The following is a 114,196-nucleotide window of genomic DNA, read 5'->3' as shown; positions in this document are numbered from 1 at the left end:
CTGAGGCCACCTTCCGGCGTGAAGTTGCTGGAATAGGCGAAGAAGTAGGCCGGAAGGTCCTGGTTGGCCCAGGCCTCGGCCCAGGTATTGATCGTCGACTGGATGGGTGCGGTGTCGAACGGCGCTTCGGCGGGCGACGGCTCGGCAGCCGCAGGCGGCTCATCGGCCGCCGACGTGGCCGTGGACGCAGCGGGAGCGGCAGCCGGCGGCTGGGCCGCGGCAGGCGCGCCGTCCATCTGGCTGATCAGCGACAGCTTCTGCTGCACGTCGCGGTTGCCCTGGTCGAGCATCAGTGCCCGGTTGTAAGCGGCGCCCGCCAACGCCGCATAGATGTCACCGAGATTTTCGTGCGCGGTGGAATAACTGGGGTGCGTGGCCAGCGCGGCTTCGAGCGCATCGCGGGCCTTTTCGTAGTCGCCTTCCTGGGCGTAGAGCACGGCCAGGTTGTTGTAGGGCTCGGGCAGTTGCGGATAGTCCCGGGTCAGGTCGGCGAAGGCGCGGATGGCATCGGGCACACGGTCCATCTGCGTCAGGGTCAGGCCACGCACGAAGCGCGCTTCAGCGTCCTGCGGATTGCTGCGCAGGTGGGCATCCAGACCGCTCAGGGCGCCGGCGTAATCACCCCGCTGCATCAATTGCTGGGCATCAGCGGCTGCATTGGCGTGAACAACCGAAAAGCTGCCGGTGCCGAGGGCCAACGCGATGGCGGCCGGGAAGACGATGGAACGATACACGTGCACCTCGAAAAGACGACGGAACATTAAGCGCATCACTATATCAATGCTGCGTCCCCGTGCTCGGTCGGGGAGGATATTGATCACGGCAAATCAGCGAATGTCTTTGTAGGGATCTGCAAAATCCGGCGGTCGCATCTTGAATCGCCGGTGCCCCCAAAAGTAAGCCTGCGGCGAGGCCAGCGCGGCGGTCTCGATCAGTTCATTGATGCGTCGCGCGTCAACCGCATCGTCGCCGCTGGGAAAATTTTCCAAAGCGGGCTGCACGGTGACCACGTACTTCCCGTTTTCGAACGTGACGAAATAGGGCACCACCCGGGCCCGCCCCAGCTTGGCGAGCCGTGCGGTGGCGGTGATGGTCCACACCGGCTGACCGAACATCGGCAGAAACAGTCCAGCCTCGCGACCCAGTGTCTGGTCGGGTGCGTACCAGATCGCCTCGCCATCACGCAGCGCACGAATCAGCGTCTTGATGTCGCGCTTCGGTAGCGGCAGCCGGCCGCTGCGCTGCCATCGGGCACTGAACATCCAGTCATCGATCAAGCGGTTGTTGACGTGCCGATACATGGCATGGAACGGCTGCTGCAGTGCCAGCACCCGGGCGCCCAACTCCAGCCAACTGAAATGACCGGTCAGCAGCAGCATGCCCTGCCCCTGCTGGTGCACGGCCTCGAGATGCTCGATTCCCTCAATCCGGCTCAGCCGACGTATGCGCGCATCGCTGGCAAACCAGGCGAAGGCGGCTTCGAACATGCCCGCGCCCATCGCCATGAAATGCGCTTCGACCAGCCGTTGTCGGGCAGCGGCGTCCAGTTCGGGCATGCACAGCGCCAGGTTGACGTCGGTGACCTCGCGCCGCTCGCGCATCAGCCTCACCAGCAGCCAGCCCAGACCCCGCCCTATTCGACGGCTCAAGCTCAGTGGCAACCAGGTCAGCGCCCGCACCAAAAACAGGGCCAACCACGTCAGCCAGTAGCGCGGCGCCAGATAACGCTGCCGATAGCGCGGCCTTGGCGCCGTCAAACCGGGCGCCTCATCCACGCCTTCACGGCTGTCGATGGCAAGAAATCGGGGAGCAGGCTCAGAGTCATCAGTGGGCGCGGCGACGGCAGGCAGGGCAGTATTCTTGCGCATATGCGAGTGCTCTACGTTTTTTTGATCTCCCTGGCCGGGTGGGTCTTGCGGCCCCTGCTGTGGATCAAAGGCCGACACGACCCGGCATGGCGGGGACGGGTGCCAGAACGCTTCGGCCATGTGCCGCATGCGCCGGAAGGTACGGCGGTGTGGGTGCACGCCGTCAGTGTGGGTGAGGTCATGGCGGCGCTACCCCTGATTCGCGCATTGATCGCCCGCCACGGCGCCGGGCAGGTTTGGGTCACCACCACCACCCCCACCGGCAGTGCCCAGGTCCGCGCCCAACTGGGCGAACAGGTGCGGCACAGCTTTGCGCCCATCGACGTGCACAGCGTGGTTAAGCGATTCCTCGACCGGGTACGGCCACGGCAGGTGGTGATCATGGAAACCGAGCTATGGCCGACCCTGTTCCGCAGCCTGCGTCAGCGGGGCACGCCCGTGACCATTGCCAACGCGCGCCTTTCACCGCGCTCGGTCAAGGGTTACGGACGGGTTGGCGGCTTCGCCCGCTCGGTGCTCGCTGACGTCACCCTGGTCGCCGCCCAGAGCAACGAAGATGCCGCGCGCTACCGGCAATTGGGCGCCGCGCGCGTCGAGACGTTGGGCAACCTGAAGTTCGATACCACGCCCAATGCCGATCAATGCCGGGCCGCCGAAGCCATCAAGACACGCTGGGGCGCACGCCCGGTGTGGATTGCGGCCAGCACCCACGAGGGCGAGGAGTCGGCGGCCTTGCGCGTTCATCAGCAACTGCTGGCGCGCTGGCCGGACGCGGTGCTGCTCGTGGTGCCGCGCCACCCACCGCGCTTCGACAGCGTGCAGGCGCAGATCATCGCCTCGGGCTTGCCGTGGGCCCGGCGCAGTCAGGCCGACCTCGCCGCGCCGCCACCCACCGTGCTGCTCGGCGACAGCATGGGCGAGATGTGGTTTTACCTGGCGCTGGCCGACATCGCCTTTGTCGGTGGCTCGCGGGTGCCGGTGGGGGGCCACAACGTGCTCGAACCGGCTGCGGTGGGAATACCCGTCTTGTTTGGCCCGCACATGCACAACTTCGAGTTTGCCCGCGACCTGCTGCTGGGCGCCGGCGGCGCACAACAGCTTGCAGACGACGCCGCGCTGCTGGTCGCGCTGCAAACGGCCTTCAGCGATGCCGCCCAACGCCGGGCAATGGGCGCCGCTGCACGCGACTGCCTGGTCCCGCATCAAGGCGCGCTGCAGCGCACGCTGGATGCGCTCGCCGCCACACAGAACGCGCCATGACCGACGTCACCCTCACCGTTGCCTGCATGAAATGGGGCACGCTCTACGGCCCGGAATACGTCAACCGCCTGCATGCGGGCGTGACGCGGCACCTCGCGCGCCCCTTCCGCTTCGTCTGCTTCACTGACGATGCGGCCGGCCTCAACCCCGCCATCGACACGAGACCGTTGCCGGACACCGGTGCCGGGGCGACGCACGACACGCGCTGGCGCAAGCTGGCACTGCTGCGTGATGACCTGCCTGACTGGCACGGCACGGTCCTGTTTCTCGACCTGGACGTGGTCATCGTCGACGACCTCGCGCCGTTTTTTGACGCGCCGGGCGCGTTCTGCGCGATTCGCGATGCCGAACTGTTTCGCCCGCAACCGTTGCGGCAATGGTTTCGCCGTGAACGCGAAGCCTTTTACCAGCGGGTCGCCAACACCTCGGTGTTTCGCTATCAGGCCGGGGCCCACGCCGATGCCCTGGCGCGCTACGTGAACGATCACGACGCCGTGATCGCACGCTACCGCAACGAGCAGGAATACCTCTCGGACCATTTGCACGCGCAATCACGACTCAGCTTTTGGCCGCGCCAATGGTGTGCCAGCTTCAAGAACGGCTGCGTGCCGCGTGGGCTGGCCAGCTTCGTGCGCGATCCGGCCTGTCCACCTGCGGCGCGCATTGTCGTGTTCGCCGGCCGCCCGAAAATGAGCGACGTGCTGGCCGGCCGCGGCGGGCGCTGGTATCGACGCATCGGGCCGGCGCCGTGGCTGGTCGAGGCCTGGGCCGGACGTGACTGACCTGAGTGCGGATTACGCGGCGGCCGACATCGCCTTTGTCACGCCCACCTGGGGCGGCGATTTCGAGCGCTTCCAGTTGCTGCGCGACTCCATGGTGGCGATGGGCCTGGGCACGGTGCCGCACTACGCCGTGGTGCAGACCGAGGACCTGTCGCGGTTCCGGTCAGGCGCCGCCGGGCCGCACTACCTGAGCACCGCCGAGGTGTTGCCAGAGGGGGTCGAACAGCGCCGTCAGCGCTTTGTGCACAGCACGCCGAATCGCCGTCTGCAGGTGCTCAAGCGCAGCGCCTACAAACGTTTCGGCTGGTTTGCCGATGCCAACTATTACGGTTGGCACACCCAGCAACTGGTCAAGTTGGCGATGGCGCAACACCTGCCGCACCGGGTGTTGATCACGCTGGATTCCGACGTCATCTTCACCCGTCCAGTGCCGGCCAGCGCCTATGCCCGCGACGGCCGCGTGGTGTTGTTTGAAGAGCCCGACGTCATCACCCGGCGGCTGGACTCCCCCGGCTGGTACGGCCACGCCTGCACCCTGTTCGGCCTGCCATGGCCGCGCGAGCCCGGCGAACGGTTCGTCAACTATGTGACCCACCCGTTCGTCTTCGACCGTGCCACCCTGCTCGACATGCTGGCCGCCATCGAAACGCGGCATCAATGCGACTGGTGGCAGGCGCTGCTGGCCCAGCCCTTGGGGGCATGGTCAGAGTTCATGACCTACGGCGTCTATGTCAGCCAGGTATTGAATGCCGCCGGGGTGTGGACCGAACGCGCCAGCCTCGCCTGCCGCTGGCTGGACACCCCTGAGGAACGCGCCCACGCGGCGACGGCCATTCAAGCCGCCTTCGACGACCCCGCCGTGCGTTACCTGACGATCCAGGCCGATCACCACCAGCACTTCTGCATTGAGGACTACGCGCCCCTGGTGCGCTCGGTGTTGGCGGCGCGCGCCGAATAGCCCCAGACGTATTTCAGAAACACGCCATAGGCATCGGCGCTGGCAATCACGAAGCCGCGCCAGCCGTCGATGAACCCTGCGGCAAAGATCCAGCCGCGAATGAATCGCCACATGGCGCGCAGGCTGGCGATGGCCGGATGCGCAGCCTTGGCCTTGCGCAGGTCCGGGCGCGCATAGCGCCAGCGCTTTTCAAACAGATGCCCGACATTGGCGTAAGGATCGTGACCGACATGGCCGGGCAGCTTGGCCACAGCCGGCCAACCGCCGTTGTCGATGAGCAGCAGCCGCTCGTGCACCGCGCCCACAAACTGCACGTTGTCGCGGTGGTACACCCGCCGTATCCACTCGCGCCCCAGCTTGCTGTGCAGGCGCTTGCCCAGAAACCAGTTGAAACGCCAGAAGGCGTGCACCTGTCGTACCGATTTTGGGTTGAAGGCCTGCAATTGCGCGGCCAGCACCGGGTCGAACCATTCGTCGCTGTCCAGCGGACACACCCAGTCGTGCCGGGCGTGAGCCGCCGCCGCATTGCGATTGGCGCTGAAGTCCTCAAAGGTTTCGTGCAGCACCCGCACATGCGGGTATTGCGCGGCGATGGCCAGGGTGGCGTCGGTGGAGCCGGTATCGACCATCACCACGTCGTCAAAACCGACCGTGCTGGCGAGGCAGCGTGCCAGGGTGCGCTCGGCATTGCGCGCAATCAGCACCACGCTGACCGGTGCGCTCATCGGCACAACGTCCAGTCAATCGTGGCGTCCAGCTCGGCCTCGAATCGCAACGCGCGCGTCCAACCCAGTTCTTGCGCGATCTTGGTCGCGTCGATGGCGTAGCGCCAATCGTGGCCGGGGCGGTCGGTGACGAAACGCATCAGTCGTTCGTGTGGCGCGCGCTCGGGGGTACGGCGGTCGAACGCCGCACAGATCAGCCGTACGATCTCGATATTGCTGTGCTCGTTGCCGCCGCCGATGTTGTAGCACTCGCCCAGGCGGCCGCGCCGCAGCACGGCGTCGATGCCCCGGCAATGGTCGGTCACATACAGCCAGTCACGAATGTTGCTGCCGTCGCCGTACACCGGGATCGGCGTCTGCGCGTGGCAGGCGCGAATCACCGTGGGAATGAACTTCTCGGCATGCTGGCGCGGGCCAAAATTGTTCGAGCAGTTGGTGGTCACCACCGGCAGGCCGTAGGTGTGAAACCACGCGCGCACCAAATGGTCGGACGCCGCCTTGCTCGCCGAGTAAGGCGAGTTGGGCGCGTAGGGCGTTGCCTCGGTGAAGGCCGGGTCCGCCCGGCCCAGCGTGCCGTAAACCTCATCGGTAGAGATGTGGTGAAAGCGCACGTCCGAGCGGCCCTGCCACGCCGAGCGTGCCGCCTCCAACAAAGTGAAGGTGCCGGTCACGTTGCTGTGAACAAACGCGCCGGGGCCGCTGATGGAGCGATCAACATGCGACTCGGCCGCGAAGTGCACCACCGTGTCGATGTCGTCATCCCGCATCACCTCTGCGACCCGGGCCGCGTCGGCGATGTCGCCGACCACCAGCCGGTGCCGCGCCGGGTCCGGCAAATCATCAAGATTGCGCCGGTCACCGGCATAGGTGAGCCGGTCCAGGGTGGTCACCTGCACCTGACCATCCGTGGCCAGCAGGTGGTGCACGAAGTTGCTGCCGATGAAGCCGGCACCGCCGGTGACCAGCAGCTTGCGTGGCGTGTGGGTCATCCGCCGAAGTCCCGGTCGCGCAGCATTTTTTGCAGGGCGGTGAGCCAATCGGGCGCCTGCAGGCCCAGCCGCGCTTCGGTGTCGCGCATGTCCAACTGCGAGTTGAGCGGCCGCCGGGCGGCCGTCGGGTAATCCGCGGTCGTGATGGCCTCGACGCGCGGCGCGCGTGCGATCAGGCCCGCGTGCATCGCCTCGGCGAAGACGGCCTCGGCGAAGCCCCGCCACGACACCGGCGGCGCACCGGCAAAGTGATACGTGCCCCACGGCAGTTTCGCGCCCGCAACCCGCCGCCGGGCCAGCGTCAGCAAAGCCTCGGCGAGGGCCGCCGCCGGGGTCGGGCCGCCAACCTGGTCATCGACAATGCGCAGCGCGTCGCGTTCGCGAGCGAGGCGCAACATGGTTTTCACAAAGTTGGCGCCGAAACGCCCGAACACCCAACTGGTCCGCAGAATCAGATGCGCGGGTAAGGCCTTGCGTATCGCCACCTCGCCGGCCACTTTGCTGCGCCCGTACACGCCCAGCGGGTTGACCGCATCCGCAGGGGCGTACGGCGTGTCGGAACGGCCGTCAAACACGTAGTCGGTGGACAGGTGCAGCAACGCAATGTCACGCCGGGCGCAGGCCTCGGCAAGCTTGGCGGGGCCATCACCGTTGACCGCCATGGCCTGCTCGGACGCTGACTCGGCTGCGTCCACTCCGGTGAAAGCCGCCGCGTTGATGACGACCTTGGGGCGGTGCGCGTCCAGCGCCGCAGCGATGCTTTCAGGCTCGGTGATGTCGACCTCGTTGCGCGTCAGGGCCTGCTCGCCCTTCTCAAGCATTTCGGCCAATTCGCGCCCCACCTGGCCGCCGGCACCAAGCACCAGAATGCTCATGGCAGCCGCCCCTGATCGACGAGCAGCGGCAGCGCCGCATCCTTGTCCGACAGCAAATAGGGTCGGTCCATCGCCGGCCATTGAATCCCCAGCGCGGGGTCATCGAAGCGCACGCCTGCCTCGCCGGCCGGGTGGTAGTAGTCGGTGCACTTATAGACGAAGTCAGCCGTCTCGGAAAGCACGCAAAAGCCGTGGGCAAAGCCCGGCGGGATGAACATCTGCTGGTGGCTGACATCGTCGAGCACCACCGCCACATGCTGGCCAAAGGTGGGCGAACCGCGGCGCACATCCACGGCCACGTCGAAGACGCGACCTGCGCTGACCCGCACCAGCTTGCCTTGCGGCTGCACGTACTGGTGGTGCAACCCGCGCAAGGTGCCGCGCACCGAGCGCGACTGGTTGTCCTGGACGAACTGCAGGTTCAGCTCGCGCGCCAGCAGCGCCTCGGCGCGGTAGGTTTCAACAAAAAAGCCGCGCGCATCGCCGAAGACCTTCGGGGTGATGAGCAGTACGCCGGGCAGCGTGGTTTCGGTGATATTCATCGGGCCAGTCTCTCAAGGTAACGCCCGTAGTCCGACTTCTTCAGCGGATGCGCCAGTCGCAGCAACTGCTCGCGGTCGATCCAGCCCTGACGAAAGGCGATCTCTTCCGGACAGCAGATCTGCAGGCCCTGACGCTGCTGCACGGTGCGCACGAAATTGGCCGCCTCCAGCAACGCGTCGTGGGTGCCGGTGTCGAGCCAGGCAAAGCCGCGCCCCAGCCGCTCGACGTGCAACGTGCCCTGGTTCAGGTAATGGCGGTTGACGTCGCTGATCTCCAGCTCGCCACGCGCCGAAGGCTGAATCTGCCGCGCCACATCGACCACCGACGCGTCATAGAAATACAGGCCGGTCACGGCGTCCTGCGAGCGCGGCTGGGCCGGCTTTTCTTCAATGCTCAGCGCCCTGCCACTGGCGTCGAACTCGACCACCCCGTAGCGCTCGGGGTCGCGCACCGTGTAACCGAAGATGGTGGCGCCCGCCGTGCGTGCCGAGGCGCGGGTCAACAACTCGCCAAGACCATGGCCGAAGAACAGGTTGTCGCCCAGGATCAGGCAAGCCGGCTGCCCGGCGAGAAATGGCTCACCAATCAGGAACGCCTGCGCCAGGCCATCCGGACTTGGCTGCACGGCATAGTGCAGGTCAATCCCCCAGCGCGCGCCATCGCCCAGCGCGGCCTGAAAGGCGGGCGCGTCATGCGGCGTGGTGATGATCAGTATTTCGCGCAGGCCGGCCAGCATGGCGACCGACAGCGGGTAATAGATCATCGGCTTGTCGTAAACCGGCATGAGCTGCTTGCTGACGCCGTGGGTCAGCGGGTACAGCCGGGTGCCGGAACCACCGGCCAGCAGTATGGCTTTGCGCGTCATCGAACCGTGTCAATCCAGGAGGGCGTTATGCTACCGCGCCACAATCCGGCTGCTGAGCACGGGCCGGCGCGACGATGGCTGCCGAGACTGATTGCGTATGAAATCGACTGTCACCTGGATCGAGTTGGCCAAGCATGGCGACGCCCGTGGCAGTCTGGTGGCGATTGAAAATCAGCGCGGTATCCCGTTTGACATTCACCGCGTGTACTTCATCTTCGACACCCTGCCGGGGGTCAGCCGCGGTCACCACGCGCACCACGATCTCACCCAGTTGATGATTTGCACGGCCGGGCATTGCAAGGTCACCGTGGATGACGGATCGACGCGGACATCAATGACGCTCGACGACCCATGCCGGGGGCTGCTGCTCGACGGCCTGATCTGGCGTGAGATGGATGACTTCTCGCCCGACTGCGTGCTGATGGTGCTGGCCAGCGCGCCCTATGACGAGACGGACTACATCCGTGATTACGCAGAGTTTCAGCAACTGGTGAAGGTCGATGCCCAGCATTCATAAGCTGGCTGAGGTTCAGAACGCTCACATCGGGCGCGGCACGCGGGTGTGGCAGTTCGTGGTGATTCTCGATGGCGCGCGCATCGGCAAGGACTGCAACATTTGTGCACACAGCTTCATCGAGGGCGATGTGGTGATTGGCGACAACGTCACGGTCAAATCCGGCGTGTATCTGTGGAATGGCACCCGCATCGCCAACCACGTGTTCATCGGCCCCAACGCGACCTTCACCAACGATCCGTTTCCGCGCTCGGGCGTGCACCCCGAAAAACTGACCGGACAAACCGTCTGCGAGGGCGCCAGCATCGGCGCCAACGCGACCTTGCTCCCCGGCATCACCGTCGGCAGGGGCGCGATGGTCGGCGCCGGCGCAGTGGTCACGGCCGACGTGCCCGACCATGCGCTGGTGGTCGGCAACCCGGCGCGAATCGTGAAATACCTCAAATGATCCCGACGCTGGATCTGAAGCAGGTCAACGCGCCGTATCGCGACGAACTGATTGCCGCCTGCACCCGGGTCATCGACAGCGGCTGGTTCATTGCCGGCAAGGCGCTGGCCGAATTCGAGACCGCCTTTGCGGCCTACTGCGGCAGCGCGCACTGCGTCGGTGTCGGCAACGGCCTGGATGCCCTGACCCTGGTGCTGCGCGCCTGGAAAACCATGGGCAGGCTGCGCGAGGGCGACGAAGTCATCGTGCCTGCCAACACCTTCATCGCCAGCGTGCTGGCGATCAGTGAAGCCGGCCTGGTGCCGAGACTGGTCGAACCCTGTGGGCGCCATTACGGACTGACCCCCGAGGCCGTACAGCGTCACCTCACACCGCGCACACGGGTGCTGATGCCGGTACACCTTTACGGACAGATGAGTGACATGCCCGCACTGAGTGCACTGGCGCGGCAGCATGATCTCCTGGTGCTTGAAGATGCTGCGCAAGCCCACGGCGCTGCCGTCGACGGCCGCCGTGCCGGCGCCTGGGGCGATGCCGCCGGGTTCAGTTTTTACCCTGGCAAAAACCTCGGCGCGCTCGGCGATGGCGGTGCCGTGACCACCGGCGATGGCGAGCTGGCCCAGACGCTCCGTGCGCTGCGCAATTACGGGTCTGAAACGCGCTATGTGCACGCCCTGCCGGGGGTCAACAGCCGCCTCGACGAGCTGCAGGCGGCGATGCTCAGCGTCAAGCTGCGCGGCCTCGATCAGGAGACCGCCCGGCGCCGCGTCGTGGCCGCCCACTACCGCCGCCACATCCGCAACCCGCAGATCGCCTTGCCGCAGGTCGCGCGCGAGGACGGCCACGTTTGGCACCTGTTTGTGGTGCGCAGCAATGCACGCGATGCGCTGCAACAGCACCTCGCTGCCGAAGGTGTCGGGACCCTGATCCACTACCCGACCCCACCGCACCGGCAACCCGCCTACGCCCACCTTGCCGGGCTGCACCTGCCGCTGACCGAACAACTCAGCCGTGAAGTGCTGAGCCTGCCAATGAGCCCGACTCTGACCGACGACCAAATGGAACATGTGGTCGACGCCTGCAACCGGTTTCGGCCCGACGCCCGCTGATGTCGGCGCCCCGTGTCTGTTTCGTGGTGGCCGCCTACAACCAGGCGCGCTGGGTGCGCGCGGCTTGCGAGGCCGCCCTGGCGCAAACCCACACGCCGCTGCACATCCTCTTCTCTGACGATGGCTCCGGTGACGACACCTTCGCCATCATGACCGCCGTCGCCGAGGCGTATCGGGGGCCGCATCAGGTCACGCTGAACCGCAACCCGAGCAATCTGGGGCTGATCGACCACATCAACCGCGTGCATGCACTGGCCGATGCCGACCTGCTGGTGATTGCCGCCGGTGATGATTGTTCACTGCCTGGCCGCACGGCGGCGCTGGTCGACGCCTTCCATGCAACCAAAGGGCGCGCGTTTTCGTTTCATTCCGCTGTGCACACCATGGACGAAAACGGCCGCGTCACCGGGCAATGGCAGCCCCCCTTGACCGACAATCATCCCGACCCGGCACGGTGGGCCACCGCGATGGGCACCCTGATCGGGGCCAGCCACGCCTGGACGCGGCCGCTGTTCGAGCGCTTCGGCCCGCTGACGGTCAGGGGTGCCTACGAAGACCTGGTGCTGGCCTATCGGGCGATGCTGCTGGGCGGCCTGCACTACCTCGACACCCCGCTGGTGCAATACCGCCAGAACGTCGGTCTCGCCAGCGGCGGCGATGGCCGGCCGCCGCGCGAACGGCTGCTGCGCTCGCTGGATCTGAAGATTGCCGTGTTCGAGCAGCGGCGTCTCGACTGCCTACACATCGGCCGCGTTGCGCTGGCTGAGCATTTGCAGCAAACGCTGAAGTCGCTGGAACTGCAGCGCGACATCGTGATGCGCCAGCTGCCGATGACCACGGCGCTGGTCGCCCTGTTGCGGCCGACGAGCTGCCGCGCCGCGCTGAAGGGACTGTGGGCCCGGGTCAGGTTCTTTATGCTGGTGCGCCTTGCCGAACGCCCCTCGGGACCGTCCCAGCGCCCATGACCCCGCCCGAGCCTTCGCCCATGTCCACGGTCACGACCGCCTGTGCGCCCGCCGTCAGCGTGTTGGTGTCCAGCTACAACTACGGCGCGTACATCGTCGAGGCGGTCGAGTCGGTGCTGGCGCAGACCCTCGCACCGCGCGAGGTGATCATTGTCGACGACGGCTCCAGCGACGACTCGGTCGAGCGGATCAAGGCCCACTTTGGGGGAGATGCGCGAGTCCGGCTGATCGAGCAGGCCAACGGCGGACAGCTGTCGGCCTGGGTCACCGGCTTTGAACACAGCACGGGCGACATCATTGCCCTGCTCGACTCGGACGATCGCTGGTCGCCCGGCTATCTGGCCCGTGTCGGCGCGGCGTATGAAAGTGCCCCGTCGGCCGAGTTCGTGTTCTGCAACCTGCAGCTGTTCGGGGATGTCGAGCGACCGTTTCATCGTCCCGGGCCCGACCGAGACCTGGGATTGTCGGTGGTGCTGGGCAGTTTCTATCCGCGCTGGCAAGGCGTGGCGACCTCGGGACTGACCCTGCGACGCGCGCTGATGGAACGCCTGCTCGACCTGCCGCCCGCCATGATCCGCGAATGGGTGACGCGCCCCGACGACTGCCTGGTCATCGGCGCCGACATCCTCGGCGCCCACAAGATCTACATCGGCGAGCCGCTGGTCGGCCATCGTGAGCACGGCAACAATGCCCTCGCGGGCTATCAGCGTTCGGCGCTGCAAAACGCCCGCTACAGCTATCGCATGCAGGCGATGATTGCGCACTACCGTCAGCGGGCCGGCATCACCGACACCTGGCTGACCTGCGCCAAAGCCGAGTTCCGCACCAAACCCAAGCCGCGCTTCGAAGAGTTGCGTTGGTATTGGCGGCTGGCCGGCATGGCGACCTTGCCTTGGGGCCGGCGCTGGCAGCAGCGGCTCGCGCTGCTCGGCCATTACCTGAGAGGCCTACGCGCATGAGACGCCAGTTCATCTGCTGCAAATGGGGCAGCAAATACCCGGCGAGCGAGGTCAACCGGCTGTTTCGCGCCCTGTCACGCGTGCAGCAGGGGCCGTTCGAGTTGATCTGCGTCACCGACGACGCCAACGGCATCGTCAACGAGGTGCGGACAATTCCCATCCCCGACCTGCCAGTGCTCGGCAACCAGGTGATGAACCACGGCTGGCGCAAGCTGACGCTGTTTGCGCCCGCGCTGCGTCAGCGCGTCAAAGGGCCGACCGTTTATCTAGACCTCGACGTGGTGCTGCTCAAGCCACTGGATGATTTTTTCACCTTCGACCCGGCGTTCGCGGTCATCAAGGACTACAAGAACCTGCGCTATCGCAACAGCTGGACGGGCAACACCTCGACCTTTTTTTATCTCGCCGACCGTGACTACGAGGTGTTCGAGCGTCTGATTGCGATGGGCGATGCCGTTGAGGATCGCTACCGCAATGAGCAGGAATTTCTCTGCGACGTGATGCGCCAACAGCGCCTGCTCACCTATTGGCCTGAAAAGTGGTGCGCCAGCTACAAATACGACTGCGTGCCGCGGTTTCCGCTGTCGCTGTGGAAAACCCCGCAACCGCCGCCCGAGGCCCGGATACTGGTGTTCCACGGCAACCCAAAACCTGAAGAGGCCCTGGTCGGCGCGGGTGCCAAGTGGTATCGGCCCATGCGCCCCGCGCCCTGGTTGAAGAGGCTGATCGAGCGGTGAGCCTGCCGATCATCATTCAACGACCCGAGGGCCTGTACTGCCCGCCGGGCGATTTCTGGATCGACCCGGCAAAGCGTGTGCCGAAAGCGGTGATCACCCATGCCCACGGCGATCACGCGCGCCGCGGCATGGGTCACTACTGGGGCGCTCGCGAGGGCGGCGAATTGCTGCGCATCCGCCTCGGACCCAAGGCGCCGATGACCCTGCCGCCGTACGGCGAACCCTTCGCCCTCGGGGCCACGCGCGTCAGCTTTCACCCAGCCGGGCATATCCTCGGCTCGTCACAGGTGCGCATCGAATGCGACGGCGAGGTCTGGGTGGCCACCGGTGACTTCAAGCGTTGCCCGGACCCCAGTTGCCTGCCGTTCGAGCCGGTCCGCTGCGACACCCTCGTCACTGAAGCGACCTTCGCCGAGCCGTTTTACCAGTGGGACGACCCCGCCATCGCAGTGGGCGAGATTCTTGACTGGTGGCAATCGGCCAAAGCCGAGGGCAAAGCCGCCGTGCTGTTCTGCTACGCGCTGGGCAAAGCCCAACGCATCCTCGCCGAACTCGCCCGTCACAGCTCAGAAACCGCACTGCTGCACCCCGCCATGACCCTGCTGGTCAAGGCCTACCGCAAGGCCGGCGTGACCCTGCTGCCCACCGAACCTGTCGGCAACCCGCCCAAGGGCACAGGCTTTGCCGGACGTTTGATCCTCGCCCCGCCCGGCGCACGCGGCACGCCATGGCTGCGCCGCTTCGCGCCGTACACCACCGGATTTACCAGCGGCTGGATGCAACAGACCGACAGCCCGCGGCGCAAGGCCTATGACCGCGGCTTTGTGATGAGCGACCACGCCGACTGGCCGGGTCTGATGCGCAGCATCACCGACAGCGGCGCCACGCGTGTGCTGGCCACCCACGGCAACAGCGACACCCTGGTGGCCCATCTGCGCGCACAGGGCGTGGCGGCTGACTCACTTATGCTGGGGTCAGCATGAGCTTCGAATCCCTCGCCCAAGGCCCGCGCCGCCTGCTGTTTGACCCTGCTGCCTGGTCAGCACCCGGGTTTGGCGTGTTTGATTCGGGCGCAGAACAATCCCACGGTCTGCAGCCCTTCGGCGGCGGCCGCAACAGCACTTTGCGTTGGCCGCGTGACGGCGGTGCCGACTGGGTGCTGCGCCACTACGCTCGCGGCGGGCTGGTCGGCAGGCTGATCCGTCATCGCTACCTGTGGCTGGGGCTGGAGCGGACCCGCGCCTGGCGCGAGTTACGGCTGCTGGGCTGGATGCGTGATCACGACTTGCCGGTGCCGCGCCCGATTGCCGCGCACGTTATCCGCCTGGGCATGGTCTACGAGCAGCACTTGGTCACCGAGCGCATTGCCAGCGCCGAGCCCTTGCAGAGACTGCTGCAAACCGCGCCCCTGCCGGAAGCCGGATGGGTGTTGCTGGGCCGGTGTCTGCGCCGTTTTCACGACGCCGGCGTGCGTCACGCCGACCTCAATGCCAGCAACGTGATGCGCGACGCGAGCGGGCAATTCCACCTGCTCGACTTTGACCGGGGTCAGCGCCGTGATGACCACAGCTTTGTGCCGCAGGTGCTGGCGCGCTTGCTGCGCTCACTGCACAAGCAGCGGGCCCGTGACCCCGGCTTTCATTTCAGCGAAGCCGACTGGGCCGCCTTGCTGGACGGACACGGCTAGCGAGCCCGATCTGGTTCGCAGATCCTAGGACGTTCTCGGTGGCTCGGCGGTGGCGTCCACCGCGTCGGCACATTGAACCGCCGTCACCGTGGCGCGGCGGTGCCGGCCCAGACCGTCTGCGGCATAGATGGCCAGTGCAATCCAGATCAGTGCAAAGCCCACGCCCTGTGAAAACTCGAAGGGCTCGGCAAACAGCAGCACGGCGGTCAGCAGCTGCAAGGTCGGCGCCAGGTACTGCATGATCCCCACCGTCGACAGCGGCACCCGGCGCACGCCAAAGGCGAAGCTCATCAGTGGAATGGCGGTGAAAATGCCGGCGCCGATGAGCAGGGCATCGATCGTCAATCCCTGCGTAAAGAAAGCCCCCGTTTCGCCCAGCCATAGCAGATAGCCCAGGGCGAACGGGGCCAGCAGCAGGGTTTCGACATGCAGTCCGGTGATGGCATCGACTTCGACCCGCTTCCGGATGAAGCCGTAAAAGGCAAAGCTGAAGGCCAGCGCCAGCGCGATCCACGGCAGCCGCCCCACCCAGACGGTCAGCCAGATCACCCCGGCTGCGGCGACCCCCACCGCCAACATCTGCCAACGGTTGAGTCGCTCGCCCAACAACAACACGCCCAGCCCGACGCTCACCAGCGGGTTGATGAAGTAGCCCAGGCTCGCCTCCACCACCTGGCGTTCGGCCACCGCCCACACGTAAACAAACCAGTTCACCGAAATCATCAGCGCCGAGGCCAACAACCACGCCAGGGCGCGCGGTTGGCGCAAGACCGCGACCACCCGCGTCAACTGCTGCTTGAACGCCAACAGTGCAAAGGTAAACAGGCAGGCCCAGACCATGCGGTGCACCATGATCTCGACCGGCGACACGCTGTCGAGTGCGCGCATGTACAACGGCAAGGTGCCCCAGATGAGGAAGGAGATCGCGACCGCTATCAGGCCGCGGCGCGAATCCTCGGCGCTGGGTGGGTGGACGGGGGTCATGCCATCACGCGCCAATCAGTCGGCAACCTTGATCACCAACTTGCCAAAGTTGTCGCCGCGCAGCAGCCCCATGAACGCCATGGGCGCGCGCGCGAGGCCTTCGATGACGTCTTCCTGATAGCGAACTTTGCCTTCGGCGATCCAGGCCTGCATGTCCTTGAGAAAATCCGCGCGCCGACCCAAATGGTCACCAACGATGAAACCCTGGATGCGAATCCGGTGAATCAACGTGCGCATCATCAGGTTGGGCAGGCCGCTGGCGACCGAATCACTGGTCTGGTTGTACCAGGCGACCAGCCCGCAGACCGGCATCCGCGCGCGCAGATTCAGCAGCGGCACCACCGCATCGAGCACCTTGCCGCCGACGTTCTCGAAATACACGTCGACACCGTCCGGGCAGGCACTCGCCAGATCGGCCGCCAGCCGCTCCTCGGCGTAGTGGTTGATGCACGCATCGAAGCCCAGGGTGTTGACCGCCAACTCGCATTTCTCGGTACCGCCGGCCACGCCGACCACGCGACACCCCTTGAGCTTGGCAAGCTGCCCCACGGTGGCGCCGACCGGGCCGGTGGCTGCACCGACCACCACGGTGTCGCCGGCCTTGGCCTCGCCGATGTCGAGCAGGCCGACATAGGCCGTCAGGCCCGGCATCCCCAGCACACCCAGGGCCCAGGACGGATGGGCCATGTCGGGGGGCAGCTTGACCACGCCCTCGGGGGCCACAGCCGCCACTTCCTGCCACCCGGTGAAGGCAACGACGCTGTCACCCACGTCAAAGTCGGTCGACTTGCTGGCCAGCACCCGGCAAACCGCCGCACCAGGCATGGGCTCGCCGATCTCTGCTGCCGGGGCGTACGAGTGCCCCGCGTTCATGCGGCCGCGCATGTAAGGGTCCAACGACAGCCAGCGCGTCTGCAGCAGCAGGCCGCCGGGCGGCGCGACCTGCGGGCAGGGCACTTCTTCAAGACGGAAATTGTCGGGCGACGGCGCGCCATTGGGACGCGAGGCGAGCACGACGCGGCGGTTGGTGTTGGGAATCATCCCGCCACTTTATTCCACGCTGTGTATCGGCGGCTCATTGCAGACCGGCCTTCAGCTCCAGCGCGAGGGCCGCAAGGGCTTCACCGGCTGCAGGAATCGCACCGTCCAGCGAGAACAGGCCGTGAATCTGGTCGGGCAATTCGGTAAACGTCACCGGTACACCCGCCCGCTTTAGGGCTTCGGCATAACGCACGCCGTCGTCGTGCAGCGGATCAAAGCCACACACCAAGACGCTGGCAGGCGGCAGACGTTTGAGCTTGGGCGCACGCAGGGGCGAGGCACGCCAGTCGGTGGCGTGGCTCGGGTCACTGAGATAGTGACCGAGGAAATAACGCATCAAATCGCCGGTCAGGAAGTACCCCTCGGCATTGCGCCGGGCGCTCTCGGTCTCGCCCGCCATGTCGGTCACCGGGTAGATCAACACCTGATAGGCGATTTTCGGCGCCTCGGCGTCGCGGGCCAACAGGCAAACCACGGTGGCCAGGTTGGCACCCGCCGAGTCGCCGGCCACCGCAATTCTGTTGGCATCAATCTTCAGTTCGGCGCTCTTCGCGGCGGCCCACTGGGTGGCGGCAAAGCAGTCGTCCACCGCTGCCGGAAACGGCGCCTCGGGGGCCAATCGGTAGTCGACTGACAGCACCGCACAGCCCGCCCGGTTGGCCAGTTGACGACACATGGGGTCGTAGCCCTCGAGATCCCCGATGACGAAGCCACCCCCATGAAAGTAAAGACACAGCGGCAACAGCTCTTCAGGCACCGAGCCGTGGGGTCGGTAGTAGCGTGCGGTGATCTCACCCGCCGGACCGGGCAGGCGCAGGTCGCGCGACTCCGCCACGGGCTCGGGTTTTGACTGCAGCATCTTCAAGCCCGTCGTGAACGCGATACGGGCGTCGGTGGGCGACATCTGGTCCATGGTCGGCTGGCCAGAGGCCGCCATCAGGTCCAGCACTTGCTTGGCCTGCGCATTCAAGGGAGTGCTCATTGCGTGTCGCTCCTGCAGAAGAAAAAATTGGGTTTGCTGCCCATTAGGCTGCGGTGAAGCCGCCGTCAATGACCAGTTCGCTGCCGGTCATCCACGAGGTGGCGTCCGAGGCCAGATAGATCACCGCACCGGCGATGTCGGACGGCGTGCCGTAACGCCCGAGCAGGTGTGCGGCCTTGATATCGGCTTCAGCGCTGGCGTAATCGGGCGCCAGACCGAGGTTGACGAAATCCTGAATGAAGCCGGTACCCATCTCGGTATCGACGATGGCCGGATGAATCGAGTTGACGCGAATACCGGTGCCCAGCTTGGCGAGCTCAACCGCTGCCGCCTTGGTCATGGTGCGTACGGCCCCTTTTGAGGCGTGATAGGCGATGTGCGCGGGCGTGCCGACAATGCCGGCCACCGACGACAGGTTGACGATGGATGCGCCTGCCTTCATCACCCGTGCGGCATGCTTCATGCCCAGAAACACGCCGGTCACGTTCACATCCATCAGGCTGCGAAACGCCTCCACCGTGCATTCGGTGAGCAGCGCGGCGGTTTCCACTCCCGCGTTGTTGACCAACACGTCAAGACGACCGAAGTGTTGCTGGGCAGCGGCCACGGCGGCGACCCACTGGTCTTCGACGGTGACATCGTGGGCGACGAACACCGCTTTGCCGCCCTGGTCACGAATACGTTGGGCCGTGGCCTCGCCAATGTCGGTCAGCCGGTCGGTGACCAGCACTGAGGCGCCCGCGCCCGCCAGCGCTTGGGCCACGGCCGCGCCAATGCCACGGGCGGCGCCGGTTACCAAGGCCACCCGGCCGTCCAGTCGAAAACGGCTCAAGGTGTCTCTACTCATGGGGTCTCTCCGAAAGATTGTTTTGTCCGCCTGATGCCGGGCGGTGTGTTGTTTTGATTTCAACGGTAGGTCGCCACCTGGGTCAGAGCCACCACCCCGAAGGGTAGTGAGCGCCGCCACCCTGTGTCAGACTTTGCTGGCAAGAGCACTGCCGGGTCCCCAGCGTCGCCAATTTAATGACGAGCAGACCGCGCAGGCCACGAAGGACCTTTTTAGTTCAACGAGGGAGTTTTCATGCAGATCCAAAAACGTTTGGGCATTACGCTCATCGCGCTCATGGGCGCCGCCACGATGGCAAGCGCACAAAGCGGCGGCAACGCCAGTGAGATTGAAAAATGGGGGCGCCCGGTGTATGTGGCGCCCATGGCCACTTTCACACTCGACGACCACGACCGCGCCACCCGCAACGGTTATGGCGCCAGCCTGGCAGTGGGCACTCGCCTGTTTTCCTGGCTCGCGGTTGAAGGCTATGGCGCTTACACCGGCTACACCGACGACAGCAAGCTGACCGGTGACGCCAGCACCAAGGCGCTGTCGGTGGGCGCAAATCTGTTGGCCTTCCCGTTGTCCGGCAACTTCAAGAACGCCTATGTGCTGGCCGGCGCCGGCTATCACGACGTCAAGGACCAGCCCAGCGCGACCGGTGGCGGCACTTTCGCTTTCCAGGATTACGACTCGCCGATCTATGACCTCGGCATCGGCATCCTCTACGGCCTGGAAATGTTCAACACGCCGTATGCCCTGCGCTTCGAAACCAAGTACCGCTACGACGACCACGGTGATCGCAGCCTGGGTATCGACAACCCCAGCAAGTTTGAAGAATTGGCGATCAGCGCCGGTGTGATGATTCCGCTGTTCTACACCGAACCCACGCCGCCGCCGACCCCGACGCCAAGCCCGACCGTGGTGCCGCCGGCGTCGCAAGCCGACTCGGACAACGACGGTGTCAACGACGATGTCGACCAGTGCCCCGACACCCCGCCCGACACCAAAGTCGACAGCGCCGGCTGCCCGATTCCGCAGTGCGTGCCCGTCGGCGAGAACGGCGACATCGTGCTCGACGGTTGCAAAGTGGGCGACGTGGTGGTGCTGCAGGGTGTCAAGTTTGATTTCGACAGCGCCCGACTTACCGAAAACGCCAAGTCGATTCTCGACCGCTCGGTGGAGGCGCTGAAAAAGGCGTCTGACATCAATGTCCGAATCGAAGGTCACACCGACAACTACGGTGAGAACGCTTACAACCAGGAGCTCTCGGAGCGCCGCGCCACCGCCGTGGTCAAGTACCTGACCGATGCCGGTATCGACGCTGCACGTCTCGAAAGCACGGGCTTTGGTGAAGACCGCCCGGTGGCCGACAACGACACCGACGAGGGTCGCGAAGAAAACCGCCGGGTAGAACTCCGGGTTCGGTGATCAGCATCACGCAGTAACGTGCACAAAAAAGCGCCCTCCGGGGCGCTTTTTTTGTTCGCCAGCCGGCTAATCGAACTGCAAGATGCTGCCGAAATGACCGACCGCCAGCGGGCCTTTGGCACCGGGCAACCACGCCACGCCGCTGAACCAGCCGGTCGCGATGTCGAGTCCCTCAAGCAGCGTCCATTCGGCGCTTCCTGCCTCGCGCACCATGACATTACGCATGCCCGCCATCACGGCCGCGCCGTCATCGGCGTGGTCTATCGCCAGCAGATTGGCGTCGGTCGGTGCGGGCAGCATCTTCCACGATGTGCCGCCGTCATCGGTGCGCATCAGCGTGCCCTGCTGACCGACCGCGTAGCCCCCGCCATCAGCGGCAACATCGATGGCGAACAATATCGGGTCCACCCCATCTTCGCGGCTGCCGCCGGCGCTCACCACGTCGAATGACCCACCGCCGTCGACCGAGCGCAGCACCAGCATCATTTCGCCAACCACGTGGGCGGTGCCATCGTCGTCAATCTGGACGTCGTAAAGGGTGGGCTCGAAGAACCCGAGCCGACCGACCGGATCGTTGAACATGCCCTCCCAGGTCGGCGCCGCCGAGACCCACTGCGCGCCCTTGTCGGTAGACCGCAGCAGGGTGCCGAAGCCACCGACCACCATCGCCACACCCTGCGCATTGAGATCCACCGCAAACAGCCGTTCCCGGGTGTCTGTCTCGACCTGGGTCCATTCACCGTCGCCACGCCGCACGAGGATGGTCCCCATTTGGCCGACGGCGATGGCCGTATCGCCCTTGAGCACCACGCCGATCAACGCCAGCCGCGTCGGCGAGGTCTGCGGCGTCCAACTGCGGCCGCCATCGTCGGTCGCCAGAATCTCGCCACCGGCGCCCACGGCGAGGCCGCGCTGGCCGTCGAACGAGACCGAGAACAGGGCTTGATGTTGCTGACCGCGGACCACCTCGGTCGGGGTCAGAGCCTGCAGCGACGACATGAAAAGCACACCGCCAAGTCCACAGGCCAGTGTCACGACACGTAAAACATTCATCGATTTCGAGACTCGGGTTAAAAAAAGGGGCCAGAAGATCAGGTGATCAGACCGCGTTCGCGCGCCGCGGCAATGGCCCGCAGACGATTGTCGACCGCCAGCTTGGCGTAGATGTTCTTGAGGTGAAATTTGACGGTGTTTTCCGACACCGTCATCTGCCGCGCCATCTCCTTGTTCGAAGCGCCCATGGACAGCAGCATGAGAATGGCCTGTTCACGTTCGGTCAGGCCTTCCAGCGGTGCGCGGTCACCGCCATCGGCGCCCGGGTCGCCGCCGCAGGCCGTGACCAGCCTTGCAAGGTAGCCGCCGTGGCGGACCAGGCACGGCGGCGGCGCGTGGTGAAGCCTGAGCAAAAGCGGCAGCAACCGCCGCCCGTATTCGACGAAAAGTCGGATCAGCCCACCGGGCGCGGCCAATTGCAGGGCCTGCACCAGACTGTTCTGCGCCGCCGCCTCGGAACCCGCCTGCAGATGCCAGGCAATCTCCAACAGCTTGAGGCGAATCTGTCGGTAGACGCGGCCACCGGCCTGCTCGGTGGCTTCGTGCAGGCGCCGCGACGCGCGGTCGAGCTGGCCCAACTGAATCATCAGGCGGATGTCGCCAAACCGCGCCTCGCCCAGTTCGTCGGCAAACAGCACCCACGGCTGCGGCGGCCCGGGGTCCGGCGCAATGTTGGCAATCAGTGACTGCGCGTATTCGTGATGCCCGGCCGCCAAGGCTCGGGCGGCACGCTCCCAGCCCACCAGACGCATCAGACGCGGCCACCCGCTGGCCTGGGCCACCTGCTCAAGTGCGTCGAGCTTGTCCTGCGCCGCCTGCCGCCGGCCGCGGGCGGTGTCGATGCGCGACATGGCGATGAACGCCACGGCGGCAAAGTCCAGCAAGGTCGACTCGGCAATCATGTCCTGATGCGGCATGAACAAGGCCTCGGCGGCATCGAGTTCGTTGGCCTCGTAAAGCGCCCACACGTGGCAGGCGGTCATCGCCGCCGAAGCCAGCATGCGGTCCAGTCGCGCCGGAGATTGCGCTGCCGCCGCGTCGAAGGTTGCGAGCGCGCCTTGCAGGTCGCCCTGAAGCATCAGGCTGATGCCGGTCACGCCCACCTCGTAGCCGCCGCTGAACGGCGCGACGCCGCGCTCGGTATGGCGCCGTGCGTAACCCAGCGCCACGCGCGCGTGCTCGAAGTCGCCCAGCGACAGGGCACGCACCCCTTGCAGATTGGCGGCGGCGGCACGCTCGAAGGCGTCGAATCCGGACTCGTCGACCTTCTCGATGTCGACCCGCTGGGCACGGCGAAAAGCCTCGGCGACGTTGTCGGCAGAGATCGCCGCCATCGACAAGACGATTTCAGGCTGGATACGGCCCTCCAGTTCCATGCGCAACAGTGCGGCGTGAATCGGGCTGAAGGCTGCGCGTCGCCGCAGAAAAACGTAGGCGTAGGCGACCTTGATGGTCAGCGTCGGCCGCGCCGTGATCTCGGCCAGCGGTAGCTGTTGCGCCCAGCGCTCGAGGGTGATCAGCTGGCCTTCGGCGACCAGCGTGCTGCCCCATTCGTCGAGCATGTCGGCGGCCAGCCCGACCTCATTCGCCGCCAGTGCGTGATGCACGCCCTCGGCCCACATGTGCTCGGCGGCATACCAGCGCGCGGCACGCAGGTGGACCTCACGTGCCACCTCAGGCTGGCGCGCACTGAACTGGTCCGACAGGCATTTGGCAAACAGTCCGTGGTATTTGAACCACTGCAGGTCAGCGTCCAGCGCGCGCAGAAACAGCCCGTTGCGCTCCAGTTGCTCGAGCAGGACCTGGGCGTTGGCAACACCGGTGATCTCGGTGCACAGCGGCGCGCTCAAGCGCGGCAGCAGCGCGGTGCGCAGCAGAAAGTCCTGAAGCTCGGGCGACTGCAGTGCCAACACGTTTTCGGTCAGGTAGTCGGCCAGTTCGCGCGGCTGGCCACTGACGTCACGCTCCAGCTCGCTGCGCACGTTGAGGCGGTTCAGCGACAGCCGGAACAACTGCAGCGCAGCCGGCCAGCCTTCGGTGCGGCGGTAGATGGACTCCAGTTCATCCGGCCGCATCTCCAACTCGCGGGCAGAGTCGAAAAAGGCACGGGTCTCGTCCCGCGAGAAGCGCAGCATGTCCGCCGACACCACCCACGCCCGGCCGTCAACGATCAGTCGCGACAAGCCCACTTCGGGCACCGAGCGGGTGCCGAAATAAAGCGTCACATTGTCGGGCAGGTATTCCATCAACTCGCGGAAAAACTGCAGCAGCAGTGGCGACGTGACGGTCTGCAACTCGTCCAGAAACAGGGCGACAGGCCGATCGAGACTCGCCAGTTGCGCGATCATCCCGTCGACGTGTCGCCGCACGCCGCTGGCGTCGCTTTCCGCTGCAACGGCGCCATCGAGCTGCTGGATCAGGCTGCGAAAACAGGCGAAGAAGCGCCGCGGCTCGTTGTCGGCATCGTCCAGCGTCAGCCACGCGGTCGACACGCCGCGTGCCTCGCAGGCCTGCTTGATCTGCAGCAGGGTCGTCGATTTGCCATGCCCGGCGGGGGCCTGCAGCACCACAACGCGCGCATCGCCGGCCGCGGCCAGACCGTCCAGGACGCGCGCGCGCGGCACCATGGTCGGCAGGGCGCGCGGCGCAAAATGCTTGTGGGCGTGAATCGCAAGCCCTGCGGGGGTCGGGGCGCTGGCCTTCTTGCGGGTCATTGAATCGGACGGCCTCGGTCAAGCGTGTCTTGCACCGCCCGGCCTGCCAGCGGCGGCGCGCCAACCGGACGGTTCGACTGCAGGCAATGGGCTGACGCCACGGCGGTTCCTCACGCACAAAACGGATTTCAATTCATCATGGCGCGCTGGCGCCGCTTTTCGGCCATTTTGGCGCCAATTCACCCGTTCCTGCACATTGCCCACCGCTATCGACCGGAGACGCCGCATGATTCACCGCCGTACCGACTACCTTCCTCCCGCCTTCATCGTCGAGCAGGTCATGCTCGACGTGCACGTCGCGGCGCAGACGCGGGTCACGGCGCGCTTGTCGATGCGGCGCGCGCCCGACGTCGCTGCCAGCCCCGGGTTGCGCCTCGATGCGCGCGCCCTGACGGTGCAATCGGTGGCGCTCGATGATCAGGTTCTGGACCCTCGGGAATGGTCGTTGTCCGAGACCGAGCTGTGCATCTCCAGGGTGCCCGACACCTTCACCCTGACCACCGTGACACTGCTCGCACCCGAGGCCAACACCGCGCTGGAGGGTTTCTATCAATCCGGCCCCATGTTCTGCACCCAGTGCGAAGCGCACGGCTTTTCGCGCATCACGCCGTATCTCGACCGGCCCGACGTGCTGTCCAAGTTCACCGTGAGACTGCAGGCCGATGCCAGGCGCTTTCCGGTGCTGCTGGCCAACGGCAACTGCATCGACAAAGGTCCGCTTGGAGACGGCCAGCACTTTGCGGTGTGGGAAGACCCGTTCGCCAAGCCCTGCTACCTGTTCGCCATGGTCGCCGGCGATCTCGCCCGGGTGGCTGACAGCTACCGTGCCGCCGATGGCCGTGACATCGCGCTGGAGTTTTACGTCGACCACGGCAACGAAGACCGCGTTGATCACGCCATGGCCTCGCTCAAGGACGCCATGCGCTGGGACGAAGAGCGCTTTGGTCTGGTTTACGACCTTGACGTCTACATGGTCGTCGCCGCACGGGCCTTCAACATGGGCGCGATGGAAAACAAGGGCCTGAACATTTTCAACGCCGCCTACGTGCTGGCGACGCCCGAAACCGCCACCGACGAGAGCTATCACGCGATCAGCGCGGTCATCGCCCACGAGTATTTTCACAACTACACCGGCAACCGCGTGACCTGCCGCGACTGGTTTCAGTTGTCGCTGAAAGAAGGCCTCACGGTGTTCCGCGACCAGCGTTTCAGCGAAGACCATCTGGGCGGCGCGGTGCAGCGCATCGAGCAGGTGCGCATGCTGCGCGCTGCGCAGTTTCCGGAAGACGCCGGCCCCACCGCGCACCCGGTGCGGCCCGACGCGTATCAGGAGGTCAACAACTTCTACACCGCGACGATCTACGAAAAAGGCGCCGAGATCGTCCGCATGCTGCACACCGTGATCGGGCCGGATGCCTTCGCCAAGGGCCTGCGCCGCTATCTCGCCGAGCAGGACGGCAAGGCCGCGACGATTGAAGACTTTGTTGACGCGCTGAGTGCCGCCGCAAGCACCGACCTGACGCCCTTCCTCGCCTGGTATGCGCAGGCCGGCACACCGCAACTGCGCCTCACCCGCGCCTGGGATGCCACCACCCGCAAACTGCTGCTGCGCTTCACCCAGCACACGCCGCCCACGCCCGGCCAGCCCGACAAGCAAGCGCTGCCGATCCCGATTCGACTGCGGCTGCGGACCCAGCGCGGCCAGGTCGTGCCGCTGCCGCCGCACGCCGACGCGCTGGGAGACGAGCTGATCCTGATGCGCGGCGAGGCGCTGACGCTGGAACTGGACGCCGACGATCCGCTGCTGCCCAGCGTGCTGCTGGGCTTCTCGGCGCCGGTCAAGCTGCTGGCCGATTATTCGCTGGCCGAGTTGCAGGGCATCGCCGCCTTCGAGAGCGATCCGTTCGTGCGCTGGGACACGCTGCAAACCCTGCACGCCCGCGCCCACGCCGGGCTGATGGACGGCGACCGCAGTGCCCTCCACGCGCTGCTCGCCGCGCTGCAACGGGTCGCCGCCGAACCGGTGGACATGCCCATGCTCACCGCGCACCTGCTCAGCTTGCCGGGCATCGCCTGGCTGTGGGACCAGTACCGAGAAGTGCACCCCCAACGCTTTCTCGACGCCTACGCGCAACTGGGCAGGGCGATTGCCGAGGCCCTGTGCGGGCCGCTGTCGGTGTGGGCGCCCAACGCGCCGATCACCGCCGACCACGCCGGGGAGCGCGCGCTCAGCAACGTGGCGCTGGGCTATCTGGCGCGGCTCGGCAGCGACAGCGTGCAGCGCATGGCCGACGAGCGCGTGGTGGGGCCCAACATGAGCCTGTCGATTGGCGCCTTGCGCGCACTGACCCACCACAGCGACGCCGCGGTACCGGCTGCGGCCATGCAGCGTTTCGCCGCGCGTTGGCACGAGGACGCGTTGGTCATGGACCGCTGGTTTGCGCTGGCGGCCGGGGGTCCGCAGGTCGATGCTGCGGCACTGGCGGCGCTGATCGATCATCCGCAGTTCGACTGGCGCAACCCCAACCGGGTGCGCGCCGTGCTCGGCAGCTTTGCCAGCGGCGCCCTGCAGGGCTTTCATACCGAGGCCGGTTACCGCGCCTACGCCGACGGCATCGCCAAACTCGACACGCTCAACCCGCAAACCGCCGCGCGGCTGCTCAAGCCGCTGCTGGGTTTCAAGCGGCTGGCCGAACCGTGGGCCGCAACACAACGCCAGGTCGTCACCGAGCTGCGCGCCAGGGTGCAGTCCACCGACGCACGCGAGTTGCTGGATGCGGCCCTGACATGACCGGCGACCAACGGTCGCCGACCGATGCCCCTCTCCCGCATCGCGGGAGAGGGGAGGACCCTCGGCGGATGCCGAGGGTGGGGAGAGGGCGCGCCGCAGGCGCGGGGGACTCTCAGTGATCATCCACCGTCACTTAGGCCGAGATTCGCGGGTGAACCCACCACGGCGCCCTTCGGTCGCCGCCCTCTCCCGACCCTTCGGGCCACCCTCTCCCGCATGCGGGAGAGGGGAGCAGGACTGCATCACTCATGACACCTGATCTGCTGCGCGCCGCCGACACCCACCTGCGCGCCATCGACCCGGTGATGGCGGGCCTGATTGACCGCTATGGCCCTTGCGGCCTGACGGTCAAAACCGGCTCGCCGTTCGAGGTGCTGGCAGCGGCCATCATCAGCCAGCAGTTGTCGAACAAGGCCGCAGGCACCATCCAGGCGCGCGTCGTGGCCTTGGTCGGCAGCCTCACCGCCGAGGCGCTGGCGGTGGCCGACAAAGACGCGCTGCGCGCCTGCGGCCTGTCCAACGCCAAGGCGCGCTGGTTGACGGCGCTGGGGCAGGCGGTGGTGAGCGGTACGCTGGACTTCAACGCCATCGCTGCCATGGACAACTTTGAGGCCATTCGCACGCTGGACGCCCTGCCCGGCATAGGGCCGTGGACCGCCGAGATGTGGCTGATCTTTGCCCAGGGCCGCGAAGACCTGTTCTCGATGGGCGATGTCGGCCTGCGCAATGCGATCAACGCGCTGTATGCCGGCGGCGAAAAGCTCGATGAGCCCGCCACCCGCGCCATCACCGACCGCTGGGCGCCGTACCGCTCCTGCGCAAGCTGGTATCTGTGGCGGATGACGGATGCCGCCGACAGCTACTGGGGCTGAACGTCATCCGGCCGCTGCCACTCAGGCGGCGCCCACAGGTGCTTCACGCGTAACCACAGCGGCCCGGGGCGGCGCACGTCGGCGAACATGTCGCGCCACTCGTGAAACATCATTACGAAGGGATTGCGGGTGTGAATCTGCCGGACGATGCCGTAGTCGCAGCGCTCGGTCTCGGGCACGAAGGTGCCGAACAATTTGTCCCAGATGATCAGCACGCCGGCGTAGTTGCGGTCGATGTACTGCGGGTTGCGGGCGTGGTGCACGCGGTGATGCGAGGGCGTGTTGAACACCGCCTCGAACCACGCCGGCATTTTTTTGACGCTCTCGGTGTGCACGAAAAATTGATAGGCGAGGCTGATCGCCACCGCGAGGATCACCAACTCGGGCTTGAAGCCGATCCACGCCAGCGGCAGCCAGAACAGCCACATGCCGGAAATGGGATAGGTGAGGCTCTGGCGCAACGCGGTCGCCAGATTCATGGTTTCGGACGAGTGGTGGGTGACATGGCTGGCCCACATCCAGCGGATGCGGTGACTGGCGCGGTGAAACCAGTAGTAGAAAAAGTCCTGCAGCACCAGCAGCAGAATCAGGCTCCACCCCGTGGCCGGAATCTCGAACAGCCGCACCTCGAAAAGCGCGTAAAACAGCCCAATCACCAATAGCCAGGCGATGCCGTCGGCCACCGAATGGCTGACCGCCAGCAGGGTGTTGGTGCCCACCTGCTCGACGCTATAGGTCTGGGCGCGGCGGCGTTGCAGGTGCCTGGCCTCGACGGCCATGAACACGACGAACACCGGCCCCATGAGCAGCAGAAAGACTTTTTCGACGCCCAGCGTCTCAATGGCTTGCCACGCTTGGAGGATGACCTCGGGCATTTTGCTGACTCCTCAGCTTGCTTTTTGATGGCGCCAGTGTGGCGCGCAGCCGGCTTGCAGACTTGCCGCCATGCGCGCATATTTTTGACAGATCACGCCACCCGAAAGGTCGATGTCCGGATTCGTTGCCAGTGCCTATGTGCGCGTGCTGATCAGCGTTCTCGATCGCGAGGGGCTGCGCACGCAAGACCTTGGGATCACCCTGCCTGACGCGGCCGACCCGCTGTCGAGAATACCGGTGCAGTTGTGGGGCGACTGGCTGGCGCGCGTGGCCGATCACCTTCAGCGCCCCACGGTCGGGCTGGACATTGGCCAATGCATCGCCCCGCACCACTTTGGCGTGCTCGGCTACGTGACCCTGCACTGCGCGACCCTGGGCGAGGCCTTGCAGCGGCTGCAGCAATACGAACGACTGGTCTACGCGGTCAGCCCCGTGCAGGTGAGTTTCGAGCGCGACGCGGTGACCCTGCGCTGGGGCCAGGAGGCCGGGCGCCCCGGCGCACTGGTCGATGAAACCGCGCTGGCGGCGCTGATCACCTACGCCCGCAACCTCACGGACTCGGCGCTCAATCCGCTGGCGGTGGACTTCGTGAACCCGGCGCCGGCCGACCCATCACCCTACCCACGCTTCTTCGGCTGCCCGGTGCGCTTTGCGCAGGCCCACACGGTCGTGCGGTTTTCGTTGACACAGATCAGCCTGCCGCTGCGCCAACCCGATCCGCACCTGCGTGCCCTGCTCGACGACGAAGCCACCCGCCTGTTGCAACAGTTACCGGCCACGTCAGCCGTGGCCAACGAGGTGCAGACGGTGTGCGCAAAGTTGTTGCCTGACACTTCGCCCCGCCTCGACACCGTGGCGCGAAGCCTGCACCGCAGCCCCCGCACCTTGCAGCGGCAACTGCAGCAAGACGGCCTCCAATTCCAGACCGTGGTCGACGACACCCGCCGGCAACTCGCCAACGGTTATCTGCAGGACCCCCACCTGACGCTCACCGACATCGCCGGCCTGCTGGGCTATGCCGAGCAGTCCGCCTTCACCCGTGCCTATCGACGCTGGACCGGCTCGCCGCCGAATCGCGCACGGCGCAGACACCCGGGCATTGACATCAGTTAGCCGCGGCAACCGTCCGACGCTCAGGAGGCAGCGCCGCGCGGTTGCCGGTCAACACTTCGCCGTCAATCACCGCCCGCCCACGACCGAAGGCTTTGGCCTCGTAGCAGGCCTGATCGGCGCGGCTCAGCAATTGGCTGGTGTCCAGCGTGCCGTCGATGGCGGCCACACCCATCGAGACCCCGAGCTGATAATCACAGCCCGCCACACTGACCCGAAGCGTCGCCACCGCCCGGATCAAGCCCTCGGCAATTCGGGCCACCTGTTGCAGTGGGCAATCGCGCAAGATCAGCCCGTACTCATCACCGCCCAGTCGGGCGAACAGGTCGGCCTGTCGCAGCCGGGCACGCATGCGTCCGGACACGTCACGCAGCACCTGATCACCGACCAGATGTCCACATTGGTCATTGATGCGCTTGAAATAGTCGAGGTCGAGCAGTAACAGGTAGTGCTCGCCCTGCCGCGTCAGCGCAACGCGCCGCACGGCATCCAACTCGGTGACGAAGCTGCGGCGGTTAGGCAGCCCGGTGAGCGCGTCGTGATTGGCCTGGTGTGCCAACTGCAGCACCAGTTTGCGCGTCGCCGACACGTCGCTGAAGACAAACACCGCGCCAATCAGTTGGCCGTGCAGGTCGCGCACCGGCGAACAGGCTTCTTCAATGGGCACCTGGCTCTGGTCGCGCAGGCACAGGGTGGTCAAGCTCGAAAATTCAGTCGGCATCCCGTCGCGCAACACACGTTGTACCGGCGAGTCGATGGCGCCGCCGTCACGTTCGGAAACCAGTTGGAACACCCGGTCGAAGGGCCGCCCCAACACCTCGAGCTCGACGGCCTTGAGCAGACGCAGCGCGGTGTCATTGACGAACGTGATCTGGCCCAGCAGGTCGGTACGGACCACGCCGTCGCTGATCGACGCCAAAGTGACCTGCGCCAATTCCTTCTCTTCCTCGAGCGCCGACTCGGCATGGCGCTGATCGGTGAGGTCCTGAATCTGTGACAGAAAGCATTGCGGTCGCCCCTGATCATCCCGCACAAGGGAAACATCAAGCTGGCACTGGATCACCCGGGCGTCGGCGCAAAGGTAGCGCTTCTCCATTCGGTAATGCGGCGCCTCGCCGGCCAACAGCCGCTCGACGTGCGCGATGTCCGTGTCCAAATCATCAGGATGGGTGATGTCCTGAAACGTCATGCCCTTCAGGACTTCGTTGTCATAGCCCAGCATCTCACTGAGCGCGTCATTGACCTCAATCCAACGGCCGTCGAGACCGACGATGGCGGTGCCGATGGGCGCGTCGTCAAACGCTGTCCGGAACAGCCGCTCCTTGACGCCCATTGCCCGCTCGGCGAAGACGCGCCCGGTCACGTCATGGCCTTCGGCGACCAGATACGCAATTTCGTTACGCTCGTCGCGCACCGGCTTGACCGAGAAATCGATGATGTGGGTCATTGACTCGGCGCCGCGGATGTCCATTTGCTGGCGCACGAACTCGCCCTGCGCGGCGCGGTGGATGGCCCGCTTGACGCTCGTCCTTGTCGCGTCGTCGAGATCAAACCAGTGGCACTCCCAGAACGCCTTGCCGATCACCTGTGCGGCGTTCAGCGCTGCAAACCCCAGCGCGGTGTCGTTCACCTCAAGCAGGATGCCGTCAGGCGACAGCAGCCCGATGTACTGGTAGGTGGAGTTGAAGATCGCCTGGTAGCGGGCATTGACCTGGTTGGCCACGTCTTCCAGAAACTTGCGCCGGCTGATGTCGGTGTGGGTGCCGACCACGCGCAGCGGCTTGCCGTCTGCGGTGCGCGACATCACCTTGCCGCGGTCAAGAATCCATTTGTAACTGCCGTCCTTGCAACGCACCCGATGCTCGTTGATATAGCGGTCAGAGCGGCCCTCCAGGTGCGCGTTGAGATCGGCCCAGCAGGCGTCACGGTCATCCGGGTGCAGGCGGCTGTCCCACTCGTCGAGCGTATTGCCGACTTCATCCTCCGTGTAGCCCAGCATCTGTTTCCATTGCGGCGAGAAGTAAACGGTCTCGGCCTGCATGTCGCAATCCCAAACGCCCAGACCAGAACCTTCGGTCGCCAAGCGCCAGCGTTCTTCAAGCTCTGCCAGCCGCTCTCGCAGCATCTGTGCATGGGCCTCGGCGCGGCGACTGCGGTCAATGTTCTGAATGGTGCCGGCGACCCGAATGATGCGGTTGTTGTCGCGCTCGGCCGCGCCCGTGACGCGCACGAACAGTGGACGCCCACTCGTCGTCACCAACTCAGCCTCCATATCGAAGGCCGTGCCGTGGTCGCGCGCGGCGACCAAGGCCTGCATCACCAGTGGCCGACTCGCGTCGGTATAGACCTTGACCGCGCCATCCAGCGCGGGCGGCGCCCCTTCGGCGGGCCACTCCAGCAGGCGGCGGGTCCCGGGCGACCACCACACCGATGGCGTTTCGCCCAGGTGCATCACCCAGGTGCCGGACAGGGTCGCGTGCTCGAGACTGGCGAGTGCAGGCGTTAGGCTCAGGATGTCCATCGGCAACACTCGGGCATGCGGGACAAAAGCATGACCAGTCGCGTACGCCGCGCAATGAGGTGAACTGCAGACGGTGCCAACGGCCCGCCAATCGGCATCGCGAAGGCCACTCACTAAATATAGACACAATGTCTTCTTTTAGGCAAACTACTCAAAACGTGCACATGAGGAGTGCCATGAACCGCATCGACAAGCGGTATTTCAGCGACGCGCAGATTGCCGCCATCCGCTGTAAGTGGACGGTGGAACGTACCATTGATGAGTGCCTGACCCGCAAGCTGGAGCGCCGGCGCGGTGACGATTACGCGCTGCCCGCCCTGCCTGATCTCACTGCGCGCCTCAGCGCCTGGATGCAGGCCGAGATCAGCCCCGGTGCCTACGCCGAAAATCTGAAACGCATTCCCGGCGGCGGCTCAAAGGAGATGTTTTTCTTTGACCTGGTGGACGGCAACCAACGCCAACGCCGGGTGCTACGCATGAACCCCGGCGAGTCCATCGTCGAGACCCACCGGCTGCGCGAGTTTCAGGTGATGAAGGCAATGCACGGCGTCGTGCCAGTGCCGGAGATGATCTGCGTCGATGCCGACGGCGGCCGCCTCGGGCAGTCGGCGCTGGTCTGCGGTTTCGTCAGCGGCGTGGCCAAGTCGAAGCGGCCGGTGAAGGGCGGCAGCGTCAGCGGTATTGGCGTGGGCTTTCCCGCCGAACTGCGGGCGCCGTTGTTCGAGCAGTTTGTTGATCACCTTGCCGCCATTCATCGGTTCGAATGGCGTGGCGCGGCGCTCGAAGCCTTCGATGCCCCCACGCCCGGCACCACCGAAGCGGTGCTGTGGAACCTCAACAGTTGGCGCCGCATCTGGGAAGAAGACAGCCTGGAAGACCATCCGGTCATTACCCTGGCGGCGCAATGGTTGGCGGCGAACGCCCCGGTCTGTGACGACGTGCGACTGGTGCACAACGACTATCGCAACGGCAACTTCCTGTTCGATGACGACAGCGCGCAAATCACCGCGATTCTCGACTGGGAAATGGCGCATCTGGCCGACGTGCACGAAGACCTGGCCTGGGTGCTGTTTCCCGGCTTTGCCTCAGCCGACGACAACGGCGCGCCGCTGGTCTGTGGTCTGGCACCGCGCCAGGACTTTCTGGCGCGCTACCAAGCGGCGTCGGGCATCACGCCCGACCCGGCACGCTTGGCCTACTACGAGATCTTCAACACCTTCAAGCTGGCCGTGCTGGGCACCGCCAGCAACGCCCGCGCGGCCGCCGACCGGCAGAGTCATCTCGACGTGATGATGAATTTCAGCACCGGCCTCGGCTACGTCACCCTTTCACTGCTTGCCGCCCAGTTGCGCGGCCAAGGAGCGCTCTGATGCAACCGCTCGTCAAACAACATCTCGACAGCCTGCGCAAAGTGCTGGCCGAGGTCGTCACGCCCGCGCTGGGCGACAACCCCTTCGCTGCCGAACAGGCCGGGCTCATTGCCGCCTCGCTGGCCCTGCTGGCCGAAGTGCAGCCCTATGAGGACGATTACCTGCGGCAGGAATACGCGGACCTGGCCGCTACCCGCATGCCGCTGGGGCTAAACCCTGTACCCACATGCCCGACACACCGGGACGCGCTCGCCGAAGCGGTTTGGCAGCTCAAGGCCGAGCAACACGCGCGGCTGGACACCCTCGCTGCCGAGCACGGCGGCGCGCTGCCCGACGCCCTGCGCGAAACGCTGGCGCCACAACTTGATCGTCAGCTTGCGCGCGAAGCGTCATGGTCCCGCCTCACCGGCTTCAACCCTGCCGGCGCGACGCTGCCACCCATCGCCGACGTGCTGGCCGCGCAGCGGAGCGGCTCATGAGCACCCAGAGCAACCTGCTCAGCCCCGCCGACGAATACCCCATTCACCAGACGCCCGAACCCATCGCCGTCTGCGGCAGCGACCCCAACTTTTACGACCGTTTCTGGTTCAACGCGTACTCGGCCGATGGGCAATCACTGGTCGCGGTGGCCATGGGCCTATACCCCAATCTCAACGTGCTCGATGCGGCGGTGTCGGTGATCCACGACGGCGTGCAGCGCAGCGTGTTCGCCTCGCGGCTGCTGAACCTGGACCGCATGGCCACCGAGGTTGCGCCCATCAAAGTGGAGATTCTGGAGCCACTGAACAAGCTCAAGGTCACGCTCGCGAAGAGTGAACATGGCCTGTCGGCCGAGCTGGTGTTCGCCGGTCGCGCGCCGCCAATTCAGGAGCCGCGCTTCACCTGGCGCATGGGCACGCGCACCATCATGGACCTGACACGGATGAGCCAGAGCCTGACCTGCGAGGGCTGGATTGAGGTCGCGGTGAACGGCTGACCGTGTCCGGTTGGCGCGGCACGCGGGATCGCTCGTGGGGCGTTCGCTCGGTGGGCGGCGCCAATCGCAATCCGTTCCCGCCCGAAATGAAGCCCCAGTTTTTCTGGCTGTGGAGCCCGTTCAATGGCGATGATCATCTGTTCTATTTCCACACCAACGACAACGCCGACGGCCAGCCGTGGAACCGCTCGGCGGTGCTGACGGCACTGGACGGCAGCGACCCGCAGCCGGTCACTGACCTGACCATGGACCTGCGCTTCAAGTCCGGCACGCGGCACCTGTCATCGGCGCGCTTCGCCGGAAAAGTCGCGGACGGTCGCGAGGTTAGATTGACCCTCGAACCCGAGTGGAACTTCTACATGCGCGGCGTCGGCTACGGCCACACCAGCTGGGGCCACAGCGCCTATCAGGGCCCGCACGCGACGCATTACGAGGAATATCGTGTCGCCGACGTTGATGAGGCTCAGGCCGACACCAACCACATTCAAGCCGCCTGCAAGGCGGTGCTGACCACGCCCGATGGCGTGGCGCATCAGGGCCGGGCAATGCTCGAACAACTGATCATCGGCGAGAGTCAGCCTTACGGCCTCAAGGACCTTTTCGACCTGGCGCCATGAGTCGGCACGGCATCCACAAATATCGCCCGCGCGCAGATGTGGGCGAGCTGCTCCACCGTTCGCGTCCGCTCGGCGTCATTCATCTGTGCCACGAAGCGCGAGCAGTAAAGCTCAATCAGCCAGGTGAGCAGATCGGCCATTGCATCATCCGCGAGTGCAGCCGCCGTGCCTTGTGCCTGCGCACGCCGCACACCGCGGCGGCTGGCCTCGCACAGACGCGACATCATGTCGTGGTGCAACGCGGCCACTTCGGTATCAAACGGCGCCGTCGCCGCCACCGCCGCGAAGATGGCCTGATGCCGTCCGAAGGCCGCGACGATGCCCGTCAGCGCCGTTCTCACCTGCCCTGGTGAGACCGGGCCGTCGCCTTCGAACCATTCACCGCCACTGGCAACCACATCGTCCGAAATGCGCGACAGCCAGCGCGCCACCAGCGCCGGCTTGTCCTTGAAGTGGGTGTAGAAGGTGGCACGTGCAATCCCCGCTTCGGCCACCAAGGCCTCGACGGACACCGCCGCGAACGGCGTGCCCTGCGCCAGTAGCCGCTCCATCGCCGCCAGCAGGCGCGCCTCAATACGCGGACCCGACACGGCACGCGGTGGGCGGCCGGGTCGGCGGCGAGGTTCTGGAATCGCGGCGCTCATACGCACAGTGTAAGTCCCGGAAAACCCGGCCACGCCCGAATTGCGTAACGTACTCACATCCGACCTTCGAGCCATTGCATGAACGTTCTCGTCACCGGCGGTACCGGCTTTATCGGCACGGCCCTGCTGCCTGCGCTGCAGGCGGCCGGACACACCGTGACCGTGCTGACACGCAATACGCGCCAGGTCAGACTGCCGAGCGGCGTTAAGCCCATCGAGCGGCTCGACACGTTGGCCACAGCGCCGGATGCGCTGATCAATCTGGCGGGCGAAAACCTTGGCGGTCGCCGCTGGTCGGTGCGCAGCAAACAGCTTTTCGTCGACAGCCGCATTGGCACCACGACCCGACTTCTCGATGCCATCAAACGCTGGCCGACACCGCCCAAGGTGCTGGTCAGCGGCTCGGCCATCGGCAGGTACGGCCCACGCGGCGATGAGGTGTTGACCGAAACCAGCGCCCCGGGCGACGGCTTTGCCGCCGAGCTGTGCGCCAAGTGGGAAGCCGTGGCCAACGCGGCCGAAACCCTGGGCGTGCGCGTCGCCTGCGTGCGCATCGGCATTGTGCTGGGGTTGCCGGGCGGCGCGCTGGGGCAAATGCTGCCGCCTTTCAAGCTTGGCCTCGGCGGTCCGCTGGGCAGCGGCCAGCAGTGGATGAGCTGGGTGCACCGCGACGATCTCGTCGCCTTGATGCTGCGGCTGGTCGAGGACGACAACCTGCGCGGCGCCTTCAACGGGACTGCGCCCGAGCCCGCCCGCAACACCGACTTCACCCGCGCGCTGGGACGCGCCTTGAAGCGTCCTGCCATCCTGCCGATGCCAGGTTTTGTACTGCGCACGCTGGTTGGCGAGATGGCCGATGAACTGCTGCTGCAAGGCCAGCAGGTCCGGCCCGAGCGGGCGCTGGCGGCAGGCTTCACGTTTCGCTATCCGACCCTGGATACAGCCCTCGCAGAAGTGCTGAAGTGACCGGACCCAACGCCCTGCCATGAGCCTCAAGAGGACCCTCAACGCCTGGAAATGGGCATGGCGAATGCGCCGGCTCGAAGCACGCTGCGCGCCCATCGTGCGCGGTCTTGAGGCGGCACTGGCCAAGGCGCCAAAGCACATGCCGGTGCTGATCATTTCGTACAACAATGCGCGCTACGTCGAGAACACCGTCGCGCAGTTGTCACGGTTCGGTGTCAACCCCATCGTCATCGACAACCGCTCCACCGATGCGGCATCGCGGGCGACCTTGCAGGCACTGCGCGATGCCGACGACGCCACGGTCATTTTTTCGACGCACAACTTCGGCCACATGGTGGGCTTTCTGGAACCGGTGTATCGCCGTTTGCCCGAGGTGTTCGCCTACACCGATCCCGACCTGCAATTCTGCGACGCACTGCCCGATAATTTTCTCGACGTGCTGACCGAGCTGACCCACCAATACCGGGTGTACAAGGTGGGTTTCGCGCTCGACATCAGCGATGAGGCCGCGCTGTCAGACACCCGCTTCACCCTGTCGCAATACCGCCCGCTGACCATCGAGAAGCCCTACACCATCCGCAGCTGGGAATCGCAGTACTGGCGGATGAAACTCGACCATCCGGGCTTGGCCCTGTACGTGGCGAAGATCGACACCACCTTCGCGGTGTACAACAAGGCGCACTACCACGGCGATTTCTTCGAGGCGCTGCGCATCGCAGGCGATTACCGCGCGCTGCACTTACCGTGGTTTCCGGCCAAGGATCTGATGTCGCCCAAGCAGAAGGCGGAGTATCTGAAGCACAACAAGTCGACCAACTGGGTTCAGCGCTGACGGGCTGAACCCGACCATGATTCCCGCAACGCCCCGGCCTGCGCGCGAATCGCATCACGCTCGGCATCGTCCAGCCGGGCCAGATTGCGAATCTGCATCTTCAGCCGCGGGTGGTCGGCGAAACGTTCTTGGTGACGGCCCAGGAAGTCCCAGTAAAGCGTGGTGAACGGGCAGGCGTCGGGGCCGGTCTTCTGCGCAGGGTCAAACCGGCACCCGGTGCAGTAATTGCTCATGCGCTGGATGTACTTGCCCGATGCCGCATACGGCTTGCTGGCCATCACGCCGCCGTCGGCAAACTGGCTCATGCCCAGGGTGTTGGGCGCCTCCACCCATTCCACCGCATCGACGTACACCGCCAGATACCACTGGTGCACTTCGCGCGGGCGCACACCGAACAGCAGAGCGAACAGGCCGGTGACCATCAGCCGCTGAATGTGATGGGCGTAGCCGTGCTTGAGCGTGTCGCCGATGGTTTCCGAGAGACAGCGCATCTCGGTGTCACTGGTCCAGTAAAACGCCGGCAAGGGCTGTTCGGCACCCAGCGCGTTGTCGTCCAGATACCCCGGCATGCGGTGGAAATACAGGCCGCGCACGTACTCGCGCCAACCGAGAATCTGCCGCACGAAGCCTTCGACCGCCGCCAGTGGCGCGGTGCCGTCGCGATGCGCGCCGATGGCCGCCTCGCAGACTTCGCGCGGGTTGAGCAGCTTCAGGTTCAGCGCCGCCGACAGCCGCGCGTGAAACAGCCATGGCTCGCCAATCCACATCGCATCCTGATGCGTGCCGAACTTGGGCAGCCGCACGGTGATGAAGTCATCGAGGGCTTCAAGGGCTTCGTCGCGGGTCACTGGCCAGTCGAAGGCGTCCAGTGCCCCGGGGTGATCGGCGTAACGCGTGTTGACCGTTTCGATCACAGCGGTGGTGATCGCATCCGGCGGGAAGCGCAGCGGCGCCGGCACCACGCCGGGACCGTCCTTGCCAAAGGCTTCGCGGTTGTCGTGGTCGAAATTCCACTGCCCGCCGACCGGCTCGCGGCCGTGCATCAACCAGCCGGTGCGCTGGCGCATGAGCCGATAGAAGTGCTCCATGCGCGGCTGCTTGCGGCCGTCCATCCACGCGGCAAAGTCGGAGAGCGGGTTGATGAAGTGCGTATCGGCCCGCTGCTCGAACGCCACGCGCGCCGCTGCGCAGGTGTCCGCCAGTTCGCCCCACAACCGCCATTCGCCGGGCTCGACCACGATGACCCGCTCCGGCCTCAGCGTTGCCAGGTCGGCGGCGAGCGCGGCCGCCAGCGTGGTCTCAGCATGATCGCCAGTGGTGCGGTAGTGCACGGTCCAGCCGCGATCACGCAGGGCGTCGGCGAAGTGGCGCATGGCCGCCAGAAAGATCGTGATGCGCGCCTTGTGACTCCACACGTACGTGGCCTCGGCAGGCACCTCGGCCATCCAGATGGCGTCTTCGGCAGGGTCGAAGCCGTCGAAGGCGGCGCTGTCGTCGTCGAGTTGATCGCCCAGCACGATGACCAGATTACGCACGCGGCACCTTTCCATTGCGGCAGGCGTCCGAGCAGAACTTCACGTCATGCCAGACTTTTTCCCACTTCTTGCGCCACGTGAAGGGTCGGCCGCAACGGGCGCAGACCTTCTCGGGCAAATTCGGTTTGTGGTGCGCCATGCGCTCATCATGCCGCGCCGCGCGTGCCAAGACTGGGGCAGACACAATGGCCGCTCACCCGAAGACGCGATGACCATGGACGCTGCCACCGAATTTGCCCGCCTGACCCTCGACGGTGCGGTCGCAACCCTGACCTTGAATCGCCCCGAACGGCGCAACGCCATCGCCACCGTCGAGGACTGCGACGCCGTGGCCGCCGCGCTGATCCGCGCGCAACGCACCGGGGGCGTGGCCTGCCTGATCCTCACCGGCGCGGGCAGTGCCTTCTGCGCAGGCGGCGACCTGAAGGCGCTGCAATCCGGCCAGGGCATCGGCCCCAGATCGCGCCCCGACGAGACCCGCCAAAACTACGAACGCGGCGTGCAGCAGATGATTCGCGCGCTGTGGGATTGCGAGCTACCGATGATCGCCGCACTCAACGGTCCGGCGATGGGCTTGGGGCTGGACATGGCTTGCCTGTGCGACTTGCGCATCACGGTTGAGGGCGCGCGTTTCGCTAGCAGCTTTGTGAAGCTCGGCATCATTCCCGGTGACGGCGGCGCGTGGATTTTGCCGCGCGCGGTGGGGCAGGCCCGGGCGGCCGAGATGATCCTCACTGGCGACGCCATCACCGCCGACGAGGCGCTGGTCTGCGGGCTGGTAAGCCGCGTGGTGCCGCCGTCAGACCTGATGGCGACCGCGCAACAACTGGCCGTGCGAATCACCGCCAATCCCGCCCCCGCCACGCGACTGGCCAAGCGCTTGCTGCGTGAGGGCCAGCATCAGCGCCTGCACGACGTGCTGGCGTTGTCGGCCAGCTACCAGGCCATTGCGCATGAAACGCCAGAGCATCAAGCGGCGATGGACGCCGCGCTCAAGCCTCGAAACTGATCAGCAGGTCGTGGGCCTCCACCGTGAGGCCAGGCTTGGCGATGACCTCACTGACGACGCCATCGCGCTCGGCACGCAGTTGGGTTTCCATTTTCATCGCTTCGAGTGACAACAGCGGATCACCCTTCTTCACCTTCTGCCCCGGCTTCACTGCAACGGTGGCGATCATGCCCGGCATCGGCGCGCCCACCTGCAGCGGGTTGCCGTCCTCGGCCTTGCGCGCCGCCTCTGCGGTCTTCGCGCCGGCGCGCGGCACGCGCACGGTGCGTGGCTGGCCGTTGAGCTCGAAGAACAGTTTGACCTCACCTGCCTCGTTGGCGTCAGCCTGACCCGACAACTTGATGATCAGCGTCTTGCCCGGCTCGATCTCGACAGCGGTTTCTTCGCCTTCACTCAGCCCGCTGAAAAATACCGGCGTGGGGATGGCCGAAACGTCACCAAACTCGGCGGTGTGGCGCTGAAAATCGGCGTGCACCTTGGGGTACAGCAGATGGCTCGACAGGTCGAAGTCGGTGGCGGGTTCCTCGGCGCCTTCTGACAGCGCGGCGCGCGCGGCGTCAAGGTCCACCGGCGGCAGTAACGCCCCGGCACGACCCTTCAGCGGCTCGGCACCGGCCAGCACCTTGGCCTGCAACGCGGCCGGGAAGCCGTCTGCCGGGAAGCCCAGCTCACCCTTCATCAGCGACACCACCGAGTCCGGAAAGGCGATTTCACGATCCGGGTCGAGCACCGCTTCGGCGGTGAGGTCGTTGGCGACCATGAACAGCGCCATGTCGCCGACCACCTTGGAGGTGGGCGTGACCTTGACGATGTCACCGAACAATTGATTCACCGTGGCGTAGGCGCGGCTGACTTCCGGCCAGCGCGCCTGCAACCCCAGGCCCCGCGCCTGTTCGCGCAGGTTGGTGTACTGGCCGCCGGGCATTTCGTGGCGGTACACGTCGGCGGTGCCAGAGCGGATGTCGGACTCGAACGGCGCGTAGTAACGACGCACGCCCTCCCAGTATTGCGAGATGGCCTGCATGGCCTCCAGCGAGATGCCGGGGTCGCGCAGGGTGCCGGCCAGCGAGGCGGCGATGGCGCCCAGATTGGGTTGCGAGGTGAGCCCGCTCATGCTGTCGAGCGCGCCATCGACGGCATCGCAGCCGGCATCAATCGCGGCCAGAACGCTGGCGGCGCTGATGCCGCTGGTGTCGTGGGTGTGGAAGTGAATCGGCAGGTCGATCTCGTGCTTGAGCGCGCTGACCAGCGCGTGCGCGGCGTGCGGTTTGCAGACGCCGGCCATGTCCTTGATGCCGATGATGTGCGCGCCGGCCGCCTTCAGTTCGCGCGCCATGCGCAGGTAGTAGTCGAGGTTGTACTTGGGCCGCTTGGCGTCGAACAGGTCGCCGGAATAGCAGAGCGCGGCTTCGCACAGCGCGCCGGTTTCCAGCACCGCGTCCATCGCCACGCGCATGTTGTCGACGCTGTTCAGCGAGTCGAACACGCGGAACAAGTCGATGCCGCCGGCGTGCGCCTGCTGCACGAAATGACGCACCACGTTGTCGGGGTAGTTGGTGTATCCAACGGCATTCGAGGCGCGCAGGAGCATCTGCAACAAATGGTTGGGCATCGCGGCGCGAAGCTTTTCCAGCCGCGCCCAAGGGTCTTCCTTGAGGAAGCGCATGGCCACGTCAAAGGTGGCGCCGCCCCAACATTCCAGCGAGAACAGCCCCGGCAGCATGCGCGCGTAATGCGGCGCGATGGCCAGCATGTCGTGGCTGCGCATGCGCGTGGCGAACAGCGACTGGTGCGCATCGCGCATGGTGGTGTCGGTGAGCAGCACCTGCGGCTGTTCCAGCATCCAGTCGGAAAAGCCCTTGGCGCCCAGCTTGAGCAGCTTCTGGCGGTGGCCATCGGGCACCGGCTGGTTGAGGTCGCACTTGGGCCTGATCGGCTTTTCGGGCGTGGGCGTGACCTGGGTGCGGCCCTTCATCTCGGGGTTGCCGTTGACGATCACCTCGCCCATGAAGCGCAGCAGCTTGGTGGCGCGGTCGCGCCGCGCGGTGAACTCGAACAGCTCGGGCGTCTGGTCAATGAACTTGGTGGTCGCCTCGCCCGACTGAAACGTCGGGTGATTGATCACGTTCTCGAGGAACGCGAGGTTGCTCGACAGGCCGCGAATGCGGAACTCGCGCAGCGCGCGGTCCATGCGGCGAATGGCCTCGCCGGGGCGCGGTGCCCAGCAGGTGACCTTGACCAGCAGCGAGTCATAGTACGGGGTGATCACCGCACCCGAATAGGCGGTGCCGCCATCCAGCCGCACGCCAAAACCCGACGCGCTGCGGTACACGCCGAGGCGGCCGTAGTCCGGCTGAAAGCCTTTCTCCGGGTCTTCGGTGGTGACGCGGCATTGCAGCGCGTGGCCGTGCATCACGATATTTTCTTGCGCCGGTACGCCACATTCATCGCTGCCGATGCGCGCGCCTTCGCTGATGTGGATCTGCGCCTTGACGATATCGATGCCGGTGATCTCTTCGGTCACCGTGTGCTCAACCTGGATGCGTGGATTCACCTCGATGAAGTAGAACGCGCCGGTGTCAGCATCAACCAAAAATTCCACTGTGCCGGCGTGGGTGTAGTTCACCTCGCGACCCAGCTTCAGCGCAGCGTTGCACATCGCCTCGCGCTGTTCCTGGGTGAGGAAGATAGCCGGTGCGCGCTCCACCACCTTCTGATGGCGACGCTGCACCGAGCAGTCGCGCTCAAACAGATGCACCAGTTGGCCGTGGGTGTCGCCCAGCAACTGCACTTCAACATGGCGGGCGCGCTCCACCAGCTTTTCGAGATACACCTCGTCATTGCCGAAGGCGCTCTTGGCCTCGCGCCGCGCCACCGGCACTGCGCCGTCGAGTTCTTCAACATTGCGTACCACGCGCATGCCGCGACCGCCGCCACCCCAACTGGCCTTGAGCATCAGCGGGTAGCCAATCTCTTCGGCAATTTTCCGGCAGGCGTCGCGATCATCCGGCAGCGCGGCACTCGCGGGCATGGTTGGAACGCCGGCGGACTCAGCCGCCTTGCGCGCAGCAATCTTGTTGCCCAGCGTGCGCATCACCGTCGGCGTTGGACCGATAAAGGTGATGCCCGCCGCCGCGCAAGCCTCGGCAAAATCCGGGTTCTCCGAGAGGAAGCCGTAGCCGGGGTGAATGGCATCGACGCCCGCCGCTTTGGCAACGCTGATGATGTCGTCAATGGCCTGATAGGCGGCAATGGGCTTGGCGCCTTCACCGACCATGTAGCTTTCGTCGGCCTTGAAGCGATGCAGCGAAAAGCGGTCTTCGCGGGCGTAAATGGCCACGGTGCGGATGTCCAGCTCGGCGGCGGCGCGCATCACGCGGATGGCGATCTCGGACCGGTTGGCGACCAGCAGCTTGCGGATTGGGCGCATCAGCTTCCCCTTGGAATGTTGTGGCGCGCGCGGGCACGCTCAATGGCATCGATGTGATGTTCAGAATCTACCTGAATATCAACGGGCGGCCCTATTGGAAAGAGTGGGTACCCGATTACTAGACGACTGGTCTACTATCGTAAACATGAGCCTCAATGCAGCCACGACGCCGCACAATACCCGCCGCCCCGCCGCCGAGACGCGTGAGCGCCTGCTGGATGTCGGCAGCGGGCTGATCAACGCGCAGGGCTACAACAACACCGGCATCAACGCCATCGTGCTGGCGGCGGGCGTGCCCAAGGGTTCGTTCTATTACTACTTCTCCAACAAGGAAGACTTTGGCTTTGCAGTGATTGACCGCTTCGACGCGCATTATCGCAGCAAGCTCGACGTGGCGCTCAACCGTCCCAGAATGGCGCCGCTGAGGCGCCTGCGCGGCTACCTTGAAACTGGCATGGCCGACATGATCAAGGCCGATTTTTGCAGCGGCTGCCTGATCGGCAATCTGGGCCAGGAACTGGCCGGGCGACACCCCGCCTTCCGCGCACGGCTGGACCAGGTGTTCAGCGGCTGGGTGGACCGCTTTGCCGCGTGCCTGGAAGAAGCGCGGACACGCGGCGATTTCACCAACGACATCGCCAGCCCGCAACTGGCCGAGTTTCTGCTCTCGGGCTGGGAAGGCGCGCTGCTGCGCGCAAAGGTGACGCACGAGCCGGCGCCGCTGCGTGCCTTCATTGATCTGTTCTTTGCTCAGGTGCTGCGCTCGGCCTGAGCCATCGCCAGCACATCCATTTCACATTCATTGGAACCCGCATGACCGCCACTGATTCACCGTTGTTTCAGCCCCTGAAGATGGGCGCGCTCAACCTGCCCAACCGCGTCGTGATGGCGCCGCTCACCCGCAACCGCGCCGGCCCGGACAACGTGCCGCAGGCGCTGAACGTGGAGTACTACCGGCAGCGTGCCAGTGCCGGGCTGATCATTTCCGAGGCCACGCAAATCTGCCCCGAGGGCGTGGGGTATCCCAGCACCCCGGGCATCCACAGCAAGGCGCAGGTCGCCGGCTGGAAAACCGTGACCGACGCCGTGCACGCCGCCGGCGGGCGCATCGTGTTGCAGTTGTGGCACGTGGGGCGCATCTCGCACCCCAGCCTGCAACCGGACGGCCAACTTCCGGTAGCGCCCAGTGCCATCAAACCAGCCGGCAAGGCGCTGACCTACGACGGCCCGCAAGACTTTGTCACGCCCCGGGCGCTGGAAGCGCACGAGATCCCCGGCATCATCGAGCAGTACCGCCGCGCGGCCGAGAACGCCAAGCGCGCCGGCTTTGACGGCGTGGAGGTCCACAACGCCAACGGCTACCTGCTCGATCAGTTTCTGCGCGACGGCAGCAACCACCGCAGCGACGAATGGGGCGGCTCGCTGGAAAACCGCATGCGTTTGCCCACCGCCGTGCTCGAAGCGGTGATCTCGGTGTGGGGCGCCGACCGTGTCGGCATTCGCCTGTCGCCCAGCGGCACCTTCAACGACATGCACGACAGCGACCCCGACGCCACCTTCGGCACCTTCATCGACCGGCTGAGCGGCTACGGGCTGGCGTATCTGCACCTGATGGACCCGTCCGATTCCGACCTGCGTCACGGCGGCAGCCCGCTGCCGGCCAAACACTTCCGGTCTCGCTTCAGCGGCGCGCTGATGGTCAACGCCGAATACGACGGCCACAAGGCAGACGCCGCGCTGCGAAATGGCGAGGCCGATCTGGTGTCGTTTGGCCGCCTGTTCATCGCCAATCCGGATCTACCCGAACGTCTGGCCCAAGACGCGCCACTCAACACGCCAGACGTCGACACGTTTTATGGCGGCGACGCCAGGGGCTACACCGATTACCCCGCGCTGTCCGCTGCGTAACCCACAACCACAAGAGGAGTTTGTCCATGAGCCGTATCGTTAAATTCCACCAGACCGGTGGCCCCGAAGTGATGAAGATCGAGCAGCGCGAGGTCGGTGCGCCCGGCGCCGGCGAGTTGCAGGTCAGGGTCGAGGCCATTGGCCTGAACCGCGCCGAAGCGATGTTCCGCGCCGGTATGTACCTGGAGGCGCCCAACCTGCCGTCGGGCATCGGCTACGAAGCGTCGGCAATTGTTGAGGCCGTCGGACCAGAGGTTAGCGGCTTCAAAGTGGGCGACGCCATCTGCGTGATTCCGGCCTTTTCGATGAACGCTTACAGCGTCTACGCCGACCAGGCCATCGTCCCGGCATATGCCTGCACACCGCGTCCCGCCGGTCTTGACGCAGTGCAGAGCGCGTCGATCTGGATGCAGTACCTCACCGCCTACGGCGCGCTGATCGACATCGCCAAACTCAGCAAGGGTGACTTCGTCATCATCCCGGCGGCATCCAGCAGCGTCGGCATCGCCGCCATCCAGATTGCCAACTACGTGGGCGCCACGCCCATCGCCACCACCCGTGGCAAGGGCAAGGTCGAGGCGATCAAGGCGGCCGGTGCCAAGCACGTCATCACCGGTGACCAGGACCTTGTTGCCGAAGTCATGCGCATCACCGACGGCAAGGGCGCCCGCGTAGTGTTCGACCCGGTGGGCGGCCCCATGGTGGAAAAGCTGGCCAACGCCACCGCCGCCGGTGGCATCATCTTCCTCTACGGCGCGCTGGAGCCGCAGGTCACGCCGCTGCCGCTGATCGCCGCACTCAACCGGGCACTGAGCTTCCGCGGCTACACCCTCTTCGAGATCAACGCCGACCCGGTGCGCTTCGCGGCCGGCAAGAAATTTGTCGCCGAGGGGCTGAGCAAGGGCGCGCTCAAACCGGTGGTCGCCAAAACCTTCTCACTGGACCAGATCGTCGAGGCCCACACCTACCTCGAATCGAACCAGCAGTTCGGCAAAATCGTCGTCACGGTGTAAAGACGCAAGCCCCGCCTTCCGACGATTCGGCGGGCGGGGCTTGGGTTACAATCCGCGCCGGTCAGACGCAATGCGCCCGTAGCTCAGCTGGATAGAGTATTGGTTTCCGAAACCAAGGGTCACAGGTTCGAATCCTGTCGGGCGCACCAAATGTCGTTTTCTACAATGCATCGACGCACTTCCAGCGTGGCCGGTGGCGCCATCTTGCTGGGCGAGCAATACGTTGATGGGTGATTCTGATCACGTTCCAGCGCGCAACATCAGCGAAGCCATCACCAGCTCTCTTTGAAGGTCCGCAGATCAAGCTCCTGAGTCCATGCGGATTTGGGCTGCCGATGCAGCATCCAGTAGTTCTCGGCAATGGCGTCGTAATCGAGCAGGCCCTCAGACCCGAGGCGCTGGACCATCTGCGGGAACGCACTTTCCAGCCGCTCGCCGAGAATGCCGCCGTCGATGACGACGTGCGCCACATGCAGACCCTTGGGGCCATATTCGCGGGCCATGCTTTGCGAGATCATGCGCAGCCCCGCTTTGGCGGCGGCGAATTGGGCAAAGCCCGGCTTGCCGCGCAGGCTGCCCGAGGCGCCGGTGAAGATCACGGTGCCGCGGCCCAGTGGCACCAAACGCCGCGCCGCTTCACGGCCAATCAAGAAGCCCGAGTAGCAGCCCACGCGCCAGAAATCCTCGAACTGAGCGGCTGATAGTTTGGTGAAATCGATGACTGCGTTGTTGCCCGCGTTGGACACGACGATATCGGCGGGCTCGCGACCCGGCCCAGGGTTCATCGCGCGATCAAATGCGGCAATGACTTGTGCTTCATCGGTCACATCGGTCGGCAGGGTCTCGGCGCTGCCGATGCCGGTTGCCATGATGTCGTCGACAACTTGCTGGATCTTGGAGGCCGTTCGTCCGGCCACGAACACGTGGTAGCCCTCGCGTGCAAAGCGTTTGCACACCGCGCCACCGACGCCACGCGCCGTTCCCACTCCAAACACGATCACTGTTGCTTGATTCATTCCCATCTCTCCTTGCGGGCTAAACCGTTGGGTGCTCATGTGCTTCCCCCTATGCGCAAATCATAGGCACCGGATGCCTACCACTGATTCCAAGCAGGCGCACCGGCTCCGTTTGTGGCGCCAGTCCCGACGACTGAGCGACAGGCTGGGGCCGGCGCGTCGCCCCACTCACCGGCTTGTTGGCCAACACGGGACCTGGAATTCTGCGTTTCATGCTGTCGGGCGCATCAGCGCGGTTTTCGATGCCCGGTAGAGAAGCCTCCAGTCCGCCACGGCCTCAGCGTCGGTTCTGGTAACGCTCCAGCTCGTCGGGGTCGTAGCCCTGGTCGAGCAACACCATCTCGTCAAGGTCGAAGTTGAACTTCAGCACGCGCTCCAGGACGCGGCGGGCGATGCGATCAAACCAGGTCTGGTTGCGCGAGGCTTTCTTGGCCAGCGCGAACCCGACCTTGGCGAGGGCGACGCGGACAACGTAGGGCTTCATCGCGGCGCACCGCTCAGTTTGTTGATGCGGCAGGGCAGCCCCTTCAAGTGCGGAATGCCTTGTTCAAGGTCGATGAAATCGTCGTCGTCCGGACACAACATTGCGTCGGCGTAACGCAGCGCGCCGGACAGCTTGCCGAGGCCCTGCTCGGTCTCCGGCTTCCACCAGCCGTGGGGAATGCGCACCAGTCCGTCGGGCATGTTGCTACGGATACCGACCATGATCTCGATCTTGCCGGTGCGGGTTTCCACCTCCACCCATTCGTGTTCGCTGAGCCCAAGCTGCTGCGCCGTGCCGGGGCTGAGGAACAGCACCGGCTCCGGCTTGCGCGCGCGCATCTCGGGGATGTGGCGGCCGCCGGTCTGGAAATACTCGCCCTCGCGCACGCCGGTAAACATGGCCAGCGGGAAGTCGGGGTCTGCTGGCGGCTCGTCGCGGAAGTACGGCAGCGGATCAAAACCCAGGTCTTCGAGGATGGAGGCGTACAACTCGACCTTGCCGCTGGGCGTGGCGAAGCCGGTCTTTTCGTACTTGCGGAATTCGAGCGTGTCGGCGTGCACCTCGTAGGTGCTGGAGAACTCCTCGAAGCCGATGCCGAGCTTGGCGATGCGGTAGTCGTAGAAATCTTCCAGTGTTGCCCAGGGCACGACCTCGGGCATGCCGAGCGCGTTCGCGGTCAGCTTCCAGAGTTCGAAAGTGCTCTTGCACTCGCCCGGCGGCGCCATCGATTGCTGCGAGGGCTTGTAGATCGACAGCCAGCCGTAGCCGTCGAACATCCACGGCCGTTCCAGCCAGGAATCGCCGGGCAGCACGTAGTCGGCGAGCTGGGCGGTCGGCGTCATCACGTGTTCCTGCACCACGATCAGGTCTTGATTGAGCATCGCCTTGAGGATCAGTGGCATGTTGGCGAAGCCCATCAAGGTGTTGTTGCCGAACGAGAACAGCGCCTTCACCGGGTACGGTCCTTCACCGGCCATGGCGCGGAACACGGCGGACGGGTTGGCCATGAAGCAGCCGGTCACCTGGTTGGCATATTCATGGCCCCAGACACGCTTGCAGGGTTCGCGCAGGGCGGCCTGCCCTCGGTAGGTGAAGGCGGGGTGTTTGTCGGAACCGAGTTGCTTGGCCTTCTGGCTTTCCGGCAGCACGTGGTGCATCTCGATCTCGGACTCCGAAATGATCTGCGGATGAAAGCCCATCAGCGCTTCGCCGCCAGGCACGTCGAGGTAGCCGCAGACCGCGCGCAGGATGCTTTGCAGGCGAATGGCCGAGGTGCTGTTGCGCTGCTGGTCGGTGATCGGCGTCCACGGAATCACCGACGGCCCCATGGTCGCGTACATGCGCGCCGCCTTGGCGATCGTCGCCGCGTCGCAGCCGGTGATTTTGGACACACGCTCCAGCGGGAATTCGTCGGCACGCTTTTTGAGAGCTTCGAAGCCCACGGTCCAGCGCTCGACGAAAGCCTTGTCGTAGAGGCCTTCGTCGAGGATTACTTTCAGCCAGCCGAAGGCCATCGCCGCATCGGTACCGGCCTTGATCGGCAACCACAAATCGGCCATCTCGGCGCATTCGCTCTTGCGCGGATCGAGCACGATCAGCGTGCCGCCGCGCGCCTTGACGCGCTGAATCTGGTTGTAGATCGGCACCCAGGAGTTCTTGCCCGGATTGTGGCCGAACAGCACGATGAGGTTGGTGTTGTCGTAGTCCGGCCAGGGGTACCAGCCGTAGGTCAGACGATTGATCGCAGCCGTGTTGCCCGCGCACAGCGCCACACCGCTGATCCAGTTTGGCGAGCCCACGTGATTCATGATGCGGCGCCCCAGCCCGTGATCGGTGCCGGTGTTCCACTGACTGGTCGAGACTGCCCAGGCCTCGGGGCCATGCTCGGCAATGATCTTTTTCAGGCGCAGGCCGATGTCCTCCATGGCCTCATCCCAGCTCACCCGCTGCCACTGTCCGGAGCCCCGCTCACCGACGCGCTTTTGCGGGTAAAGCACACGATCCGGGTTGGCGAAATTCTTCGGCGCAACGATGCCCTTGATGCAGATGTTGTCCTTGAACAGCGGGTTGTCCGACGAGCGCACCCGCGTCACGCGGCCCTTCTGGATTTCGGTGACCACGCTGCAGGCGATGTCGCAGCTTGCGCACAAGGCCTTGCGGGTTTCGATGCCCGGCCGCTGATGCGGTCGCGGAATGCTGCGGCTGCCCGCCGCGCTGGGACCAACAGAAGGGACTCCGGGCACTGATGTGCTCCTCAATTGAGTAAACCTGATGCGATCTGACGCGCGGGGAAACGTCGCGGGTCAGATGGCACTTGATGTTCTGAACGTGTATATACACGCATATGAACGCCAAGCGCTACCACCTGCCGTATCTGGAAGAAGTTCGAGCCCACCGCCACGTGTGCTTTGCCGAGCAGTTGCGCTCCGCAAACCGCGCAGTAACCAAGCTCTACACGCAGCACCTCGGCGACGCGGACATCGGCATTGCCCAGCTCTCCCTGCTGATCCGCCTCTATTACTTTGGCGAGATCAGCATGTCGAAACTGGCCCAACAGCTGGAAACCGACCGCACCACGCTGGCGCGAAACGTTCAGCTATTGGCGCGCAGCGGGCATCTCAGCATTGTCAGCGCTGATGACCGCAGAACGCGGATGGTGCGGCTGACCGACACCGGTTTCGAGTCCTTGCAGCGCGCGATTCCCCGCTGGATTGAGGCGCAGAACGACCTCCACGCGCGCCTGGGACAGGGCCCGTGGGAGGCGCTGTTCGCCGGGCTTCGGGGGCTTGTGCAGCTGGGCAGCGATGTCGAGCGGTCGCGGGCCGTGGCGCTGAGGACGACGGTCACTCGATAACCGCTCACAGCGGCACGTTTGGCGCGCTGCACTAACCACCACCAGCGGCGCAGTGTCACAAAATGGATCGCGGATGCGTCTAAGTAGAGAAGAGGGCCCGCCGGGCCCACTTTCACAAAGGTCGACATCATGTTTATCCGCTCTGCGCCGCTCCGGCTTTGCCGCCCAACCTGGCGCCATATCACCTGGGCCACCACGCTGATGCTTTTGGGCGCGGCGTCTGCTGCACAGCCTGCGGGCGCTGACTCCGCGACTGCGGACACCGCCGTGCTCGCGGTGGTCGAAGTGCCCAAACCCGGCTATGTCCCGCGCTTCATGGTCACCCGCAAGATGCGCGAGACGATTCCGCAGTACACATCGATCCCCGGGCTGGCGTTCAAGGCTTACGCGATCAACCGTGACGGCAGCGCCTATGGCGGTTTGTACCTCTGGGACTCGCTCGGCGAGGCCAGCGCCTGGTTCTCGCCCGACTGGTTTGAGCGCGTCAGACGTGAGCGCGGCGTTGATGCGACGGTGCGCATGTTTCAGGTCATCTCGGTGGTTGACACCGTGCCAGACGGCATGCCGCCAGACCCCCGAAGCAATGCCGTGGCATCGCTCTTGCTGCTGCCAGCCGACAGTGTTTTTGCCGATGTTTCGCCGCAAGCGCTTGCAGGCCTCGTCGCCGCCGACCAACACGCAGCGGGCTTGCTTCGACGCTATCGGGTTCTGGACCACGAGGGACGAATGGGTGTCTTGAGCCTCTGGCAGGATGCTGGTGCCGCAAGGTTGCTGATGACTGCAGACATGGAGGCCGAAGCCGAGTGGTTCGATACCCCCATTCTTCTGCCCCGCACTCGGCCGTCGAATCCGACATTTCGTCACGGTGAGGGCGAGCCCGCGCAATGAAGATTTCTGATCCGGATTCCAAGCTGCTTGACGCCGCGCAACGCGGCGAACTTGCCGCGCTGGATCAGTTGCTTGGGGTCATTCAGCCGGGCATTCACAATCTGGCCGTGCGCGTGTTGGGGCAACGCCAGGACGCGGCGGACGCGACACAGGACATTCTGCTGAAGGTGGTCATGCATCTCGCGAGTTTTCGTGGTGACGCATCGTTCAGCACCTGGGTTTGGCGCGTCGCCCACAATCACTTAATGACGGCGCGCACCCGCATCGTTGAATCTCCCGCAGTCTCGCTGGAATCCATCGCGGAGCGGTTGGACGCAGGATTGGCGTTCGCTGACCATGTTGCGCTCACGACGGGCGAACCGGGCGCACTGACACCGGAGGAGCAGTTGGAGGCGCGGCAGGTTGGGCTGGCCTGCACGCAGTCGATGCTGATGGCGCTGGATCGCGAACAGCGCCTTGTTTACGTGCTGGACACTGTTTTTGATCTGCCTTCGAAGCAGGCAGCAGCGGTGGTCGGCATTACCCCTGCCGCCTACCGGCAGCGGCTTTCGCGCACCCGCGCACGTCTGCACGGATTCATGGGGCGATCCTGTGGCCTGGTGAATCCGGACGCGGCCTGCCGATGTGACAGACAGCTGCCCGCAGCCCGCCATCAGCGCGGTAACCGCGCTGTAAAGCCGGCGAACTCCGCCGACTCTGATGCGGCCGAGCAGGCATTCGATGCCTTCTTCCGCATCAGCGATGCGGCCAGCGTCTTTCGCCGTCACCCAGAAGCTCAGGCCCCTGATGACTTGCGTGCGGCGATTCGTGCCGTGCTCCGCCAAGAGGGGTTTCTCACCACAGGCCCGTCATCATGACCGTGGACGGGGCGACACTCGGGCGGGTCGTCACGATCCACGCTGACGATGGAGAGGGACTGCAAGCCCGGCTTTTCGAGCCCGAGGCCGAGCATCGCCGCCCGGTGCTGATCGGTGGAGGACTGGGCATCCCGCAGCACTTCTACGCGCCCTTCGCGTCCTGGTTGGCTGGCCGTGGACACACGGTGATGACCTTTGACCTGAGGGGCATGGGCGCATCCAGACGTCCCGAGCATCGCCACTCGCTGCGCGGTCTGGATGCCGACCTGTTGACCTGGGCCGGTCTGGATTTCCCAGCAGCGGTCAAAGCCCTCTGCCAACACACCGAACAGGACCGGATCGCGCTCATCGGACACAGCTTGGGCATGCACCACGCGGCGATGACCGACAGCGCAACGCAATTCCGCCTAGAGCGGGTGGTCTCGGTGGCCGCCGGCTCAGGCTACTGGCGGGACTGGGCGAAGCCTTCGAGGCTGAAGGCGCCCTTGATGCTGCACCTCGCCGGTCCACTGCTGACGCCGCTGTGGGGTTACTTTCCTGGCCGCCGGCTCGGCATGGTGGCCGACTTGCCAGCCCCGGCGATGCGCCAGTGGACGCGCTGGTGTCGCCACCCCGAATTCGCCTGGGGCAGCGAGCCGCAGCGGGTCCGGCCAAGTTTGCAGCGCGCGGCGTTTGGTATCGAGGCTTACAGCTTCACCGACGACGAGGCCATGACGGAATCCTGCACCCGCAAATTGCTCGCGGCGATGCCCAATGCCCCCCATACCCTGCACGTCCTGAGCCCCGGTGACGTCGGCCTTCAGGCCATTGGTCATGTGGGCGCGTTTCGGCGTCAGGCCGCCCCGCTGTGGCCGATCCTGGCGGCCGGGCTGGGCTGACTCGCCCCCGATGCCGCGCCCCCGGTCGCACGCGTGCCCGGCGCGGTCGTGGGGGACTGATCATTGGCAAACCTTGCCTGCTCGCTTCCATGTCGCGAGAGGCGTAGCGTCACGTGTGCAGGGCAATTAGGGACCTGCATCTCCGCGCATTTTGCCGCCCCCTTTTTCGACCTGGACCCTGCGTCGATGACAATACTGATGCTCGAAGGCCTGACCATGATCGCCGCGCCGTTGCTTGCGCTGGTGCTCGTGTACAGCGGCCTGGGGCATCGGTTGCAGCAACGTGAGCGTGCAGTGGAGTGCCTGTTTGGCGTCTTGTTCGGGGCAACAGCAGTCTTCGGCATGCTGTACCCGTTCACGCTCGAATCTGGCCTGATCTTCGATGGTCGCTCGGTTGTGTTGAGCCTGGCGGGCTTCATCGGGGGGCCTGTGGTGGCGGGCATCTCGATGCTGATGGCGGCCAGCTATCGCCTTTGGCTGGGGGGCACGGGCACCTGGGTGGGACTGGCGGTGATTGCCAGTGCCGCGATGATCGGGGCGGCTGCTTATCCGTTTCGCCGCCAGGTCAGGCTGCACGCGGGGGCGCTCACGTTCCTCGCACTCGGAATCCTTGTTCATGCCGTGGCGGTCCTGTTGATGCTGCTGTTGCCGACGGCACAGCGCACGGTCGTCAACGAGGATGTGACGTGGCCATTTGCGCTCACCCTGACGCTGCTCACCTGGGTCTTCGGTTACACCTTTCAGTTGGTTGAAAGCCGCGCCGAGGCGCTGAGCAACGCCAAGGAGTCGGAGGAGCGTTTCCGCCACCTCGTCGAGGGCGCACTTGTGGGCGTCTACCTGATGCAAAAGGGGCGCCTTGCTTACGCCAACCCATCGCTGGAACGCACATTCGGCTATAGACCGGGGATGATGGTCGGCTTGGCGATCAATGATGTGGTGGCCGCTGACGATGTTCCGCACGTCACCGAGCTGTTCCGTGCGTCGACGGCAACCGGGCTCGACATAGTCCGCCACCGCTTTCAAGCCCGGCATGCCGACGGCCATCACTTCCCGGTCGAAGCCTTCGGCAGCCATGTGCAACGGGATGGGCAGCGCACCCTCATGGGCATGCTGGTGGACCTCACCCAGCACCATCAGGCCGAGCAGGATTTGGCGCGCGAGCTCAACAACACCCGCAACATGCTGAACACCATGACCGACGGCTACATCTGCGCTGATCTGCGGGGCAACATTCTCGACACCAACCCCGCCTACTGCCGAATGCTCGGCTACGAGCGGGACGCGTTGATCGGCCGCAATGTCAACGAATTCCGCGTGGATGACCCGGCAATCACCGGGCCGGCGCGCGTACAGCAGATCATCGACCACGGCCACCTGCGCTATCAGACGCGGCATCGGCACAGGGATGGGCACATTGTCGACTTCGAGGCGGCCGCCGCTTACCTGCCGCAGGCCGAGCCGCCGCAACTGACCAACTTCCTCCGCGACGTCACGCAGGAAAAGATCGTCAGCGCGCGCTACCAGGAGCTGGTCAACCGCGTTCCGGCCGGCGTGTTTCGCTACCGTACGCAAAAACAAGAGGGGCGTTTCGAGTACGTCAGCCCGCGCTTTTGCGCGTTACTGGAGATCGATCAGCAGACGGCGCTGACCGACACCGCTTGGCTGTCAGAACGAATCGCTGCCGAAGACATGACCCCCTTCAGCGATCTGCGGAAGCAGGCGAAAGATCAGCACCGCCCCTTCGTCTGGGAGGGTTGCCTCAACCTGCCCAGCGGGCGCCGCTGGGTCTTGGTCGAGGCCGACTGCACCGTCGAGACACAGGAGGTGCTGCTATGGCACGGCATCGTGTCGGATGTCAGCGAGCGTCAGCAGCTGTTGCAGCAGCAACGGCTGGACTCGGAGGTGATCGAAAGTACCTTCGAATCGATCATGGTCACGGAGCTCGACGGCACCCTGGTGTCGGTCAACCCGGCCTTCACCCGCGCCACCGGCTACAGCGCGGACGAGGTGATCGGCCAAAAGCCGCGCCTGCTCCAATCGGGCCGTCACGAGGTTTCGTTTTACAAGGAAATGTTTCGTGCCCTGGAAGAGGTGGGTCACTGGCGGGGGCAGATCTGGAACCGCCGCAAGTCGGGCGAGCTGTACCCGGACCTGCTCAACATCAGCGTGGTGCGCGACGCGAACGGTCACCCCACCCACTATGTCGGCGTCGCCAGCGACATCAGCGAGCTCAAACGCAGCGAAGCAAAACTGCAGCAATTGGCCCACCACGACGCCCTCACCGGGCTTCCCAATCGGCGATGGCTCGAGTCGCATCTGCTCCACGCCATTGAGCTGGCGCAAGGGCGCGGCGATGCGTTGGCGGTGTTGTTCCTCGATCTGGACCGTTTCAATCTCGTCAACGACAGCCTCGGTCACTCAATTGGTGACCTGCTGCTGGTGGCCGTCGCAGAAAGGTTGATCGGCGTGCTTGGGGCTGAAGGCACGCTGGGCCGCCTGGGGGGCGACGAGTTTCTGGTGCTCATTGAGCACAAGGGCGACGCGGACCGTGCCGCCAGGGTCACCGAAGCGCTGCTGGACGCTTTCAGCGAGCCCTTTGCGCTGTCAAGCGGGCATGATTTTTACCTTCAGGTCAGCATCGGCGTGAGCCAGTTTCCGGCGGATGGTGACCGGCCCGAGTTACTGATCCGCAATGCCGACTCCGCCATGTACCGCGCCAAGGAGCAAGGGGGCAACAGCTGCCAGTTCTACACCGAGGCGTTGACCGAAGCCGCCCGCGAGCGGCTGGACATTGAAACGAAACTCCGCCGCGGCATCGAGAACGACGAGTTCCAGGTCTGGTATCAGCCGATCTATCGCATTGCCGACCGCCGCATGGTCGGTGCCGAGGCGCTGGCGCGCTGGTGGCCTGCCGACGGCGACATGATCACGCCGGATCGCTTCATTCCAGTCGCTGAGGACAGCGGTTTGATCGCCACGCTGGGGCGGCAAATCCTCACCAAAAGCTGCCGGGACCTGCGTGTTTGGCTTGATCAGGGGCTGCCGATTGAGTGCCTCGCCGTCAACCTCTCTGCACAGCAGTTCCTTGACCCGAACTTCGTGACCTCAGTGGCTGAGCTCATCGCCGACGCCGGCGTGCCGCCGCAGCTCATCGAGCTGGAAATCACCGAGCGCAGACTCTTGGAGCTGGGGGACCGCACCTTTGCACAGCTCCATGCGTTAAGAGCGCTGGGCGTCAGCCTCTCGATCGACGACTTCGGCACCGGGTATTCGTCACTCAACTATCTCCGGCAGATGCCGATGGACAAGGTCAAGATTGACCGCAGCTTCGTCAAGGACCTGCCCAACGTGGCCAGCGATGCCGCCATCATCCACGCCATCCTCGCGGTGGCCCAGTCACTCAATTTGCGGGTGCTGGCCGAGGGGGTGGAAACGCAGGATCAACTCGACTTTTTAGCCAGCGCCGGCTGCGACGAATGCCAGGGTTTCTACTTTGGTCGCGCGGTCCCGGCCGACCAATTCGCCGAACAGATGCGACGGCAATAGCCGACCCCGCGCTGCCTCGAAACACTAGGCCTTGGCCCATCGCGTCTCTGCGCCATCGCCATGCCCGATACAGTGTGGGCAACACTCAGGCGGTATCAATCGCGATGAGCCCAAGGTGCACCCATGATCACTGACGTGTCTCGACTGTCCTTGCAGGACGCCCCCGCGCCGGCGGACCTGCTGCTGCTGTTCGGCGCCACTGGCGATCTGGCGCGGCGCATGCTCATGCCGTCACTGTTCGGCCTGCATGCCGACGGTCTGCTGCCCGCCGATCTGGAAATTCTCGGCACCGCCCGAAGCGCGCTCAGTGATGACGCTTATCGGCAGTGGGTGCGCGAGGCGCTCGCGGCGTTGCCATCCGATCAGCGCGCGCCCAACGCCCTCGACGCCTTCCTGCGCCGCATTCGCTATGCGCCCCTGGACATCGGCAACGAAAGCGCCTTTGCCGGCCTGGCCCGGGCCGCCGGGGCCGAGACGCGGCGCCCAGCCATTTTTCTGTCGACGGCGCCGACCCTGTTCGAACCGACGATTGCCGGCCTGCATGGCGCCGGTCTCGCGGGCGAGCAAACCCGCATCGGGCTGGAAAAACCGCTGGGCCATGACCTTGCTTCGTCCTGCGCGATCAACAACGCGGTGCGCAGCGCCTTCGATGAGTCACGCATTTACCGGATCGATCATTACCTGGGCAAAGAGACGGTTCAAAACCTGCTGGTGCTGCGCTTCGGCAACAGCCTGTTCGAGCCGGTCTGGAACGGCGTCCACATCGAGCACGTGCAGATCACCGTCGCCGAGACGGTGGGGGTTGAAGATCGCGCCGACTTCTACGAGGCCGCCGGGGCGCTGCGCGACATGGTGCAAAACCACATGTTGCAACTGCTGGCGCTGGTGGCGATGGAGGCGCCGGCGCAGTACGACCCCACCTCGGTGCGTGACGAAAAGGTCAAGGTGCTGCGCTCGCTGCGCCCCATCGACCGCGCCGGTGTGGCCCAGCATGTGGTGCTCGGCCAGTACGGTGACGGCGCGGTCACGGGCCAGGCGGTCCTGGGCTACACGGCCGAACTGGGGCGCAACTCGACCACCGAGACCTTTGTCGCGCTCAAGGCGCATGTCGACAACTGGCGCTGGAAAGGCGTGCCGTTTTATCTGCGCACCGGCAAGCGTCTGCCGCAGCGTCATTCTGAAATCGTGATCCAGTTCAAACCCGTGCCGCATTCGATCTTTGGGGACGGGCGCAGTGCCTTGCAGGCCAATCGTCTGGTGATTCGCCTGCAACCCGAGGAGTACGTTCGTCTGCATGTGATGGCCAAGGAGCCGGGGCTGGACCGTGGCGGCATCCAGCTTCAGGAAGTGCCCCTGGATTTTTCCTTGACCCGCCGCCTTAACGAACGCCGCCGTATCGCCTACGAGCGTCTGCTGCTCGACCTGATTGAAGGCGACCCCACCCTGTTCGTGCGCCGTGATGAAGTCGAAGCGCAATGGCAGTGGGTCGACGGCATCCGCGCCGCCTGCGCGGCGGCCAACGTGCAGCCGCGCAGCTACACCGCCGGAAGCTGGGGCCCGGCGGCGTCCATCGCGCTGACCGAGCGCGACGGGGTGAGCTGGCATGAATAAGCCAATCTGGCATCGCCACACTCAACCTGCGGCCATGGTTGCGGCCGCCAGCGCCGCCATCACCACATTGATCGGCGACGCCCTCACCGCCCGCGGCCACGCCTTGCTGGCCTTGCCGGGCGGGCGCACGCCCGAGCCTATCTTCGAGCGGCTGGCCGCTGCCAACCTTGACTGGTCACGCGTGACCCTGCTGCCCACCGACGACCGCCTGGTCGACGTCAACGACCCCCTCAGCAATGCCGCACTGCTGAAGCGGCATTTCGCAGCGCGGGGTGCGCGCATCGTGCCGCTGGTCGCTGACCCGAACATGAGCCCCTTGCGGGCCGGTGATGACGCCGATGCACGACTGCAATCGCTGCCCTGGCCCCTCGATCTGGCGTGGTTGGGCGTGGGCAGCGACGGCCACACCGCGTCGATTTTTCCGGGGCCGGACCTGGACGCGGCGCTGACCGCACCGCTGCCGCGCCGCGCCGTTGGTGTGCGTCCCGAGCCCTTGCCGCCTGAGGCCCCGGTGGCGCGCGTGAGCTTGACGATGAACACCCTGTGCACGGCGCGTCATCTGTTGCTGACACTGACCGGACACGACAAGCTCAAGGTGATCGAACAGGCGCTGGACGCCGAACCCTCGCCGCAACCCGTGGGTCACCTGTTGCAGCACGCCAAGAACCCGACCACGATCTACTGGAGCGCATCGTGAACCTGCACCCCGTTATCGCCGAGGTCACCGCACGCATCGTTAAGCGTTCAAAACCGACGCGCGATGCCTACCTCGACCTGATTCAGTCCGAACGCGGCAAAGGCGTGCAGCGCCCCTTGCTGTCTTGCGGCAACTTTGCGCACGGCTTCGCTGCGGCCGGTGACGACAAGCCGCGCATCCGCGCCCTGCGCGCGCCGAACATCGGCATCGTCACCGCCTACAACGACATGTTGTCGGCGCATCAGCCCTACGGCGTCTATCCGGACCAGATCAAGCGCTATGCCCGGGAGGCCGGTGGCACCGCGCAGGTGGCCGGCGGCGTGCCAGCCATGTGCGACGGGGTCACGCAAGGCCAAACGGGCATGGAGCTGTCGCTGTTCAGCCGCGACACCATCGCGCTGGGCACCGCCGTCGCGCTGTCGCATGGCATGTTCGAAGCCGTGGCACTGCTGGGCATCTGCGACAAGATCGTGCCGGGCCTGTTGATCGGCGCCCTGCGCTTCGGCCATTTGCCGACCATCCTGATTCCCGCCGGGCCCATGGGCTCGGGCCTGGCCAACAAGGTCAAGCAGCAGGTGCGTCAGCGCTACGCCCAGGGCCAGGCCGACCGGGAGGAGCTGCTCGAAACCGAGTCCGCCTCGTATCACAGCCCCGGCACCTGCACCTTCTACGGCACGGCCAACAGCAACCAGATGATGATGGAGATGATGGGCCTGCATGTGCCGGGCGCGGCCTTCATTCACCCCCACACGCCGCTGCGCGGCGCCCTGACCCGGGCGGCGGTCCAGCGCCTGCTGCAGATCGGTGCCGACGGCGCGCACTACCGGCCACTGGGTCATTGCGTTGACGAGAAGGCCATCGTCAATGCCGCCGTCGGGCTGCACGCCACCGGCGGCTCCACCAATCACGCCATCCACCTGCCGGCCATCGCCCGCGCGGCGGGTATTCTGATCGACTGGGAAGACCTCGACCGGCTGTCGTCGGTGGTACCGCTGCTGGCGCGCATTTATCCCAATGGCAGTGGCGACGTGAACCAGTTCCACGCAGCGGGCGGCATGGCCTGGGTGATCCACGAACTGCTGGGCGCCGGACTGATTCACCGCGATGTGCTGACCGTTGCCGGCCGTGACCTGGGGGACTACGCCATGACGCCGGTGCTCAAGGACGAAGCGCTGCAATGGGAGGCGCCGGCGAAGACCAGCGGCGACGAAACCATGCTGCGCGCCGCGGCCACCCCGTTCCGCAGTGACGGCGGCATGCGCCTGATGCAAGGCAATCTGGGCCGCGCGATTTTCAAGACCAGCGCGGTCGATCCGGCGCACTGGACCATCGAGGCCCCGGCCCGGGTGTTCGCCGATCAAGCGTCCGTCAAGGCAGCCTTCAAGGCTGGCGAGCTGGATCAGGACGGCGTGATCGTGTTGCGCTTCCAGGGCCCGCGCGCCAACGGCATGCCTGAGCTGCACAGCCTCACGCCGATGCTGGGCGTGCTGCAGGACCGTGGCCATCGCGTGGCCCTGGTCACCGACGGACGCATGTCGGGCGCCTCGGGCAAGGTGCCGGCGGCCATCCACGTCACCCCCGAGGCGATCAACGATGGCCCCCTGTCGCGGCTGCGGGATGGCGATCTGATCAGGGTCTGCGCGACCGAGGGAGACCTGTCGGTGTTGGTTGACGCCACCGAGTGGGCAACGCGCACCCCCGCGCCACCGCCGCCCGTCGCCGCCGGCACCGGGCGAGAACTGTTCGCCCTGATGCGCCACAACGTTGACGATGCCGAAGCTGGGGCCTGTGCCCTGCTGGCGGCGGCAGGCTTATAAACATGGAGATCGTCGCGGCCGACATTGGCGGCACACACGCGCGCTTTGCGCTGGCGCAGCTTGATGGGGCACAGGTGGTCTCGCTGTCCGAACCGCTGACGCTCAAGACGGCCGCGCACCCCAGCCTGGCCTCGGCCTGGGATGCCTTCATGCAGTACTGTGGCCGCAGCTTGCCGCGCAACGCCGCCATTGCCGTCGCCGCGCCGCTGACCGAACAGGTCGTGCGCATGACCAACAACCCCTGGACGCTGGATCGCCGCACGTTGGCGCAGACCCTGGGGCTGGATCGGTGCCGCCTGATCAACGATTTCGGCGCCGTCGGCCATGCCGTTACCCAAGTCGATCCGGCACAGTTGCGCCGGCTCTGCGGACCGGCGCGGGCGCTGCCGGCGCGCGGCGTCATCAGCATCATCGGGCCCGGCACCGGCCTCGGCGTCGGGCAGATTCTGCGCAGCGCACAGGGCGACACGGTGGTCGAATGCGAAGGCGGCCATGTCAGCTTCGCGCCGGCGGATGCGATTGACGACGCCATTCTCGCGTCGCTGCGCCTGCAACATGCGCGCGTCTCGGCCGAGCGGGTGATCTCGGGCCCCGGGCTGCTGACGATCTACCGGGTGCTCGCCGAAAAGGCGGGGCTGACCCAACCTGCAACCCTCGATGAGCGCGTCTTGTGGCAGTCCGCGCTGGACGGCAGCGATGTGCTCGCCCACGCCGCACTCGAACGCTTCTGTCAGTGCCTGGGCAGCGTTGCCGGCGACATCGCGCTGGCGCAGGGGGCGGCCGCCGTCGTGGTGGCCGGCGGGCTGGGGCGGCGCCTGGCCAAGGTGCTGCCTGGCTCGGGGTTCGCTGCGCGCTTCACCGCCAAGGGGCGGATGGCGCCGATGCTGGAACAGCTGCCGGTTCACCTCATTCTGCATCCCGAGCCGGGTCTGCTCGGCGCCGCTGCCGCCTTTGCTAAGGACCCCTTGCCATGATGACCGTCGACGCCTTGATGCGAGCCGCCCCGGTGATTCCGGTCTTGACCGTGGCCGACGTGCGCATTGCACAGCCGCTCGCCGCAGCGCTGGTCGCCGGGGGCCTGACGACGCTGGAGGTGACCTTGCGCACCCCTGCGGCACTGCAGGTGATCACCGAAATGGCGAAGGTCGACGGCGCCGTCGTCGGCGCTGGCACGGTGCTCAACCCCCGCGACCTGGACGCAGCCCAGCGTGCCGGTGCGGTTTTCGCCGTCAGTCCGGGGCTCACCGCGTCACTGGCACGCGCGGCGCTCGATCGCGGTTTTCCGCTACTCCCCGGCATCGCCACCGCCAGCGATCTGATGCGCGGACTCGACCTCGGGTTTGAGCGTTTCAAGTTCTTCCCGGCCATGGCCAATGGCGGCATCCCGACGCTGAAAGCCCTGGCCGCCCCCTTCGCCCGATGCCGCTTCTGCCCGACCGGCGGCATCACCCCGGACAACGCCGACCAATGGTTGGCACTGGACGCGGTGCTCTGCGTGGGCGGCAGTTGGCTGTTCAGCGGCGACTTCGACGCCGACGTCGTGTTGCAACGTGCGAAGCAAGCCACCCACGGCCGCAGGGTCTGATCGGCGCGGGCCAAACCGCGCAGCCACTCCGACGGGTAGCGTCGGAATGCACCGGTCTCGGCTACCGTCTCCCCACTTATTCGCGTCGCCGCATGACGCGAACCTTCAAGGAGACCAGCACCATGAACATGCCCGCAAACACCGCCAACGACACGCTCGACGCCGTGGTGATCGGCGCCGGCTTTGCCGGCCTCTACGCCTTGCACCGACTGCGTGAAATGGGCTTGAACGTGCGCGGACTCGAGGCCGGCAGCGGGGTGGCCGGGACCTGGTACTGGAACCGCTACCCCGGCGCACGCACCGACTCCGCCTCCGAGGTCTATCAATACTGGTTCTCGGACGAGCTGCTCAACGACTGGAACTGGAGTGAGCGCTTTCCCGCCCAGGAAGAGACCGAGCGGTATCTGAACTTTGTGACCGACCGCCTGAAGCTTCGCCCCTTGATCCGCTTCAACAGCCGTGTGGCGTCGGCTCACTGGGACGACACGACCGACCTGTGGACGGTGACCACCGATCAGGGCGAATCCATCCATTGCCGCTATCTGCTGTCGTGCCTGGGGCCGCTGTCAGAGCCGAAAGTGCCGCCCTTCAAAGGGCACGAGAACTTCAAGGGTCGCTTCCTGCACACCTCGCGCTGGCCCAAGGGCGGCATCGACTTGTCCGGCAAGCGCGTCGGGGTGATCGGCACCGGGGCCACCGGCGTGCAGGTGATCCAGACCATCGCCGGGCAGGTGGGCGAGCTCTTCGTGTTTCAGCGCACACCGACCTACGCGATTCCGATGCGCAACCATGCGTTGAGCGACGAAGACCGCGCCACACTTCGTCCGCGGTACAAGGCGCTGGGCGAGGCGGTAAAACATTCGCTGACCGGCTTTGCCTTCGACATGCACCCCAAGCCCTGGGCCGAAACCACGGCCGATGAGCGGCGTGCCATTTTCGAGGCGCTGTACGCCGACGGCTCGCTGATCATGTGGGGCGGCAATTTCGCCGAGGTGCTGGTCGACCCGGTCGCCAACGAAGAGCTCTCGGCATTCATGCGCGAGAAGATGCGCGCCCGCATCACCAAGCCAGGCGTTGCCGACAAGCTGATTCCGCAATACGGCTTCGGCACGCGGCGGCCGCCGCTGGACAGCGGCTATCTGGAAGCCTTTAACCGCGACAACGTGCACCTCGTTGACCTCAAGGCAGCGCCCATCGAGTGCATTACCGAGGCCGGCATCCGCACCCGGGATGGCGAATACCCGCTGGACATCATCGTGCTGGCCACCGGGTTCGACGCCGGCACCGGGGCGATCAATGCCATCGATATTCGCGGCCGTGACGGCGTTTCGCTAAAAGAACTCTGGGGCCGCGACATCACCACGGCCATGGGCCTGCAGAAGCATGGCTTCCCCAACTTTTTCACCTCGGCCGCGCCGCTGGCACCAGCGTCCGCATTCTGCAACGTGCCAACCTGCCTGCAGCAGCAGGTGGAATGGATCACCGACTGCATCGCCCACGTCGAAAAGGCCGGCACGGCCAAGGTGATCGAGGCCACCCAGGCGTTCGAAGACAACTGGGTCAAACATCACGATGAAGTGACCGGCGCGACGCTGATCGCCAAGGTCGACTCGTGGTGGACCGGGGCCAACATCGAAGGCAAGCCGCGCCGCGTGCTGTCCTACATCCACGTGGGCAACTATCGGCAGGCGTGTGAAGACGTTGCCCAGAAGGGCTACGAGGGTTTCGAAATACGCTGACGCCCGGCCTCATGCTGCGACCGGGCGTCGACGTCGTCAGGCCTTCGTGGCGCCGAAGCGCTCGCGCAACTGCGGCTTCTGCACCTTGCCGTTGGAGTTGCGCGGCATCACGTCGATGACCTCCAGCACGCGCGGCAGCTTGAAGCGCGCCAGGCTTTGGGCGGCGAAGTCGCGCAGCTCTTCGAGCGTGATCGACTGCCCCGCCTTGGGCACCACGATGGCCAGCACGGTTTCGCCCCACTTCTCGTCGGGAATGCCGATCACCGCTGCCTCGGCGATGGCTGGGTGGCCGTAGAGCACGCTCTCGACCTCGGCGGAATAGATGTTCTCACCGCCGCTGATGATCATATCCTTGGTGCGGTCGCAGATGGTGTAGAACCCCTCGGCATCGCGCCGCGCCACATCGCCGGTGCGGAACCAGCCATCGGCACTCAGCACCTGCGCGGTGGCCTCGGGCATGTTCCAGTAACCCTGCGTCACGTTGCCGCCACGCATGCACAGCTCGCCGGGCGTGTCCGGCTCGGTGATCTCGCGTCCATCGGCGTCAATCAGCTTGGCCTCGGTGAGCATGCCGGGCCGCCCACAAGAGCCCAGCTTGGTGGCGGCGCGGGTGGTTTCGAGGAAGGTGACCCCCGCCGTGGCCTCGGTCATGCCGTAGCACTGGCTGACCGGCACGTCGCGCGCGGCATAGGTTTTCAGCAGCGGCTCGGGCACCGGCGCGCCGCCGGCGACAATCATCCGCAGGCTGGACAGATCGGTGCCGGCAAACTTTTCATGCTGACTGGCGAACAGCATCATCGCCGGCACGGTGAAGGTCACCGTCACCTTGTAGCGCTCAAGGTCATCGAGAAATGCGCCCGGCTCGAAGCCGTCATGCAGGATGTTGTGGCCGCCGACCAAAAAAGTGACCAGCAACACCACGCATAGCCCGCCAACGTGAAACAGCGGCGCCATGTTCAGGGTCACGTCGCGCGAGGTGTAGTCCGAGGTCAGCAGCCAGTTGGCGTTGTTGCCCCAGAAATTGCGATTCGACAGCATCACGCCTTGGGCCGCCCGGTGGGGCCGGAGGTGTAGATCAGCACGGCCATGTCGTCGGGCTGACCGCCCATCAAGGCAACGCTCGCGGGTGCGGCGGCCAGTGCGGCCTCCATTGATTCCCAGCCGTCACGGCTGCCGCCAAACAGCAGATGCCGCTGGCAGCCGAGTGCGCCGCGAACGCTGTCGATGGCCTCGACATTGCGGGCGTCGGAGATCAGCGTGTGGGCACCGGCGTCGATGATGATGTCGCGCAGCTCCACCGGCGAAAGTCGGTAGTTGAGCGGCACCAGAATGGCGCCGATGCGCGAGGCCGCAAACAACAGCACCAGGGTCTGCGGGTGATTGAACGCCAGCACCGCGACACGATCGCCGCGCTGCACACCGCCGGCCGCCAACATGGCCGCGGCACGTTCGATGCGCGTCTGGAACTCGCCATAGGTCAGCGTTTCACCCTGGAAGCTGAGCGCGGGCTTTTCCGGCGCGCGCATGGCGCGGCGACGAAACCACTCGGCCATGCCTTCGGGGTGAATGCGCTCAGGTTGCGCAAGGATCTTCGGCTGCATCGGGGTCTCCTCCACGGGATCAATGGCGCCGCCCCGGTGAAGGGATCTTGTTACGCCGGAAAGGTCCAAAGAATAACGCCGCGACGGGCAACAGGTGACGCCAACCCTGCACCGAAGATCACCTCGTCGCGGGTTGGATGCTCAGGCCAGTTCGCGCACCGGCCGCACCCACGCGGCGGCGGCCTCGGTCTCGTTGGCCTTGTAGGCGTGCAGGGCGTCAAGCACGCTCATCTGCAGGTCTGGCGCGCGGCCTTCGCCGAGGTGCAGCAACTGCAGGCAGAACCAGCCCAGCAGGCCGAAGGATTCGATGCGCTTGAACAGCGCGGCGTCAGCATCGGGCCCCAGCGCGCCGGGCGCCAGTTGCAGGCCATGTTCGACCGTCGGCAAGGCGTCGACCTCACCACGCAGCAGTTGGCCCACCGCATGGTCGGGATCGACGCAGATGGGCCGGCCGATGCCCACCATTTCGCAGGCGCCGGACTGCAGGGCCTCGTTCATCGTGGCCAGGGTCCGCATGCCGCCGGTGATCATCAGTGGCATGTTGGCCAGCGGACGGATCTGCCGCGCGTAGTCGAGAAAGTAGGCCTCGCGTGCGGCGGTGCTGGCCACCACCGGGCGCCCGGCGGTCTGCGCCTGCTCGCCCAGCCCGACCATCTGCATCTGCTCGTAGTTGCCGCCGGAGATTTCCAGCAGGTCAATTGAGGCGTCGCTGAGCCAGCGCACCACCTGCATCGATTCCTCAAAGCTGAATCCGCCTTTCTGGAAGTCGGCCGAGTTGAGCTTGACCGAGATCGGGAAGTCGGCCCCCACTGCGCGCCGCACCGACCTGACGATCTCCATCAGCAGCCGCGCGCGGTTTTCCAGCGGGCCGCCCCATTCGTCATCGCGCTGGTTGGCGAGCGGGCTGAGAAACTGCGAGATCAGATACCCGTGCGCAGCGTGCAGTTGAATCCCGGTAAAGCCACATTCACGCGCAGTGACCGCCACATGCGTAAAGCGGCGAATGACGTCGCGAATCTGCGCGACGCTCATCGCCTGCGCCTGGCCACAACCGGCCTCGGCCATTGGCAGCGAGATCGCCGACGGTGCCAGGGGCTGTGCGTTGATCGCCGCCGGGGTCTGGCGACCGGCATGGTTGATCTGCATCCAGAAGTGCGCGCCATTCGCGGTGGCGACGCGTGCCAGCGCCCGCAACTGATCGAGTCCACCGTTTCCGTCGATGGCGATGTTGCCGGGGCGCTCCAGGTGTTGCCGGTCAACCTGAACATTGCCGGTCAGCATCACGCCAAAGTCGTTGGCCGCCCACCGCTGGTAGAGGCGCAGATGGCGTTCGGTGGCGCGGTTATCGGCATCGGCCAGGCCTTCGGTCATCGCCGCCTTGGCGAGCCGGTTGCGCAGAACCGCGCCGCAGGGCAGCGTCAGCGGGGCGTTAAGCAGGCGGGTATTGGCGGGCGTCTCGGGGCGCATGCGCGTCAGCCGCCCAGAATCTCGGCGGTGTGCATGGTGTCGAGGTACTCCTTCACCGCCGCCACCTTGCCGTCGCGTACCAGCACCAAGAAGTGGTATTCGTTGTTGTAGACGCGGCCGTCGGGAAATTCGCCAAACGATTCGGCTTCAACCGCCACGCGGTCGCCCTCGGCCGTCATGGCCTTGGGGGTGATTTTCAGGCCGTTCTTCATGGTCGGGACGATCGAGTTCAGCAGCTCGCCCATCTGCGCCTTGGTCTTGAGCCCGGCCAGCGGAAACAGTCGCGTCTTGCCGCCAATCCACCAGGTGGCGTCGTCGGTCATCATCGCCAGCGCACCGGCGACGTCACTGCGGCCGAAGCAGGCGAAAAACTCGGCGGCCAAGGCTTTGTTCTGTTCCAGATTCATCTCGCATCCTCTCGTGATTAGGGTGGGGTATCGGCCCCAGCTTCCGGCCTTCGCCCGCCATCACGAACCCCCAAACGGGGGGTCGGTCAGGACGGCGGCGGGTCGTCAGAGATCAAGGCCATCTGCCGGGCGCGGTGCACGGCGAGGGTGCGCCGCGACACCCCCAGCTTTCCGTAAACATTTTTCAGGTGCCATTTCACGGTCTCGGCACCGAGTTGCAGGGCGCGCGCCGCCTGCTCGTTGGACAGCCCGCGGGCGATCAGCGTCAGCACGTCCAGTTCGCGCTTGCTCAGCGGTTCGATCAGGGTCACCGCGCTGCGCGCCTTGGGTGCCGCGCCGGCGGAAATGCCGAGCACAGTCTGTAGCTGGTCGCGCCATTTCAACGCCGCCGGTGTTTGCGGCCATGCGGTCTCCGGCAGGCGTCGCAGCAGTCTGGCGAAGCCCTCGCCCTCGTCGGCCAGCGAGCGGATGAGACCGGAGGCCGCGCCCAATTGCAGCAGCTTGACAACCTGGATCTGGGCGTCGTCCGGCCGCCCGGCGCGGTCGAGGGCGACGGCCAGCAGGGCGCGGGTTCGCGCATCAAGGTAGGGGCTGCGGTCTTCGCGGGCGTCGTCCATCACGCCTTCGAGCGCGGTCACCGCATCAATGGCGCGCCCCGCATGCAACCGGGTGCGGGCGCGCGCAATGGCCATTACCCGCCAGGTTTCCGAGGCGGCGCCCAGCGCGTCCGGCGCGCGGGCTGGTAGCAGCCCTTCAAGCCGGACCTGCGCTGCGCGGGCGTCCAGCGGATGGTCTTCGAGCAGATACAGACGCACCCGCTCGGCCAGACACACGGCGGTCAAGCGGCCCCAGCCGCGCCGGTTGGCGAGCAGCTCGCCACGATCAAGCAGTGCATGGGCAGTGTCATGGTCGCCACGGACCATGGCCAGCCGCGTGAGCGACAGGTAGGCTGAGCGCACCGAATCCAGGTAACAGGCCTCGTCGACGATATCGAGCCGGTCGGCGAGCAACTGGTCGACCTCATCAAGCTGGTTCCACTCGTAGTGGAGGGCCGCCAACGAGCACGCCACCAGCGTCGCGGCGGCGGAGCGTCGGCCGGCGTGGCGTTCGGCCAGCGCCAGCGCTTCACGCAGGCGGCGGGCGGCCTCGAAGAGTTGGGCTTCGCGCAGGTCACAGGCACTCAGCGTCGCGGCGCGGTAACACTGGGTGAACAGGTTGCGTGTGCGGTCACGCGACAGCGGGTACAAGTCGGCGCTCTGCATGGTGCGCGCCTCGGCCACCCGCCCGGCCTTCTGGTAGCAGTGCGTGAGGCCGTTGAGCGTGGCCTGCACCGCCCAGACCACCGGTTCGTCGCCGGCCGTGCCGTCGCGCAGGCGTTCGACAAATTGCTCACCGAATGGCAACGCGCCGACGGTGTCGTCCTGCAGCGCGGTGATGCAGAAACGCAGCGCCAGCAGTTCGGATTCGACCGCCGCAGGGTCCAGCCCATGCTCGGCCAGCGCCAACGATTCACCTTGCGCGTCCAGGTCGTCGACGATGGCCATGGCGGCGTCCAGCTCGATGGTCAGCAGCAGCGCCCAGGCCACCGCGAGGCGCAGGCGGGGCCGCGCACGGATGGCCGGCGGCGGCAGCTTGCGCGCCCAGGTCAGCAACACGTGCACGCGGCTGTCTTCGACCTCGCGCATCGCACAGTGCTCGACCCACTCGGCAGCAAGATCGAGTCGCTCGGCCGCGAGCGCATGGCGCACCGCCTCGGCCCACAGCCGCTGCCCGGCAAACCAGTGGGCCGCGCGGGTGTGCAGGGGGATCACCTCGTCCGGGAAGCGGCGCAGCAGCTCAGCCCGCAGAAAATCACGGAACAGCGCGTGGAAGCGGAACCAGCGCTGCGCATCATCCAGCGATTGCACGAAGGCGTTGCGTTGATGCAAACCCGCCAGTTGGTCGGCGGCATCGGTGCGACCGGTCACCGCCTCGCAGAGCGGACCGTTGAAGCGTTCGAGGATGGCGCTGCGCAGCAGAAACTCAACGGTGTGCGGGGCCAGGCTGGGCAGCACCGCCTCGGCAAGGTAGTCATTGATCGCGCGAAAGCGGCCGGGCAGCGCGTCGATGACCCGCGACGCATCGGTCTGGTCGCGCAGTGAAATCGCCGCCAGTTGCATGCCCGCCACCCAGCCTTCGGTGGCGTCGTGCAGGGCGCGTGACTGGCCGGCATCGAGGTTGAGTGCGGCCACCTCGCCAAAGAAACGCCGCGCATCATCGAGGTCAAAACGCAGGTGGCTGGCGTCGATCTCCACCAGGTCGTCGTGGGCGCGCAGGTAGGCCAGCGGCAGTGGCGGCTCGGCGCGTGCGGCGATCACCACATGCAGGGTGTCGGGCGCGTGCAGCAGCAGGAATGACAACAGGTCGTGGATGACCGCCGCCGAGATACGGTCGTAGTCATCGAGAATCAGTGTGACCGGCGCGTCGATGGTGTCCAGCGCGTTGATCAGCGAGGTGAGCATCACCTTGGGCGGCGCGCTCTCGGGGTCGGCCGAGAGCTCGGGCGCGTGGTCGGCCAACTCGCCCAGCGCGTCACTTAGCGCCCGGATCACGTAATGGACGAACGAGCCAGGGTCGTTGTCGTCTTCGTCCAGGGTCAGCCACGCCACCGGGCGTCCTGCGGCCAACCGCTGGCCGCGCCAGTCGGCGAGCACCGTGGTCTTGCCGAAGCCGGCAGGGGCGCGCAGCACGGTTAGCAGCCGTTCGGCCCCCAGACTCAAAAGGCTGAGCGCACGGTCGCGCGGCACCGTCCGTCGCGACGCCCGGGGGGGCTCGAACTTGGTGCGGATGACGCGGGCATGCGTCGGGCTGGCAGCCTTCTTGCGCGGCATCTCTCCTCCAGCGCCACGAGGCCGAAAAGGCCAGGGCAGTGCCACGTTAGGAACTGCCAGGGTCCCGGTCAAGCCGCTTTAGGCACACCCCAGGAAGCCTCTGAAAAACGTAGCGAGCGAAGCTCAGTTCGCGTTCCGCCGGAGCGCAGGGAACGGAATGTACTGGAGTACATGAGTATTCCGAGCACTGCCGGCTTTTGGCCCCGGACGGGGCTGACAGATGTCAGGCCCGCTTAAGTCAAAAGCCGAAATGACGAGCGCAGTAGTCTTGCAGAGGTTTCCTAAAAGAGATACACCGAGTGCCCGGCATCCACGGTCACCACCGCGCCGTTCATGTGGCTGGAGGCGTCACTGGCCAAAAGCAGCAGTGGGCCGTCCAGCTCTTCGACCCGCCCCAGCCGCTTCAGGGGGTGGCGCTCGATCAACGCCTTGCCGGCCTCGGACTCAAACAGCGAGGCGGCCATCTCGGTCTGGAAATACCCCGGCGAGATCGCGTTGACGCGGATGCCCTGACCGTTGAGGTCCACGGCCATCGACCGTGTCAGCTGGATGGCGGCGGCCTTGAGCGTGCCGTAGGTGGGAATGCCGGGAATCACCTGCTCGCCGATGATGGAGGTGATGTTGACGATGGCGCCCGGCTCACCGGCGGCGATCAGACGCCGCGAGAAGCTGCGGCAGGTGCGCATCATGCCGGTGAAATTGACGTTGAGCAGTGCCTCCCAGTTTTCGTCCTTGACGTCGGGAAACAGGCCGAAGTCCACCTGTGCCGCGCAGTTGACCAGCACGTTGACGCGGCCGAAGGCCTGCTCGGCGGCGTCGAACACCGCTTCAACTCCGGCGGTGCTACCGACATCGCCGGCCACCGCCACTGCCTCACCGCCCGCGTCACGAATGCTGCTGGCCACCGCCTCAAGACGCGCCTGATTGCGGGCCACGCAGACCACCCGCGCACCGGCCTCGGCCAAGGTGTGGGCGAACTGCCGCCCCATGCCCGTGCCCGCACCGGTGACCAGCGCCACCTTGCCCTGCACCGAAAACAGCGACTCGATTCTGCTTGCCATGTGTGTTGTCTCCTGGACGTGCGGGGGCGGGATTAATTGCGGCCCATGCGCTGCATGGCCCAGGCCCGATTCCGCAGAATTCGCTGCCGCTGTTCTGGCGTGACGCGCACGGTGTCGGCGGGCAGTGCGCCGTCCAGTTCGGCGAGCTTGACGCGGCGCACCGTGGGAATCGGCGTCGTGTCGGCCTCGTAATAGCGGATGGTGGCCAGGCCCTGTGCGTGCCCCCCGGCATCCAGCCAGTTGGCAACGCCGGGGTCCTGATGCGAGATCACCGCGCGGAACATGCCGTCGGCATCGACCTGCGCCTGATGGCCGTTGAGCGCGTTCTGCCGCAGGTGGAAGTCGCGCGCTTCCCAGAAATGGCTGGCAAGCTGGATGTTCCAGTAGTGGGTCTTGGGCAGTTTGACTTCGAGAATCAGCGCTTCATCCGGCCTGCAGTCGTAGGTGCCCTTGCCGTAGGTCAGCGCGCGAAAGCCGTAGTCGATGGCATGAAACGCCATCTGGTTGGGCGGCTGCTGGTAGTAAACCTCGACCGATTGGCGGAACACCGGCGGCACCTGTTCGAGGAAGTCACAGAAGCGCTCAAGGTTCTGGCGAATGGTGTCGGCGGAAAGCGGCGGCGGCGGATACACGGCGTTGTCGTTGACGATGGACAGACGCGCCATCTGCTCGGTGTCCCAGTCGTAAAAATACTGGCGCAGCACAATGTCGCAGCGGCCTTCCGGCAGTTCCACCCAGTTGAGCGCACCCGCGGGACGCTTGCGGCTGAGGAAGATCTCCACCTGGTTGCCCGGTCCGGTCTCGACGTGGCCCAGGCGCGAATGCAAGCTCCACTCGGCCAGATAGGCGAAGGTGCCGTTGCGAATCTCGATGTCGAACAGCCGTGCCGTGCCACGGTCGCCGACGATGCGGTAGACGTTGTCGCCGTGCAGCGGCGCCCACAGGTAATGACAGTCGGCCGAGGGCAGTCCCCACTGAATCTGGGTGCTCAGCAGTTGCAGAAACTGCGGATGATTCGGGTCCACCGTTTCCATGGTGATCGGCATCGCGCCACCGATCAGGCGGGTGAGCTGGCGCGCGCCCTCGGCACGGGTCAGATCATCAGCGACGCGCGGGTCATCCCAGACGAGCTTTTCCAGCTCGCCCATGGCTTTGGTGACGGTTTTCCAGACGTCGGGCGTGGCGAAGCTTTGATCTTTCAGGCGGGGGGTATGGGGCATTGCAAACTCCTGGGGCACGTTGGACGCCGTTTATGGGCGGGTCATTGAAAGCCGGCAAAGCGGCGGCGGTAGTCGGCGAAACGCGCGTTGATCATCGCGGGCGTCAGGCCGTAATCGGGGGCGGCGTAGCGATAGCTGCCGAGGTAATGCTGGGGTCGCTGTTCCTCGAACTGACGGGCGTTGGCCAGCGTTTCGGCATCGACCTCGCGCCCGGCGCGGGCGTAGATGCGGCGGATCACGCTGGCGACGTCGTCAACGATTTCCTGGTAATGCACGTCAAGAATCCGATCAGCCGGTAGCGCGTCACGAATCGCCAGATAGCGGTCCATGTTGGTGCCGAAGTAGTCGAGCATCTCGGGGCCGATCACCGCGCGGTCGATGTGATCGCTGTGCACACGGCGCATCTCTTCGGTGAGGCCGCACATGGACGGCAGAATGACCTCGGCGTCGCGGTGGCAGTGCACCACCACCGCGTCGGGGAACACCTGCAGCAGGGTGTCCAGCACGCCGGTATGGCAGGGCGACTTCATCACCCACGATCGGCCGCGCGCGCCGCCCTGCTGCCACTGCATGTATTGCATCTGGCCGTGCAGAAAATCATAGAGCGGCCGCTGGTCGGTGTTCATCGAAAAGTCGTAGAACGACGGCATGCGCGCGAACAGCCAGGTCACCACGCACTGGAAGGAGCCCTGCATCAGCAGCACTTCCTCGTCGGGCACCTCGGCCTCGGTGGGATGCCGAGCGACGAAGCCGGGAAACTGCGCGGTGATCATCTGCACCGCATCGCGTGCCATCTGGATGCGCTCGATGGGGTTGTCCGGGTCTTCACCGGGAAACGGCGCCGGGTTCATCATCCGCCAGTACATCATTGCCAGGGCCTGCGGACTGGCCGACAGCACCCGCTGCAGCTTGGTGGTGCCGGTGCGCGGCAGGCCGAGGATGACGATGGGCCGGTCGATCTTCTCGTCGAGAATTTCCGGGTGCGCCTTGATGTCGCGGACGTAGCGCAGCCGGTTGACCAGCATGTTGATCACGCCGCCGTAGGCGAGCTGCTCGCCGATGGCGCTGAGCTGCGCCTCGTTGCGAAAACCGTCGAGCACCCGGGTCAGGCCCTCCACAAACTGGCGATCACCAAAGTCGTCCAGCCCGGCCATCTGGCATGCGGCAGCCATCACCTCGGGCACCGTGTTGGGCAGGGTCACCGCTTCAGTTGCTGTGCTCATCGCATCTCCATCCGTTCTGGTCAGCGCGCCGTGATGGCAGCACCCATTGTTCTCAAGCTGCAGCGTAGAAAACCCGGTTGGCCGGCATAACCCCATAACGGGGGGGCGCGCGTCCACCCCAAACGGCGCCCGGTTGGTTACCCTGCTGCGCAATCAAAACAACAAAGCTTTGGAGAAACCCAGACATGACCGAACCCGTACAGACCACGCGCCTGGCCGCGACCATCTTGATGCTGCGTGAAGGTGCCGAGGGCATGGAGGTGTTCATGGTGGTGCGACACCAGCAGATCGACTTCGCCTCTGGCGCGCTGGTATTCCCGGGCGGCAAGCTCGCGGCCGGCGACACCGATCCCCGCGTGCGTGCGCGCTGCATCGGTGCCGAAACCCTGTCAGACGACGAACTGGCGCTGCGGGTCTGCGGCATACGCGAAGCATTCGAGGAGTGTGGCCTGCTGTTGGCGCGCACCGGGGCGGGCTCGGCGCTTGTCGATGTGGCCCGGGTGACGCAACTTGGCGATCAATACCGGCGAGCGCTGGACCAGGGCGAGCTGGGCATTGCCGACATGCTGGAAGCCGAGGACCTGCGGTTGTGTGTCGACGCGCTGGTGCCATTCGCCCACTGGATCACCCCCACCTTCATGCCGAAACGCTTCGACACCTACTTTTATCTGGCGGCGGCGCCGGCCGAGCAGGTGGCGCTGCACGACGGCTTTGAGGCGGTCGATTCGGCGTGGCTGCGGCCGGCCGACGTGATTGAAGACGCCGCCGCCGGTCGACGCACGGTGGTGCCCGCGACCCTGCTCAACGTACAGAAACTCGGGCAGCAAGCGCACGTCGGCGAGGCGCTGGCAGCCGCCCGCACCCAGCCCATCGTCACCGTGCAGCCGGTGTCGGTCGAACGCCCCGAGGGGATGTGGCTGGAAATTCCCGAAGCCGCCGGCTACGGCGTCAACGGCTTCGCGATGCCTTGACGTGCCCATGCCGCGCGCGTCACGGCGCGGCATGGGGTGCACGCTCAGTCGGCTTTGACGTCCGGCAGCAAGGTGTCGATGGCGGGGATGGCCGACGGGTCTGGCTCCCAACCCTGAGCCATGACCCACGCGCGCTCGCGCAGCAACTGCGCCGAGGTCATGGCCAGCACGGTCTTTTGCACGCGGTCCTGTACCGGGGCATCAGCACTGCGGAACGCCTCGGAAATCACCGCGCCGGTCGACGCGCGCAGCGCCCGCACAGCCGCGACGACTTCAGCGGGGTCGGCCTTGGCGCGCTCAAGCACCTGCGACCCGCGCTGCTGCTGGGCGACCAGCTCGGGCTGATCGGCACCGGTGGCGCGTTGCAGTTCGGTGGCGAACTCCAGCAGGCGGCCCAGCTCGTCGCAGTCGTATTGAAACTGCATGGGAATCTGCTTGCCCATCAGCCCCAGCAAGCCAATCACCAGCCGGGTCTGCTCGTGAGCGAGCTTGTTGTCGGCATCGACGGCGGGCAGCACGACGTCGGTCAGCGCCTTGATCATGCTTTGAATCTGTATGTCGGGACGCATCTGCATGTCAGGCTCCTTTCTCGATGAGACCGCGCATTTCTTCCTGCAAGAGCGCACCGATGCCCATCAACCAGGTGACGAGCACGTCCTGGTGGGTCTTGCCGCCGCGGGCAACGCGGTAGCCGGTGGCCAGCACCAGCGTCACCATCATGAAATCGTTGTAGACCTTGTGCCAGTGCACCGACTTTGGGTCCACGCTCAGCCCCGAGGCCTTTTCGTAGTCTTCGAAGAAGGCTGACTCAGGTTGCATGCCGCAGACCAGGAAGGTCTTGCCGTCGGTGTCGTAGTGGCCGAACGCATGGCTGGTGGTCCATGCAAGGTCCTGATGCCGGTCGCCGATGCGGCCCAGCTCCCAGTCCAACCATGCGGTGATGCGACCGTCGCTTTCGTTGAACAGGAAGTTGCCCGAGCGGTAGTCGGCGTGGACGATCACCGGCCGATCCAGCGACGGCTTGTTGCGGCGCAGCCATCCGGCGCAAAGGCGCATGAGCGGCGAGTCTTCGTCGCAGTCTTCTTCCCAGACGCGCTCCCACCAGTTGATGCCCCACTCGGCGCACTCCGGCCCCGGTTGCGGCACGTCAAAGGCACTGAGATCGGCCTTGGAAAAATCAAAGGTGTGAATCTTGGCGAGGTCGGCCACGAACTGCGGCGCCAGCTTGGCGCGCAAATCTGGCGGGATGAAGGTCCCCAGGCCCGACACCTTGTCGCCCGACTGGCTGGGCTTAGCAACGCCCTCGGCAAACCCGTAGATCAGCGCCGGGTAGGGCAAGAACTCGGCATCGGCGTCGCACCAGAACACCGGCGGCACCGCCACCGTGCCGTCGAGCGCCTTGATGAGCTGAAACTCGCGCAGACGGCTGGTCTCGACGATGGACGCCGCCGGCTCCATGCGCAGCACCATGCGGGTTTGCTCGCGACCAACGCCGGGGCGGTCCCAGTCCAGCCGAAATGACATCTGCAATTTCGACGCACCACCCGACAGCCACTTGGCCCCCGATATCTTGAAGTTGTCACCGATGTTGTGGGTGATCAGACGGGTGACGGATGCGACCAGCGGCTCCAGCGTTTGCGGTTCGAATCCGGGGCCGGATCGAAGCGTCAGCTTGCGGGTGAGAATGCGGTCGATCTCGCGCTCGACGGGAAAGCGCCTGCGCAACTCGGCAATCCATTCGGGGGATGGCCGGTTCTTGTCGACGACGGGCATTACATTGATCTCCTTGAATAGGCTCGCTGCTAGGTCGTGCGCCCCGCCCTGCAGTCGTTGTGATGGGTCAAAACAGTCGCGATGCCATGATAAGGCACCATATTATTTATGTCGCTGCTGCCGCTTCGTTCGATTGGAAGATCAAGCACTTCATGGGCTTGCGTTTTCGTCCATTCCCGCCTGAAGGCATATCACGTCGGGCCCGGCAAGCACGTTTCTGACAGAAATAACGATATCATCCGATCGAAACTCACCCTTAACTCGCGGTCTTCGCAGGCCATGATGGGTTCCTCACCGAGCGGAGAATAATGTGGCACGGCAACGCAAGATTGCGACGGTTGAGAAGGTGGTCAAGGCCATCGCAAAGGCCCGAGGCACTCATGACGTGTCGCTCACCCGCGGCGCGAAAAGCCCTGAGGTTGGGCCGCACGTCGCCGATGACCTGGCACGCAGCGGCATCCGCCTCAGCTTTCTGATGCATGACGTGTCACGCATGCGTCGCAGCGCGTACGACCAGCACATGAAGCCGCTGGGCGTCACCCGCGCCCAGTGGTGGGTGCTGGCGCACCTGACGCGCCACGACGGCATGATGCAGACACAGCTTGCCGACGTGCTCGAAGTCGGCAAAGCCAGCCTCGGCGACGTGATTGAAAGCCTGGAATCAGCCGGCTGGATCGTGCGCCATCCCGACCCCAGCGACCGCCGTGCAAAGCGGGTTTACCTTGCCAAACCGGCGCAGGCCCTGATTGAGCGGATGACCCAGCTCGAGGTGCAGTTCAACAATCACATCTTCGCCGGCCTGACGCCCGAAGAGCGCGATGCGATGTCGCGCGGGCTGAGCAAGGTCAAGCAGGCCATCGCGAGTTTGAGCGACCAACCGCTCGACCTGTCCTCGCCAACCTGACGCGTCGCGGCTGGCTTGTAGTGCCAGGCATCACGACTCGGCGCTGACCTTTTTTCGACCGCTTGCGGCGGCACGTCTGGGCGGCTTGCCCGCAGACCCGCCGACCTCACGAATGGCCGGCGCCACGCGGTCGATGATGTCGCTCACCCGGGTCAGAAAGTGAACGCCGTCCAAGGCTTCCGGGACGCTGAGGTGGTTCACCATGAGCTGCACGAACGCCTGTCCGCGTACCACCATCTGATCGATCTCGGTGACGCCTCGCGCGGTCAGCACCACCTCGCGCTCGCGGCCGGACTCGGGGTGCACCCGCACGTCCAGCAACTTGAAGGGGGGGCGCGCCATCACCCGCAGGGTCTTGGAGATCGCCGAGTTGCCGATCTCAAACCAGCGGGTAATTGAGCGCTCGATCTCCTTGCGCGCCAGGCTGCGTCCGCCCTCGCCCTCGTTGCGAATCAACCAGAGGATCGCGACCTGATGACGGCTCAAACGCCCGCCGCGCAGGGCGTCTTCAATGCCGATGCCGATCTTGTAATGCACCGGGTAAAAGAGCTCGACGAAATCTTTCGCCTCCTGCGAAACGACGGGAGCCTGCGCCGCTTGCGCGGCACGACTTGACCGCTTCGTGGCGGCAGGACTATCTTGTCTTCGGGACATAATTTCTGATTTTCAATAATAAACGGGCATTCGTCCCGTCACGTTCTGGAGGAACACCATGAGCACACAATTTCCACCACAGGACTTGGCCACCGCCAACGTCATCGCCAATCCCTACCCGGCCTATGATGCCCTGCGCGCCCAATCGCCGGTCAGTGGATATGCCGACTGGCCGCCCGGCACGGTGCCGGGGCAGGACGCGCCGCTCAAGGCCTGGGCTTTGCTGCAGCACGCCCATGTGGTCGCCGCATCGAAAGACCACGTGCGCTTCTCGTCCGCCAACTTTCAGCAGGACACCGGCGCGCCCAGCCTGATGCTCGTCAACCACGACGACCCCGAGCACGCAGCCCTGCGCAAGATCGTGATTCAGGCCTTCACCATGAAGCGCGTGCGCGAACTGCGGCCGCACGTGGAGCAGGTGGTGGCCGACTTGATCAACGCGCTGCCGGGCGGTGAAGTCGATCTGGTCTCGACCCTGTGCGCGCCGCTGCCGGCACGCCTGATGGTGCGGCTGCTGGGCCTGCCCAATGACATGGCCGATCCATTCCAGCGTTGGGCCAACGCCTTCATGTTGTCCACCGACATGCCGCCGGAGGAACGCAACCAAAGCAACATCGACATGGTGCGGTACTTCCAGGGCATCGTCGCCGAGCGCGCCGCGCGTTTGCATGCCGGCGCCGAGCCGTCTGGCGACCTGATTGACGCGTTGCTGACCGCCGAGGCCGACGGCGAAAAGCTGACCCACGATGAAGTCTGGCGCTTCTGTTTCACCCTGGTCGTGGCCGGCAGCGAGACCACGATGTACTACGCAGCCAATTGTCTGAACATGCTGCTGGAACACCCCGAGGTCTTCGCCCAGTTGCAGCAGGATCGCAGCCTGATCGGCAAGTTCCAGGCCGAAACCCTGCGCCTCAGTGGCCCGCCGCAGCGCCTGTTCCGCAAGGCTCTGACCGATGTCGAGATCGGCGGCAAGACCATCCGCGAAGGCGAGTGGATCGCGCTGTTCTTCGCCGCCGCCAACCATGATCCCGCCGCCTTCCCGGACCCGGCCCGCTTCCGGCTCGACCGCGAGAATTCAGGCCAGCACCTCAGCTTCGGCCACGGCATTCACTATTGCCTCGGCGCGCCGCTGGCGAATCTCGAAACAGCCTGCCTGATCGAAGGCCTGCTCGACCGCTGCACCGCTCTGCGCCGCGGCAGCACGCCGCCCACCCCGCAGACGGCCACCCTGCTGCAGCACAGCGTGACCCACCTGCCCGCCACGCTTGAAGGACTGAACCCATGAACAATGTCGAAGCCACCCAGGAAATCTTTGTCCGCTTCGGTCGCGGCGATGTGCCCGCCATCGTCGAGATGATGCACCCCGACATCGTCATCGACTTCTACGGCCCGTCGGTCATTCCCTATGCCGGTCATTACGAAGGCAAATCTGGCGCGACCCGCTTCTTCGACACGGTGCTCAGCTCGGTCGACATTCACCAGTTCGATGCCGAGGAGTTCATCGCCGAGCGCGACAAGGTCATCGTCACCGGGCATCTGCGGCTTACCGCCCGCAGCACCGGCGGCGAGATCGAGTCGGACTTCGTCCACGTCATCACCCTGCGGGACGGCAAGTGGCTGCACTTTCGCGACTTCATGAACACGGCGGTGGCTGCCGCCGCGTTCGGCGGTCGTTAGTGTCGTGATGCGCGCTCGGTAAGCCTTATCGGTTTCGATGGGGGGCGAAGTCACTCCCCTCGCCTACTTGCGGGAGAGGCGCGCGCGCAGCGCGGAAATCCAATCGGGTACCCAACCTCGCACCGGCTGACGCCGGCCCTCTCCCACCCCTTCGGGGCACCCTCTCCCACAAGTGGGAGAGGGGAAGCGAGGACTGCCGGAACGCCTGGGTGGCACTTCAAGTGCCCGGCCGCACAACACGTTCTGCCTCAGCCAGCAAACGCAGCACGCACCGACCCCAGACCGTCGATGTGCGCCTCGAACCGATCACCCGGTGACACCACCGACATCGGCCCGAGCGCACCGGAGAGCACGATGTCACCGGCCAGCAAGGGCCGGCCGACTTCGACCATTTTCCGCGCCAGCCACAGGGTGGCGTTGAGCGGATGACCAAGGCAGGCATGGCCAACACCGGACGACACCGACTCACCATTGCGGGTCATGTGCATGGTGCAGTCGCGCAAGTCCAGACCGTTCAGGCCAAAGGGCGTGTTGCCGAGCACGAACAGGCCGCTAGAGGCGTTGTCGGCCACGGTGTCGACCAGGCGAATGTCCCAGTTGGCGACACGGCTGCCGACGATTTCGATGGCGGCGACGGCATAGCCGATGGCGCGCATCAGGTCGGCGACGGTGGCCTGCTCCATGGTCAGGTCACGCTCGAGCACAAAGGCCACTTCGGCCTCCACCTTGGGCTGAATGACCCGGCCCAGCGCCACGGCTTCGTCATCGCACACCGCCATATCGGCGAACAGCATGCCGAAGTCGGGCTGATCAACGCCCAGCTGCTTCTGCACCGCCTGCGAGGTGAGGCCGATCTTGCGGCCTACCAGACGCCGCCCCTGATCCAGCCAGATGCGCGTGTTGTGCTCCTGCACGGCGTAAGCGCTGGCCACGTCGTCGAGGGCAATCAGGTCGCGCACCGGCGCGCAGGCCTGGCCACTGTCGTGTGCCGCCAGCAAACGGGCGGCGGCAGTCTCGACGGCACTCATGAAAAGAAGTCGCGAGCGACGCGGTTGAACTCGTCCGGCGCCTCGTACTGCGGCCAGTGCGCGCCGTCGGCTTCCATCACGTAGAGCGTGGCGTTGGGCAGACGCTTCGCCGCCGCCTCGGCACATTCAAGGTCGTGAATCGGGTTGTTGCGCGTCCACAACATCATCGTCTTCTGCGTGATCTGTTCCAGCGGCAGCAAGTAATCATCGTGGTGGGCCAGCATGCGGTTGACGCGCGGCGTCACCTCAAGGCCTTCGGGCATCAGGTAGTAATGCAGGCGCAGGTTCACCAACTCGTCGGTGACCAGATGGTGGTTGTCGGGGTGAATCAGCCACTCGATGCGGTGCTTGACGATCTCGTAGGTTGGCGCCACCCCGGCGGCCTTCTTGGAGCGCTCCATCAGGTCGGCCATGTCGGCGCGGCCTTTCTCGCTAACGATGGGGATGCCGGCGCCGGTGTTGAGCATCAGCTTGTTGACCCGCTCGGGAAACTGCAGCGCGAAGAAGCCCGACACCCAGCCGCCGAGGGATTCGCCCGACAGATGGGCCTTGTCGATGCCCAGCACATCCATCAGTTCGCGCACCTGGTCGGCCAGCACTTTGGGGCTGTAGTCCATCGCCTTGCGGTTGGACAGCGCGTGGCCGACGTAGTCGAAAGCAATGCAGTGAAACTGGTCCGACAGCGGCATCAGGTTTTTGCAGTACGCCTCAAGGTGACCACCAATACCGTGCTGAAACAGGATCACCGGCGCACCCTTGGGGCCGGCTTCGGCGATGCGGATGCGGCCGTAAGTGGGGGTGTCCACATAACGGATTTCGGTGCCCACCATGTCGAGCCAGAGACTCATCGTTTTCTCTCCATTAATGTGATGCTCGCGTAGCGAGACTTGGTCCCCTCGCCCGCTTGCGGGAGAGGGGGGAACCACCCGCAAAGCGGGTGGTGGGGAGAGGGCGCGCCGCAGGCGCGGAGGACTTCGCCAAAACCCCCGGCCCCTTCGGGCGCCGCCCTCTCCCCGCAAACGTATACGTTTGCCCCTCTCCCGCAAGCGGGCGAGGGGCGTAAACCGCAACCACTACACAACCCTCTTCATCGTTTGGAGGACCGGTTACCGGCCCCGCCATCCAGCAACTTAAGGTGCCCAGCCAATATCAATTTCCACTCGTCGAGCAGACTGCGGAACAGTGCGTCGTCGTGCTGCCACAGCGCGCGTACCGACAGGCCGCGCACCACGCTGATGGTCAGCCACAGCACCTTCTCGGCCTTGTCCTGCGGCAGGCCGCGGGCGACCAGCACGTCCAGCCAAGCCTGTTCGACGCCGAGGCGGCTTTCGCGGGTGTAGCCATAAATCTGGTCGCGCAGCGCGCGGTCCTTGCTGCCGGCCATGACCAGGTCGAGCATGACGCTGAAGTCGGGCCCCAAAAAGAAGTCCATGCAGTCTTCGATGATGGCTTCGATGGGGTCTGCGGCTTCATGGGCCTTGGCGGCGCGCGCCTGGCCGCGCGCCAAGCCATCACGCAACAGGTGCGCGGCGGTGGCCAGTACCAGACTGTCCTTGGTCGGAAAGTGATGCTGCTGCGCACCGCGCGACACCTTGGCGACACGCGCCACCTCGTCGGTGCGAAACCCCGCGTAGCCCTTGCGGCGCAGCACTGCGGCCGCGGCTTCGATGACCTTGAGCTGGGTGGCGTCGGAGCGCTCGGCCTGTGTTCGGCGTTTGGGCCGCGACGGCACGCGTTTTTTGGCGACCCCCGGGAGAACCGACCCCAGGGCGCCAGTGATCAGCTCAGAGCGCGACATGAACCACGTCGTCGATGACCGACACGACATAGGTCTTCAGCGGCTCGCTGCAGGGCGAGGCCATGGCCGCGCCGGAGGCAATGTCGAAGCCGCAGAAGTGCCAGCCGCAGACTACCTGGTCGCCGTCGATCATGCCCTCGTCCGACAGCGAGGCTTCTTCGTGGGTGCAGGTGTCGTCGGTCACGTAGTAAGTGCCGTTGACGTTATAGAGCGCCACCACGGTGCCGTCCGGCAGGGTGGCACTTTTGATCTCGCCTTCGAGCAGTTCGGAGGTCGCGAGCAGGGGATGGGTCTGGGTCATGGCTAAAAGAATTTGAATGGGTTCACAGCATGGTGGTGCCGCCGTTCACACTGATGACTTGACCCGTTACAAAGGACGCCTCCTCGGTAGCCAGGTAAGTGACCATCGACGCGATCTCGGCCATGGTGCCGGGGCGCCCCATGGGCACGATCTCGGTGACCTTGCGCACCAGCTCGGGATTGGCTTTCGCCACCTCCTCCAGCTGCGGCGTCGCCACCACACAGGGCGCCACGGTGTTGACGGTAATGCCGTCACGGGCAAACTCGCGCGCCAGCCCGGTGGTCATGCCGTGCATGCCGCCCTTGGCGGCGTTGTAGGCGGCGTGGTCGAACAGACCGTTACGCACCGAGTCGGCGCCCAGATTGACGATCCGGCCGTAGCCCCTGGCTTTCATGATCGGCAGCGCCAACCAGCAGCACCAGATGCAGGTCCACAGGTTGCGATCAATCGTGGCGCGCAAGGTGTCGGGCGTGTGCTCGAGGAAGGGCCGCAGAATGCCGCCGCCGGCGTTGTTGACGAGGATGTCGACGGTGCCGAAATGCTCGGTGGCGGCAGCGATGGTGCGCTCGGCGACGGCCTGGTCAGACAGGTCACCCGCCACCGTCACCACCTCGGCCCCCTGCTTGCGTAACTGCGCAGCCGCCGCCTCAACGGTGGCGGCATCCAGATCACCGAGCACCAACCGGGCACCTTCGCGGGCAAAGCGCTCGGCGACGGCCAAGCCGATGCCGCGTCCGGCACCGGTGATCACCGCCACACGGCCGTCGAACCTCATGCGTCAGCCTGCTCGGGGCGCTGTTCGATCTGGCCGACCTTGCCAAACGCGGGCGTCGGCACGCTGCCCCAACTGTCCAGCGTGCCTGGCACCGGCTCCAGCAGCCGCGCTTCACGTGCGCCCTGCTCGGGGAAGGTTTCCATGCCGAAGCTGTATTCCACGGTCATCCGGTCCGGGTCGAGGAAGTACAGGAAAATGCTTTCAGAGGGCTGGTGGCGCCCGGGCCCGAACACGATCTCGACGTCGTTCTGCTTCATCCGGTTCATCGCCCGACCGACATCATCGACATCGGTGACCATAAAATTGACGTGGTTCAGGTGGTTGTCGGCACCCGCCAAAATCGCCAGCGAGTGGTGCAGCGGGTTTGGATAGGCCCGTAGAAACGCCGCAAAGCCGGGCACGAAGTCCGAGACCTTGAAACCCAGTTTGTCGGTGAGCCACCCCAGCGCACCGTCGAAGTCCTGCACGTTGATCACCACGTGACCCAGCCGTTCGATCTTGCTCACAGTGGGCGTGTAGGCCTTGGCCATCTGCATCATCTGCACGAAGAACTCGAAGCAGATGCCCGAGTCCGGCAGGCGGAAGCGGAAGGCCGCCACCGTGCGCAGGGCCTTAAGCTCCTCGGCCGAGACGGGCTCGATTACCAGCCCCAGCGCCTCGACATGCTGCTGCGCGGCGGCCAGATCGGCGGCACTTTCCAGCTCGAAGCCGATGCGCTTGAGGCCGGGCTCGCCCGCCGGATACAGCAACACGTTGTGATGGTCACGCGAGCAGCGCAGCGCGGCGAAGGCGTCGCTGGATTCGCTGACCGTCAAGCCGACCAGGTCGCGGTAATAGTCAGTGCTGCGCGCAAGGTCGGTGACGTTGAGCGCCACATAGCCGAGGCGGCGGTAGCGGAAGGGGATGTTCATCGAATCGCTCCAAACATGGTCAGGAACCGTAGCGAGCGAAGGCATTTGGGCCTTCGAGCAGCGCAGGAACCGGAGTTGATGTGTAAATCAATGAGGCTTCCGAGCAGCGCAGAAGGCCCAAATGCCGAGCGCAGTAGGTTCATGACCATGTTTCAAAGAATGATGCTGATGCGACCGTTCGGCTTTAAGCCATCCATGTCGAGCACGCAGCGCTTCTCGCGGATGCGCAGGCCGTCGGGCGTGACCGCGATGCGGTAGCGATAGCTGCCGATATAGGTTTCGGTGAGGCCCATCTTGGTGCGATACGTCAGCACGGCGGCGCCCACGTCCAGCTCGTCATCCTTGCGGCCACGGATGCGCACGTTGCTGACCAGATGACGGGTTTTGGAGCGCGGAAACTCGGCGTGCGCGGTGCGCTTGAGCAAACGCTCAACGCGCTGTTCCAGCCGGAAACGGTCATCGGCAACGTAAAACAGCGAGTCATCCGGCGACGCATTGGGCGCCGAATCGGTGGTCGGCACGTAGTAGCAGCCATCGGCGGTGAACAGGTCCAGCCATTCCTTGAGGCGCCATTCGTCGAGCATCTCGGCCTCGAGGAACATGAAGTCTTCGACCTGCTCGCGGGTCACGGTGTCGATGTTCATTACACACCTCCCTGGGTCGGCACGCGGGCGCCGGTGCGGCGTTGCCACTCGCTCCAGAACACGCGCATCTGCAGCTCGTCGTCGTAGTTGACCTTCTCCTTGATCATGCCCTTGGAGATGTCGTTCCATGGCGCTTCCTTCATCGCGTTGTAGCCGCGCTGGCACTGCTCCAACGCCTCGACGTCATCCGGCGTTGCGAAGCCGCCGGGGCCAAGAAATTCGAGGAAGTTCGACAGGCGGAACTTGCGCGCCCAGGGGCTTTCATCCTCCGGCGCCAACGCCCACGCGGAGATCTGCATGGCGTCCGGCGCAGTGGGGAAATAGGTGCGGATGGTGATCGCCATGATGTCGTTGATCACCAGATTCGGGAAGATGAACATGTTGCGATTGAGCGTGGCGATGCGGTCGGCACGTTCCTCGCCGAAGCGCTCGACCAGACGGGCCTTGACCTTGTTCAGCTCGACCTTGCCCTCTTCGCCCCAGAGCGGAATCCACTGCGCCACCGGGCGGCCCCACGGCGCCTTGTACTCGATCACCGCGTGGCCATTGCCAAGGTCGTAGCCGGTGCCGTCAAACGGCACCGGACTCATGCTGCCCTGCATGTTTTTCAGGTAGTCGACGTAGGTCGCGTGGGTGTTCATCGCGTGGTAGCCGTCGATGGAATTCTCGGTCAGCAGCTTCCAGTTGGCGCGAATCTGGTACTCCTGCGTGCCGCCGACCAGCGACATGCCGACCTCGGACTGGTCGGCAATGATGTCGATCCACTCCTTGGCACCGGCCAGATAGTCGCTGAGCGACTCCACATTGGGATCGAAGCAGATGAACCAGAAGCCGCGATACACGTCGAGCCGTGGCACCGGCACCAGGTTGGCGGCGCCGTCGGCATTGAAGTCTTCGGGGTAGCACTCGCTGCCCGGCTGGCTCTTCAGCGCGCCGTCGTTGCCGAACACCCAGCCGTGATAGAAGCACTGAAAGCTCTTGGCGTTGCCCTTGGCCTCGCGGCAGACCTGCGCACCGCGGTGCGGACAGGTGTTGAACAGCGCGTTGACCTTGTTCTGTTTGTCGCGGGTGAACAGGATGTTGCGCTTGGCGATGATGCGGGTCACGAAATCGCCGGGCTTGACCAGCTCGGAGTCGTGGCCGACATAGAGCCAGCACTTGGCGAAAATCTTCTCGTATTCCTGCTCGAAAATCGCCGGGTCGGTGAAGCCGCTGCGGTTCACCTTGAAGCGGTGATTGTCGGCTTCGTGCCAGACGATGGGTTGCTCGTTCATGGTCGGTTGGTTCATCAGCCTCTCCTCTCTAATCGGTTTCGCTCAGCAAGCCGTTTGGGCCGAGCGTCTGTTGTCCCGCGATCAACTGTCGGTGAAATCGGTTTCAAAAAATTCCTGCGTACCGCGCGCGCCGCTGGCCCGCTGGGCGGCTTCAGCCGCGCGCAAGTCGGTACGACGAATCTTGCCGGAGACGGTCTTGGGCAACTCCTCGCAGAACTCGATCACACGAATCTTCTGATACGGCGCCAAGCGCTCGCGGGTGAACTTCAGAATGCTGCGCGCCGTGTCGGCACTGGCCGCCACGCCGGGTTTGAGAATCACGCAGGCCTTGGGCACGCAGAGGCGCTTGGCGTCAGGGCTTTCAACCACTGCCGACTCGGCGACCAGGTCGCATTCCATCAGCGCGCTTTCCAGCTCGAACGGCGAGATGCGGTAGTCGCTGGACTTGAACACGTCATCGGTGCGACCTACGAACCAGAAAAACCCGTCGGCATCGCGTGAGGCAACATCGCCAGTGCCGTAATGACTCCCGCCCAGCGCCATGCGGGTTTTCTCGGCATCGCCGACATACCCGGCCATCACCCCGGCCGGGCGCGGGTTGAGCCGCACCGACACCTCGCCCTCGTCGGCGGACTGGCCGTCGGTATCGAGCAAGTCCAGCGCGTAGCCCGGCAGGGGGCGGCCCATGGAGCCGTAGCGCAGCGGCTGGCCCGGCGGGTTGCCGAGCATGGCGGTCGATTCGGTCTGGCCATAGCCCTCGCGGATGGTCAGGCCCCAGGCGGCTTTCACGCGCTCGATCACCTCGGGGTTGAGTGGCTCACCGGCGCTGACCAGCTCACGCAGCTTGACCGGATATTGCGACAGGTTTTGCAGAATCAGCGAACGCCACGCGGTCGGCGGCGCGCAGAGCGTGGTCACGCCGCAGCGCACCAGCGTGTCCAGGGTCTTTGCCGCGTCGAAGCGGCCCTGGTTGTAGATGAAGATGGTGGCGCCCACCGTCCATGGCGCGAAAAAGCAGCTCCACGCGTGCTTGGCCCAGCCGGGCGAGCTGATGTTGAGGTGCACGTCGTCGGGCTGCAGCCCCAGCCAGTACAGGGTCGACAAATGCCCCACCGGGTAGCTGTAGTGGGTGTGCAACACCATCTTCGGCTTCGAGGTGGTGCCCGAGGTGAAATACAGCACGCAGGGGTCGCTGGACGGCGTCATGCCGTCGGGCTGGAAACGCTCGGACGACGCGACCGAGCCGGCATAGTCCGTCCAGCCGGACTGCTCACCATTGACCTGGATGCGGATACAGTCATCGGCGAGGCCGGCAAAGCGCTCGACGTAATCGGTATCGACGATGACGCCGCGCATCTGGCCGCGCGTGATGCGATCGCGCAGGTCGGCCTCGGACAGCAGCGTGGTGGCGGGGCTGAGCACCGCACCAATCTTCATCGCCGCCAGCATCAGCTCCCACAACTCGACGCGGTTGGGCAGCATCACCAGCAGTCGGTCGCCGCGGCGGATGCCCTGCTCGCGCAGGAAATTGGCCGCGCGGTTGGAGGCGACACGCAGGTCCTCAAAACTGCGGCTGAGCTCGGCGCCGGACTCGTCCACGATGCGCAGTGCGGCGCGCTGATTGCCCTTGGCGAGCGCATCAAAGTGATCCAGCGCCCAGTTGAACTCGGGCAGCACCGGCCAGCGGAACTCGGCCATCGCCTTGGCGTAATCCAGCCGATGGGTGATCAGCAGATCGCGGGCGGCGGCAAAGGCCAGGACTTCACTCGATGTCATGCGGACTCCTCAATCCGGAAATACGGCGGACGGCTCAAGCTTTGGCGCGGGCAAGATCAAGTGCCACATCTTCAATCATGTCTTCCTGACCACCCACGGTCTTGCGCCGCCCCATTTCCACAAGAATGTCGCGGGCCGACACGCCGTATTTGGCTTCAGCCCGCTTGGCGAACAGCAGGAATGACGAGTACACACCGGCATAACCCAAGGTCAGCGAGTTGCGATCAATGCGAACCGGGAAGTCGAGAATCGGGGTGACCCGGTCTTCGGCGACATCGGAGATCTTGAACACGTCCACACCGGTTTCGATGCCCATGCGATTGCACACGGCCACGAACACTTCCATGGGCGTGTTGCCCGCGCCTGCGCCCATGCCGCCGCAGGCACAGTCGATGCGGCGTGCGCCTGCCGCCACGGCGGCCACAGAATTGGCAACGCCCATGGCGAGGTTGTGATGGCCATGAAAGCCAATCTCGGTTTCGGGCTTGGCCTTGTCGCGCAGCAGCGCGACGCGGGCGGTGACATCGTCCGGCAGCATGTAGCCCGCCGAGTCAGTGATGTACAGGCAGTTGGCGCCGTAGGACTCCATCAACAACGCCTGCTCGACGAGTTTTTCAGGCGCGATCATGTGCGCCATCATCAGAAAGCCCACGGTGTCCAAACCCATCTCGCGGCCCAGATTGATGTGCTGCTCGGACACATCCGCTTCGGTGCAGTGCGTGGCCACACGAATGGTGGTGACGCCGCAGTCGGCCGCCATGCGCAGATGGTCCACGGTGCCAATACCCGGCAGCAGCAGTGCCGAAATCTTGGCGTTTTTCATCAGCGGCACGACGGCGCGCAGGTATTCCTCGTCGCTGGCGGCGGCAAAGCCGTAGTTCACCGAAGCGCCGCCGAGGCCGTCACCGTGGGTCACTTCGATCAGTGGACAGCCTGCCTCGTCCAGACCCTGGGCGATGTTTTTCATCTGCTCCACCGTGATCTGGTGACGCTTGGGGTGCATGCCGTCGCGCAGCGACATGTCGTGCACTTTGATCTGGATGCCCTTCAGGTTTTGGCTCATCTCGATACTCCTTGGCTGCAATTTTCCCCGCAGGGGTGGGAGAGGGCCGCACATCAGTGCGGAGCTTCTCGCTGGCTGGCGCCAGCGCCCTCTCCCTAACCCTCTCCCGCCTGCGGGAGAGGGAACGGTTGTCTTTATGCCGCCTCGAGGTTCAACCGCCCCGCGAAGATTTCTTCGGCAAACAGTTCGGCAGTCCGTGCCGCCGAGGCGGTCATGATGTCGAGGTTGCCGGCGTACTTCGGCAGGTAGTCGCCCAAGCCCTCGACTTCGAGAAACACGGAGACCCGCTTGCCCTCGAACACCGGCCCATTCTTCAAGCGATAGCCCGGCACGTACTTCTGCACCTCGGCCAGCATGCGGTGCACGGATTCGGTGATGGCCTGCTGGTCGGGCTCGTCCACGGTGAGGCAGTGCACGGTGTCGCGCATGATCATTGGCGGCTCGGCCGGGTTAATGACGATGATGGCCTTGCCTTCGTCGGCACCGCCGATCTTGGCGACGGCCCCCGCGGTGGTGCGGGTGAATTCGTCGATGTTCTTACGGGTGCCGGGACCGACGGATTTGCTGGCGACGGTGGCAATGATCTCTGCGTATTTGACCCGCTGAACCCGCGACACGGCGTAGACCATGGGAATGGTCGCCTGGCCACCGCAGGTGACCATGTTCACATTCATTTCGCGCTTGCCGGCGTGTTCTTTCAAATTGATCGGCGGCACGCAGTAAGGCCCGATGGCGGCCGGCGTCAGGTCAATCATCATCACGCCGAGGGCGTTCAACTTGTCGGAGTTGGCCTTGTGCACGTAAGCGCTGGTGGCATCAAAAGCGATCTGGATGCCGTCGGCCTTCACATGCTCAAGCATGCCGTCGACGCCCTGGTCGGTGGTCTTGAGGCCCATTTCACGGGCGCGGGCCAAGCCTTCGGAGGTCGGGTCGACGCCGATCATCCACACCGGCTCCAGCAGCGGGGAGCGCTGCAATTTGTAGAGCAGGTCGGTGCCGATGTTGCCAGGGCCAATGATGGCGCAGGGGATTTTGGTCATGAAGGCTCCTCGGGGGTCTGCGTCCGCGTTCATGGCGTGCGCGCAGATGATGATTGTCTTGGTTTGGCCAAGAGCCTAAACCATCACCCCTCGGCATGCAACATTCCGGCTAGCTCGCTTGTAAGTTGCACATTAGAGGTCGCAGTCCAAGGCCTTACAGGCGGTCGAGGGTCACCTGCCCGAGCTGCCGCATCTGGCCCTGTATCCATGCCGCACGCTCACTGACATACGGTGACGGCGGCGACACGCGATACCGGCGCGGGCTGGGCAGCACCGCCGCCAGCAACGCCGCCTCGTATTCACTCAGTCGGGCAGCGGGCTTGCCGAAGTAGAACCGGGCGGCCGCCTCCACGCCGTAGATGCCCTCGCCGAATTCGGCACTGTTAAGGTACACCTCGAGGATGCGCTGTTTGGACCACAGGATCTCGATCAACAGGGTGTAGCCCAACTCAAGGCCCTTGCGCACCCAGCTGCGCCCCTGCCAAAGGAACAGATTCTTGGCAACCTGCTGGCTGATGGTGCTGGCGCCGCGGGTACGGCCACCCTCACGGTTGTGTTCCAGGGCCTTGTTGATGGCCACGAGATCAAGCCCGAAGTGATCCGGAAAGCGTTGATCCTCGGCCGCGATCACCGCCAGGCCTGCGACCGGTGCGATCTCCTCCCACGGCACCCAGCGGTGTTGCAGCGCCGCGAGGTCGGGATTGGCCAGACGATCGACCTGGTAACCGACCATGAAACTGGACGTCCACGCGGGAACAAACCGCAACACCAGCACCGGCACGATCGTCAGCAACACCGCGGCAAGCAGGGCCAGCACGGCACGCCGCAGCCGGGCGCGAGCGCCCCAGCCGGGTAGCGCCGGACGCCGACGCCGAACGCGGCGTGGGCGTCCGCGGCGGCGCAGATCCGCCAGGACGATCAAGCCGGAATCGACATCGGGCGGCTTTCGAGACATGGCCTATTGTGCGACAGCTCCACTCGACCAACCAGCAGCGGCAATCGCTAAGGCCGGTAGCGGTAGGTCAGCGCCGGATTGACCTGCCGGTTTTGCCCTTCGATGGCCGACACGCTGTTGACGCTGGCCCCTGGATTGCGGACTACCACTTGCGACTCCAACCCAACATCAAGGTGATGACATAAGGCCTCGAGGTTTCGACACCTCCAAGACCGATGGCATCGGTCGCGGACGCTCCCCCGAACTCTTTTTCCACGTAGTAGCCAACAGCCAAATGCAGCTGATTGCGTGTATCGCGTGACCACGTTCCCCCCGCAGTGACCTGCCATTCGGGATTGGGTGCGAATAGATTAAGCGTCACAGAATTGGAGTCTGAATCGGCCACCGGGCGTTTGCCGTAGGTGGCGCCGGCGCGAAGGGTGAGCCGCGGCGTGACGGCGTAGGAGGCACCAGCCCGATAGCTGTTCCGATCAACCCAGTTGAATCCACTCCCGTCCTTGCTTCCAAACGGTTTGTTCTCAGGGTCTTGCAAGCTATTGAGTACGCCGTTACTCAGCGCTCGAATGTCACCCCAGAACACCCGCTGGATATCGAGGCCCACCTCCCAATCTCTCGCTGGGCGGATGGCGATACCGAGGGCGATGTTCTGAGGAATATCGAAACCACCACCGTCTGCGATAAGCCCTCGGTAGCGATCAAATTTTTGAAAGTACATTCGTGAAGAATACGCAGCGCCAATGTCCAGCCAAGGCAGTAAACGTCCAAACCAACCCAAGCGGACACCGGCGCCGAACGCGTCATCGTTGCCACGATTACTCACGGCCTCAGGATGCGCCGATATATTCTCTAGAGCCTGGAAGCCGTAGACCTTGATCCGCTGGTGCCCGATCAGCGCCGATAAACCGAAGCTCTGCCCTTCGGTGTACTGCCAGGAAAGCGTGGGCGCCACGATTATTTGAGCAAGATCGAAACCGAGTTTGCCGCATCCAAGCAGGAAATTTCCTGCTGCATCCCCACAGCGCTCGGGATTACCATTGGTTTCGGGGATACCCGTATCGTCACGGAACTCGGTGTTGAGACCGCCGTTTCCGTACAGTGCGACACCCACTGACCAATTCTGAGCCACCTTGCGTGCGTAGCCGGCTTCTGGCAATAGAAACAGAGTGTTGTTGCTGGTTGAAGAAAAATCAAACGGGGTTCCGGTGCCGGTGCGTTCGATCGTGCGACGCGGCGAAAAAAACAGCAAATCCAGATCGAGCCGATCATTGACGAAGGAGAGCTTGGCCGGGTTTGAAGCACCGGAAAAGCCGTCTAAACCCATCGCGATCGACGTGCCGCCGGCCTGGTGCGCGAGTGGCCCATAGCCCAGCAGGTTGTAGCCCCCGCCTGCCTCGGATGCGAGGCTTGCTCTCAGCGCAAGCGCAGCCAGAACACAGCGCAGAGTTTGTAGCGAGACGTCTCGTTCGTGCTTCATTTAGGCTCTCCAATTCCAGATATTAAGGACGCTTCAGCACAGAGAGCTTGATGCGCACCGATCAACTGGATGCATCACCCGGCCTCACCGAGAAAATCTCCGACCAGGCGTGCGAACCGTGCCGAGTGCTCGATCTGAGTCCAATGTCCACACTTGCCGAAGACATGCAGTTGCGAGTTGTGGATCCAGTGCAAGAGCTTTTCCGCGTTGCTCACGGGGATGACCTGATCTTCGCGGCCGTGGATGATCAGGGTTTCGTGCGGCAGTGCGCGCAGGTCATGCACAGGGGTGCAGAGCGCCTCGATGCAACGCTGGCGCGGCGCCGGGAACATTGCGGCATACGCCTCCTGCAGTCCGGGCTGGAGACTCGCCTCGTAACGCATGCGCGCCAGATCGTCTGTGACCAGGGAACGGTCGAAGGCGAACAGGTCCATCATGCGCCGCATCTTCTCGAACGACGGCGTGTAACCCCAGACCTCGTCCAGCGCCGGCGTCAGCTCGAAATCGACGCCAGCGCTGCCCATCAGCACCAGCCGTCGAACCCGCTTAGGATGGCGTGCGGCGATGGCCAGAGACAAGGCGCCGCCGAAGGAATTGCCGATCAGATCGGCTTGCTCGATCTCCAGCGCGTCCAGCAATCCAACCGCATGCGCCACCCAGGTGTCGAGACCGTATTGGATCCCGGCCGGGCGCTCGGTGTAGCCGAAACCTGCCATGTCCGGCGCGATCACCCGCCGCCCCTGGGACAGCGCAGGAATCACCAGGCGCCAGTTGGCCCAGGCGCTCACGCCAGGGCCGGAGCCATGGATCGTCAACACGGGGAAGCCGCTGCCGACATCGTGATAGTTGGTGTCGATGCCATTGGCCTTGATGCGCTTGCCCACTTCCGGGTTGCTGTTTGCCGATGCCTTGTTCATGAGTTTTCTCGATGGAATGAGGAATGCCCGCGGTCTCAGGTCGAGACCGACAGGAAAGCCTCGTTGAGCTTGCGGTCGTGGTAGAAAATCGCCGGCCCCAGTTGGTCGTCGGTCCAGGTGATGGTCGGCTTGTCCGGGTACCAGATGTAGCCGCCCGAGAACACTTCGTTGCGATTGCCACTGGGATCGAAGAAATAAATCGTTTCGCCGCGCGTGATGCCATGGCGCGTCGGTCCCAGATCGAGCGGCACCTTGCGTTTGGAGATGATGTCCGCCGCCCTCAACACCTCGTTCCAGCTGCCGAGCTGGAAGGACGCATGGTGTAGCCGGTTCTTCACCGGCTGGCGGATGAAGGCGACATCATGGGCCTTGTTGGAACAGGCGAGAAATGCCGCAATCTGCAGCTTGCCGCCATCGGCGACGATCTGCTCGGTGAGATTGAATCCCAGGATGTCGATGAACAACTTCACGGTGCCGTCGAGGTCATCGCCGTAAAGTAGGCAATGGTCAAAGCGCGAGGGCGCCATGCCGCGCAGATCGTCGGGCCAAGGATCAGGATTCTGATAGCCGGTGGCGCAGCCGACGATGTCTTTCTGCGCGTACAACTCCATCGCATGCCCGGTAGGTACCGTGAATCGGAAACGCCGCCCGCAGCGCGGGTGCTCGCCGGCCTCGATCCAGCTCGTCTCGGTGGCCAGCGGCGAAGCTTCGAGCTCCACGGCCAAACGCTCCAGCGTGGCCTCGGAATCCACTTTCCAGCCCATGTAATCCATGCCCGCGGAGTCCGCCTGACGCAGCACGACGCTGTGGTGATCCGCCTCATCCCAGGCTTTCAGATACACACGCTCTTGGTTATCGCGCCCGGTTTCGCTCAGGCCCAGCACCTCGGTGTAGTGCTTGATCGCTGCATCCATGTCGAGCACGCGCAGGGCCACATGCCCCGGCCGCATCACGCCAGTCATTGCCATGATTTCAATCCTCCTTCGAATAGTTTTTGGCAGCGCCAACAGCGCCGCTATAAAAATGAAACGGGTCAGAATGCCGCTCCAACAGGCGCGCGATCTTGCCGACCACGTCGAGCCTCAGATCGGTTTCCGGAACCAGCTTGCAGGCCAAGGCCATGCCGGTTTCGCGCTCCTCATGGCTCACGCACGCAGAGCTCATCGCCCCGGTGCTGTAACGACCTTCGAGCACGCGCACCTTGCAGACTCCGCATCCACCGCCACGGCATCCGACCGGAATGCCGCTGCGACCTCGCAGCATCATTCCCTGAAGAACATTGTGTCCTTCGGCGCAATCGAAGCGCTGACCGCTGCCGCCAATGGTGATCGCGTAAGCCATTCGCTCAATCTTTCGGCATCACCAGCACCGGCTTGATCGCCGTGCCCTTCTCGGATGCGTGACAAGCCTCGTTGATCTGATCAAACGTGAACTTGCTGATCAGCCGGTCGAACGGGAATTTTCCGTCCTGATACCAGCGGATCATCTGCGGAATGAACTCCTGCGGATCGGCGTCGCCTTCGATGACGGTCTTCACGCCCACTCCGCGGATCAGCAGGTCCATGAGATTGATGCTCAGCACCCCGTCCGGCGGCGGAACGCCGATCAGGCCGAGCATTCCACCGGGCAGCAGGGTCTGGAATGCGGTCTCGATGACGGCCGGTCGCCCCGTGGTATCCATCGCGTGCGTCACGCCACCGCCAGACAGCTCCTTGATGGCAGCGAGCACGTCCGGCGTCTCGGTCGGATTGACGACGTGTGTCGCCCCGAGAGACTTGGCCAGCCGGCGGCGCTCCGGATTGATCTCCACGACGATGACGTTGGCCGCATCGAGAGCCCGTGCCGCGAGCAGGCCGGATAGCCCAACCGCGCCGCCACCGAAAATGGCGAGGGACTGCCCCTTCTTCAGACCCAACGCCCTAGCCACCGCCCCGGCGCCGGTCTGGATACCGCAGCCCAGCGGCCCCATGATCTCCAGCGGCAGGCTCTTGTCGACGATGACGGTGTTGCGCTCATGGGCAACCGCGTAGGTTGCGAACGAGGACTGACCGAAGAAATTGCCATGCATCATCGCGCCGCCAATCGACAGCGGCGATGAGTTGTCGTCCGGACGCACACCGCTGAAGTTGTGCGGGTAGAAACCCAGGCAGAACGGCGGGCGCTCGTCGCGGCAGGCCTTGCAGTGGCCGCAGGAGTTATAGCTCAGCACCACGTGGTCACCCACCTTGACGTGGCGGACCTTGGCTCCGACCGCCTCGACCACACCCGCACCCTCATGGCCCAGCACCACGGGGGCTGGCACGTTGAAGCCGTCACGCACCACGATATCGGTGTGACAGATGCCGACGCCGGCAATCCGCACGCGCACCTCGAACTCGCGCGGCGGCGCGACCTGGATCGCTTCCATCTGGAAAGGCTTGCCCAACTCGCGAACCACGGCTGCCTTGGCAGTAACGGCGCCCAGGGAACTACTCATGATCGTTTCTCCTCTGAAATGTTCTGAATGCGATCTGCGCCCGAGCCTCGCCGACGGTACGAGCCGATCACCTACTTTTTCGACCAGGGCTTCAGACGCTGTAGATGTCGAGCACTGTCGGGATGGTGTCGTTGTAAACCAGCACTTTCTTCTTGCGTATGCGCCAGCTCGTCTCATGGCGGGCGAGCAGATATTCGTATCGGCCGAAGAAATGCGAAGAGGCCCCAAAACGGAACGAGTGCGTCACCCAGTTGGCCGTCACTTCCAGCATACCGTCGGGCAACTCGGCCACAAGCACGTTGCTGACGAGATGGCAGGTGCGCGGCAACGGCGTGGAGGCCGCCGAGCGTTCGGTCCGAATGCGGAACACCCGATCCTCCAATCCGGTCCGGTCGGGGTAGTACATCAACGACACCTGGTCATGCGGGTCGCTGACATATTCGTGCTCTGAATCCCAGCTCGGAATCCAGTACTCTGCGCCCTCCTCGAACAGCGCCAGCCACATATCCCACTGTCGTGTGTCGACGTAGTGCGCTTCGCGCGACAGGAATTCTTCAACGGCGCTGCGCAGTCGCACCGGGTCGTTGGGTAATTCGGCCCGCATCAGCTTGACTCCCCGATGGCCGGCGCCATCAGCTCGGCCCAACGCTTGTGCTGCGGCAGCACGATGCCCTCATCCTCCAGCTTCGCGCCGCTGCGCAGTGGTTGCAGGCCGAGCGCCTTGGCGCGCTCGTCCGGACCCTCGATCTCGTGCGCCGCACCGCGGCTGAGGTCGCTCCAGCGGATGATGTGGTGGTTCTTGTAGCCAACGTGCGAGGCGTTGAACTCGGACAGATCATCCGGCGTCGCCATGCCGCTGGCGTTGAAGAAGTCCTCGTACTGGCGCAGTCGCTTGGAACGCGACGCGCGATCCTCTCCCACCGGCGCGAAGCAGTAGATGCTGACCTCGGTCTTGTCCACCGACAACGGCCGGATCACGCGGATCTGCGTGCTCATCTGGTCCATCAGGAACACGTTCGGGTAGATCAGCATGTTGCGCAGATAGCCGGTGGCCCAGTCCGCGCGCACCTTGCCCAGGCGCTGTTCGAGCAGGTCGCGCTGAGACCACAGGGGGCTGGCCTCTGGATTCGGCCATTCGCTCCAGAGAATGGCGTGCCCTCTTCCGAGGTCGTAGAAACCGCCCGCCGTGCGCGCCATTCCTCCGACGTTGCGCACCTCGATCGTGTTGGCCGTCGCCTTACGCTCCATGCGGTTCTTCACCGTCGCCACGTAATTGCCGTGCACCGCATTGACGTGCAATCCGTCGAGCCCATTCTCAGCAGCCGACTTCCAGTTGCCGTCATAGGTGTACGTGGACATACCCTTGAGCAATTCAACGCCCTGTGGCGATTCGTCTACGATCAGGTCGATGAACGTCTTGGTCTCGGCAAGATGATCCACCAGCGGCTCGGCTTCTTCGTTGAGCGTGCCGAAGATGAAGCCGCGATAATTCTCCACCCGCACCTTACGCAATCCGCGCGTGGACTTGTCGAACCCTTCAGGAAACCCCGCTCGCGATTCGGATACTGCTGATTGCAGGTTACCGTCGAGATCGAAAGTCCAGCCGTGGAAGCTGCACGAAAAATCGCCGGTCGAGCCCTTGATCTTCCGGCAGAGCGTCGCGCCGCGGTGCGTGCAGATGTTGACCAAGCAGCCGACCTTTCCCTGGTCATTGCGGTTGACGATCACCGGCACCCGGCCAATCCAGGTGGTGAGGTAGTCGCGCGGCTTGGGTATCTGGCTTTCGTGCCCCAGATACACCCAGATCTTTTCCCAGATCAGCGGGAACTCCTGCTCGAAGAGTGCGGCGTCGCTGAACAGCCGCCGGTCCAGCGCGCGAGTGCCGCGGGGGCCGTGCGCCACGAACTCCTCGAATTTCTCATCTACCATCTGATTCATTTTGTTTTCCTCCAAGTGTGCCGTTGTAAGAGTAGATTCCTTGGTGTGCTCAGGCGGCGACCCACTGCGGCCAGCCCGCCTTGGCATTGGCCTCCATGGCGAGTTTTTTTTCGGCCGCCGTGGCAAACCTCTCGTCCCAGTCCTTGAGCCTCGGCTTGGCGACGAAGCGAAACCATAGCGGCGGAATCAGGCCCAGCGCGAAGCACAGGAACAGCGAGGGCATCTGCGGAGCCTGGGGTTCGGGCCTAAGATCGTAAAACCGGGTGTAGCCGTCGAGATGGTGGTTGATGTGATTGGTGATCTCAACGCCCAGCGGGCGCGCAATAGCGCCCAGGTGATTCCAGGCGTGATGTTTCTGGATCGACGTGCCCTCCACCCGCACCAGTCCGTAATGCTGGAAGTAGTTGAAGCCTTCGAGCAACAGCTTGGCAAAGAACAGCGTTCCCAGTGCCATCAGCATGGCCGCCGTGCCGCCGAAGGCGTAACAGATGAGTGGCACCGACGCCAGCAGTCCTATCTCCTGGTACATGCGGTTGCTCCAGTGCCAGACGCTGCGATCCTGCTTGCGCAGGCGCTCGGCCTCGCCCTCTGCCCCATCCGTGTAAGCACCCCATGAGGCACGAAACACGAAGCGGTACATGGTCTCGCCGCGCAGCGGCGTATCCGAATCGCGATGCGTGTCCAGATGCAGGTGATGGACGCGGACATGCCCGATGTCGCGGTTCGGATCACCGTAAAACGTGTTGAGTACCTGCGACATCCTGCGAGGGAACCAGTGACGCCGATGCATCAGTTCGTGCGCGACGGGAAGGTTGGGCACCGAGCTAAGCCATGTCAGCGAAAGCAGGCTTCCAACGATCTGCCCGAATGCGCCAGGTCCCGTCAGCGGGTTGGTCCCGTTATTGACCGAATAAATGAACGCCCCGTAAAGCCCGAACATCAACATCACGTGCAGGTACAGAGGAAGGTCGGCGACCCATCCCATGCCAATCTTGCGCGGGGCGGTATCCGCAGGGAGCGCAAGATCGAGCACCATCAGTACCGGGAACGTACCGATGCCCAACCACACCCAGGGCCCACCCAGCAAGAACCCGAGCACTCCGCAAAACGTCGTCAACGGCACGATGTAGTAACGCAGACTATCCATAATTTTTCTCTCGAAGATTTGCAGTCGGATACGGCATCAGGCGCTGCCGGGACCTGTCAGGCGCTGCGCACTGTCAGTCTCCAGCCAGCGCGGCCAGCCGGCCTTCTCGTTGGCTTCCATCGCCAGCTTGCGCTCGGCAGGCGTTGCGAATCGCTCGTCCCAATCCCTGAGCCGCGGCTTGGCGATGAATTCGAACCAGATCGGCGGAATGAGGCCGCTCATGAAACACAGGAACAGGGAAGGCATCTGCGGCGCTTCGGGCTCCGGGCGCAAGTCGTAGAACTTCGTGTAGCTATCCAGGTGGTGATTGATGTGATTGGTGATCTCAAGACCAATCGGCCGGATGACCGCACCTAGGTGATTCCATGCGTGATGCTTCTGCACGACGCTACCGGGCACGCGCAGGAGTCCGTAGTGCTGAAAATAATTGAGCGCCTCCAGAAACAGCTTGCTGCCGGCCATGGATGCGGCACAGACCGCCATCGCCACGCCGCCGGCGAAAACCAGGCACAGCAGCGGCAGCACCGAAAGCAGCAGCACTTGCTGATAGCTGCGATTGGTCCAATACCAGGGGCTGTGACCACCACGGCGCAGACGACGCGCCTCCCGCTCGACGGCATCCTTGTAGGATCCCCAGGTAGCCCGAAACATGAAGGTGTAAACCGTTTCGCCACGCCGCGCAGAGTCGGAATCCTCGGCGGTATCCAGGTGAATGTGGTGCGTATTAACGTGCGCAACGTCGCGGTTCGGATCGCCGAAGAAGGTGCTGAGAACTTGCGACATGCGGCGTGGCAGCCAGTGTCGACGATGCATCAGCTCATGGGTGACCGGCACCGTGGGCACGGCATTCATCCAGACCAGCGAAGCCAGGCTGCCGACGATCTGCCAGATCGCGCCCTCCCCGGTCAGTGGATTGATGCCGATGACCACCGAGCGGATGAACGCCGCGTAAAGGGCGAACATCAGCAATAGATGCAGGTACAACGGCAGGTCGAGCAGGAGCGTGGAGCCCACCTTGCGGGGCGAGAGGTCGCGAGGCAGCACGATATCTAAGAAGGCCAGCACTGGGTAGGTCACGAAGCCCAGCCACACCCAGGGTCCGCCCAGCCAGAATCCTAATACCCCGCAAAACGTCGTCAACGGTACGAGGTAATAACGCAGGGTATCCATGTCGGGCCATCTCCTCACGCTGATTCTGGTGCTCTCGGTCAATCCGGGAGTCGTCGGAAACCTGCGGCAGCGGCAGGCTTTAATACTATTCTGCATAGCAACCTCCGTGCCACAATAATTCTCTTTTCTTTTCAGATCATTGCGGATAATTGTAGATGAACGCCCATCCCGTTTTCGACGATGGCAGCAGACGCTTTACGAAAACGTCAAGTCACCTGCTGGCCGTCAGAGAAGCGCAGCAACACCTGACTACATTACGACTACGACCCGGCCCAGGGCGGCGAAGCCTTGACATTTCCATAAGGCGCCGGTTCGATCCGCCCATTGCGTCGTCGACATTCCACCGAAATTGGGCGGTTACCCTGACAACACGCCGACTGCAACGGGTTTTCCCCGGTCTGGCAGGCTAAGGATGCTCTGCACTGATCCATTCAGCCCCAGTGCTGGGCGTGGTTGATCCTGCTGTCACAGTGGAGTCCGTGGTGACGGCGCGGCTTTGGTCGGATTGTCGGTTCGATCAGAGGTGATATGCCCGATTTCAAGGGCAATTCTCTGCAAAACCGCTTTCACGGACACACCTCGCCTGCCAGCATCAATCGTCGCCTCGCCTGAAACAGGTTGGTCAGAGCAAACAGGGTGACGATCTGGGCGCGGTTCTTGGCCAGACCCCGGTAGCGGGTCTTCAGATACCCGAACTGGCGTTCGATCACCCGGAAGGGATGTTCGACCTTGGCGCGTATCCGCGCCTTGGCCTGCTCGATCTGGTTGATCAGTCGCCCCAGCGGGGGTGTCCAGCAGGGCCCGCCGCTTGCCGGGTGGACTTCCCCCAGAGCGGCAGACATTCCGTTGCCTCACGGGGCGGCCTGCTCGAAGGCCTCGGGACTGACGCCGCCGAGATGGCTGTGACGGCGAGTTCGATTGTAGAAGCCCTCGATGTAGTCGCCCCTGAAAAATCCCCAACCATCTGACTGTATTCGAGAAATGTCTGTTTTGTAGCTTCGTGAATCGCCGATATTTGCGATAATTGCATTCAGAAACTGGCAAATTCTGAGGTGTTGGACACGCGTCATCGCAGTTCACCGGTCGATGGACCTGAAGCCCGCTCTGAGGATCTTTTTCGATCACGCCTGGACCAGATGATCGAGATGCGCCACCCCCTGATCCAGTTGGCTGCGCTTATGCCCTGGGAGACCTTGGAGCGCGAACTCTCAAGTGTGCTGCCCCCCGCGCCCGCTGGCGCAGGGCGTCCCGCTCTGCCGTTGCGGATGATCATCGGCTTGCTGTATTTGAAGCACGCCTACAACCATTCTGATGAGCAGGTCTGTGCCCGCTGGTTGGAGAACCCCTATTGGCAGTTCTTCTGCGGAGAGGTGTTTTTCCAGACCCGCTTCCCCTGTGACCCCAGTTCACTGACGCGTTTCCGTCAGCGGTTGGGAGAAGCCGGCGTCGAAGAACTGCTGGCCCAGACCATCGAGGCTGCCAAGGGTTTGAAGGCGGTGCGTAGTGCCGATCTGGAACAGATCATCATCGACTCCACGGTGCAGGAGAAGAACGTCGCTTACCCCACCGACAGCCGCTTGCTGGAGATTGCCCGGCACAAGCTGGTGAAGGCCGCCAAGGCTGAAGGCATCACCCTGCGACAGAGCTACGCCCGTATCGGCCCGGCGCTCAGATTCAAAGCAGGCCGCTATGCCCACGCCAAGCAGTTCAAGCGCCTGCGCCGGACGCTCAAGAGCCAGCGTACCCTGCTGGGGCGCCTGATTCGGGAGCTGCATCGCAAGGCCCATGCAGATCAACTGCAGCGGCTTGCCACCGTGCTGGAGCGCGCCGAGCGGTTGCGTACCCAAAAGCCCAAAGACAAGAACAAGCTCTACGCCCTGCATGCCCCGGAAGTGGAGTGCATTGGCTTTGGGCTTGCGCCCGCCAACCCTACGAATTCGGCGTCAAGGTCGGCATTGCCATCACCGCAAAGAAGGGCCTGGTCGTCGGGGCCCGCAGCTTTCCGGGCAACCCCTATGACGGCGACACCCTCGAAGAGCATCTTGAACAGACCGCCATCCTCACCGGCGTCAGCCCCAAGACCGCCATCGTCGATCTGGGTTATCGCGGCAGGCAGCCTGACAACATCACCATTGTTCACCGAGGCAAGCGCAAGACCCTCAAACCCCCGCAGGTCAAACTGCTCAAACGACGACAGGCGGTCGAACCGACCATTGGCCACCTGAAGGACGAACACCGCATGCGGCGCTGTCACTTGAAGGGACAACTCGGCGATGCCCTCAACGCCGTATTGGCCGCTGCCGGCTACAACATCAGATGGTTAATGCGATGGATCGCCCTTTCTTGGGCCCAAATCCTGTGGGTACTGAAATCGATGTCAGCAGTTCAAGACCGACATCAAGCTCAATTCCCGATCACAAGCGCCGTCAGGTGACGGGCAGAGTGAATTCTTCAGGGACGACGATGTAGTCAAAGACATCGGCCTTGGCGAGATCGCGGGTTTTGTAGATGCGTTTCCGGATGCGTTCCTTTTTCAGGCTGCTGAAGAACGATTCGACGACAGCGTTATCCCAGCAGTTGCCGCGCCGGCTCATGCTGGGCTGCAGATTGTTGGTCAAACAGAAGCGTTGCCAGTCGTCGCTACCGTACTGGGATCCCTGATCGGAATGCACCATCACTGATGTGGTCGGAGACGTCTCCAGAGCGCCATCATCAAGGCATCAAGCACCAGCTCCCTGGCCAGAGTGGGTTTCATCGACCAGCCGACGACCTTGCGTGAATAAAGGTCTACGACCACGGCCAGGTACAGCCAGCCCTGCCAGGTGCGGATATAGGTGATGTCCGTGACCCAAAAGCGGTCCGGGGTATCAACCGTGAACGCCCGGTTGAGGTGGTTGGGCGTGATGATCGATGGCCGTCCCGCGATATGCCGAGGTGCCTTGTAGCCTCGTATTGCCTTGATCTTGTTGGCACGCATGATGCGGGCCACCCGGTGTTTGCCGCAGGTTTCCCCTGCCTCTCTAAGGTCTCCAAATACCCTCGGTGATCCATAGACGCCGCTGCTGGCAGCATAGGAGTCACGGATCAGTCCGAGTAGCCGCTCGTTCTCGATGACACGTCGCGATTTGGGGTTGTGGAGCCATTCGTAGAAGCCGGAGCGAGAAGCCCCCAGAACGCGGCACATGGTCATGACACGGTATTGGTCGCGATGGTCATTGATGAAGCGGTACTTCACTCGGGCTCCCTGGCGAAGTACCGCGCCGCTTTTTTTTAGGATCTCGCGCTCCTCCTCGGTGCGGCGCAGCTGCGCACGCAGCTTGAGGATTTCGCTCTTGGCTTCGATCAGATCAGCAGCTTGCTTTTCCGATCGGTCGGGCGTCACCGCCTTGACCCACTTGTAAAGGCTGTGCGCCGATACGCCGACTCGGGCCGACACCTCGGCCACCGAGTAGCCGCGATCAACGACCTGGCGGACTGCCTCTTCCTTGAATTCCGGGGTAAACCTCTGGGTGCTCATGTGCTTCCTCCTATGCTCAAATCATAGGCACCGGCTGCCTACTGCACCGGGGGAAGTCCAATTCAGTATTTGATGCCAGTCATTATCCAGTCGGCTCTGCCGGATGAGTCTTGGACTGCATCGCGTCCTGCCAGTCGGGCCAACCGGCAACTTGGTTGGCCTTTCTCGCAAGTTCTCGTTCGGCCTCACTCGCGTGGTGCAGGTCCCAGTTTTTCAGACGGGGCTTGGCGATGACTTCCTCCCATAGCCGCGGAACGAACGAAGCCAAAAAGCACATCACGATGCTGGGCATCTGCGGAGCCTGAGGATAGGCTACGAGTCGTTCATACGCCTTATCAGGGTCCAGATGATGCTCGGAATGATTGGATATCTCGAACGAGACCGCGCGGCTGAGGGTCTTCAGATGATTCCAGGAGTGATGCGGCAGCAATGGCGTACCCGGTTGCCGAACCAGGCCGTAGTGCTGGGTGTAGTTGAAGCCGCTGATGATCAGGAAGCACATAAACCACGAAACCAGCAACACCGGCACGCCCCAGAGTCCTGCAACGAAAAGAAACGTACCGATCCAGACTACAAGACTCAAAGCGCCCCACATCACGCGGCTACGCAGCGACCACAGTGGAAGTCTGAGCTTGTTGAGCCGTGTCATTTCCAGGCGCGCAGCAATGAGAAATCCGTGGGAAAGGGATCTGAGCGTGAAGTCGTATACGGTCTGGCCCCGCCGCGGCGTATCGGAGTCAGAAAAAGTTCCAACGTTCGGATGATGACCGTGGACATGGTAGAGATCGTTCAACGGCAGCCCGAATAAGGTCAAGTAAAGACTCGAATAGAATATCTCGAAGGGATGCTTGCGGTGCATCAGTTCGTGCGCTGCTGGTAGTCCGGCGAGGGCGCTCAGGAATCCGACGGAAATAATCGCGCCGAGAAAATTGAACGTGCTCAAACTTTCGTGACGCACATGTAACCCAAGCAGCAGCCACAGGCCCAGCATCAGCGGAAGTTGCAGGTAAAGAACACCGTCGTAGAGCCATTTCGGCGCCTTGTCATGCAGCAGGACGTCGTTGCCGACCAGCACATCCGCAAGCGCGAGTGCCACGAAGGTGGTCAGCCCCAACCAGACCCACGCGCCGCCCAGGGCCAAACCGAGGAGGCCGACGCACAGCATGGCTGTGGCCACCAAATACCGCGTGTATTCACCGATCATATTCATCATTAGAAGTGCGCCTCGAAAGTTTTGGGGCAACGTGATTCATGCATGTTAGGCTCGCCGCTGGCAAAGTCTCCGGCCAAGCCCTCAGACCTCCGCCAAGCCAGCTTGATGCTCTGGCCCACATATCCCGTAAGAAATACCTTATCCTATCGCTCCACACTTTAATCAGCATGACGTTGGTCGAGTACTTCGAAATTCTACAACTAATGACATCACAATTCTTCGCAATAGCGGTCATGTATGTTTAGCTTGTTCAAGCGACAGGAACCGGAATTGGGACGAGTTCGCATCGAACCCTTCGGTAAAGAAATCACGGTTCCCAAGGAACAGAGCATTCTCCAGGCCGCGCTGGATGCCGGCCTCCCCTTTCCCCATAGCTGCAAGGTCGGCACGTGCATGACCTGTCGGTCTCTGCTGCGGTCCGGCGCCGTCAAGCCGATTCGGGATTTTTCTTACGTCCTCAGCGGCGAAGAACTGCAGGCCGGTTACATCCTGGCCTGTCAGGCCAAGGTCAAGCCCGGCGAGAAATGCGTGCTGGAGATCGACGTCGAAGCAGACGCACCGCGCCACCGTCAATTTACGGTGGCTGCAACCCTCACCGGCAAGAAACACCTCGCACACGACATCATCGAACTCAGGCTGCGCTCCAACGGCTTTTTTCCCTATACCGCCGGGCAATACGCGGAGCTCAAAGCGACTGGTTTTGACCGCGGGCGTGCGTATTCCTTCGCGAGCAAGCTCGGCGCCGGAGGCAGCCAGGAGTTTCGGTTCTTCGTTCGCAAGATACCTGGAGGCGACTTCACGACCTGGCTGTTCGAGACCGCGCAGGTCGGCGACAGTATTGAGCTCAACGGACCCTTCGGCAATTTCTGGCTGCGTAGCGGAATCGCTCCGCTGGTCTGTATCGCCGGTGGCAGCGGTCTGGCGCCGCTCATCTCGATCTTGCAGGCTGCTGCTGAATCGCAGGTCAAACGCGAACTTGCTCTGTTGTTCGGCGCTCGCACACAGCGCGACCTCTACGCGCTCGACGAGATCAAGTGCCTGGCCAGTTCGTGGCCCGCGAAATTCACGTTCATCCCCGTGCTTTCTGATGAACCTGAGGGCAGCGACTGGAGCGGCCTGCGCGGCTTGGTCACGCAGGCCCTGACCCAAACGCAAATACCCGACCTGGCGCTGCGTCATGCGTACCTCTGCGGTCCGCCGCCCATGATCGACGCAGCAATTCTCGTGCTGAACCAGGTCGGAGTGGATCATCGGCATATCCATTACGACAAGTTCCTGGACGCCAGCGACCTCGCACGAGCTGAGGCGTAACTCGCGCGCTTTTGCCCGACCATTGGCATCACACCTGCCGCAGATCAGGAATCTGACTGCAACATCGTGGCCGGATCAGATTGACGACGACCGTCGAGGTGATGTCACGGCCGATGCCGCGAGTGCCCAAATGGGCCGTGAAAAATACGGTCCAGTTCCTGGTGATAGATGGACTCGTCGGTGTACAGCGCATGCGGAACCTTGTGGTCCTGCCAGGACCGCTCGGCCCTCACGGACGCCGCATCGCTCATCGAAAGCTCATTTTCTCTGCTTGTCCATGCGGATCGCGTCGTCAGACCGATCAAGCAACACGCGAGGCTCTGGCGCGTTTTCATTCCGCCTTCAGATCTAGCTGCGCCGCGCACCAAGCCCAATACGCGCCCACGAAAATAAGGCCGTGAATGATCAGCGTGGTCACGCCCATAGAAGTGGCTTCGAAGCTGTAAGTGATGCTGTAGACATCCCAGACTCCATCGACCAACTCGGTCATCACGATGACGGGTATCAGCGCGAGATATTGAGCGGGCTTGCGTGCGCCCCATAGGGCCACGACACCGATAGCGGCCAACTGAATGCCGACGATCACCCAGGCTTCCAGCAGCAGCCTGAAGACGGGTTCTGTCGTGTTAGAGATCCACGCCCGGATACATACCGGGCAACAGCGGGCCAAAGATGGAGGGCCAGGTCAACGGCAGATTCAGCACGTACCAGATGCCGACCACAATCAGGAATATTCGAACTGCTTTCATGCATGCACCAATTTCATGGAATTGTCTCCGGAGTCATTCTTGTTCCAGAAAATTTGGCGGCAAAACACAGTCGCCGGAGTTGACTATAGATCCGGCCCACAAATAGATTGAACAAAGTACATTTTGTGAAGTCTTAAGGTGCATGAAAGACGACGATGCGCGGACCTTGAGTCCTGCTGAGCAACACGAGCGGCGCCGACAAGTGATACGCGGATACAAACGCGGACGCAGCAAGTCGCAGATTGCCGCTGATGTTGGGCTGAGCTTCACGGCGGTGAGCAAAGCCATTGCGCGCTACGAGGCTGGAGGCATGGCCGCACTGGCGCCCCGCAAGCGCGGCCGCCGCAGCGGCGAAGACCGCGCACTGACGGCCGAGCAGGAAGACGCTGTGCGACGCCTGATCTGCGACAAACGCCCTGAGCAGTTGAAGATGGACTTCGCGCTGTGGAGTCGCGCGGCGGTGATGCAGCTCATTGAGCGCGAATACGGCATTGGTCTGCATGTGCGCTCAGTAGGCAAGTACCTGTCGCGGTGGGGGTTCACCCCCCAAAAGCCGATCAAGCGGGCTTATGAGCAACAGCCTGAGGCCGTGCAGCAGTGGCTGGACCAGACCTATCCGGAGATTGCAGCGCGAGCCAAGCAGGAGACTGGCCAGATCCACTGGGGCGACGAGACCGCTTTGGTGAACACCGATGTGCGTGGGCGCAGCTACGCGCCCAAGGGCCAGACGCCGGTCACGCTGGCGGTGGGGGGAACGCGCCAGAAGCTGTCGATGATTGCCAGCGTCACCAACCAGGGCAAGGCGCGCTGGATGATCGTCGATGGCAATTTCAATCATGAAAGGCTGATCGAATTCTTCGAGGCTCTGATTCGGGATACGGACAAGAAGGTGTTTCTGATTCTGGACAACCTGGGCGTGCATCACTGCAAGCCAGTTAAGGCCTGGCTGTCTGAGCGCAAGGATCAGATCGAAGTGTTCTACCTGCCCAGCTACAGCCCTGAACTCAATCCAGAGGAGCGACTCAATGCCGATCTCAAGCACGTCATCCGCAGCAAGGTACCGATCCGCACCAAAGCCAAGCTGCACGCCGCCGCCCAAGCCCACATGCTCGACATCGCCAACACACCAGAGCGAGTCAAAGCCTACTTCCAAGACCCTCGCGTCAAATATGCCGCATGACACTATTTGTGGGCCGTATCAATAGGCCGGACAGCGAATCAGCGGATGAGATATTTCTCATCACCTTTTCTACCAGGCCGTCCAGCCGCCGTCGTGCGCGATGACCTGGCCTGTCATGAATGAAGAGGCGTCGCTTGCGAGATAGACCAGCAGGCCTGCCAGTTCCTCTGGATCGCCGGTGCGGCCCATCGGCGTCGAACTTTGCAAGTTCGCCAGGATTCTTCCCAGCGCCTCTTCGGATGGCGGCAAGGCCTCGCGGCCCAATTGCGTGCCGAGATGCCAGCCCGGTGCAATCACGTTGCAGCGAATGCCGTCACCCGCGTACTCGACCGCGACCTGTCGGCTGAGCGCGATCACGGCGCCCTTCGACGCGGAGTAATTTGCAGCCACAGCCGAAAGCTTCAACGATATTCCACCCAGTCCGGCAATCGAGGCCAGATTGATGATCGAACCTGTGCGCCGATCGAGCATCAGTGGCAGTGCTGCTCGCGTGCATAGAAAAACGCCGCGCGTATTCACGGCTTGTACGCGATCCCAATCGGAGATGGACAGCTCGTGCAGCCGGCGCGCCACGCTGGCAATACCTGCGTTGTTCACCAGGATGTCCAGACGCTCGTAATCTCGTGCCGTGACGGCCATCAGCGCATCGACCGATTCGGGGTCCGTTACATCGACGTGGCGAGCACGCGCCGCACCGCCCTGCTCGACGATCTGCGCAGCGATCTTCTCGGCTTCCGACGCGACGATATCGGCGCACAGCACCGTCGCCCCCGCCGTCGCAAGCGCGCGTGCGAAGACCCGCCCGAGCCCCGACCCCGCACCAGTGACGATGGCGATGCGATCGTCGAGCCTGAAACGATCGAGTGTGAACGCGGCACCAACGGCCGAACCGTTCATTGCGCGGTATAGCCGCCGTCGATCGGAATGATTGCGCCGGTGATGAAGCTGGCCTCGTCGGAGGACAGGAAGGCCACGAGATTCGCAACCTCTTCCGGCGCTGCACCGCGACCCATCGGCGTCATGCTGGTGGCAGCCTCAATGAAGCCGCTGCCGATGCGCGTGACCATCGGCGTCATCACCAGGCCCGGGCAGATCGCGTTGGCACGTATGCCACGCTTGGCATAGGTCACGGCCCATGCACGCGTGAGCGAAATCACTGCGCCCTTTGACGCGGTGTAGGCATGCAGGCCAGACGTGCCGATCAGCCCGCCGATCGAGGACGTGGTGGTGATCGCCCCTCCTTTGCCAGCAGCCAGCATGCTCCTGATTGCATACTTCGCGGCAAGGAACGCGCCGCGCGTGTTTACGGCCTGGATCTTTTCCCAGTGCTCCAGCTCAATATCTTCCGAAACACCGTCACCATCCTCCATTCCGGCGTTGTTGAACAGGATCGAAACGGAGCCGTACTCGGCCTCCGCCGCGGCGAAAGTGCGCTGGACGACTTTCTCGTCCGACACGTCGCAATATTCGGCCCTCGCGGTTCCACCCGCGCGTCTGATTAGGTCCAGAGTCTCTTCATTGCCCTGCCGATTCACGTCGGCCAAGCAGACCTTCGCGCCCTCGGCCGCAAACCGCATTGCAGTCGCACGCCCCATGCCGGAGGAAGCCCCCGTTACGACGGCACATCGGCCTTCCATTCGCTTGCTCAATTTATATCCTCCATTCGCTGGCGATTTGGTTCCTTTCGAGGGACCGCTGATTTAGAAAAATGTGTTCAGGTTCTTGTCGGTGATGACGCGCTCGGGCAGGTAGACCGTGCGTGACGCGATGCGCAGGCCAGCAAGCGTCTCGGAGAGGACGTCTTCGCGCCAGCCGACGTGACTGACGCGGTCACGATCGCGACGTGCGCGAAAGAGCATGAACTTGCTACGGACGTCATACGTGCCCGGCGCCTCGCCGACAAAGGTTTCCACGTTCGTGATGATCCGTACGTGGTGCGTCGGCGGATCGTTGAGCCAGACCAGGCCGGTATCCTCGCGCAGCGCGCGCTGTCGCAAGGTCGGGAGCGTCTCGTCGTAGATCAGGCCGTCGCCGCCAAGGGAGGTCGTACCGGGTCGGTTCTTCCGCTTGGTGTTGCGCGGAATCGGCATGCGGTAGCGCACGTCCTCGGTGAGCAATCCCAGCCAGTCGATATAGCGCTCTTCGTCCAGCATGCGTGCTTCGAGCGAAAGGAAGCGCTCCACTCGATACGCGACGTCTAGCGGGACTTCAGCGCGCGGAATGTCACTAGGCGCTGGATTACCCATTGACGACCTCGCGCGCCAGCTCCGCAGCCGGCTCAGTTACGGCGGCAGTCTTTGGCAGGATGTCGTGTACCGACGTTGCCATCATGGTGCGCTGCCACTGCTCGTAGAAGCTGCGCTGACAGAGTTCGTTCACGAGGCCCGGCGATGCTTCGCCGGGACCGTCCCAGGGGACCTTGCGACCCTGGCCCATGCCCAGCCAGCCTTTCAACTGACGCGTAGCGTAGCCCGCCGCAGAGTGGGTGATCGCCTCGGTAAAATCGCCGTCGTCGCCTTCGAGCAGACCCGCAGGGCCAAAAGTCGCCCGAACATTTTTCTCCACGACCTCCTTGACCGCAGCAGGCATGTTTTTGTCCACCATCGCGAACGTCCAGACCTCGAAAGCCCCCGGGCCGCGCGGATGCACGATGCGAAGAAAGTTGAGGCCCTGGATCACCTGCAGGTTGGGGAAGATGCCGATGTGCGTCTCCGAACCATAGATGCTGCGACCACGCAGTTCACCAAGTCGCTCGATCACGTCCGGGCGGTTCTGCTCCACGTACTCGAGCACCTTTTCGGGGTGGTCGTAGAGCGCATAGCCGGACTGTCCGTCGAGTGTCGTCAGCACAGTGTGCGGCGGAACATTGATCTCGATAGCACCGCTGAGATCCACCCCAGAATTTTCCGCACCGATCCCTAGCACATGTTCCGAACGTCCAGTCGCGAGCGTGCCTACAACACGCATTGCCCCCGCATGCGCCCAAGTGACGTGATAGCCGTCGCCGATCGCGTTTTCCACCGGCAACTTCCAGTTACCGGGAACCTCCACACGGTAAGGCGTACCAATCAATTCGAGGCCACCTGGCGATCCCTCCAGCAGAACATCGAGATACCAGCTCACGTCGCCGAGATATTCAGCCAGGCTGGGACCTTCCTTGGCAAAAGTTCCGAAGATCAGGCCCTTATAGCTTTCCACTTGCGACACTGGCGCCAAGCCAAAGCGACTGCGATCGAGGTTGTCATAGATGTCCTTCTCCAAGGGCACAGCGGCAAGGCGACCCGAGGTATCGTAGGACCAGCCGTGGTACGAGCAGGTGAATGAGCGGGTCTGGCCCCACTCGGCTTGGCAGACCTTGTTGCCCCTGTGCATGCAGGCATTCAAGAAGGCACGCACCTTCTTGTCTTGTCCTCGCACGACGATTACGTCGTCTTCACCCATATAGGTGCGGATGAAGTCGCCCGGTTCCGGAATCTGGCTTTCATGAGCCAAAAAAAGCCAGCAACGATTGAAGATCTGCTTCAATTCTTCCTGATGGATCGCCGGATCCCAGAAGATGCTGCGCGTCTGGAACGCATCCTTGGTGTTGACAAGATCGCGATAGTCGAATTTATTCACACCACCTCCGCTGATTCATTTGTTCCAGAATCCGTACCGACTTCCTGGCCGAGTTGCGCTTGTCCCGCGTCCATATCCGCCATGACTGCTTCGGCAACACGCCAAGCTGGCCGCTTCCGGAGGCGGCGAAGCCAGGCAAGGATGTTGGGATATTCCGTGAGATCGAGCCCGAGCAAAAACGAGATCGGAGTCAAGCTACCGATCGCGATATCAGCGATCGAATAGTTGTCGCAAACATATGCGCGCTGGGACAGTTGCTTATTGAGAATGGCGAGGTTCGCCAGATACGCCGCTTTCGCCATCGCCGTCGCGGCAGCATCAGGAGTGGGTGACATCGTTGCGAAGAACAGGCCGAGCAGGCTCGGTGCCAGGGTCGCGCCCTCCCAACTCACCCACTGCTGAACCGTGGCGCGGCTTTGCGGGTCTGCAGGGAGCAGCGTCTCGCCCGGTCGCGACTCTCCGAGATAGCGTAGGACCGCGCCCGACTCCCAGAGGACAAAACCGTCGTCATCAATCGACGGCGTGACGCCGTTCGGATTGATCTTGCGATACGGCGCATCCTCGGGCCGGCAGTCGTTCAGACGCGACAGCGCCCGCATTTCATAGCGCTCGCCGATCTCGCTCAGCGCGATGAGCACCTTGCAAGAATTGCGCGATCCGCCAAAAGGGTCGCCTTCGCGTTCGATGTGATAGATCTTGATCATTGTTGTTTTTTCCTCAGATTGCCGTCAGGCCACCATCGACGCAGAAGTTCTGGCCGGTCACGAATCGCGCTTCGTCAGCCGCCAGATAGAGCGCGCAATACGCAATGTCTACAGGCTGTCCGAGAATGCGAACGAGCTGCAGATCCATGAAATCTGCAATCATCTTTTTGAGCGCATCCTTGTCGGGGAATACCGCAAAGGCAGGCGTCTCGATCAACCCAGGCGAAATGCTGTTGACGCGAATTCCGGCCGACGCAAATTCAGCGGCCCAAGTACGGGTCATCGCGATGACGCCGCCCTTGGTCATGCTGTGTGCAAACTGGAAAATGTTTCCGCCGAATGTGGAACCGATCACGCCGGCTGCGGAGGCCGTGTTGATGATCGAACCACCACCGCGCCGCTTGAGCACCGGGTGCGCATACTTGGTCGCGTAGTACACCAGATCCAGCTCATTGCGAATCAACCAGCGCCAGTCCTCGGTCGAGAACTTGTCGATGGTGCCGTAACGCACTGCCGAGGCGTTGTTGTAGAGAATGTCAAAGTCGCCGTAGGTGTCGACGGCAAATTGGATCCAGTCGCTGACCTGCGTCTCGTCGCCGAGATCCACGACGCGGCTGACCATGCGGCCA

104 protein-coding genes, 1 tRNA gene and 4 pseudogenes (2 of these 109 cut by a window edge) are annotated in these 114,196 nt (G+C 64.3%); 44 read left to right on the top strand and 65 right to left on the bottom strand.

Translation table 11 applies throughout. The features are described 5' to 3' along the window. Together U741_RS0104645 and U741_RS0104640 are read right to left on the bottom strand one after the other, a co-directional pair. On the bottom strand, positions 1-761 hold the 5' portion of the coding sequence (locus U741_RS0104645; protein ID WP_029889323.1) for a nuclear transport factor 2 family protein. The gene continues 220 nt to the left of window position 1, outside the view; only the first 761 of its 981 coding nucleotides appear in the window; the start codon lies at positions 759-761; its stop codon lies off the left edge, out of view. Positions 762-827: 66 nt separating this feature from the next. Further along, positions 828-1,868 (bottom strand): LpxL/LpxP family acyltransferase, encoded by a 1,041-nt coding sequence (locus tag U741_RS0104640; RefSeq protein WP_084154660.1) that lies wholly within the window; start codon positions 1,866-1,868, stop codon positions 828-830. On the opposite strand from U741_RS0104640, the gene waaA reads away from it, so the two are divergent. Genes waaA through U741_RS0104625 form a run of 3 tightly spaced genes read left to right on the top strand, consistent with a single transcriptional unit; the run spans position 1,869 to position 4,868 of the window. After that, the gene (gene waaA, locus U741_RS0104635) at positions 1,869-3,128 is read left to right on the top strand and encodes a lipid IV(A) 3-deoxy-D-manno-octulosonic acid transferase (protein WP_043110192.1); all 1,260 of its coding nucleotides are present in this window, start codon (positions 1,869-1,871) and stop codon (positions 3,126-3,128) included. It abuts the gene before it with no gap. Then, positions 3,125-3,910: a PIN domain-containing protein gene (locus tag U741_RS0104630; protein WP_029889321.1), complete on the top strand. Its 786-nt coding sequence runs from the start codon at positions 3,125-3,127 to the stop codon at positions 3,908-3,910. Before waaA ends, U741_RS0104630 begins: the two co-directional genes overlap by 4 nt. Next, positions 3,903-4,868, top strand: coding sequence for a DUF6492 family protein (locus U741_RS0104625; RefSeq protein ID WP_029889320.1), 966 nt, complete (start codon positions 3,903-3,905; stop codon positions 4,866-4,868). Before U741_RS0104630 ends, U741_RS0104625 begins: the two co-directional genes overlap by 8 nt. Here U741_RS0104625 and U741_RS0104620 read toward each other — a convergent pair. The 5 genes from U741_RS0104620 to rfbA are packed head-to-tail and all read right to left on the bottom strand — an operon-like array spanning position 4,823 to position 8,865. Continuing rightward, positions 4,823-5,593, bottom strand: coding sequence for a glycosyltransferase family 2 protein (locus tag U741_RS0104620; protein ID WP_029889319.1), 771 nt, complete (start codon positions 5,591-5,593; stop codon positions 4,823-4,825). The genes U741_RS0104625 and U741_RS0104620 overlap by 46 nt on opposite strands. Continuing rightward, on the bottom strand, positions 5,590-6,582 hold the full coding sequence (rfbB, locus tag U741_RS0104615) for a dTDP-glucose 4,6-dehydratase (RefSeq protein ID WP_029889318.1): 993 nt from the start codon (positions 6,580-6,582) through the stop codon (positions 5,590-5,592). The genes U741_RS0104620 and rfbB overlap by 4 nt, the downstream gene beginning before the upstream one ends. Further along, positions 6,579-7,457: a dTDP-4-dehydrorhamnose reductase gene (rfbD, locus tag U741_RS0104610; RefSeq protein ID WP_029889317.1), complete on the bottom strand. Its 879-nt coding sequence runs from the start codon at positions 7,455-7,457 to the stop codon at positions 6,579-6,581. Before rfbD ends, rfbB begins: the two co-directional genes overlap by 4 nt. Continuing rightward, positions 7,454-7,999 carry a dTDP-4-dehydrorhamnose 3,5-epimerase gene (rfbC, locus tag U741_RS0104605; protein WP_029889316.1) on the bottom strand — a complete coding sequence of 182 codons (546 nt, stop codon included), beginning with the start codon at positions 7,997-7,999 and terminating at the stop codon, positions 7,454-7,456. Before rfbC ends, rfbD begins: the two co-directional genes overlap by 4 nt. Beyond that, the gene (gene rfbA / locus U741_RS0104600) at positions 7,996-8,865 is read right to left on the bottom strand and encodes a glucose-1-phosphate thymidylyltransferase RfbA (protein ID WP_029889315.1); all 870 of its coding nucleotides are present in this window, start codon (positions 8,863-8,865) and stop codon (positions 7,996-7,998) included. The genes rfbC and rfbA overlap by 4 nt, the downstream gene beginning before the upstream one ends. A gap of 97 nt (positions 8,866-8,962) precedes the next feature. On the opposite strand from rfbA, the gene U741_RS0104595 reads away from it, so the two are divergent. From U741_RS0104595 to U741_RS0104560, 8 genes are read left to right on the top strand one after another with little or no spacing between them, the layout of a single operon-like run. Then, positions 8,963-9,382, top strand: coding sequence for a sugar 3,4-ketoisomerase (locus U741_RS0104595; RefSeq protein WP_029889314.1), 420 nt, complete (start codon positions 8,963-8,965; stop codon positions 9,380-9,382). Next, complete coding sequence (locus U741_RS0104590; protein WP_029889313.1) at positions 9,366-9,827, top strand: acyltransferase; 462 nt, start codon at positions 9,366-9,368, stop codon at positions 9,825-9,827. Before U741_RS0104595 ends, U741_RS0104590 begins: the two co-directional genes overlap by 17 nt. After that, positions 9,824-10,936, top strand: coding sequence for a DegT/DnrJ/EryC1/StrS family aminotransferase (locus U741_RS0104585; protein ID WP_029889312.1), 1,113 nt, complete (start codon positions 9,824-9,826; stop codon positions 10,934-10,936). The genes U741_RS0104590 and U741_RS0104585 overlap by 4 nt, the downstream gene beginning before the upstream one ends. After that, positions 10,936-11,901 (top strand): glycosyltransferase, encoded by a 966-nt coding sequence (locus U741_RS0104580; protein ID WP_052378497.1) that lies wholly within the window; start codon positions 10,936-10,938, stop codon positions 11,899-11,901. The genes U741_RS0104585 and U741_RS0104580 overlap by 1 nt, the downstream gene beginning before the upstream one ends. A 20-nt stretch (positions 11,902-11,921) precedes the next feature. Next, entirely contained in the window at positions 11,922-12,860 is a 939-nt protein-coding gene (locus U741_RS0104575) for a glycosyltransferase family 2 protein (RefSeq protein WP_052378496.1), read from the top strand. Beyond that, entirely contained in the window at positions 12,857-13,597 is a 741-nt protein-coding gene (locus U741_RS0104570; RefSeq protein ID WP_029889309.1) for a hypothetical protein, read from the top strand. The genes U741_RS0104575 and U741_RS0104570 overlap by 4 nt, the downstream gene beginning before the upstream one ends. Then, entirely contained in the window at positions 13,594-14,580 is a 987-nt protein-coding gene (locus U741_RS0104565; RefSeq protein ID WP_029889308.1) for a ligase-associated DNA damage response exonuclease, read from the top strand. The genes U741_RS0104570 and U741_RS0104565 overlap by 4 nt, the downstream gene beginning before the upstream one ends. Then, on the top strand, positions 14,577-15,284 hold the full coding sequence (locus tag U741_RS0104560; RefSeq protein ID WP_029889307.1) for a 3-deoxy-D-manno-octulosonic acid kinase: 708 nt from the start codon (positions 14,577-14,579) through the stop codon (positions 15,282-15,284). The genes U741_RS0104565 and U741_RS0104560 overlap by 4 nt, the downstream gene beginning before the upstream one ends. Positions 15,285-15,308: 24 nt before the next feature. On the opposite strand, the gene rarD is transcribed toward U741_RS0104560, so the two are convergent. From rarD to U741_RS0104540, 4 genes are read right to left on the bottom strand one after another with little or no spacing between them, the layout of a single operon-like run. After that, on the bottom strand, positions 15,309-16,268 hold the full coding sequence (gene rarD, locus U741_RS0104555; RefSeq protein WP_052378969.1) for an EamA family transporter RarD: 960 nt from the start codon (positions 16,266-16,268) through the stop codon (positions 15,309-15,311). A 15-nt stretch (positions 16,269-16,283) separates the two neighbouring features. Then, positions 16,284-17,309, bottom strand: a complete 1,026-nt coding sequence (curA, locus tag U741_RS0104550; protein ID WP_029889305.1) for an NADPH-dependent curcumin/dihydrocurcumin reductase — start codon at positions 17,307-17,309, stop codon at positions 16,284-16,286. Between the two features lie 34 nt (positions 17,310-17,343). Then, entirely contained in the window at positions 17,344-18,291 is a 948-nt protein-coding gene (gene lipP1, locus U741_RS0104545; RefSeq protein WP_029889304.1) for a LipP1 family hormone-sensitive lipase, read from the bottom strand. A gap of 43 nt (positions 18,292-18,334) precedes the next feature. Beyond that, a complete protein-coding gene (locus tag U741_RS0104540) occupies positions 18,335-19,138 on the bottom strand; it encodes a glucose 1-dehydrogenase (RefSeq protein WP_029889303.1) in 804 nt (267 codons plus the stop codon). 234 nt (positions 19,139-19,372) lie between these two features. On the opposite strand from U741_RS0104540, the gene U741_RS18230 reads away from it, so the two are divergent. Next, entirely contained in the window at positions 19,373-20,551 is a 1,179-nt protein-coding gene (locus tag U741_RS18230; RefSeq protein WP_052378495.1) for an OmpA family protein, read from the top strand. 66 nt (positions 20,552-20,617) lie between these two features. Here U741_RS18230 and U741_RS17665 read toward each other — a convergent pair whose 3' ends face one another. Beyond that, positions 20,618-21,604: a WD40/YVTN/BNR-like repeat-containing protein gene (locus U741_RS17665; RefSeq protein WP_084154658.1), complete on the bottom strand. Its 987-nt coding sequence runs from the start codon at positions 21,602-21,604 to the stop codon at positions 20,618-20,620. 38 nt (positions 21,605-21,642) lie between these two features. Continuing rightward, on the bottom strand, positions 21,643-24,318 hold the full coding sequence (locus U741_RS0104525) for a winged helix-turn-helix domain-containing protein (protein ID WP_029889300.1): 2,676 nt from the start codon (positions 24,316-24,318) through the stop codon (positions 21,643-21,645). Positions 24,319-24,544: 226 nt separating this feature from the next. On the opposite strand from U741_RS0104525, the gene pepN reads away from it, so the two are divergent. Together pepN and U741_RS0104515 are read left to right on the top strand one after the other, a co-directional pair. Further along, positions 24,545-27,109 carry an aminopeptidase N gene (gene pepN, locus U741_RS0104520; RefSeq protein WP_029889299.1) on the top strand — a complete coding sequence of 855 codons (2,565 nt, stop codon included), beginning with the start codon at positions 24,545-24,547 and terminating at the stop codon, positions 27,107-27,109. Between the two features lie 248 nt (positions 27,110-27,357). After that, positions 27,358-27,981: a DNA-3-methyladenine glycosylase family protein gene (locus U741_RS0104515; protein WP_029889298.1), complete on the top strand. Its 624-nt coding sequence runs from the start codon at positions 27,358-27,360 to the stop codon at positions 27,979-27,981. On the opposite strand, the gene U741_RS0104510 is transcribed toward U741_RS0104515, so the two are convergent. Further along, positions 27,969-28,856, bottom strand: a complete 888-nt coding sequence (locus U741_RS0104510) for a sterol desaturase family protein (protein ID WP_084154657.1) — start codon at positions 28,854-28,856, stop codon at positions 27,969-27,971. The two genes, U741_RS0104515 and U741_RS0104510, sit on opposite strands and share 13 nt — an antisense overlap. A 112-nt stretch (positions 28,857-28,968) precedes the next feature. Here U741_RS0104510 and U741_RS0104505 point away from each other — a divergent pair, with 112 nt between their 5' ends. Next, positions 28,969-29,970: an AraC family transcriptional regulator gene (locus U741_RS0104505; RefSeq protein WP_043110191.1), complete on the top strand. Its 1,002-nt coding sequence runs from the start codon at positions 28,969-28,971 to the stop codon at positions 29,968-29,970. Here U741_RS0104505 and U741_RS0104500 read toward each other — a convergent pair. After that, a complete protein-coding gene (locus U741_RS0104500) occupies positions 29,963-32,488 on the bottom strand; it encodes a PAS domain S-box protein (protein WP_029889295.1) in 2,526 nt (841 codons plus the stop codon). The two genes, U741_RS0104505 and U741_RS0104500, sit on opposite strands and share 8 nt — an antisense overlap. Before the next feature lie 176 nt (positions 32,489-32,664). On the opposite strand from U741_RS0104500, the gene U741_RS0104495 reads away from it, so the two are divergent. The 4 genes from U741_RS0104495 to U741_RS18220 are packed head-to-tail and all read left to right on the top strand — an operon-like array spanning position 32,665 to position 35,451. Beyond that, the gene (locus U741_RS0104495; protein WP_043110190.1) at positions 32,665-33,858 is read left to right on the top strand and encodes a phosphotransferase family protein; all 1,194 of its coding nucleotides are present in this window, start codon (positions 32,665-32,667) and stop codon (positions 33,856-33,858) included. Continuing rightward, on the top strand, positions 33,858-34,337 hold the full coding sequence (locus U741_RS0104490; protein WP_029889293.1) for a hypothetical protein: 480 nt from the start codon (positions 33,858-33,860) through the stop codon (positions 34,335-34,337). The genes U741_RS0104495 and U741_RS0104490 overlap by 1 nt, the downstream gene beginning before the upstream one ends. Continuing rightward, the gene (locus U741_RS18225; protein WP_052378493.1) at positions 34,334-34,834 is read left to right on the top strand and encodes an Rv3169 family protein; all 501 of its coding nucleotides are present in this window, start codon (positions 34,334-34,336) and stop codon (positions 34,832-34,834) included. The genes U741_RS0104490 and U741_RS18225 overlap by 4 nt, the downstream gene beginning before the upstream one ends. Positions 34,835-34,836: 2 nt before the next feature. Then, positions 34,837-35,451, top strand: a complete 615-nt coding sequence (locus U741_RS18220) for an Rv3169 family protein (protein WP_052378492.1) — start codon at positions 34,837-34,839, stop codon at positions 35,449-35,451. Here U741_RS18220 and U741_RS0104480 read toward each other — a convergent pair. Then, a complete protein-coding gene (locus tag U741_RS0104480) occupies positions 35,415-36,041 on the bottom strand; it encodes a TetR/AcrR family transcriptional regulator (protein WP_161776116.1) in 627 nt (208 codons plus the stop codon). The two genes, U741_RS18220 and U741_RS0104480, sit on opposite strands and share 37 nt — an antisense overlap. Before the next feature lie 132 nt (positions 36,042-36,173). Here U741_RS0104480 and U741_RS0104475 point away from each other — a divergent pair, with 132 nt between their 5' ends. Continuing rightward, on the top strand, positions 36,174-37,061 hold the full coding sequence (locus tag U741_RS0104475; RefSeq protein WP_029889291.1) for a TIGR01777 family oxidoreductase: 888 nt from the start codon (positions 36,174-36,176) through the stop codon (positions 37,059-37,061). Positions 37,062-37,080: 19 nt separating this feature from the next. Then, on the top strand, positions 37,081-37,893 hold the full coding sequence (locus U741_RS0104470) for a glycosyltransferase (RefSeq protein WP_152551491.1): 813 nt from the start codon (positions 37,081-37,083) through the stop codon (positions 37,891-37,893). Here U741_RS0104470 and U741_RS0104465 read toward each other — a convergent pair. Both U741_RS0104465 and U741_RS19940 read right to left on the bottom strand, forming a co-directional pair. Beyond that, positions 37,884-39,443, bottom strand: coding sequence for a cryptochrome/photolyase family protein (locus U741_RS0104465; RefSeq protein WP_029889289.1), 1,560 nt, complete (start codon positions 39,441-39,443; stop codon positions 37,884-37,886). The genes U741_RS0104470 and U741_RS0104465 overlap by 10 nt on opposite strands. After that, entirely contained in the window at positions 39,421-39,567 is a 147-nt protein-coding gene (locus U741_RS19940; protein WP_084154653.1) for a DUF2256 domain-containing protein, read from the bottom strand. Before U741_RS19940 ends, U741_RS0104465 begins: the two co-directional genes overlap by 23 nt. Positions 39,568-39,642: 75 nt before the next feature. Here U741_RS19940 and U741_RS0104460 point away from each other — a divergent pair, with 75 nt between their 5' ends. Further along, positions 39,643-40,437 (top strand): enoyl-CoA hydratase-related protein, encoded by a 795-nt coding sequence (locus U741_RS0104460; RefSeq protein ID WP_029889288.1) that lies wholly within the window; start codon positions 39,643-39,645, stop codon positions 40,435-40,437. Here the strand turns inward: U741_RS0104460 and U741_RS0104455 are convergent. Then, positions 40,421-43,867: a pyruvate carboxylase gene (locus U741_RS0104455; RefSeq protein WP_029889287.1), complete on the bottom strand. Its 3,447-nt coding sequence runs from the start codon at positions 43,865-43,867 to the stop codon at positions 40,421-40,423. The genes U741_RS0104460 and U741_RS0104455 overlap by 17 nt on opposite strands. A gap of 145 nt (positions 43,868-44,012) precedes the next feature. Between U741_RS0104455 and U741_RS0104450 the strand changes: the two genes are divergently transcribed. The 4 genes from U741_RS0104450 to U741_RS0104435 all read left to right on the top strand — a co-directional run bounded on the left by U741_RS0104450 (position 44,013) and on the right by U741_RS0104435 (position 46,937). Continuing rightward, positions 44,013-44,639, top strand: a complete 627-nt coding sequence (locus tag U741_RS0104450; protein ID WP_052378491.1) for a TetR/AcrR family transcriptional regulator — start codon at positions 44,013-44,015, stop codon at positions 44,637-44,639. Positions 44,640-44,680: 41 nt separating this feature from the next. Continuing rightward, positions 44,681-45,775, top strand: coding sequence for an alkene reductase (locus U741_RS0104445; protein WP_029889285.1), 1,095 nt, complete (start codon positions 44,681-44,683; stop codon positions 45,773-45,775). 26 nt (positions 45,776-45,801) lie between these two features. Beyond that, positions 45,802-46,788: a zinc-dependent alcohol dehydrogenase family protein gene (locus U741_RS0104440; protein ID WP_029889284.1), complete on the top strand. Its 987-nt coding sequence runs from the start codon at positions 45,802-45,804 to the stop codon at positions 46,786-46,788. 72 nt (positions 46,789-46,860) lie between these two features. After that, positions 46,861-46,937 (top strand) — tRNA-Arg (locus U741_RS0104435). 123 nt (positions 46,938-47,060) lie between these two features. Here the strand turns inward: U741_RS0104435 and U741_RS0104430 are convergent. The 3 genes from U741_RS0104430 to U741_RS0104420 form a co-directional block, all read right to left on the bottom strand. Further along, entirely contained in the window at positions 47,061-47,804 is a 744-nt protein-coding gene (locus U741_RS0104430; protein WP_029889283.1) for an SDR family NAD(P)-dependent oxidoreductase, read from the bottom strand. 277 nt (positions 47,805-48,081) lie between these two features. Next, positions 48,082-48,288, bottom strand: a complete 207-nt coding sequence (locus U741_RS0104425) for a hypothetical protein (protein ID WP_029889282.1) — start codon at positions 48,286-48,288, stop codon at positions 48,082-48,084. Beyond that, positions 48,285-50,531 (bottom strand): molybdopterin-containing oxidoreductase family protein, encoded by a 2,247-nt coding sequence (locus tag U741_RS0104420; RefSeq protein ID WP_200872674.1) that lies wholly within the window; start codon positions 50,529-50,531, stop codon positions 48,285-48,287. The genes U741_RS0104425 and U741_RS0104420 overlap by 4 nt, the downstream gene beginning before the upstream one ends. Before the next feature lie 101 nt (positions 50,532-50,632). On the opposite strand from U741_RS0104420, the gene U741_RS0104415 reads away from it, so the two are divergent. The 11 genes from U741_RS0104415 (at position 50,633) to U741_RS0104365 (ending at position 64,760) form a co-directional block, all read left to right on the top strand. Beyond that, on the top strand, positions 50,633-51,142 hold the full coding sequence (locus tag U741_RS0104415; protein WP_029889280.1) for a MarR family winged helix-turn-helix transcriptional regulator: 510 nt from the start codon (positions 50,633-50,635) through the stop codon (positions 51,140-51,142). A 129-nt stretch (positions 51,143-51,271) separates the two neighbouring features. Continuing rightward, positions 51,272-52,030, top strand: a complete 759-nt coding sequence (locus tag U741_RS18215; RefSeq protein ID WP_052378490.1) for a hypothetical protein — start codon at positions 51,272-51,274, stop codon at positions 52,028-52,030. Next, on the top strand, positions 52,027-52,887 hold the full coding sequence (locus U741_RS0104405; protein ID WP_052378489.1) for an RNA polymerase sigma factor: 861 nt from the start codon (positions 52,027-52,029) through the stop codon (positions 52,885-52,887). Before U741_RS18215 ends, U741_RS0104405 begins: the two co-directional genes overlap by 4 nt. Next, complete coding sequence (locus U741_RS0104400) at positions 52,884-53,765, top strand: alpha/beta hydrolase family protein (protein ID WP_084154652.1); 882 nt, start codon at positions 52,884-52,886, stop codon at positions 53,763-53,765. The genes U741_RS0104405 and U741_RS0104400 overlap by 4 nt, the downstream gene beginning before the upstream one ends. A 186-nt stretch (positions 53,766-53,951) precedes the next feature. Further along, positions 53,952-57,311: an EAL domain-containing protein gene (locus U741_RS17650; RefSeq protein WP_084154651.1), complete on the top strand. Its 3,360-nt coding sequence runs from the start codon at positions 53,952-53,954 to the stop codon at positions 57,309-57,311. Positions 57,312-57,434: 123 nt separating this feature from the next. Further along, entirely contained in the window at positions 57,435-58,922 is a 1,488-nt protein-coding gene (gene zwf / locus U741_RS0104390; RefSeq protein ID WP_052378488.1) for a glucose-6-phosphate dehydrogenase, read from the top strand. Next, positions 58,915-59,619 (top strand): 6-phosphogluconolactonase, encoded by a 705-nt coding sequence (gene pgl, locus U741_RS0104385; RefSeq protein ID WP_029889275.1) that lies wholly within the window; start codon positions 58,915-58,917, stop codon positions 59,617-59,619. The genes zwf and pgl overlap by 8 nt, the downstream gene beginning before the upstream one ends. Next, entirely contained in the window at positions 59,613-61,436 is a 1,824-nt protein-coding gene (edd, locus tag U741_RS0104380) for a phosphogluconate dehydratase (RefSeq protein ID WP_043110420.1), read from the top strand. Before pgl ends, edd begins: the two co-directional genes overlap by 7 nt. Positions 61,437-61,438: 2 nt before the next feature. Next, entirely contained in the window at positions 61,439-62,410 is a 972-nt protein-coding gene (gene glk / locus U741_RS0104375) for a glucokinase (protein ID WP_029889273.1), read from the top strand. Then, positions 62,407-63,021, top strand: a complete 615-nt coding sequence (gene eda / locus U741_RS0104370; protein ID WP_043110189.1) for a bifunctional 4-hydroxy-2-oxoglutarate aldolase/2-dehydro-3-deoxy-phosphogluconate aldolase — start codon at positions 62,407-62,409, stop codon at positions 63,019-63,021. Before glk ends, eda begins: the two co-directional genes overlap by 4 nt. A gap of 122 nt (positions 63,022-63,143) precedes the next feature. Further along, positions 63,144-64,760, top strand: coding sequence for a flavin-containing monooxygenase (locus U741_RS0104365; RefSeq protein ID WP_029889271.1), 1,617 nt, complete (start codon positions 63,144-63,146; stop codon positions 64,758-64,760). 36 nt (positions 64,761-64,796) lie between these two features. On the opposite strand, the gene U741_RS19635 is transcribed toward U741_RS0104365, so the two are convergent. From U741_RS19635 to U741_RS0104330, 8 genes and pseudogenes are all read right to left on the bottom strand, one after another. Next, positions 64,797-65,108, bottom strand: coding sequence for a class I adenylate-forming enzyme family protein (locus tag U741_RS19635; RefSeq protein WP_235200654.1), 312 nt, complete (start codon positions 65,106-65,108; stop codon positions 64,797-64,799). Positions 65,109-65,282: 174 nt separating this feature from the next. Then, positions 65,283-66,286, bottom strand: a pseudogene (locus U741_RS19630) (AMP-binding protein); the annotation flags it as partial. 216 nt (positions 66,287-66,502) lie between these two features. Then, complete coding sequence (locus tag U741_RS0104355; protein WP_043110188.1) at positions 66,503-67,828, bottom strand: NADH:flavin oxidoreductase/NADH oxidase family protein; 1,326 nt, start codon at positions 67,826-67,828, stop codon at positions 66,503-66,505. 5 nt (positions 67,829-67,833) lie between these two features. Continuing rightward, the gene (locus U741_RS0104350) at positions 67,834-68,235 is read right to left on the bottom strand and encodes a nuclear transport factor 2 family protein (RefSeq protein ID WP_029889269.1); all 402 of its coding nucleotides are present in this window, start codon (positions 68,233-68,235) and stop codon (positions 67,834-67,836) included. A gap of 86 nt (positions 68,236-68,321) precedes the next feature. Further along, the gene (locus tag U741_RS0104345; protein WP_029889268.1) at positions 68,322-71,105 is read right to left on the bottom strand and encodes a winged helix-turn-helix domain-containing protein; all 2,784 of its coding nucleotides are present in this window, start codon (positions 71,103-71,105) and stop codon (positions 68,322-68,324) included. A gap of 281 nt (positions 71,106-71,386) precedes the next feature. Then, positions 71,387-72,166 (bottom strand): SDR family NAD(P)-dependent oxidoreductase, encoded by a 780-nt coding sequence (locus tag U741_RS0104340; RefSeq protein ID WP_029889267.1) that lies wholly within the window; start codon positions 72,164-72,166, stop codon positions 71,387-71,389. A gap of 32 nt (positions 72,167-72,198) precedes the next feature. Then, positions 72,199-73,386, bottom strand: a complete 1,188-nt coding sequence (locus U741_RS0104335) for a DUF1214 domain-containing protein (protein ID WP_152551490.1) — start codon at positions 73,384-73,386, stop codon at positions 72,199-72,201. Between the two features lie 41 nt (positions 73,387-73,427). Next, positions 73,428-74,609 carry a sulfotransferase family protein gene (locus tag U741_RS0104330; protein ID WP_029889265.1) on the bottom strand — a complete coding sequence of 394 codons (1,182 nt, stop codon included), beginning with the start codon at positions 74,607-74,609 and terminating at the stop codon, positions 73,428-73,430. 185 nt (positions 74,610-74,794) lie between these two features. Here U741_RS0104330 and U741_RS0104325 point away from each other — a divergent pair, with 185 nt between their 5' ends. Continuing rightward, positions 74,795-75,580 (top strand): NUDIX hydrolase, encoded by a 786-nt coding sequence (locus tag U741_RS0104325; protein ID WP_029889264.1) that lies wholly within the window; start codon positions 74,795-74,797, stop codon positions 75,578-75,580. Positions 75,581-75,624: 44 nt separating this feature from the next. Here the strand turns inward: U741_RS0104325 and U741_RS0104320 are convergent, their stop codons facing one another. Together U741_RS0104320 and U741_RS0104315 are read right to left on the bottom strand one after the other, a co-directional pair. Beyond that, complete coding sequence (locus tag U741_RS0104320) at positions 75,625-76,155, bottom strand: hypothetical protein (RefSeq protein ID WP_029889263.1); 531 nt, start codon at positions 76,153-76,155, stop codon at positions 75,625-75,627. A gap of 1 nt (position 76,156) precedes the next feature. After that, positions 76,157-77,353 carry a phosphotransferase family protein gene (locus tag U741_RS0104315; protein ID WP_029889262.1) on the bottom strand — a complete coding sequence of 399 codons (1,197 nt, stop codon included), beginning with the start codon at positions 77,351-77,353 and terminating at the stop codon, positions 76,157-76,159. A 310-nt stretch (positions 77,354-77,663) separates the two neighbouring features. On the opposite strand from U741_RS0104315, the gene U741_RS0104310 reads away from it, so the two are divergent. Further along, positions 77,664-78,257, top strand: coding sequence for a MarR family winged helix-turn-helix transcriptional regulator (locus U741_RS0104310; RefSeq protein WP_052378486.1), 594 nt, complete (start codon positions 77,664-77,666; stop codon positions 78,255-78,257). Positions 78,258-78,287: 30 nt separating this feature from the next. On the opposite strand, the gene U741_RS0104305 is transcribed toward U741_RS0104310, so the two are convergent. Continuing rightward, positions 78,288-78,794 carry a winged helix DNA-binding protein gene (locus tag U741_RS0104305; RefSeq protein WP_029889260.1) on the bottom strand — a complete coding sequence of 169 codons (507 nt, stop codon included), beginning with the start codon at positions 78,792-78,794 and terminating at the stop codon, positions 78,288-78,290. A 175-nt stretch (positions 78,795-78,969) separates the two neighbouring features. On the opposite strand from U741_RS0104305, the gene U741_RS0104300 reads away from it, so the two are divergent. Continuing rightward, complete coding sequence (locus U741_RS0104300) at positions 78,970-80,196, top strand: cytochrome P450 (protein ID WP_052378485.1); 1,227 nt, start codon at positions 78,970-78,972, stop codon at positions 80,194-80,196. Continuing rightward, a complete protein-coding gene (locus U741_RS0104295) occupies positions 80,193-80,588 on the top strand; it encodes a nuclear transport factor 2 family protein (protein WP_029889258.1) in 396 nt (131 codons plus the stop codon). Before U741_RS0104300 ends, U741_RS0104295 begins: the two co-directional genes overlap by 4 nt. A 248-nt stretch (positions 80,589-80,836) precedes the next feature. Here U741_RS0104295 and mhpD read toward each other — a convergent pair whose 3' ends face one another. From mhpD to U741_RS0104180, 22 genes and pseudogenes are all read right to left on the bottom strand, one after another. Beyond that, positions 80,837-81,616 carry a 2-keto-4-pentenoate hydratase gene (gene mhpD / locus U741_RS0104290; protein ID WP_029889257.1) on the bottom strand — a complete coding sequence of 260 codons (780 nt, stop codon included), beginning with the start codon at positions 81,614-81,616 and terminating at the stop codon, positions 80,837-80,839. Continuing rightward, positions 81,613-82,464, bottom strand: a complete 852-nt coding sequence (locus U741_RS0104285; protein ID WP_029889256.1) for an alpha/beta fold hydrolase — start codon at positions 82,462-82,464, stop codon at positions 81,613-81,615. Before U741_RS0104285 ends, mhpD begins: the two co-directional genes overlap by 4 nt. A gap of 239 nt (positions 82,465-82,703) precedes the next feature. Continuing rightward, on the bottom strand, positions 82,704-83,414 hold the full coding sequence (locus tag U741_RS0104280) for a TetR/AcrR family transcriptional regulator (RefSeq protein ID WP_052378484.1): 711 nt from the start codon (positions 83,412-83,414) through the stop codon (positions 82,704-82,706). Then, positions 83,401-83,715: a Rieske (2Fe-2S) protein gene (locus U741_RS0104275; protein WP_029889254.1), complete on the bottom strand. Its 315-nt coding sequence runs from the start codon at positions 83,713-83,715 to the stop codon at positions 83,401-83,403. The genes U741_RS0104280 and U741_RS0104275 overlap by 14 nt, the downstream gene beginning before the upstream one ends. A gap of 22 nt (positions 83,716-83,737) precedes the next feature. After that, positions 83,738-84,490, bottom strand: a complete 753-nt coding sequence (locus U741_RS0104270) for an SDR family NAD(P)-dependent oxidoreductase (protein WP_029889253.1) — start codon at positions 84,488-84,490, stop codon at positions 83,738-83,740. Further along, a complete protein-coding gene (locus U741_RS0104265; protein WP_029889252.1) occupies positions 84,487-85,401 on the bottom strand; it encodes a VOC family protein in 915 nt (304 codons plus the stop codon). The genes U741_RS0104270 and U741_RS0104265 overlap by 4 nt, the downstream gene beginning before the upstream one ends. Positions 85,402-85,553: 152 nt before the next feature. After that, complete coding sequence (locus U741_RS0104260) at positions 85,554-86,045, bottom strand: aromatic-ring-hydroxylating dioxygenase subunit beta (RefSeq protein WP_029889251.1); 492 nt, start codon at positions 86,043-86,045, stop codon at positions 85,554-85,556. Beyond that, entirely contained in the window at positions 86,045-87,334 is a 1,290-nt protein-coding gene (locus U741_RS0104255) for an aromatic ring-hydroxylating oxygenase subunit alpha (RefSeq protein WP_052378483.1), read from the bottom strand. The genes U741_RS0104260 and U741_RS0104255 overlap by 1 nt, the downstream gene beginning before the upstream one ends. Before the next feature lie 66 nt (positions 87,335-87,400). Further along, the gene (locus U741_RS0104250) at positions 87,401-89,095 is read right to left on the bottom strand and encodes an AMP-binding protein (RefSeq protein WP_029889249.1); all 1,695 of its coding nucleotides are present in this window, start codon (positions 89,093-89,095) and stop codon (positions 87,401-87,403) included. A gap of 34 nt (positions 89,096-89,129) precedes the next feature. Beyond that, positions 89,130-90,158, bottom strand: coding sequence for a 4-hydroxy-2-oxovalerate aldolase (gene dmpG, locus U741_RS0104245; RefSeq protein ID WP_029889248.1), 1,029 nt, complete (start codon positions 90,156-90,158; stop codon positions 89,130-89,132). A 134-nt stretch (positions 90,159-90,292) separates the two neighbouring features. Next, positions 90,293-91,198, bottom strand: a complete 906-nt coding sequence (locus U741_RS0104240; protein ID WP_029889247.1) for an acetaldehyde dehydrogenase (acetylating) — start codon at positions 91,196-91,198, stop codon at positions 90,293-90,295. 154 nt (positions 91,199-91,352) lie between these two features. Further along, positions 91,353-92,153: a monofunctional biosynthetic peptidoglycan transglycosylase gene (gene mtgA / locus U741_RS0104235; RefSeq protein WP_084154647.1), complete on the bottom strand. Its 801-nt coding sequence runs from the start codon at positions 92,151-92,153 to the stop codon at positions 91,353-91,355. Between the two features lie 142 nt (positions 92,154-92,295). Beyond that, positions 92,296-93,627, bottom strand: a complete 1,332-nt coding sequence (locus tag U741_RS0104225) for an OmpP1/FadL family transporter (RefSeq protein WP_052378482.1) — start codon at positions 93,625-93,627, stop codon at positions 92,296-92,298. 74 nt (positions 93,628-93,701) lie between these two features. Then, positions 93,702-94,544: an alpha/beta fold hydrolase gene (locus U741_RS0104220; protein ID WP_029889244.1), complete on the bottom strand. Its 843-nt coding sequence runs from the start codon at positions 94,542-94,544 to the stop codon at positions 93,702-93,704. 35 nt (positions 94,545-94,579) lie between these two features. Then, a complete protein-coding gene (locus tag U741_RS0104215; RefSeq protein WP_029889243.1) occupies positions 94,580-95,512 on the bottom strand; it encodes a catechol 2,3-dioxygenase in 933 nt (310 codons plus the stop codon). Positions 95,513-95,516: 4 nt separating this feature from the next. Next, a complete protein-coding gene (locus U741_RS0104210; RefSeq protein ID WP_084154646.1) occupies positions 95,517-95,885 on the bottom strand; it encodes a 2Fe-2S iron-sulfur cluster-binding protein in 369 nt (122 codons plus the stop codon). Between the two features lie 4 nt (positions 95,886-95,889). Beyond that, positions 95,890-96,969, bottom strand: a complete 1,080-nt coding sequence (locus U741_RS0104205; RefSeq protein WP_235200051.1) for an NAD(P)-dependent alcohol dehydrogenase — start codon at positions 96,967-96,969, stop codon at positions 95,890-95,892. Positions 96,970-97,111: 142 nt separating this feature from the next. Continuing rightward, positions 97,112-97,624 carry an aromatic-ring-hydroxylating dioxygenase subunit beta gene (locus U741_RS0104200; protein ID WP_029889240.1) on the bottom strand — a complete coding sequence of 171 codons (513 nt, stop codon included), beginning with the start codon at positions 97,622-97,624 and terminating at the stop codon, positions 97,112-97,114. Continuing rightward, positions 97,624-98,958, bottom strand: a complete 1,335-nt coding sequence (locus tag U741_RS0104195; RefSeq protein ID WP_029889239.1) for an aromatic ring-hydroxylating oxygenase subunit alpha — start codon at positions 98,956-98,958, stop codon at positions 97,624-97,626. Before U741_RS0104195 ends, U741_RS0104200 begins: the two co-directional genes overlap by 1 nt. A gap of 49 nt (positions 98,959-99,007) precedes the next feature. Then, positions 99,008-100,105 carry an alkane 1-monooxygenase gene (locus U741_RS0104190; protein ID WP_029889238.1) on the bottom strand — a complete coding sequence of 366 codons (1,098 nt, stop codon included), beginning with the start codon at positions 100,103-100,105 and terminating at the stop codon, positions 99,008-99,010. 36 nt (positions 100,106-100,141) lie between these two features. Continuing rightward, complete coding sequence (locus U741_RS0104185; protein WP_029889237.1) at positions 100,142-101,275, bottom strand: alkane 1-monooxygenase; 1,134 nt, start codon at positions 101,273-101,275, stop codon at positions 100,142-100,144. Positions 101,276-101,841: 566 nt separating this feature from the next. Continuing rightward, positions 101,842-102,039, bottom strand: a pseudogene (locus U741_RS0104180) (transposase); the annotation flags it as partial. Between the two features lie 372 nt (positions 102,040-102,411). On the opposite strand from U741_RS0104180, the pseudogene U741_RS18210 reads away from it, so the two are divergent. Next, positions 102,412-103,709 (top strand): annotated as a pseudogene (locus tag U741_RS18210) (IS5 family transposase). Between the two features lie 22 nt (positions 103,710-103,731). Here the strand turns inward: U741_RS18210 and U741_RS17635 are convergent. Together U741_RS17635 and U741_RS0104165 are read right to left on the bottom strand one after the other, a co-directional pair. Further along, positions 103,732-104,792: pseudogene (locus tag U741_RS17635) on the bottom strand (IS3 family transposase); the annotation flags it as partial. A gap of 82 nt (positions 104,793-104,874) precedes the next feature. After that, positions 104,875-106,005 (bottom strand): fatty acid desaturase, encoded by a 1,131-nt coding sequence (locus U741_RS0104165; protein ID WP_052378481.1) that lies wholly within the window; start codon positions 106,003-106,005, stop codon positions 104,875-104,877. Between the two features lie 237 nt (positions 106,006-106,242). Here U741_RS0104165 and U741_RS0104155 point away from each other — a divergent pair, with 237 nt between their 5' ends. Further along, entirely contained in the window at positions 106,243-107,316 is a 1,074-nt protein-coding gene (locus U741_RS0104155; protein ID WP_029889233.1) for a 2Fe-2S iron-sulfur cluster-binding protein, read from the top strand. A 331-nt stretch (positions 107,317-107,647) separates the two neighbouring features. Here U741_RS0104155 and U741_RS17630 read toward each other — a convergent pair whose 3' ends face one another. Both U741_RS17630 and U741_RS19845 read right to left on the bottom strand, forming a co-directional pair. Beyond that, positions 107,648-107,902: a BphX family protein gene (locus U741_RS17630; protein WP_366504049.1), complete on the bottom strand. Its 255-nt coding sequence runs from the start codon at positions 107,900-107,902 to the stop codon at positions 107,648-107,650. 40 nt (positions 107,903-107,942) lie between these two features. Then, positions 107,943-108,065, bottom strand: coding sequence for a BphX family protein (locus U741_RS19845; RefSeq protein ID WP_200872670.1), 123 nt, complete (start codon positions 108,063-108,065; stop codon positions 107,943-107,945). A gap of 142 nt (positions 108,066-108,207) precedes the next feature. Between U741_RS19845 and U741_RS0104140 the strand changes: the two genes are divergently transcribed. Further along, on the top strand, positions 108,208-109,245 hold the full coding sequence (locus U741_RS0104140) for an IS630 family transposase (protein WP_029889231.1): 1,038 nt from the start codon (positions 108,208-108,210) through the stop codon (positions 109,243-109,245). Positions 109,246-109,314: 69 nt separating this feature from the next. Here the strand turns inward: U741_RS0104140 and U741_RS0104135 are convergent, their stop codons facing one another. The 6 genes from U741_RS0104135 to U741_RS0104110 form a co-directional block, all read right to left on the bottom strand. Further along, positions 109,315-110,142: an SDR family NAD(P)-dependent oxidoreductase gene (locus tag U741_RS0104135; RefSeq protein ID WP_043110187.1), complete on the bottom strand. Its 828-nt coding sequence runs from the start codon at positions 110,140-110,142 to the stop codon at positions 109,315-109,317. Next, positions 110,139-110,882 (bottom strand): SDR family NAD(P)-dependent oxidoreductase, encoded by a 744-nt coding sequence (locus U741_RS0104130; RefSeq protein ID WP_029889229.1) that lies wholly within the window; start codon positions 110,880-110,882, stop codon positions 110,139-110,141. Before U741_RS0104130 ends, U741_RS0104135 begins: the two co-directional genes overlap by 4 nt. 63 nt (positions 110,883-110,945) lie before the next feature. Further along, positions 110,946-111,491 carry a 3-phenylpropionate/cinnamic acid dioxygenase subunit beta gene (locus U741_RS0104125; protein ID WP_052378479.1) on the bottom strand — a complete coding sequence of 182 codons (546 nt, stop codon included), beginning with the start codon at positions 111,489-111,491 and terminating at the stop codon, positions 110,946-110,948. Continuing rightward, complete coding sequence (locus U741_RS0104120; protein WP_043110186.1) at positions 111,484-112,863, bottom strand: aromatic ring-hydroxylating oxygenase subunit alpha; 1,380 nt, start codon at positions 112,861-112,863, stop codon at positions 111,484-111,486. Before U741_RS0104120 ends, U741_RS0104125 begins: the two co-directional genes overlap by 8 nt. Beyond that, positions 112,860-113,567: a glutathione S-transferase family protein gene (locus U741_RS0104115; protein ID WP_052378478.1), complete on the bottom strand. Its 708-nt coding sequence runs from the start codon at positions 113,565-113,567 to the stop codon at positions 112,860-112,862. The genes U741_RS0104120 and U741_RS0104115 overlap by 4 nt, the downstream gene beginning before the upstream one ends. A gap of 13 nt (positions 113,568-113,580) precedes the next feature. After that, positions 113,581-114,196, bottom strand: the 3' portion of a protein-coding gene (locus U741_RS0104110; protein WP_029889225.1) for an SDR family NAD(P)-dependent oxidoreductase. 164 nt of this gene lie beyond the right edge of the window; 616 of the gene's 780 nt are visible here — the last part of the coding sequence; its start codon lies off the right edge, out of view — the gene reads right to left on this strand; its stop codon occupies positions 113,581-113,583.

This window comes from Polycyclovorans algicola TG408, from assembly GCF_000711245.1.
Lineage (GTDB): Bacteria > Pseudomonadota > Gammaproteobacteria > Nevskiales > Nevskiaceae > Polycyclovorans > Polycyclovorans algicola.
The sequence above is the reverse complement of the archived record's forward strand: the minus strand, read 5'-3'. Positions and strand labels throughout refer to the sequence as shown.

Bases quoted from the DNA above. Each gene is read 5' to 3' on its own strand.
- U741_RS0104355 (WP_043110188.1), bottom strand. From the start codon at position 67,828: ATGCGCCCCGAGACGCCCGCCAATACCCGCCTGCTTAACGCCCCGCTG.
- U741_RS0104130 (WP_029889229.1), bottom strand. From the start codon at position 110,882: ATGGAAGGCCGATGTGCCGTCGTAACGGGGGCTTCCTCCGGCATGGGG.
- U741_RS18215 (WP_052378490.1), top strand. From the start codon at position 51,272: ATGTTTATCCGCTCTGCGCCGCTCCGGCTTTGCCGCCCAACCTGGCGC.
- pepN (WP_029889299.1), top strand. From the start codon at position 24,545: ATGATTCACCGCCGTACCGACTACCTTCCTCCCGCCTTCATCGTCGAG.
- U741_RS0104510 (WP_084154657.1), bottom strand. From the start codon at position 28,856: ATGCCCGAGGTCATCCTCCAAGCGTGGCAAGCCATTGAGACGCTGGGC.
- U741_RS0104155 (WP_029889233.1), top strand. From the start codon at position 106,243: ATGTTTAGCTTGTTCAAGCGACAGGAACCGGAATTGGGACGAGTTCGC.
- waaA (WP_043110192.1), top strand. From the start codon at position 1,869: ATGCGAGTGCTCTACGTTTTTTTGATCTCCCTGGCCGGGTGGGTCTTG.
- U741_RS0104350 (WP_029889269.1), bottom strand. From the start codon at position 68,235: ATGAATCTGGAACAGAACAAAGCCTTGGCCGCCGAGTTTTTCGCCTGC.
- U741_RS0104525 (WP_029889300.1), bottom strand. From the start codon at position 24,318: ATGACCCGCAAGAAGGCCAGCGCCCCGACCCCCGCAGGGCTTGCGATT.
- zwf (WP_052378488.1), top strand. From the start codon at position 57,435: ATGATCACTGACGTGTCTCGACTGTCCTTGCAGGACGCCCCCGCGCCG.
- U741_RS0104475 (WP_029889291.1), top strand. From the start codon at position 36,174: ATGAACGTTCTCGTCACCGGCGGTACCGGCTTTATCGGCACGGCCCTG.
- glk (WP_029889273.1), top strand. From the start codon at position 61,439: ATGGAGATCGTCGCGGCCGACATTGGCGGCACACACGCGCGCTTTGCG.
- U741_RS0104585 (WP_029889312.1), top strand. From the start codon at position 9,824: ATGATCCCGACGCTGGATCTGAAGCAGGTCAACGCGCCGTATCGCGAC.
- U741_RS0104190 (WP_029889238.1), bottom strand. From the start codon at position 100,105: ATGGATAGTCTGCGTTACTACATCGTGCCGTTGACGACGTTTTGCGGA.
- U741_RS0104270 (WP_029889253.1), bottom strand. From the start codon at position 84,490: ATGAGGTTCGACGGCCGTGTGGCGGTGATCACCGGTGCCGGACGCGGC.
- U741_RS0104285 (WP_029889256.1), bottom strand. From the start codon at position 82,464: ATGAGTCTCTGGCTCGACATGGTGGGCACCGAAATCCGTTATGTGGAC.
- U741_RS0104345 (WP_029889268.1), bottom strand. From the start codon at position 71,105: ATGCCGCGCAAGAAGGCTGCCAGCCCGACGCATGCCCGCGTCATCCGC.
- U741_RS0104140 (WP_029889231.1), top strand. From the start codon at position 108,208: ATGAAAGACGACGATGCGCGGACCTTGAGTCCTGCTGAGCAACACGAG.
- U741_RS0104185 (WP_029889237.1), bottom strand. From the start codon at position 101,275: ATGGATACCCTGCGTTATTACCTCGTACCGTTGACGACGTTTTGCGGG.
- U741_RS0104595 (WP_029889314.1), top strand. From the start codon at position 8,963: ATGAAATCGACTGTCACCTGGATCGAGTTGGCCAAGCATGGCGACGCC.
- U741_RS17650 (WP_084154651.1), top strand. From the start codon at position 53,952: ATGACAATACTGATGCTCGAAGGCCTGACCATGATCGCCGCGCCGTTG.
- mtgA (WP_084154647.1), bottom strand. From the start codon at position 92,153: ATGTCTCGAAAGCCGCCCGATGTCGATTCCGGCTTGATCGTCCTGGCG.
- U741_RS0104490 (WP_029889293.1), top strand. From the start codon at position 33,858: ATGCAACCGCTCGTCAAACAACATCTCGACAGCCTGCGCAAAGTGCTG.
- U741_RS0104430 (WP_029889283.1), bottom strand. From the start codon at position 47,804: ATGAATCAAGCAACAGTGATCGTGTTTGGAGTGGGAACGGCGCGTGGC.
- U741_RS0104260 (WP_029889251.1), bottom strand. From the start codon at position 86,045: ATGAACATCGACACCGTGACCCGCGAGCAGGTCGAAGACTTCATGTTC.
- U741_RS0104415 (WP_029889280.1), top strand. From the start codon at position 50,633: ATGAACGCCAAGCGCTACCACCTGCCGTATCTGGAAGAAGTTCGAGCC.
- U741_RS18230 (WP_052378495.1), top strand. From the start codon at position 19,373: ATGCAGATCCAAAAACGTTTGGGCATTACGCTCATCGCGCTCATGGGC.
- U741_RS0104115 (WP_052378478.1), bottom strand. From the start codon at position 113,567: ATGATCAAGATCTATCACATCGAACGCGAAGGCGACCCTTTTGGCGGA.
- U741_RS0104250 (WP_029889249.1), bottom strand. From the start codon at position 89,095: ATGACATCGAGTGAAGTCCTGGCCTTTGCCGCCGCCCGCGATCTGCTG.
- curA (WP_029889305.1), bottom strand. From the start codon at position 17,309: ATGATTCCCAACACCAACCGCCGCGTCGTGCTCGCCTCGCGTCCCAAT.
- U741_RS0104500 (WP_029889295.1), bottom strand. From the start codon at position 32,488: ATGGACATCCTGAGCCTAACGCCTGCACTCGCCAGTCTCGAGCACGCG.
- rfbA (WP_029889315.1), bottom strand. From the start codon at position 8,865: ATGACGCGCAAAGCCATACTGCTGGCCGGTGGTTCCGGCACCCGGCTG.
- U741_RS17665 (WP_084154658.1), bottom strand. From the start codon at position 21,604: ATGAATGTTTTACGTGTCGTGACACTGGCCTGTGGACTTGGCGGTGTG.
- U741_RS0104590 (WP_029889313.1), top strand. From the start codon at position 9,366: ATGCCCAGCATTCATAAGCTGGCTGAGGTTCAGAACGCTCACATCGGG.
- U741_RS0104630 (WP_029889321.1), top strand. From the start codon at position 3,125: ATGACCGACGTCACCCTCACCGTTGCCTGCATGAAATGGGGCACGCTC.
- U741_RS0104125 (WP_052378479.1), bottom strand. From the start codon at position 111,491: ATGGGTAATCCAGCGCCTAGTGACATTCCGCGCGCTGAAGTCCCGCTA.
- U741_RS0104295 (WP_029889258.1), top strand. From the start codon at position 80,193: ATGAACAATGTCGAAGCCACCCAGGAAATCTTTGTCCGCTTCGGTCGC.
- U741_RS0104450 (WP_052378491.1), top strand. From the start codon at position 44,013: ATGAGCCTCAATGCAGCCACGACGCCGCACAATACCCGCCGCCCCGCC.
- rfbB (WP_029889318.1), bottom strand. From the start codon at position 6,582: ATGACCCACACGCCACGCAAGCTGCTGGTCACCGGCGGTGCCGGCTTC.
- U741_RS0104540 (WP_029889303.1), bottom strand. From the start codon at position 19,138: ATGAGTAGAGACACCTTGAGCCGTTTTCGACTGGACGGCCGGGTGGCC.
- U741_RS0104580 (WP_052378497.1), top strand. From the start codon at position 10,936: ATGTCGGCGCCCCGTGTCTGTTTCGTGGTGGCCGCCTACAACCAGGCG.
- U741_RS0104460 (WP_029889288.1), top strand. From the start codon at position 39,643: ATGGACGCTGCCACCGAATTTGCCCGCCTGACCCTCGACGGTGCGGTC.
- rfbD (WP_029889317.1), bottom strand. From the start codon at position 7,457: ATGAGCATTCTGGTGCTTGGTGCCGGCGGCCAGGTGGGGCGCGAATTG.
- U741_RS0104445 (WP_029889285.1), top strand. From the start codon at position 44,681: ATGACCGCCACTGATTCACCGTTGTTTCAGCCCCTGAAGATGGGCGCG.
- pgl (WP_029889275.1), top strand. From the start codon at position 58,915: ATGAATAAGCCAATCTGGCATCGCCACACTCAACCTGCGGCCATGGTT.
- U741_RS0104335 (WP_152551490.1), bottom strand. From the start codon at position 73,386: ATGCCCCATACCCCCCGCCTGAAAGATCAAAGCTTCGCCACGCCCGAC.
- U741_RS0104340 (WP_029889267.1), bottom strand. From the start codon at position 72,166: ATGGCAAGCAGAATCGAGTCGCTGTTTTCGGTGCAGGGCAAGGTGGCG.
- U741_RS0104165 (WP_052378481.1), bottom strand. From the start codon at position 106,005: ATGATGAATATGATCGGTGAATACACGCGGTATTTGGTGGCCACAGCC.
- U741_RS0104200 (WP_029889240.1), bottom strand. From the start codon at position 97,624: ATGCGGGCCGAATTACCCAACGACCCGGTGCGACTGCGCAGCGCCGTT.
- U741_RS19635 (WP_235200654.1), bottom strand. From the start codon at position 65,108: ATGATCATCAGCGGCGGTGAGAACATCTATTCCGCCGAGGTCGAGAGC.
- U741_RS0104135 (WP_043110187.1), bottom strand. From the start codon at position 110,142: ATGAACGGTTCGGCCGTTGGTGCCGCGTTCACACTCGATCGTTTCAGG.
- U741_RS19845 (WP_200872670.1), bottom strand. From the start codon at position 108,065: ATGAAAGCAGTTCGAATATTCCTGATTGTGGTCGGCATCTGGTACGTG.
- U741_RS0104220 (WP_029889244.1), bottom strand. From the start codon at position 94,544: ATGAACAAGGCATCGGCAAACAGCAACCCGGAAGTGGGCAAGCGCATC.
- U741_RS0104195 (WP_029889239.1), bottom strand. From the start codon at position 98,958: ATGAATCAGATGGTAGATGAGAAATTCGAGGAGTTCGTGGCGCACGGC.
- dmpG (WP_029889248.1), bottom strand. From the start codon at position 90,158: ATGAGCCAAAACCTGAAGGGCATCCAGATCAAAGTGCACGACATGTCG.
- U741_RS0104225 (WP_052378482.1), bottom strand. From the start codon at position 93,627: ATGAAGCACGAACGAGACGTCTCGCTACAAACTCTGCGCTGTGTTCTG.
- U741_RS0104560 (WP_029889307.1), top strand. From the start codon at position 14,577: ATGAGCTTCGAATCCCTCGCCCAAGGCCCGCGCCGCCTGCTGTTTGAC.
- mhpD (WP_029889257.1), bottom strand. From the start codon at position 81,616: ATGAGTGCCGTCGAGACTGCCGCCGCCCGTTTGCTGGCGGCACACGAC.
- U741_RS0104515 (WP_029889298.1), top strand. From the start codon at position 27,358: ATGACACCTGATCTGCTGCGCGCCGCCGACACCCACCTGCGCGCCATC.
- U741_RS0104330 (WP_029889265.1), bottom strand. From the start codon at position 74,609: ATGAGCACAGCAACTGAAGCGGTGACCCTGCCCAACACGGTGCCCGAG.
- U741_RS0104495 (WP_043110190.1), top strand. From the start codon at position 32,665: ATGAACCGCATCGACAAGCGGTATTTCAGCGACGCGCAGATTGCCGCC.
- U741_RS0104470 (WP_152551491.1), top strand. From the start codon at position 37,081: ATGAGCCTCAAGAGGACCCTCAACGCCTGGAAATGGGCATGGCGAATG.
- U741_RS0104315 (WP_029889262.1), bottom strand. From the start codon at position 77,353: ATGCCCGTCGTCGACAAGAACCGGCCATCCCCCGAATGGATTGCCGAG.
- U741_RS0104320 (WP_029889263.1), bottom strand. From the start codon at position 76,155: ATGCAGATGCGTCCCGACATACAGATTCAAAGCATGATCAAGGCGCTG.
- U741_RS0104570 (WP_029889309.1), top strand. From the start codon at position 12,857: ATGAGACGCCAGTTCATCTGCTGCAAATGGGGCAGCAAATACCCGGCG.
- U741_RS0104400 (WP_084154652.1), top strand. From the start codon at position 52,884: ATGACCGTGGACGGGGCGACACTCGGGCGGGTCGTCACGATCCACGCT.
- lipP1 (WP_029889304.1), bottom strand. From the start codon at position 18,291: ATGAGCACTCCCTTGAATGCGCAGGCCAAGCAAGTGCTGGACCTGATG.
- U741_RS0104465 (WP_029889289.1), bottom strand. From the start codon at position 39,443: ATGGAAAGGTGCCGCGTGCGTAATCTGGTCATCGTGCTGGGCGATCAA.
- U741_RS0104215 (WP_029889243.1), bottom strand. From the start codon at position 95,512: ATGGCAATGACTGGCGTGATGCGGCCGGGGCATGTGGCCCTGCGCGTG.
- U741_RS0104405 (WP_052378489.1), top strand. From the start codon at position 52,027: ATGAAGATTTCTGATCCGGATTCCAAGCTGCTTGACGCCGCGCAACGC.
- U741_RS0104440 (WP_029889284.1), top strand. From the start codon at position 45,802: ATGAGCCGTATCGTTAAATTCCACCAGACCGGTGGCCCCGAAGTGATG.
- U741_RS0104620 (WP_029889319.1), bottom strand. From the start codon at position 5,593: ATGAGCGCACCGGTCAGCGTGGTGCTGATTGCGCGCAATGCCGAGCGC.
- U741_RS0104575 (WP_052378496.1), top strand. From the start codon at position 11,922: ATGTCCACGGTCACGACCGCCTGTGCGCCCGCCGTCAGCGTGTTGGTG.
- rarD (WP_052378969.1), bottom strand. From the start codon at position 16,268: ATGACCCCCGTCCACCCACCCAGCGCCGAGGATTCGCGCCGCGGCCTG.
- U741_RS0104300 (WP_052378485.1), top strand. From the start codon at position 78,970: ATGAGCACACAATTTCCACCACAGGACTTGGCCACCGCCAACGTCATC.
- U741_RS0104280 (WP_052378484.1), bottom strand. From the start codon at position 83,414: ATGTCGCGCTCTGAGCTGATCACTGGCGCCCTGGGGTCGGTTCTCCCG.
- U741_RS18225 (WP_052378493.1), top strand. From the start codon at position 34,334: ATGAGCACCCAGAGCAACCTGCTCAGCCCCGCCGACGAATACCCCATT.
- U741_RS0104325 (WP_029889264.1), top strand. From the start codon at position 74,795: ATGACCGAACCCGTACAGACCACGCGCCTGGCCGCGACCATCTTGATG.
- U741_RS19940 (WP_084154653.1), bottom strand. From the start codon at position 39,567: ATGGCGCACCACAAACCGAATTTGCCCGAGAAGGTCTGCGCCCGTTGC.
- U741_RS0104265 (WP_029889252.1), bottom strand. From the start codon at position 85,401: ATGAACATCCCCTTCCGCTACCGCCGCCTCGGCTATGTGGCGCTCAAC.
- U741_RS0104240 (WP_029889247.1), bottom strand. From the start codon at position 91,198: ATGACCAAAATCCCCTGCGCCATCATTGGCCCTGGCAACATCGGCACC.
- U741_RS0104640 (WP_084154660.1), bottom strand. From the start codon at position 1,868: ATGCGCAAGAATACTGCCCTGCCTGCCGTCGCCGCGCCCACTGATGAC.
- U741_RS0104505 (WP_043110191.1), top strand. From the start codon at position 28,969: ATGTCCGGATTCGTTGCCAGTGCCTATGTGCGCGTGCTGATCAGCGTT.
- rfbC (WP_029889316.1), bottom strand. From the start codon at position 7,999: ATGAATATCACCGAAACCACGCTGCCCGGCGTACTGCTCATCACCCCG.
- U741_RS0104455 (WP_029889287.1), bottom strand. From the start codon at position 43,867: ATGCGCCCAATCCGCAAGCTGCTGGTCGCCAACCGGTCCGAGATCGCC.
- eda (WP_043110189.1), top strand. From the start codon at position 62,407: ATGATGACCGTCGACGCCTTGATGCGAGCCGCCCCGGTGATTCCGGTC.
- U741_RS0104275 (WP_029889254.1), bottom strand. From the start codon at position 83,715: ATGACCCAGACCCATCCCCTGCTCGCGACCTCCGAACTGCTCGAAGGC.
- U741_RS0104255 (WP_052378483.1), bottom strand. From the start codon at position 87,334: ATGAACCAACCGACCATGAACGAGCAACCCATCGTCTGGCACGAAGCC.
- U741_RS0104425 (WP_029889282.1), bottom strand. From the start codon at position 48,288: ATGAAGCCCTACGTTGTCCGCGTCGCCCTCGCCAAGGTCGGGTTCGCG.
- U741_RS0104365 (WP_029889271.1), top strand. From the start codon at position 63,144: ATGAACATGCCCGCAAACACCGCCAACGACACGCTCGACGCCGTGGTG.
- U741_RS0104210 (WP_084154646.1), bottom strand. From the start codon at position 95,885: ATGGCTTACGCGATCACCATTGGCGGCAGCGGTCAGCGCTTCGATTGC.